The organism is Pseudomonas marincola (assembly GCF_900116605.1).
GTDB classification, from domain to species: domain Bacteria; phylum Pseudomonadota; class Gammaproteobacteria; order Pseudomonadales; family Pseudomonadaceae; genus Aquipseudomonas; species Aquipseudomonas marincola.
On the sequence record NZ_FPBC01000002.1, the window covers coordinates 115,344 to 230,686 of the forward strand.

The 115,343-nt window shown below is 57.1% G+C and carries 92 protein-coding genes and 3 tRNA genes (2 of these 95 cut by a window edge); 57 read left to right on the plus strand and 38 right to left on the minus strand.

The genetic code is table 11. The features are described 5' to 3' along the window. From BM395_RS05055 to fdhA, 6 genes are all read left to right on the plus strand, one after another. Window positions 1–704: the 3' portion of a sarcosine oxidase subunit beta gene (locus tag BM395_RS05055; RefSeq protein ID WP_069898183.1), read on the plus strand. 547 nt of this gene lie to the left of the window's left edge; only the last 704 of its 1,251 coding nucleotides appear in the window; its start codon lies beyond the left edge, outside the window; it ends in the stop codon at window positions 702–704. 13 nt (window positions 705–717) lie between these two features. Beyond that, window positions 718–1,044, plus strand: a complete 327-nt coding sequence (locus tag BM395_RS05060; RefSeq protein WP_069898182.1) for a sarcosine oxidase subunit delta — start codon at window positions 718–720, stop codon at window positions 1,042–1,044. Continuing rightward, a complete protein-coding gene (locus BM395_RS05065) occupies window positions 1,041–4,058 on the plus strand; it encodes a sarcosine oxidase subunit alpha (RefSeq protein WP_090509379.1) in 3,018 nt (1,005 codons plus the stop codon). The genes BM395_RS05060 and BM395_RS05065 overlap by 4 nt, the downstream gene beginning before the upstream one ends. Further along, complete coding sequence (locus BM395_RS05070) at window positions 4,051–4,680, plus strand: sarcosine oxidase subunit gamma (RefSeq protein WP_090509383.1); 630 nt, start codon at window positions 4,051–4,053, stop codon at window positions 4,678–4,680. The genes BM395_RS05065 and BM395_RS05070 overlap by 8 nt, the downstream gene beginning before the upstream one ends. Before the next feature lie 96 nt (window positions 4,681–4,776). Next, window positions 4,777–5,634, plus strand: a complete 858-nt coding sequence (gene purU, locus BM395_RS05075) for a formyltetrahydrofolate deformylase (RefSeq protein ID WP_090509385.1) — start codon at window positions 4,777–4,779, stop codon at window positions 5,632–5,634. A 263-nt stretch (window positions 5,635–5,897) separates the two neighbouring features. Beyond that, the gene (gene fdhA, locus BM395_RS05080; protein WP_090509388.1) at window positions 5,898–7,097 is read left to right on the plus strand and encodes a formaldehyde dehydrogenase, glutathione-independent; all 1,200 of its coding nucleotides are present in this window, start codon (window positions 5,898–5,900) and stop codon (window positions 7,095–7,097) included. Between the two features lie 68 nt (window positions 7,098–7,165). Here fdhA and BM395_RS05085 read toward each other — a convergent pair whose 3' ends face one another. Beyond that, on the minus strand, window positions 7,166–8,062 hold the full coding sequence (locus BM395_RS05085) for an acyltransferase (RefSeq protein WP_090509391.1): 897 nt from the start codon (window positions 8,060–8,062) through the stop codon (window positions 7,166–7,168). Between the two features lie 163 nt (window positions 8,063–8,225). Between BM395_RS05085 and BM395_RS05090 the strand changes: the two genes are divergently transcribed. The 4 genes from BM395_RS05090 (at window position 8,226) to BM395_RS23925 (ending at window position 13,140) form a co-directional block, all read left to right on the plus strand. Next, entirely contained in the window at window positions 8,226–9,482 is a 1,257-nt protein-coding gene (locus BM395_RS05090) for a cyclic di-GMP phosphodiesterase (RefSeq protein ID WP_090509393.1), read from the plus strand. Between the two features lie 68 nt (window positions 9,483–9,550). Further along, window positions 9,551–10,066 carry a retropepsin-like aspartic peptidase RloA2 gene (gene rloA2, locus BM395_RS05095; protein WP_069898175.1) on the plus strand — a complete coding sequence of 172 codons (516 nt, stop codon included), beginning with the start codon at window positions 9,551–9,553 and terminating at the stop codon, window positions 10,064–10,066. 202 nt (window positions 10,067–10,268) lie between these two features. After that, window positions 10,269–10,985, plus strand: coding sequence for a hypothetical protein (locus BM395_RS05100; protein ID WP_090509396.1), 717 nt, complete (start codon window positions 10,269–10,271; stop codon window positions 10,983–10,985). Window positions 10,986–11,109: 124 nt separating this feature from the next. Beyond that, window positions 11,110–13,140 carry a methyl-accepting chemotaxis protein gene (locus BM395_RS23925; protein ID WP_090509397.1) on the plus strand — a complete coding sequence of 677 codons (2,031 nt, stop codon included), beginning with the start codon at window positions 11,110–11,112 and terminating at the stop codon, window positions 13,138–13,140. A 155-nt stretch (window positions 13,141–13,295) separates the two neighbouring features. Here the strand turns inward: BM395_RS23925 and BM395_RS05110 are convergent, their stop codons facing one another. After that, window positions 13,296–13,925 (minus strand): glutathione S-transferase, encoded by a 630-nt coding sequence (locus BM395_RS05110; protein ID WP_090509400.1) that lies wholly within the window; start codon window positions 13,923–13,925, stop codon window positions 13,296–13,298. A 244-nt stretch (window positions 13,926–14,169) separates the two neighbouring features. Here BM395_RS05110 and BM395_RS05115 point away from each other — a divergent pair, with 244 nt between their 5' ends. Continuing rightward, on the plus strand, window positions 14,170–14,436 hold the full coding sequence (locus BM395_RS05115) for a DUF4212 domain-containing protein (protein WP_069898171.1): 267 nt from the start codon (window positions 14,170–14,172) through the stop codon (window positions 14,434–14,436). 10 nt (window positions 14,437–14,446) lie between these two features. Beyond that, window positions 14,447–16,213 (plus strand): sodium:solute symporter family protein, encoded by a 1,767-nt coding sequence (locus tag BM395_RS05120; RefSeq protein WP_069898170.1) that lies wholly within the window; start codon window positions 14,447–14,449, stop codon window positions 16,211–16,213. A 76-nt stretch (window positions 16,214–16,289) separates the two neighbouring features. Here BM395_RS05120 and BM395_RS23310 read toward each other — a convergent pair whose 3' ends face one another. The 5 genes from BM395_RS23310 to BM395_RS05140 all read right to left on the minus strand — a co-directional run bounded on the left by BM395_RS23310 (window position 16,290) and on the right by BM395_RS05140 (window position 21,625). Next, entirely contained in the window at window positions 16,290–16,454 is a 165-nt protein-coding gene (locus BM395_RS23310; protein WP_170827712.1) for a hypothetical protein, read from the minus strand. Beyond that, window positions 16,451–17,581 carry a PepSY-associated TM helix domain-containing protein gene (locus BM395_RS05125; RefSeq protein ID WP_090509402.1) on the minus strand — a complete coding sequence of 377 codons (1,131 nt, stop codon included), beginning with the start codon at window positions 17,579–17,581 and terminating at the stop codon, window positions 16,451–16,453. The genes BM395_RS23310 and BM395_RS05125 overlap by 4 nt, the downstream gene beginning before the upstream one ends. A 53-nt stretch (window positions 17,582–17,634) precedes the next feature. Next, window positions 17,635–20,028 carry a TonB-dependent receptor gene (locus BM395_RS05130; protein ID WP_090509405.1) on the minus strand — a complete coding sequence of 798 codons (2,394 nt, stop codon included), beginning with the start codon at window positions 20,026–20,028 and terminating at the stop codon, window positions 17,635–17,637. A 98-nt stretch (window positions 20,029–20,126) separates the two neighbouring features. Further along, window positions 20,127–21,110: a FecR domain-containing protein gene (locus BM395_RS05135; protein WP_090509407.1), complete on the minus strand. Its 984-nt coding sequence runs from the start codon at window positions 21,108–21,110 to the stop codon at window positions 20,127–20,129. Continuing rightward, entirely contained in the window at window positions 21,107–21,625 is a 519-nt protein-coding gene (locus tag BM395_RS05140) for a sigma-70 family RNA polymerase sigma factor (RefSeq protein WP_069898166.1), read from the minus strand. Before BM395_RS05140 ends, BM395_RS05135 begins: the two co-directional genes overlap by 4 nt. A 264-nt stretch (window positions 21,626–21,889) precedes the next feature. On the opposite strand from BM395_RS05140, the gene trhP reads away from it, so the two are divergent. The 4 genes from trhP to BM395_RS05160 all read left to right on the plus strand — a co-directional run bounded on the left by trhP (window position 21,890) and on the right by BM395_RS05160 (window position 26,841). Further along, entirely contained in the window at window positions 21,890–23,203 is a 1,314-nt protein-coding gene (gene trhP / locus BM395_RS05145; RefSeq protein WP_069898165.1) for a prephenate-dependent tRNA uridine(34) hydroxylase TrhP, read from the plus strand. A gap of 518 nt (window positions 23,204–23,721) precedes the next feature. Continuing rightward, window positions 23,722–24,717 (plus strand): ABC transporter substrate-binding protein, encoded by a 996-nt coding sequence (locus BM395_RS05150; protein ID WP_090509412.1) that lies wholly within the window; start codon window positions 23,722–23,724, stop codon window positions 24,715–24,717. Between the two features lie 73 nt (window positions 24,718–24,790). Beyond that, entirely contained in the window at window positions 24,791–25,657 is an 867-nt protein-coding gene (locus BM395_RS05155; protein WP_069898163.1) for an ABC transporter permease, read from the plus strand. Beyond that, the gene (locus BM395_RS05160) at window positions 25,654–26,841 is read left to right on the plus strand and encodes a quaternary amine ABC transporter ATP-binding protein (RefSeq protein WP_090509415.1); all 1,188 of its coding nucleotides are present in this window, start codon (window positions 25,654–25,656) and stop codon (window positions 26,839–26,841) included. The genes BM395_RS05155 and BM395_RS05160 overlap by 4 nt, the downstream gene beginning before the upstream one ends. A gap of 219 nt (window positions 26,842–27,060) precedes the next feature. Here the strand turns inward: BM395_RS05160 and BM395_RS05165 are convergent, their stop codons facing one another. From BM395_RS05165 to BM395_RS05175, 3 genes are all read right to left on the minus strand, one after another. Next, window positions 27,061–27,765, minus strand: coding sequence for a 3'-5' exonuclease (locus BM395_RS05165; protein ID WP_090509418.1), 705 nt, complete (start codon window positions 27,763–27,765; stop codon window positions 27,061–27,063). Further along, a complete protein-coding gene (locus BM395_RS05170; protein WP_090509420.1) occupies window positions 27,762–29,690 on the minus strand; it encodes a putative nucleotidyltransferase substrate binding domain-containing protein in 1,929 nt (642 codons plus the stop codon). Before BM395_RS05170 ends, BM395_RS05165 begins: the two co-directional genes overlap by 4 nt. Before the next feature lie 161 nt (window positions 29,691–29,851). Next, complete coding sequence (locus BM395_RS05175; RefSeq protein WP_090509423.1) at window positions 29,852–32,029, minus strand: malate synthase G; 2,178 nt, start codon at window positions 32,027–32,029, stop codon at window positions 29,852–29,854. 298 nt (window positions 32,030–32,327) lie between these two features. On the opposite strand from BM395_RS05175, the gene BM395_RS05180 reads away from it, so the two are divergent. Together BM395_RS05180 and BM395_RS05185 are read left to right on the plus strand one after the other, a co-directional pair. After that, window positions 32,328–32,789 (plus strand): GNAT family N-acetyltransferase, encoded by a 462-nt coding sequence (locus tag BM395_RS05180; RefSeq protein WP_090509426.1) that lies wholly within the window; start codon window positions 32,328–32,330, stop codon window positions 32,787–32,789. A gap of 59 nt (window positions 32,790–32,848) precedes the next feature. Continuing rightward, on the plus strand, window positions 32,849–33,367 hold the full coding sequence (locus tag BM395_RS05185; RefSeq protein ID WP_090509429.1) for a glycine cleavage system transcriptional repressor: 519 nt from the start codon (window positions 32,849–32,851) through the stop codon (window positions 33,365–33,367). 296 nt (window positions 33,368–33,663) lie between these two features. On the opposite strand, the gene rarD is transcribed toward BM395_RS05185, so the two are convergent. Continuing rightward, a complete protein-coding gene (gene rarD, locus BM395_RS05190; protein WP_090509431.1) occupies window positions 33,664–34,569 on the minus strand; it encodes an EamA family transporter RarD in 906 nt (301 codons plus the stop codon). Between the two features lie 261 nt (window positions 34,570–34,830). Between rarD and BM395_RS05195 the strand changes: the two genes are divergently transcribed. Continuing rightward, window positions 34,831–35,808, plus strand: coding sequence for an SdiA-regulated domain-containing protein (locus BM395_RS05195; protein ID WP_141124076.1), 978 nt, complete (start codon window positions 34,831–34,833; stop codon window positions 35,806–35,808). Between the two features lie 40 nt (window positions 35,809–35,848). Here BM395_RS05195 and BM395_RS05200 read toward each other — a convergent pair whose 3' ends face one another. From BM395_RS05200 to BM395_RS05215, 4 genes are all read right to left on the minus strand, one after another. Beyond that, complete coding sequence (locus BM395_RS05200; protein WP_090509437.1) at window positions 35,849–36,823, minus strand: serine/threonine protein kinase; 975 nt, start codon at window positions 36,821–36,823, stop codon at window positions 35,849–35,851. 207 nt (window positions 36,824–37,030) lie between these two features. Continuing rightward, the gene (locus BM395_RS05205; protein WP_090509439.1) at window positions 37,031–38,932 is read right to left on the minus strand and encodes a PhoX family protein; all 1,902 of its coding nucleotides are present in this window, start codon (window positions 38,930–38,932) and stop codon (window positions 37,031–37,033) included. A gap of 81 nt (window positions 38,933–39,013) precedes the next feature. After that, window positions 39,014–39,778, minus strand: a complete 765-nt coding sequence (locus tag BM395_RS05210; RefSeq protein ID WP_090509443.1) for a TOBE domain-containing protein — start codon at window positions 39,776–39,778, stop codon at window positions 39,014–39,016. An 82-nt stretch (window positions 39,779–39,860) separates the two neighbouring features. Then, window positions 39,861–40,601 carry a ComFC family protein gene (locus BM395_RS05215; RefSeq protein ID WP_244528937.1) on the minus strand — a complete coding sequence of 247 codons (741 nt, stop codon included), beginning with the start codon at window positions 40,599–40,601 and terminating at the stop codon, window positions 39,861–39,863. Between the two features lie 215 nt (window positions 40,602–40,816). On the opposite strand from BM395_RS05215, the gene bioB reads away from it, so the two are divergent. From bioB to BM395_RS05290, 14 genes are all read left to right on the plus strand, one after another. Continuing rightward, window positions 40,817–41,872, plus strand: coding sequence for a biotin synthase BioB (gene bioB, locus BM395_RS05220; RefSeq protein ID WP_090509445.1), 1,056 nt, complete (start codon window positions 40,817–40,819; stop codon window positions 41,870–41,872). Window positions 41,873–42,004: 132 nt separating this feature from the next. After that, window positions 42,005–43,177: an 8-amino-7-oxononanoate synthase gene (gene bioF / locus BM395_RS05225; protein ID WP_090509447.1), complete on the plus strand. Its 1,173-nt coding sequence runs from the start codon at window positions 42,005–42,007 to the stop codon at window positions 43,175–43,177. Further along, window positions 43,170–43,901: an alpha/beta fold hydrolase gene (locus BM395_RS05230; protein WP_090509451.1), complete on the plus strand. Its 732-nt coding sequence runs from the start codon at window positions 43,170–43,172 to the stop codon at window positions 43,899–43,901. Before bioF ends, BM395_RS05230 begins: the two co-directional genes overlap by 8 nt. Continuing rightward, entirely contained in the window at window positions 43,894–44,712 is an 819-nt protein-coding gene (gene bioC, locus BM395_RS05235) for a malonyl-ACP O-methyltransferase BioC (RefSeq protein ID WP_090509453.1), read from the plus strand. The genes BM395_RS05230 and bioC overlap by 8 nt, the downstream gene beginning before the upstream one ends. Further along, window positions 44,709–45,398: a dethiobiotin synthase gene (bioD, locus tag BM395_RS05240; RefSeq protein WP_069898147.1), complete on the plus strand. Its 690-nt coding sequence runs from the start codon at window positions 44,709–44,711 to the stop codon at window positions 45,396–45,398. Before bioC ends, bioD begins: the two co-directional genes overlap by 4 nt. A gap of 546 nt (window positions 45,399–45,944) precedes the next feature. Beyond that, window positions 45,945–47,750, plus strand: coding sequence for a phenylacyl-CoA dehydrogenase (locus BM395_RS05245; RefSeq protein ID WP_069898145.1), 1,806 nt, complete (start codon window positions 45,945–45,947; stop codon window positions 47,748–47,750). Window positions 47,751–47,987: 237 nt separating this feature from the next. Continuing rightward, window positions 47,988–49,784 carry an acyl-CoA dehydrogenase C-terminal domain-containing protein gene (locus BM395_RS05250; RefSeq protein ID WP_090509456.1) on the plus strand — a complete coding sequence of 599 codons (1,797 nt, stop codon included), beginning with the start codon at window positions 47,988–47,990 and terminating at the stop codon, window positions 49,782–49,784. A gap of 170 nt (window positions 49,785–49,954) precedes the next feature. Further along, window positions 49,955–51,733 carry an acyl-CoA dehydrogenase C-terminal domain-containing protein gene (locus BM395_RS05255; protein WP_090509460.1) on the plus strand — a complete coding sequence of 593 codons (1,779 nt, stop codon included), beginning with the start codon at window positions 49,955–49,957 and terminating at the stop codon, window positions 51,731–51,733. 449 nt (window positions 51,734–52,182) lie between these two features. After that, window positions 52,183–52,701 carry an Hcp family type VI secretion system effector gene (locus BM395_RS05260; RefSeq protein WP_069898142.1) on the plus strand — a complete coding sequence of 173 codons (519 nt, stop codon included), beginning with the start codon at window positions 52,183–52,185 and terminating at the stop codon, window positions 52,699–52,701. A gap of 136 nt (window positions 52,702–52,837) precedes the next feature. After that, the gene (locus tag BM395_RS05265) at window positions 52,838–54,886 is read left to right on the plus strand and encodes a type VI secretion system Vgr family protein (protein WP_090509463.1); all 2,049 of its coding nucleotides are present in this window, start codon (window positions 52,838–52,840) and stop codon (window positions 54,884–54,886) included. A 102-nt stretch (window positions 54,887–54,988) separates the two neighbouring features. Continuing rightward, window positions 54,989–56,497 carry a toxin VasX gene (locus tag BM395_RS05270; RefSeq protein WP_090509465.1) on the plus strand — a complete coding sequence of 503 codons (1,509 nt, stop codon included), beginning with the start codon at window positions 54,989–54,991 and terminating at the stop codon, window positions 56,495–56,497. A gap of 75 nt (window positions 56,498–56,572) precedes the next feature. Beyond that, window positions 56,573–58,201, plus strand: a complete 1,629-nt coding sequence (locus tag BM395_RS05275) for a hypothetical protein (protein ID WP_090509468.1) — start codon at window positions 56,573–56,575, stop codon at window positions 58,199–58,201. After that, window positions 58,198–59,208, plus strand: a complete 1,011-nt coding sequence (locus BM395_RS05280; protein WP_244528931.1) for a hypothetical protein — start codon at window positions 58,198–58,200, stop codon at window positions 59,206–59,208. Before BM395_RS05275 ends, BM395_RS05280 begins: the two co-directional genes overlap by 4 nt. Window positions 59,209–59,626: 418 nt before the next feature. Continuing rightward, window positions 59,627–61,087 (plus strand): anion permease, encoded by a 1,461-nt coding sequence (locus BM395_RS05290; RefSeq protein WP_069898139.1) that lies wholly within the window; start codon window positions 59,627–59,629, stop codon window positions 61,085–61,087. A 158-nt stretch (window positions 61,088–61,245) separates the two neighbouring features. Here the strand turns inward: BM395_RS05290 and BM395_RS05295 are convergent, their stop codons facing one another. Then, a complete protein-coding gene (locus BM395_RS05295) occupies window positions 61,246–63,039 on the minus strand; it encodes an Lnb N-terminal periplasmic domain-containing protein (RefSeq protein WP_090509789.1) in 1,794 nt (597 codons plus the stop codon). 191 nt (window positions 63,040–63,230) lie between these two features. Further along, complete coding sequence (locus tag BM395_RS05300; protein WP_090509473.1) at window positions 63,231–64,916, minus strand: cation:proton antiporter; 1,686 nt, start codon at window positions 64,914–64,916, stop codon at window positions 63,231–63,233. A 268-nt stretch (window positions 64,917–65,184) separates the two neighbouring features. On the opposite strand from BM395_RS05300, the gene BM395_RS05305 reads away from it, so the two are divergent. From BM395_RS05305 to bamJ, 5 genes are all read left to right on the plus strand, one after another. Further along, on the plus strand, window positions 65,185–67,680 hold the full coding sequence (locus BM395_RS05305) for a Lon protease family protein (protein ID WP_069898137.1): 2,496 nt from the start codon (window positions 65,185–65,187) through the stop codon (window positions 67,678–67,680). 193 nt (window positions 67,681–67,873) lie between these two features. Beyond that, window positions 67,874–68,215 carry a PA4575 family protein gene (locus tag BM395_RS05310; RefSeq protein ID WP_069898136.1) on the plus strand — a complete coding sequence of 114 codons (342 nt, stop codon included), beginning with the start codon at window positions 67,874–67,876 and terminating at the stop codon, window positions 68,213–68,215. Between the two features lie 190 nt (window positions 68,216–68,405). Beyond that, the gene (locus BM395_RS05315) at window positions 68,406–68,900 is read left to right on the plus strand and encodes a TIGR00645 family protein (protein WP_069898135.1); all 495 of its coding nucleotides are present in this window, start codon (window positions 68,406–68,408) and stop codon (window positions 68,898–68,900) included. Window positions 68,901–69,039: 139 nt separating this feature from the next. Continuing rightward, a complete protein-coding gene (locus BM395_RS05320; RefSeq protein ID WP_090509477.1) occupies window positions 69,040–69,345 on the plus strand; it encodes a DUF6482 family protein in 306 nt (101 codons plus the stop codon). Window positions 69,346–69,580: 235 nt separating this feature from the next. Continuing rightward, a complete protein-coding gene (bamJ, locus tag BM395_RS05325) occupies window positions 69,581–70,198 on the plus strand; it encodes a BamJ family beta-barrel-assembly machinery protein (RefSeq protein WP_090509481.1) in 618 nt (205 codons plus the stop codon). Window positions 70,199–70,281: 83 nt separating this feature from the next. On the opposite strand, the gene BM395_RS05330 is transcribed toward bamJ, so the two are convergent. Together BM395_RS05330 and BM395_RS05335 are read right to left on the minus strand one after the other, a co-directional pair. Next, entirely contained in the window at window positions 70,282–70,509 is a 228-nt protein-coding gene (locus tag BM395_RS05330; RefSeq protein WP_069898132.1) for a PA4570 family protein, read from the minus strand. A 222-nt stretch (window positions 70,510–70,731) separates the two neighbouring features. After that, the gene (locus BM395_RS05335) at window positions 70,732–71,700 is read right to left on the minus strand and encodes a polyprenyl synthetase family protein (protein WP_069898131.1); all 969 of its coding nucleotides are present in this window, start codon (window positions 71,698–71,700) and stop codon (window positions 70,732–70,734) included. A 245-nt stretch (window positions 71,701–71,945) separates the two neighbouring features. Between BM395_RS05335 and rplU the strand changes: the two genes are divergently transcribed. The 5 genes from rplU (at window position 71,946) to BM395_RS05360 (ending at window position 75,773) form a co-directional block, all read left to right on the plus strand. Continuing rightward, window positions 71,946–72,257, plus strand: a complete 312-nt coding sequence (gene rplU, locus BM395_RS05340) for a 50S ribosomal protein L21 (protein ID WP_090509483.1) — start codon at window positions 71,946–71,948, stop codon at window positions 72,255–72,257. 87 nt (window positions 72,258–72,344) lie between these two features. Continuing rightward, window positions 72,345–72,602 carry a 50S ribosomal protein L27 gene (gene rpmA, locus BM395_RS05345; RefSeq protein ID WP_003281574.1) on the plus strand — a complete coding sequence of 86 codons (258 nt, stop codon included), beginning with the start codon at window positions 72,345–72,347 and terminating at the stop codon, window positions 72,600–72,602. A 240-nt stretch (window positions 72,603–72,842) separates the two neighbouring features. Continuing rightward, entirely contained in the window at window positions 72,843–74,060 is a 1,218-nt protein-coding gene (gene cgtA, locus BM395_RS05350) for an Obg family GTPase CgtA (RefSeq protein WP_069898129.1), read from the plus strand. Window positions 74,061–74,168: 108 nt separating this feature from the next. Then, on the plus strand, window positions 74,169–75,287 hold the full coding sequence (gene proB / locus BM395_RS05355) for a glutamate 5-kinase (RefSeq protein WP_090509485.1): 1,119 nt from the start codon (window positions 74,169–74,171) through the stop codon (window positions 75,285–75,287). A gap of 42 nt (window positions 75,288–75,329) precedes the next feature. After that, window positions 75,330–75,773: a CreA family protein gene (locus BM395_RS05360; RefSeq protein ID WP_090509794.1), complete on the plus strand. Its 444-nt coding sequence runs from the start codon at window positions 75,330–75,332 to the stop codon at window positions 75,771–75,773. A gap of 112 nt (window positions 75,774–75,885) precedes the next feature. Here the strand turns inward: BM395_RS05360 and rpsT are convergent, their stop codons facing one another. Then, entirely contained in the window at window positions 75,886–76,161 is a 276-nt protein-coding gene (gene rpsT / locus BM395_RS05365; RefSeq protein WP_069898126.1) for a 30S ribosomal protein S20, read from the minus strand. Window positions 76,162–76,355: 194 nt separating this feature from the next. Between rpsT and murJ the strand changes: the two genes are divergently transcribed. From murJ to ispH, 6 genes are all read left to right on the plus strand, one after another. After that, complete coding sequence (gene murJ / locus BM395_RS05370) at window positions 76,356–77,894, plus strand: murein biosynthesis integral membrane protein MurJ (protein ID WP_090509489.1); 1,539 nt, start codon at window positions 76,356–76,358, stop codon at window positions 77,892–77,894. Between the two features lie 82 nt (window positions 77,895–77,976). Continuing rightward, the gene (ribF, locus tag BM395_RS05375; RefSeq protein ID WP_069898124.1) at window positions 77,977–78,903 is read left to right on the plus strand and encodes a bifunctional riboflavin kinase/FAD synthetase; all 927 of its coding nucleotides are present in this window, start codon (window positions 77,977–77,979) and stop codon (window positions 78,901–78,903) included. Between the two features lie 22 nt (window positions 78,904–78,925). Next, window positions 78,926–81,757, plus strand: a complete 2,832-nt coding sequence (gene ileS / locus BM395_RS05380) for an isoleucine--tRNA ligase (protein WP_090509495.1) — start codon at window positions 78,926–78,928, stop codon at window positions 81,755–81,757. Then, on the plus strand, window positions 81,750–82,259 hold the full coding sequence (gene lspA, locus BM395_RS05385) for a signal peptidase II (protein ID WP_090509497.1): 510 nt from the start codon (window positions 81,750–81,752) through the stop codon (window positions 82,257–82,259). Before ileS ends, lspA begins: the two co-directional genes overlap by 8 nt. Next, window positions 82,252–82,689, plus strand: coding sequence for an FKBP-type peptidyl-prolyl cis-trans isomerase (locus BM395_RS05390; RefSeq protein WP_090509500.1), 438 nt, complete (start codon window positions 82,252–82,254; stop codon window positions 82,687–82,689). The genes lspA and BM395_RS05390 overlap by 8 nt, the downstream gene beginning before the upstream one ends. A gap of 103 nt (window positions 82,690–82,792) precedes the next feature. Next, the gene (gene ispH, locus BM395_RS05395) at window positions 82,793–83,737 is read left to right on the plus strand and encodes a 4-hydroxy-3-methylbut-2-enyl diphosphate reductase (protein WP_090509796.1); all 945 of its coding nucleotides are present in this window, start codon (window positions 82,793–82,795) and stop codon (window positions 83,735–83,737) included. An 82-nt stretch (window positions 83,738–83,819) separates the two neighbouring features. On the opposite strand, the gene BM395_RS05400 is transcribed toward ispH, so the two are convergent. The 12 genes from BM395_RS05400 to BM395_RS23700 all read right to left on the minus strand — a co-directional run bounded on the left by BM395_RS05400 (window position 83,820) and on the right by BM395_RS23700 (window position 99,083). After that, window positions 83,820–84,230 carry a type IV pilin protein gene (locus BM395_RS05400; protein ID WP_090509504.1) on the minus strand — a complete coding sequence of 137 codons (411 nt, stop codon included), beginning with the start codon at window positions 84,228–84,230 and terminating at the stop codon, window positions 83,820–83,822. Window positions 84,231–84,239: 9 nt separating this feature from the next. Continuing rightward, the gene (locus BM395_RS05405) at window positions 84,240–89,228 is read right to left on the minus strand and encodes a PilC/PilY family type IV pilus protein (protein WP_090509506.1); all 4,989 of its coding nucleotides are present in this window, start codon (window positions 89,226–89,228) and stop codon (window positions 84,240–84,242) included. A gap of 20 nt (window positions 89,229–89,248) precedes the next feature. Next, window positions 89,249–89,809: a pilus assembly PilX family protein gene (locus tag BM395_RS05410; protein ID WP_244528932.1), complete on the minus strand. Its 561-nt coding sequence runs from the start codon at window positions 89,807–89,809 to the stop codon at window positions 89,249–89,251. Beyond that, a complete protein-coding gene (locus BM395_RS05415) occupies window positions 89,806–90,585 on the minus strand; it encodes a PilW family protein (RefSeq protein WP_090509509.1) in 780 nt (259 codons plus the stop codon). The genes BM395_RS05410 and BM395_RS05415 overlap by 4 nt, the downstream gene beginning before the upstream one ends. 8 nt (window positions 90,586–90,593) lie before the next feature. After that, window positions 90,594–91,139, minus strand: coding sequence for a type IV pilus modification protein PilV (pilV, locus tag BM395_RS05420; RefSeq protein WP_090509512.1), 546 nt, complete (start codon window positions 91,137–91,139; stop codon window positions 90,594–90,596). A gap of 1 nt (window position 91,140) precedes the next feature. Continuing rightward, window positions 91,141–91,593 carry a GspH/FimT family pseudopilin gene (locus tag BM395_RS23695; protein WP_090509514.1) on the minus strand — a complete coding sequence of 151 codons (453 nt, stop codon included), beginning with the start codon at window positions 91,591–91,593 and terminating at the stop codon, window positions 91,141–91,143. A gap of 262 nt (window positions 91,594–91,855) precedes the next feature. Continuing rightward, window positions 91,856–92,266 (minus strand): type IV pilin protein, encoded by a 411-nt coding sequence (locus tag BM395_RS05430; RefSeq protein WP_069898545.1) that lies wholly within the window; start codon window positions 92,264–92,266, stop codon window positions 91,856–91,858. A 62-nt stretch (window positions 92,267–92,328) separates the two neighbouring features. Beyond that, complete coding sequence (locus BM395_RS05435) at window positions 92,329–97,002, minus strand: hypothetical protein (RefSeq protein WP_090509519.1); 4,674 nt, start codon at window positions 97,000–97,002, stop codon at window positions 92,329–92,331. A 14-nt stretch (window positions 97,003–97,016) separates the two neighbouring features. After that, on the minus strand, window positions 97,017–97,514 hold the full coding sequence (locus BM395_RS05440; protein ID WP_069898113.1) for a PilX N-terminal domain-containing pilus assembly protein: 498 nt from the start codon (window positions 97,512–97,514) through the stop codon (window positions 97,017–97,019). After that, complete coding sequence (locus BM395_RS05445) at window positions 97,514–98,137, minus strand: PilW family protein (RefSeq protein WP_090509522.1); 624 nt, start codon at window positions 98,135–98,137, stop codon at window positions 97,514–97,516. The genes BM395_RS05440 and BM395_RS05445 overlap by 1 nt, the downstream gene beginning before the upstream one ends. Continuing rightward, on the minus strand, window positions 98,134–98,616 hold the full coding sequence (pilV, locus tag BM395_RS05450; protein ID WP_090509525.1) for a type IV pilus modification protein PilV: 483 nt from the start codon (window positions 98,614–98,616) through the stop codon (window positions 98,134–98,136). The genes BM395_RS05445 and pilV (BM395_RS05450) overlap by 4 nt, the downstream gene beginning before the upstream one ends. Next, window positions 98,613–99,083, minus strand: a complete 471-nt coding sequence (locus tag BM395_RS23700; RefSeq protein ID WP_170860553.1) for a GspH/FimT family pseudopilin — start codon at window positions 99,081–99,083, stop codon at window positions 98,613–98,615. The genes pilV (BM395_RS05450) and BM395_RS23700 overlap by 4 nt, the downstream gene beginning before the upstream one ends. A gap of 332 nt (window positions 99,084–99,415) precedes the next feature. Between BM395_RS23700 and thiO the strand changes: the two genes are divergently transcribed. Beyond that, complete coding sequence (gene thiO / locus BM395_RS05460; protein WP_090509532.1) at window positions 99,416–100,516, plus strand: glycine oxidase ThiO; 1,101 nt, start codon at window positions 99,416–99,418, stop codon at window positions 100,514–100,516. A 74-nt stretch (window positions 100,517–100,590) separates the two neighbouring features. Here thiO and BM395_RS05465 read toward each other — a convergent pair whose 3' ends face one another. Genes BM395_RS05465 through BM395_RS05475 form a run of 3 tightly spaced genes read right to left on the minus strand, consistent with a single transcriptional unit; the run spans window position 100,591 to window position 103,746 of the window. Continuing rightward, window positions 100,591–101,928, minus strand: coding sequence for a sigma-54-dependent transcriptional regulator (locus BM395_RS05465; RefSeq protein ID WP_069898108.1), 1,338 nt, complete (start codon window positions 101,926–101,928; stop codon window positions 100,591–100,593). A 2-nt stretch (window positions 101,929–101,930) separates the two neighbouring features. Beyond that, window positions 101,931–103,523 carry a sensor histidine kinase gene (locus BM395_RS05470; RefSeq protein ID WP_090509535.1) on the minus strand — a complete coding sequence of 531 codons (1,593 nt, stop codon included), beginning with the start codon at window positions 103,521–103,523 and terminating at the stop codon, window positions 101,931–101,933. Then, a complete protein-coding gene (locus BM395_RS05475; RefSeq protein ID WP_090509538.1) occupies window positions 103,513–103,746 on the minus strand; it encodes a PP0621 family protein in 234 nt (77 codons plus the stop codon). The genes BM395_RS05470 and BM395_RS05475 overlap by 11 nt, the downstream gene beginning before the upstream one ends. Window positions 103,747–104,048: 302 nt before the next feature. On the opposite strand from BM395_RS05475, the gene BM395_RS05480 reads away from it, so the two are divergent. After that, on the plus strand, window positions 104,049–105,683 hold the full coding sequence (locus tag BM395_RS05480) for an NAD+ synthase (RefSeq protein ID WP_090509541.1): 1,635 nt from the start codon (window positions 104,049–104,051) through the stop codon (window positions 105,681–105,683). A gap of 697 nt (window positions 105,684–106,380) precedes the next feature. On the opposite strand, the gene BM395_RS05485 is transcribed toward BM395_RS05480, so the two are convergent. Continuing rightward, a complete protein-coding gene (locus BM395_RS05485) occupies window positions 106,381–107,376 on the minus strand; it encodes an outer membrane protein assembly factor BamD (RefSeq protein WP_069898104.1) in 996 nt (331 codons plus the stop codon). Window positions 107,377–107,524: 148 nt separating this feature from the next. Here BM395_RS05485 and rluD point away from each other — a divergent pair, with 148 nt between their 5' ends. The 3 genes from rluD to clpB all read left to right on the plus strand — a co-directional run bounded on the left by rluD (window position 107,525) and on the right by clpB (window position 112,077). Then, window positions 107,525–108,499, plus strand: coding sequence for a 23S rRNA pseudouridine(1911/1915/1917) synthase RluD (gene rluD, locus BM395_RS05490; RefSeq protein WP_090509544.1), 975 nt, complete (start codon window positions 107,525–107,527; stop codon window positions 108,497–108,499). Then, window positions 108,496–109,233 carry a peptidoglycan editing factor PgeF gene (gene pgeF / locus BM395_RS05495; RefSeq protein WP_069898102.1) on the plus strand — a complete coding sequence of 246 codons (738 nt, stop codon included), beginning with the start codon at window positions 108,496–108,498 and terminating at the stop codon, window positions 109,231–109,233. Before rluD ends, pgeF begins: the two co-directional genes overlap by 4 nt. 276 nt (window positions 109,234–109,509) lie before the next feature. Beyond that, window positions 109,510–112,077 carry an ATP-dependent chaperone ClpB gene (gene clpB, locus BM395_RS05500; protein ID WP_090509550.1) on the plus strand — a complete coding sequence of 856 codons (2,568 nt, stop codon included), beginning with the start codon at window positions 109,510–109,512 and terminating at the stop codon, window positions 112,075–112,077. Window positions 112,078–112,191: 114 nt separating this feature from the next. Here clpB and BM395_RS05505 read toward each other — a convergent pair whose 3' ends face one another. Both BM395_RS05505 and BM395_RS05510 read right to left on the minus strand, forming a co-directional pair. After that, window positions 112,192–112,524, minus strand: a complete 333-nt coding sequence (locus BM395_RS05505) for a PilZ domain-containing protein (protein ID WP_090509554.1) — start codon at window positions 112,522–112,524, stop codon at window positions 112,192–112,194. A 9-nt stretch (window positions 112,525–112,533) separates the two neighbouring features. After that, window positions 112,534–114,906: a DUF1631 domain-containing protein gene (locus tag BM395_RS05510; RefSeq protein WP_090509557.1), complete on the minus strand. Its 2,373-nt coding sequence runs from the start codon at window positions 114,904–114,906 to the stop codon at window positions 112,534–112,536. A 211-nt stretch (window positions 114,907–115,117) separates the two neighbouring features. Between BM395_RS05510 and BM395_RS05515 the strand changes: the two genes are divergently transcribed. The 3 genes from BM395_RS05515 to BM395_RS05525 form a co-directional block, all read left to right on the plus strand. Further along, window positions 115,118–115,193, plus strand: a tRNA-Asn gene (locus BM395_RS05515). 12 nt (window positions 115,194–115,205) lie between these two features. After that, window positions 115,206–115,282, plus strand: a tRNA-Pro gene (locus BM395_RS05520). 4 nt (window positions 115,283–115,286) lie between these two features. Then, window positions 115,287–115,343 (plus strand) — tRNA-Lys (locus BM395_RS05525); it runs 19 nt beyond the window's last position.

The following is a 115,343-nucleotide window of genomic DNA, read 5'->3' on the forward strand; positions in this document are numbered from 1 at the left end:
GTCACGACGCCGTGGCCTGGGGCTATGCGCGCGCGGCGGATGCCTTGGGCGTGGACTTGTTGCAGCAGACCGAAGTGACTGGTTTCCGTAAGGAAAACGGCGTGGTGATTGGCGTTGAAACCAATCGCGGCTTTATCGGTGGCAAGCGTGTCGGCGTGGTTACTGCGGGTAACTCCGGGCACATGGCCAAGCTGGCGGGCTTCCGTTTGCCGCTGGAATCACACCCTCTGCAAGCATTGGTGTCTGAGCCGATTAAACCGGTGATCGACAGCGTAATCATGTCCAACGCCGTGCACGGTTACATCAGCCAGTCGGACAAAGGAGATTTGGTAATTGGCGCCGGTATCGACGGCTGGAACGGCTACGGTCAACGTGGCTCGTATCCGACGATCGAGCACACGCTGCAAGCCATCGTCGAGATGTTCCCGGTGCTGTCACGCGTGCGCATGAACCGTCAGTGGGGCGGCATTGTGGATACCAGCCCGGACGCCTGCCCGATTATCTCGAAAACCCCAGTCCCTAATCTGTTCTTCAACTGTGGTTGGGGCACGGGTGGTTTCAAGGCCACGCCGGGCTCGGGCCACGTGTTTGCCGCCAGTTTGGCCAAAGGTGAAATGCACCCGCTGGCAAAACCGTTTGCGATGGATCGTTTCCATACCGGCGCACTGATCGACGAGCACGGCGCTGCTGCCGTGGCTCACTAAGAGGGCTCAGACCATGCTTAATATTTTTTGCCCTCACTGCGGTGAAACGCGCTCTGAAGAAGAGTTTCACGCACACGGCCAGGCGCACATTGTGCGGCCGGAAAATCCAGCCGAGTGCAGCGATGAAGAGTGGGGCGACTACATCTTCTTCCGCGATAACCCACGCGGCATTCACCACGAATTGTGGGTGCACTCAGGCGGTTGTCGTAAGTTTTTCAACGCCACGCGACACACCGTGACGTACGAGATTTATGAAACTTACAAGATCGGTGAGAAGCCCAGCGTTACCGAGGCCAGCGTTGCTGCCGCTAAAGCGAGCGCTCAAGGAGTCACGGCATGAGCCAAGTTAATCGTCTAACCAATGGCGGCCGGATTGACCGCAGCCAGCCCTTGAATTTCAGCTTCAATGGCCAGTCGTATCAAGGCTTCGCCGGTGACTCACTGGCCGCTGCGTTACTGGCCAATGGCGTGGATATTGTCGGGCGTAGTTTCAAGTACTCCCGTCCGCGCGGGATTGTCGCGGCGGGGAGCGAAGAGCCAAACGCCATCCTGCAAATCGGTTCGACCGAAGAAGCGCAAATCCCTAACGTGCGGGCGACTCAGCAAGCGCTTTACTCCGGTTTGGTGGCGACCAGCACCAACGGCTGGCCGAGTGTTAATACCGACATGATGGGGATTCTCGGTAAGGTCGGCGGCAAGATGATGCCCCCCGGTTTTTACTACAAAACCTTCATGTATCCGCAGAACCTGTGGCTGACGTACGAAAAGTACATCCGTAAAGCCGCAGGGCTGGGCCGTGCGCCGACAGAAGTTGACCCCGACAGTTACGACTACCTCAATCAGCATTGTGATGTGTTGGTGGTAGGCGCGGGGCCTGCGGGTTTGGCCGCTGCACTGGCGGCAGGTCGCAGTGGCGCGCGGGTGATTCTGGCGGACGAGCAGGAAGAGTTTGGCGGCAGCTTGCTCGACACGCGTGAACTGCTGGACGGCAAGCCTGCAGCCGAGTGGGCAGCCGAGGCGCTGGCTGAGCTGCAAGGCATGCCAGAAGTCACCTTGTTGCTGCGCGCGACAGTGAATGGCTATCACGACCATAACTTCTTGACGATTCATCAGCGCATGACCGATCACATCGGTGAAGTCGCGCCGATGGGCATGGTGCGTCAGCGCATGCACCGGGTACGTGCCAAGCGTGTGGTGCTGGCGACCGGTGCGCATGAGCGCCCGCTGGTTTACGCCAACAACGATGTGCCTGGCAATATGCTCGCGGGCGCTGTGTCGACCTATGTGCGCCGTTACGCGGTGCTGCCCGGTCGCAAGCTGGTGCTTTCAACCAACAACGATTACGCCTACCGCGTGGTGCTGGACTGGCTCGACGCTGGCCAGCAAGTGGTTGCCGTGGCAGATGCGCGGACTAACCCGCGTGGCACCTGGGTTGAGCAGGCGCGCGCACGCGGTGTGCGGATTTTAACTGGCAGCGCCGTGGTTGAAGCGCGCGGCAGCAAGCGTGTTGATGCGGCGCGGATCTGTGCGATCGATGTGGCCAAGCATAAAGTCACCAGCTCGGGTGAAGTTCTTGATTGCGATTTGATCGTTAGCTCCGGGGGCTACAGCCCAGTGGTTCATCTGGCATCGCATCTGGGTGGGCGACCAACATGGCAGGCCGACTTGCTGGCATTTGTGCCGGGCGAAGGCTTGCAAAAGCGTGTGTGCGCCGGGGCGGTGAAAGGCGTTTTTGCATTGGGCGACACGCTGGCAGATGGTTTTGAAGCGGGTGTGATGGCCGCTGCCGAAGTCGGCTTTGACGCCGCTGTTGGCACGCTGCCAAGCGTTGAGCAACTCAACGAGGAAGCGACGGTTGCGCTGTTCCAAGTACCGCACGATAAATCGACCGCGCGCGCCCCTAAGCAGTTTGTCGACTTCCAGAATGACGTCACTGCAGCCGGTATCGAGCTGGCAACCCGTGAAGGCTTTGAGTCGGTTGAGCACGTTAAGCGCTACACCGCGCTCGGCTTTGGAACCGATCAGGGCAAGCTCGGCAATATCAATGGCCTGGCGATTGCTGCACGCTCACTGGGCATCAGCATCGAGCAAATGGGCACCACCATGTTCCGGCCTAACTACACGCCGGTGACATTCGGCGCGGTTGCTGGCCGCCATTGCGGTGCGTTGTTTGAGCCAAAGCGTTACACCGCGATGCATGCGTGGCACGTTGCCAACGGCGCTGAGTTTGAAGATGTCGGCCAGTGGAAGCGGCCGTGGTACTTCCCGAAAAATGGTGAAGACCTGCACGCGGCTGTCGCACGTGAGTGCCTGGCTGTGCGCAATGCTGTGGGCATTCTTGACGCCTCGACGCTGGGCAAGATTGATATTCAGGGCCCTGATGCCCGTGAGTTTCTCAATCGTGTGTACACCAACGCGTGGACCAAACTGGATGTCGGCAAAGCCCGTTACGGTTTGATGTGCAAAGAAGACGGCATGGTCTTCGACGACGGTGTAACGGCGTGTCTGGCGGACAACCACTTTCTGATGACCACCACCACCGGTGGCGCGGCGCGGGTTCTCGACTGGCTGGAGCTTTATCACCAGACCGAATGGCCGGATCTGAAAGTGTATTTCACCTCGGTGACCGATCACTGGGCGACGATGACGCTGTCCGGCCCGAACAGCCGCAAGCTGCTGGCGGAAGTCACGGATATCGACCTCGATAAAGACGCGTTCCCGTTTATGGCGTGGAAAGAAGGCGAAGTCGGCGGTGTACCGGCGCGGGTCTTCCGGATCTCCTTCACTGGTGAGTTGAGCTACGAGGTCAACGTGCAGGCGGATTACGCCATGGGCGTTTGGCAGAAGATTATCGAAGCAGGCAAAAAGCACGGTCTTACGCCTTATGGCACTGAAACCATGCACGTTTTGCGGGCCGAGAAAGGCTTCATCATTGTCGGCCAGGATACCGATGGTTCGGTCACGCCGGACGACCTCAACATGAGCTGGTGTGTGGGCCGCAACAAGCCGTTTTCATGGATCGGTTTGCGCGGTATGAATCGTCAGGATTGCGTGCGCGAGCAGCGTAAACAACTGGTGGGGCTAAAACCGGTTAATCCTCAGCAGATATTGCCTGAAGGTGCGCAGCTGGTCTTTGACCCGAAGCAGGCGATACCGATGACCATGGTCGGCCACGTCACCTCCAGCTACATGAGTGCTGCGTTGGGCTACTCGTTTGCAATGGCGATGGTTAAAGGCGGTTTGCAACGCATTGGCGAGCGGGTGTTTGCGCCCCTGGTCGATGGCAGCGTGATTGAAGCCGAAATTGTCAGCTCCGTATTTTATGACCCGAAAGGGGAACGCCAGAATGTCTAACGTCAATGTCTACCAACAGCGCCCGGCAGATGCCAAGGCCGAGTCGCCGCTGTTTCACGCCAGCCTGCATGAGTTGGTCGGCAAAGGGCCGACCGATGCCGGTGTAACGCTGACTGAGAAAAAACTGCTGGGCCACCTCACCTTGCGTGGCGATGGCAAAGATCCGGCTTTTGCCGAGGCCGTGCACAGTGCTCTGGGTATGGAGTTGCCGGGTGCGCTGAGCGTGGTCAGCCACGGCGGGGCGTCCTTGCAATGGCTGTCTCCGGATGAGTGGCTGCTGATTGTGCCGAGCGGTGAAGAACTCGCCGCCGAGCAGAAATTGCGTGAGGCGCTGGCGGGGCAACACATCTCGATCATCAATGTCAGCGGAGGCCAAACCTTGCTGGAGCTTCGCGGCAAGAACGTGCGCGAGGTGTTGATGAAGTCGACTTCGTACGACGTCCATCCGGGCAACTTCCCCGTGGGTAAAGCCGTGGCTACACACTTCGCCAAAGCGCAGTTGGTGATTCGTCACAGCGCTGAAGATACCTGGGAGTTGGTCATTCGCCGCAGCTTCTCTGACTACTTCTGGCTTTGGCTGCAAGATGCCAGCGCTGAGTACGGCCTGAGTATCGTCGAATAATCAGTTGTATTGATGCTGTGATTAATACGCCTTGCAGGGCCGCCCGAATCGGGTGTGTGCCTTGCAGGGAGTGCTGTTGAGCGCAGGGAGAGTGTAATGAGCCGAACCCCGGATACATGGATTTTGACAGCGCAATGCCCAAGCGTGCTCGGCACGGTGGACGCGCTGACACGGTTCTTGTTTGAGCAAGGTTGTTATGTCACCGAACACCATTCGTTCGATGACCGGTTGTCGTCGCGGTTTTTTATTCGCATTGAGTTTCGCCAGCCCGATGGTTTTGACGAGCAGGCGTTTCGTGCTGATTTGGCGCAACGCAGTGCCGCCTTCGAGATGCAAACCGAGCTGACTCCGCCCGCGTATCGGGCCAAGGTTGTGCTGATGGTGTCCAAATCGGATCACTGCCTGAATGACTTGCTCTATCGTCAGCGCATTGGCCATTTGTCGATGGAGGTGGTGGCGGTGATTTCCAATCACCCTGATTTGGAACCGCTGGCACGCTGGCATGAGATTCCGTATTACCACTTCCCGCTGGACCCCAACGATAAACCTGCGCAAGAGCGCAAAGTGCTGGAGGTTATCGAGCAAACCGGTGCTGAGTTGGTGGTGCTTGCGCGCTATATGCAGGTGCTGTCGCCGGAGTTATGCCGCAAGCTCGATGGCTGGGCGATCAATATTCATCACTCGCTGCTGCCCGGCTTCAAGGGCGCCAAGCCTTATCATCAGGCGTATCAGAAGGGGGTGAAGTTGGTCGGTGCGACCGCGCATTACATCAACAACGACCTCGACGAAGGCCCGATCATTGCGCAAGGCGTTGAGACCGTTGATCACGCGCATTATCCCGAAGACCTGGTTGCCAAAGGCCGTGATATTGAATGCCTGACGTTGGCCAAGGCGATTGGTTATCACCTTGAGCGGCGCGTCTTTCTTAATCAAAACCGCACAGTCGTGCTTTAACGCGGCTGGCACTGTATGGCCCTGCATAAGCAGGTTTCACACTGCCCAGAGGTTCATGTGATGGCACGCTGCGTCGTTACCTGACCTCTTTGTGAATGCTTCATCACCTTAAAGGAGCCTCTGAAAAGCCAGCGACAGGCGCCAAGCCCTTAGATGCGCAATCTCTGGCTCAGTAGTTTTTGGACGTTCCGTAAATGCTCCAGTGCAAGGCTGCGTGGCCGCCGGCTGCGCCTTTGTTCCGACAACAACAAGGAGAGCAAGCGATGTCTGATAATCGTGGTGTGGTGTATCTCGGTGCTGGCAAGGTCGAGGTGCAGAATATCGATTACCCGAAAATGCAGGACCCGCGCGGCAAGAAGATCGAGCACGGGGTCATCCTCAAAGTGGTATCCACCAACATTTGCGGCTCCGACCAGCACATGGTGCGCGGCCGTACCACGGCGCAGGTCGGCCTGGTGTTGGGCCACGAGATTACCGGTGAGGTGATCGAGAAAGGGCGCGATGTTGAGCATCTGAATATTGGCGATCTGGTGTCTGTGCCGTTCAACGTCGCGTGTGGCCGTTGCCGCAGCTGTAAAGAGCAGCACACCGGTGTTTGCTTAACCGTGAATCCGGCGCGTGCGGGTGGCGCATACGGCTATGTCGACATGGGCGACTGGACCGGTGGTCAGGCGAATTACGTGTTGGTGCCTTACGCCGACTTCAACCTGCTGAAACTTCCGGATCGCGACAAGGCGATGGAGAAAATCCGCGATCTGACCTGTCTTTCAGACATTCTGCCGACGGGCTATCACGGTGCTGTTACCGCAGGCGTTGGCCCCGGCAGTACGGTCTATGTTGCCGGTGCGGGGCCTGTGGGCCTGGCGGCTGCGGCGTCTGCGCGCTTGCTGGGTGCGGCGGTGGTGATTGTCGGTGATGTGAATCCGGTGCGGTTGGCCCACGCCAAGGCGCAGGGTTTCGAGATTGCCGACTTGTCCAAAGACACCCCGTTGCACGAGCAAATTGCCGACCTGCTCGGTGAGCCGGAAGTAGATTGCGCCGTCGATGCGGTTGGCTTCGAGGCGCGTGGTCACGGCCATGCCGGCGCGCAGCAGGAGGCACCGGCAACGGTACTCAACTCGCTGATGGGCGTTGTTCGGGTTGCCGGTAAAATTGGTATTCCCGGCCTGTATGTCACCGAAGATCCGGGCGCGGTGGACGCAGCGGCCAAAATTGGCAGCCTGAGCATTCGTTTCGGTCTGGGCTGGGCCAAGTCGCACAGCTTCCACACCGGGCAAACGCCGGTGATGAAGTACAACCGCCAACTGATGCAGGCGATTATGTGGGACCGCATCAACATCGCCGAAGTGGTGGGCGTGCAAGTAATCAGCCTCGATCAGGCGCCACAGGGTTATGGCGAATTCGATGCCGGTGTGCCGAAGAAATTCGTTATTGATCCGCATCGCATGTTCAGCGCTGGCTGATTCAACCCGTAAGCGAACGTAGCTTTTGCAAAGCTCACCCGTGCACACTGCGTGTGAGCTTTGCTTTTTTAGCGCGGTTGCAGCTCCTCTCGAATCGCGTGAATGCGCGCATCCTTATCGCGCCACAGCTGTGACACCCACTCCTGCATCCATTGGCGAAATTGCTCGTCGTTCTGGTAGTCGCCCTGCCACAGGGCCGGATCCAGTGGATAAGTCTGAATATCGACAATCACCCGTGGCACCTGGCCGCTGATCAACGCCCAGAAGCCCGGCACTTTATCGCCCGGATAAACCACGGTCACATCCAGCACCGCATCCAGTTGCTCACCCAATGCGGCGAGCACAAAGGCCATGCCTCCGGCTTTGGGCTTGAGCAGGTATTTGTAGGGCGATTGCTGCTGAATCTGTTTGGCGCGGGTGCAGCGCGTGCCTTCCAGATAATTGACGATGGTCACCGGCAGGTCTTTGAACTTCTCGCAGGCACGGCGGGTAATCGCCAGGTCTTCGCCTTTGCGCTCCGGGTGTTTCTCCAGATAGGCCTTGGAGTAACGCCGCATGAACGGATAGTCGAGCGCCCAGAAGGCCAGCCCGAGAAAGGGGATCCAGATGAGTTGCTGCTTGAGAAAGAACTTGAAGTAGGGCGTCTTGCGGTTGAATGCCTGAATCAACGCCGGAATATCAACCCACGACTGATGGTTGCTGATGACCAGATACGAGGTGGTTTTGCGCAGCTCAACCGGGCAACGGATATCCCATTGGGTCGGCAGAATGCAGGCGAATATGATTTTGTTGATCTCCGCCCATGTTTCTGCAACCCACATCACACCGCGCGAGCATGCAGCTTTCAGCGCTATGCCGGGCAGGAGAAACTTGCCCATGGCGATCAACAGCAACGGGCCAATCAGAATCAAGGTGTTCAGCAGTAACAGCAGGGTGACGGTCAGGCCGGTCAGTAGTCGGCGCATGATGGCTCCTCAAGTGCGGGACCTGTGCATATTAAGCAGACGATTGGCTTCGTCCAAGTTATGCTGAACTATCGGTTAATTGTCGGACGAGCCGTTGGGCATTGCTCCGCTTCAGTCTGTATAAAGTGGTCTACAAAAAACGCTGTTTCGAGAACAGGCAATTATGTTGAAGCGCATATCGGTAGCGGACGTGCGTGTCGGTATGTACATCCAGGCCTTCTGTGGCAGTTGGGTTGACCATCCGTTCTGGAAGAAAAGTTTCTTACTGGAATCCGACAAGGATCTGCAACGTATCTACGCCAGTAAAGTTGAGGAATTGCTGATTGATATCAGCAAGGGGCTCGACTGTGCCGCTGCACCTGTCGAAACGCCGCAGCTGGAACCTGAACCAGTTACGCCGGCACCTGTAGCCAAGGCCGAGGAAGAAGCAGCACCGGCTACGCAAGACAACGAAGACTACAGCCCGGCGCCGTTCTCCGACGAGATCAGGCGTGCCGCCCTGATCTGTGAGCGTTCCAAGCAGGCGGTTATCGACATGTTCGCCGATGTGCGGATGGGCCGCGCACTGCAAGCGGAGCAGGCCGATAACCTGGTCAAGGAAATTACCGCCTCGGTTATTCGCCACCCCGGCGCCATTATCAGTTTGGCGCGGCTGAAAAATGCTGACGAATACACCTACATGCACTCCGTTGCCGTGTGTGCGCTGATGGTCGCGTTGGCGCGTCAGCTGAATTTTGAGCTGGATCAGATTCGCGAAGCCGGGCTTGCCGGATTGCTTCACGACATCGGCAAAATGGCGGTCGCGCAAAACGTCCTCAACAAACCGGGGAAACTCTCCGAAGAAGAGTTTGAGGCCGTTAAAGCGCACCCGATTCTGGGCGGCCAGATATTGCTGGAAAACAAGCAGATCAGTGCGCTGGCGCTGGATGTTTGCATGCATCACCACGAGAAATACGACGGCACGGGTTATCCACACGGCCTGCAAGGTGAGCAGATCAGCGTCATGGCGCGAATGGGCGCCATCTGCGATGTGTATGACGCCGTCACCTCTAATCGTGCCTACAAAAAGGCATGGGACCCGGCCACCTCAATCAGCCGCATGGCCAGCTGGAAAGGCCACTTCGACGAGATGATGTTCCACGCCTTCGTCAAGGCGGTGGGGATTTATCCGATTGGCTCGCTGGTGCGCTTGCAGAGTGGTCGTCTTGGCGTGGTGCTGGAGCAGGGCGAGGGTTCGCTGCTGGCGCCCAAGGTCAAGGTTTTCTACTCAGCGGAAACCCGGATGCCGATTATCCAGCAAACCATTGATCTGGCTGAGACCCCGGCGCGCGATAAAATTATTAGCCGTGAAGCCCCCGAAAAATGGGGCTTTCGCAACCTTGAAGCACTCTGGTTGGATCTTCCCGCCACTCCTGTCTGAGGCAAAAAAGCTGAACCAATCGAATCGAGACGAGTCCGAAACCGTGAATTTAAGGAGGAGTACTTGGTTTGAGAAGTTTAATTGCATTGATCGCGTTAGTTGCACTGCCAGTGATGGCGAACGAACCAGCCAGTGACCCAACTTTGTACGGCCGTTACGAGTATGTTGCTGTGCCTCAGGTTGGCCAGACCTTTAAAGCCAAAATGGATACCGGCGCGATGACCTCATCGCTCTCGGCCAAGGACATCGAGCGCTTCAAGCGCGATGGCGATGACTGGGTGCGTTTTCGTCTGGCAACAAAAGATGCTGATCCAACCCTTTTCGAGCAACCGCTGACGCGCGTCGCGCTGATCAAGAACCGTGCAGAAGAGGGTGATGAACCCAACAGCAGCCCGACTATGGCTGAGCGGCCGGTGATTGATATGGAAATTTGCGTGGGCAACGAGTCACGCACCATTGAGGTCAATCTGGCGGATCGCAGTCACTTCGATTATCCGCTGCTGATTGGTGCGGCCGCCATGCGCAAGCTCGGTGCCGCGGTGAATCCTGCGCAGCGCTATACCGCCGAGCGTCCAGAGTGCTGAGTTGAGCGGAGCATTCGATTGGCTTGATCTATTCGGGGCGCTGTCTGATGACCGCGCCCCGATTGTATCCACGGTATTTATGCACGCCGTGATTGAACGGCTCGCCTGCACGGGTGCCGGATTATTGCTAGGCTCAGATTGATGTTTTGGCATACAAGGATGCTGTGCATGCAATTGGGGTGGCTTATTCACGGCTGGACTAATGGGGGTTGAGTCCGGGCAGGCAGATCGCCTGCGAATCATCTGCTGGCTCCGACTGGCCATTTTGAGTGCTGTGGCAGGTGGCTTGCTCGCATGCACCAATCAGGAAGTTTCACTGCATAAAGTCGCCAAGACCGACATCGACATGGTGCACGATCTGCACTGGAAGACTGTCGACCAGCGGCTCACGGTATTAATGGGTAAGCTCTATGAGCGTAATCCGGATGAGCTGCATAAAACCCCGAACGCGACGATTCTTTCACGGCAAAAACTGCTCTGGAGCACGCCGCTAAATCGTCAGACCTCCTACCTCGGTGTCGATGAACTCAGGGCGATGGATCTGGCGCTTGATCCCAATTTCCCGGGCGACCGCGTGTATGCAGTGATGGCCGGGCTGCGCGGCATGCTCAGCCGTTCCTACGACTATAAAGACGACTTCTACCTGTTCGACACGCTCGACCAGCAGGCGCTGTACAACAGCGCGCGTAATGTCGAAATTCTGGTGTGGCGGCTCAAGCACCGGCTGGATGCCAAGGGCGCTCGCCTTCTGTTCACTAACGGTTTTGACAAACCGCCTTATAACCTCAGTTATGAGCGTCTTTTCGGCAAGATCATCGCTTATCAGGACATGATGGCAATCATCACCTCCGAGCGTACCCAGCGCGGAATAAATTATGCGACGCACAGCATATTGCGCATGGCTTTCCTGCCGATATAAATCCTAGCGGGCTTTATCCGCGCTGATCAGTGCGGGTCAGCAGGTGGCCGCGTAGCTTTTGTTAGAACCTAACCTATGCCGCGCATGCGTTAAAACATGCATTAAAGTGTTTTGAGGTATCCCCATGACCGCAGTACTCAAGCCGGGTGTGAACCTGCTCGAACGATTTAGCTTTGCCCGCAAGTTTCAATTATTAGCCGTGCTGTTCATTCTGCCGCTGGCCTACGCCTCATGGACGCTCTGGGACGAGTACCGGGCAGGGCAGCAGTTGATGGACCGGCAGATCAATGGCCTGCATGACATCAATGCGCTGGCCAAGGTGCAGCGTGAAGTGTTGGCTCAGCGTACGCTTTTAGCACGCTGGAAAGGCACAGACACGCCGGCGCAGGCCTTGTTGAGCAGCCGCGAGGCTCAGCTCGATGAAAGCCTCAAAAATGCCAGTGAGCAACTGAACAGTGCTGCGCTGTCGAAGCAGGCGCGCGAGTTGCTGAGCAGTTTGCAGGCGGACCGAAAGGGGATTTCTGTGGCTGCGTTGTCAGGCATTTCGTTGCCCGATGCGTTGGTGCAATATCAGAAAACCTTGCAGCAATTAACCGCTTTGCGTGAGCAGATTGCCACCGACAGCGGGCTGATTCTCGACCCGCATCTGGACACCTATCTGATGATGGAACAGCTGACGTTTACCCTGCCGCGGCTGTTGGAAAATCTCTCCAGTTTTGCCAGCCGTGGTTATGGCGCCGTGGTGTCCGAGCACTTCACGTTGCAAAGTCGGGTGGGCATTCGCGATTTGCGCAGCAGCCTCGATGAGTCGAATGCGCAACTGCTCAAGGCGCGAAATTCGCTCGCGCAAATTGCCCCGGAGTCGATGAATACATTGCAAGCGCCGTTCAATAATGTCGAGCAGGGTTTGCAGGTGTTCCTCAAGGAAATTGACCGCGACATGTTCGATGCCAATCCGATGACATTGACGCCTGCGCAATTCATTCAGCGTATCGACGTGCTGGAGCAACTTCTGCAAGGCCTGCAGCAGGCGCAGTTTGAGCAGTCCGAACAGAGTCAGGGAGCCTATCGCAGCGCCGCGCAAATCAGGATGCTCAACGTGGCGCTGATTTTTGCCCTGCTCACACTGGCCGCGCTTTATGTGCTGGCGTGCCTGAATTGGTCGATCCGTCGTGGTGCGCGCGAGATTATTGAGGCGGCGCAAGGCCTGCGTGACGGCGATATGCGCGTGCACATGCAAACTTATGGTGAGGACGAGCTGGCGCAAATTTCATCTGCGCTGAACACCGCAATCGTGCAACTGCGCGGCTCGCTGCAAGGGGTTAATGATGAAACCCAGGGCATTGGCGGCACCGTAAAACTGCTTAATCAGGAGTCTCAAACGGCCTTGCAGGCGGTTGAGCAACAGCAAGGTCAAATGAGCCAGATTGCTGCTGCGGCAACCCAGATGGCGGCTACCGCGCAGAGTGTTGCGCAAAGCTGTGAGGAGGCCGCAGTCGAAGCAGAGCAAACGCGCGAAGTGGCCAACCAGAGTAATCAGCGCAGCGAGCGAACCAGTGCCAGCATGCGCCAACTCAGCTCGCGCCTGGGTGAAAGCTCGGCGACCCTGAAGCAATTGCAGCAGCAGACCGAGCAGATCACCCGCGTGGTGGATGTGATTCGCGGCATTGCCGAGCAAACCAATCTGCTCGCCCTCAACGCTGCAATTGAAGCGGCGCGGGCTGGCGATCAGGGCCGCGGCTTTGCGGTGGTCGCTGATGAGGTGCGCAACCTGTCGCAGCGTACTCAGAACTCCACGCAAGAGATCGCTCAGACGGTTGCGGATTTACACAAAGTGGTTGGCGAGTCGGTGGATATGATGGATCAGGCCGTGGCTCAGGCTGAGGGCGATGTCAGCAGCGTTCTGGCCATGAGTGATGACCTCAATGGGATCGTCGAGTCGGTCCAGCGGGTCAGCGATCGGCTGGCGCAAATTGCCACGGCAGCTGAGGAGCAGGCCGCAACCGCCGATGAAGTCAGCGGCAACATCCAGCAGGTCGATCAGGCGGCCAGTGCCTTGCTCGACGGCGCGCAGGCGGTCAATCAGGCCTCGGAGCAATTGCGCTTGGGCAGTCAGGGCTTGTCGCAAAATACCGGCCGCTTCCGCCTCGGCTAACCCGCCAGCGAACTTGCCAACCTTGGTTTGAGCAGATTGTTTGAGCAAGCTTTAAGCCGGCACGGCGTTGGTTACCGTGCCGGCTCATTTGCTGACTACTGGCCGGCGCCTCCAATCCGCGCGAGGCGCTCCGTATTCGATAGCCTGGCCTCTACTTATGCCGGCGGCTGGGACTTGCTTAGGGAGTCACGCTGGCTGACTTCGCTGTACCAGCTTGCGAGGTTGGGGAAACGCTCACGCCATGCCAGTTGCGGTTGGCGGAAATCCAAATAGCCGAGCGCGCAGGCAAGGCTGATCGTGGCGATATCAAATGTGTTCAGTACGCCCGTATCGGCTTGTGCTTCGAACTCGCCCAGCGCGCGTTCAATTTTGGCTTGCTGGCCTTCGAGCCACTGCGGCCAGTGCAGTTCTTCCGGGCGCAGGGCCGTCTCGTAACGGATCAAAACCGCCGCATCAAGTATGGCGTCTGCCAGCGATGCCAGCGTCAGTCGTTGCCAGCGCTGCGGGCCGCTGCGTGGAATAACCGGCTCGCCGCTGTGCTGGTGATCGAGGTAGTCGAGAATCACCCGGCTGTCATGCAGGGTGTCGCCGCTAGTGAGTTGCAGCGCCGGAATTTTGCCTGAGGGATTGCGCGCGACAACGTCGCTGTTCGGAGCAACCGGGCTCAGTTGCACGTTGTGTAAATCAACTTTCTGCAGCTGCCCTGTTTCGTGCAACAGCACCATGATCTTGCGCACGAAGGGCGATGCGGGCGAGTAAAACAGAGTCATGTTGTTGCTGGGCATTTGTTCAACTCCATATTTTTTGAGCGTTGCATCACGTTTCGTGAAGATAAATCGAGCGGCGCCGTATACGACCTTGGTCGAGAGTCTACGCCTACCTTGGCTGCTTGTGCCTCTGCATGCCCCATAAACCGTGAGGCCTGCGCTGCGCCGGGGCGGCACTCGACCAAAGTCTCACTAGCGCTCGCTGTGGGTACTGCTAAGTTTTGACTGTCAAAACAACAAAAACAATTGAGGAGAACCTCACATGTCTGGGTCTAAGGAAGAGGCTGCCAAAGCCTATTGGAAAGATAACCTGCGGCTGATGTTGTGGCTGCTGGTGGTCTGGTTCGTGGTGTCATTCGGCTGTGGTGTTCTGTTCGTGCATGAACTCAACGCCATCCAGTTCTTCGGCTTCCCTCTGGGATTCTGGTTTGCCCAGCAAGGGTCTATCTACGTATTTGTGGCGATGATTTTCTTCTATGTCTGGAAGATGAATCAGTACGACCGCAAGCACGACGTCCACGAAGAATAAGGCGCCGAGAATGGATACCCAAACTCTGATCTACCTGTTTGTCGGCGCAACCTTTGCGCTGTACATCGGTATCGCGATCTGGACCCGTGCCGGGTCTACCAGCGAATACTACGTTGCCAGCAAAGGCGTTCACCCAGTCCTCAATGGTATGGCCACCGGTGCAGACTGGATGTCGGCTGCCTCGTTCATCTCGATGGCGGGGATTATCTCGTTCACCGGTTTCGACGGTAGCGTGTACCTGATGGGCTGGACCGGCGGCTATGTGCTGTTGGCCATGTGCCTGGCCCCGTACCTGCGCAAGTTCGGCAAATTCACCGTACCGGAGTTCATCGGCGAGCGTTACTACTCGCAGACAGCTCGCGTGGTGGCGGTAATCTGCGTGATCTTTATCTCGTTCACCTACGTTGCTGGCCAGATGCGCGGCGTTGGCATCGTCTTCTCGCGTTACCTTGAAGTCGACATCAACACCGGTGTAATCATCGGCATGTGCATCGTGTTCTTCTACTCCGTACTCGGCGGTATGAAGGGCATTACCTACACTCAGGTTGCGCAGTATTGCGTGATGATCTTCGCCTACATGGTGCCTGCGATCTACATCTCGATGCTGATCACCGGTAACCCGATCCCGCAGCTGGGCTTTGGTAGCGAAGTTATCGGCACTGGCCAATCGGTGCTTGAGCGCCTGAATGGTCTGGGCACTGAGCTGGGCTTTGGCGTTTACACCGATGGCAGCAAGTCGACTATCGACGTGTTCTTCATCACCATGGCGCTGATGGTTGGTACTGCCGGTCTGCCACACGTAATTGTGCGCTTCTTCACCACCCCAACCGTGCGTGCAGCGCGTCTGTCTGCCGGTTATGCACTGCTGTTCATCGCGATTCTGTACACCACCGCTCCGGCTGTTGCTGCGTTTGCGCGCACCAACCTGCTGACCAGCATTCCAGGTGTTGAATATGTTAATGCACCGCAGTGGGTGAAAAACTGGGAGAAATCCGGTCTGATCGCCTGGCTCGACAAGAACGGCGACGGCAAGATCCAGTACGGCCCAGGCGCTCCATTCGCAGGTGCTCCAACCTTCTCGGCTGAAGCCGGTGCTCACGGTGAGCGTCAAGTCACCAACGCGCCGACCGATGCTGCAACCGAGCTCTACGTAGACCGCGACATCATGGTATTGGCCAACCCGGAAATTGCTGATCTGCCGGGCTGGGTAATTGCACTGATTGCGGCGGGTGGTCTGGCGGCTGCGCTGTCTACCGCTGCAGGTTTGCTGCTGGTTATCTCGACCTCTATCTCGCACGACTTGCTGAAGAGCAACATGATGCCAAACATCAGCGAGAAGCAAGAGCTGCTGGCCGCGCGTGTCGCTGCAGGTGTGGCGGTTGTGGTTGCTGGTCTGTTCGGGATTTATCCGCCAGCGTTCGTGGCGCAAGTGGTGGCATTCGCCTTCGGCCTTGCCGCGGCATCGTTCTTCCCGGCCATCGTCATGGGGATTTTCTCCAAGAAGATGAACAAGGAAGGCGCTATCGCCGGTATGGTTGTCGGCCTCACGTTCACCTTCAGCTACATCGTTTACTACAAGTTCATCAACCCAACTGCCGGTGCTGCTGACTGGTGGTTCGGTATCTCGCCAGAAGGCATTGGTACCCTGGGCATGATCTTCAACTTCGTTGTAGCGGTTGCGGTGGCCTCCGTCACCAGCGCTCCACCAGAGCGTATCCAGCACCTGATCGAAGACATCCGTGTTCCTCGTGGTGCCGGTGCTGCAATCGATCACTAAGTTGTAATGCACTAAGCACAACGCCCCGATTATCGGGGCGTTGTCGTTTCTGGCGGTTAGTAGTGGGCGCTGTGCTTCAACGTTTCAACAGTGGCCAGCAGCCCAGTAACGCCGGGATTCCCAGACCGACCCAGGCGACGGTATCCCACAGGCCGTCACCCAGTAATGCGCTGATCAAACCTACCGCACTGAGCAGGCCGATAATAAGTGGCAAGGCAAATGTAGATTGACGCCAGTTCATGCGCGCACCTCGACGGCGTTGGCTCGCGCTGCTGAGCCATAGCGTTTTACCCACCACAGATACAGCCCGCTGAGCAGGACAATAATGGTCAGCACGTCGAGCACAGCCCAGAGGATTTGCATGGGGCGGCCGCCGTAGTCGCCGAAATGCAACGGTGACGACAAGGACAGCGCATCCATGTACCAGGGACGCTGGGCGACAGCCGTAACTTCGAGCGTGCGGGCGTCGATCAGAATCGTGGTCAACAGGTGCGACGTGAGGTGCGTGGAGCCTTTCATAAACACGCCGTAATGGTGCTCGCTGGAAAAGCGCGTGCCGGGAAATGCAATGAAGTCGGGCTGCATGCCAGGCGTGGCTTGTTTGGCGATGGCCAGCAAGTTATTGGCGGAGGCGCGTTCGGTCAGCGGCGGCGCATTGCGATAGGGTTCTACCAGCGCGCTCAGGGCATCATTGCGCCATGCGCTGATCAGAATATCGGCGCAGGCACTGATGACCCCCGTGGTTCCGACCACAATTGCCCAGGTTAGCGTGACGATGCCGATCAGGTTGTGCAGGTCGAGCCAGCGCGTGCGCGAGGATTTATCGCGGCGTACGGTGGCAAAATCGAGCCGGCGCATAAAGGGTGAGTAGAGCACCGCACCGGATACGCAGGCGATCACAAACAGCAGGCCCATAAAGGCCAGCAGCAATTTACCCGGCAAGCCGGCAAACATATCCACATGCAAACGCAGAATAAACATCAGCACACCACCGTTGGCGGCCGGCATGTCTATGGCTTCGCCTGTGCGTGCGTCGAGCATGAAGGTGTGTGAAGAGTTGGGTTCGGTGCCCGCCGTGGCGGCCATGATGAACACCACGCCATTGCTGTCTTCGTCGTCGTAACCGATGTATTGCACGACTTCGTGAGGGCGTTCGCGTTCGGATGCTTCCACCAGCTGTTGCAGGCTCAGATGCGGCGTATCCGCCGGCATTTCGCGCAACTCGGGCGCTTCGCCGAGCACGTGTTCAAGTTCGTGATGGAAGATCAGCGGCAAGCCGGTCAGGGCCAGCAGCAGTAAAAATACGGTGCAGATCAGGCTGGTCCAGGTGTGAACCTGTGACCAGCGTTTAATAGTGCGACTGCGCATAACAGGGAGTCCATTGGAGGAGGCGACCCGCTGGCAGCAGGTCGCCACTCAACTCAGAATTCGAGTTGAGCCGAGAAGGTCACGGTGCGAGGGGCGCCCAGGTACGAGCTGTTGAGCCAGTATTCCTTGTTGGCCAGGTTGCTGACATTGGCGCGCAGGGTCAGGTCGTTGTCGCTTGAGAAGGCAGTGCGGTAGCGCATGCCGGCATCAAATGTAGTGACCGATGGCAGGCTGTGGTTGTTGGCCTCGTCGGTGTACATTTTGCCGGTGTAGTAAATCCCACCAGTGAGTGCGACGCCTGGCAATGCACTCAACTCATATTCGTTGTACATCTTGGCGAATTGGCTGGCGACGTTGACCGGAGTCTGGCCTTCGTTGACGGCATTGTTCGACTCTTTAACTTCGGCATCGAGCACGGTAAGACCACCGACAACTGTCCACTGCGGCAGTGGTTTGCCGGTAACGCTCAGCTCCAGACCGGTGTTCTCCTGACGGCCGTCCTGGCTGAAGATGCGCGCCGAGTTGGTGTAGCTGTTGGGCTTCTCGATATTGAACAGCGCAGCGGTGAGCAAGACTTCACCAACGGTTGCTTTAACCCCCAGCTCATACTGCTCGCTGACTTCAGGGCCGAGTGCCTGGCCGGCATTGAGCGCAGTGCTTGGGGCAATGCCGCCTTCCTGAAGGCCTTCGATGTAGCTGGCGTAGGTGGTCAGCCAAGGGAGCGGCTTGTAGACCAGCGAGAAGTTCGGCGAGGTTTCGCTTTCTTTATAAGTGGTCGCGGTTTCGCCGTAACCAAATGCGTTGGCCCAGACGAAGTCGTTGCTGTAAGTCTCGATGGTGGTGCGGGTCAGGCCGACAATGGTCGACCACTGATCGTTGAAGGTGATGATGTCGCCGATCAGGAAGTTATCGCTTTTGCTACGGCTGGCGAGGCGCTGATCGCCGTTGCCAATGTTGTAGTTGGGCTTGTCTACCTGCGGGTGTTCAGTCAACGGCAGCTCAGGCGTGACTGAATTGTATTGCGGGCCAGGGTACGGAATGTGATCTTCGTAGTTGCGCACGCGCGCAACGTTGCCCTGATAACCGACGGTCAGCTTGTGGCCGGTAGTGGCGGTGTTGAACACCGAGTCGAGGAACAGGAAGCCCGAGGTTTCCTCGGTTTCGACCGGGGCGAATGCATACAGCGGCTGCGTGTACACACCGGCACTGTTAATTTCCGGTCCGGTGTAGGTGTATTCGTTTTCGTACTGGCTGTAACCCAATGCACCGCGCAGGGTGAAGGTGTCATCCAGACGCCAGTTGAAACGGCTGCCTACGCGGTCGTGCTCGCTGTCGGAGAACGCCCAGCGCTGGCTGTACAACTCGTCGTTATCCAGTTTGTCGGCATCCGGACGCAGGCCCTGATCGGCAAAATACCAGTAGCTGGTCAGGCCGCGCGTTTCACTTTTCTTGTGCGACGCATCGAACTGGACTAGCAGGTCGTCACTGACATTCCAGTCCAGCGCGAGGGAAATCATCTCGCGACGGTCTTTCTGCATCTCGATGGCGGTTTCACCGTCCTGTCCAAGCACGTTCAGGCGGTAGGCGAACACACCGGCTTCATCGATCGTGCCGCCGAAGTCGCCGTGCACGTAGTAGTTTTCGCCGCCAGCGTTGCCCAGCGTCACGCTGTTGTAGCGCTGATATGTCGGGCGCTTCAGCACATAGTTGACCAGGCCGCCGGGGTTGGCAGGGCCATAAAGAAAGCCGCTGAGACCGCTGAGAATCTCTACCTGCTGCATTTCTTCGATGTAGTTGCCGCCGTCGTAGCCAGTGCTGAAACGCAGGCCGTCGTTAGCGATGCTCAGGTTACCGGCGTCGCTGAAGCCGCGCATGCTCACCGAGCTGGCATAGCCTGCCGTGGTTGGCGAGCGCAACTGGGTTGATGGGTTGATCTTGAACACATCATCAATCGAGGTGGCCTGGATATTTTCCAGCAGATCATTGCTGATCACATTGACCGAGTATGGCGTGTCTTTGAGTGGCAGGCCGCCCAGCGCGCCGACGTTCTGCACGGCGTCATTGCGATAACCATCGGCTTCGCTGCCGGCGGTGAGTTGGCTGCCAGTCACGGTGACATCAGGCAGTGCAGCGGCATCGGTTGCTGCCGGGATTACGCTGTAGCTGCCCGCACTGCTGCGCTGCAATTGCAGGCCGCTGCCTTGCAGAGCGGCGTCCAACGCGCCGGTAGCGCTGAACTCGCCCTGTACAGGGCGCGACATCTTGTTGGCGGTGAGCGCCGGATCAACACTCAAGGCAATGCCCGCTTGTGCAGCAATGCTGTTCAGCGTGCTGCTCAGAGGCGCGGCAGGCAATTGATAGTTTTCGGCCATGGCCAGAGAACTGAAACCATTGAGGGCGAAAGCAGCCGCCAACAGGTGACGCTTTTGCAAAGGAGGGCGCAGCATTGTCAATTACTCCCAAAGGATAATCATAATCATTACCCTTGTTACCGAAGCAAAATTAAAAAGTGACAGGGCTGCTGCGCATTTTTTTCAAATTTTTTTTAGGGGCGGGTTTGCGTGGCCGGCAACGGGGCTGCAGGAACAACTTTTACCCACCATTTGCTGTGCTGTTCAATCTGCACCGGCAGGCTTGGCGGCAAGGCGGCCAGTGCCAGATCGGTATTGAACAGCGGAAAACTGCCGCTAATACGCAAGTTGGCAATGCTCGGGTCGACGCTGAGAAAGCCCGAACGGTATTCGCCAAGCGTGTCGAGCAAATCGCTCAGACGCAGGTTGTCTGCCAGCAGCATGCCGTGACTCCAGGCGTCCGCAGCCAAGGGGGCTGTTGTAGGCGAACTGATGCCCTTGGCGTTAATGACGACTTGTTGGCCTTCTTCAATGATGGTGTTGTCGGGCACTGCGGTCGGCGTAACTTCGACGGCGGACTTGAGTACCGTCAGGCGGGTGGTATTGGCGTGCTCGCTGACCAAAAACCGGGTGCCCAGCGCATGCAGGCGACCTTGCGCTGTTTCGACAATGAACGGTCGCTGATCGCCGTGAGCCGTTTCGATCAGAATTTCACCGTTCAGTAACACCAGGCGGCGTTCCTTTGCCGTGAACTTGATGTCGACTGCGGTGCGGCTGTTGAGAGTCAGGGTCGACTGATCAGCCAATTGCAGCTGGCGATGCTCACCGCTTTGGGTGATTTCGTCTGCCATATAGTCGGTTAGCGGGCGCTGCTGGTTGAGCACGCTCAGGCCTAGCGTCACGGCAAGGGTTAAACCAAGCGCTGAAACGGTGATCGTTTTGGACTTTTTCTGGGCCTTCACATGCCCTTCAATCAGGGTTGCGCGTACCAGTGGCGTGCTGTCGCGGTTGATGTCTTGCTCGATCTGATGCAAGCGCACCCATGCTTCTTCGTGCTCGGGATCGGCCTGGCGCCAGACTTCGAAGGCGCTGCGCTGGGCAATATCCAGCTCGCCAGAAGAGAACTCAAGATGCCAGTCAATGGCCTGCTCAAGTGCAGTGCGGCTAACCCTCGTCATTCAGGCATTCCATAGCGGGCGACATAACATTGGCGTAATCCCTGCGCCAGGTATTGGCGAACACGTGATACCGACACGCCGAGCAGATCGGCAATTTGCTGATGCTTGAGGCCGTCTACCTGGCTGTAGAGGAAGGCGGCACGCGCTTTGGCGGAGAGTTTGCCGAGTAGCTGGTCGATTCGCAAGAGCGCTTCCAGCGCCATTTGCTGCTCTTCCGGGCTGGGTTGCAGCGGCAATGGCAGCTGCGCCAGCTCACAAAGATAGGCTTGCTCAAGGCGCTTGCGCCGATGCTGATCGATCACCAGGCCTTTGGCGATGGTGGTGAGCAGGGCGCGGGGCTCCTTGGGCAGCTCAAGGTCGGGCTTGGCCAAGAGTCGGACGAAGGTGTCCTGACTGATGTCTTCGGCAAACTGCGGGCATTTCAGGCTCTTGCGCAGCCAGCCGAACAACCAATCTCGGTGGTCAAGGTAGAGCGTGCCTACCAAATGATGATGGGGTGGTCGGGGTGTTGTCACGCAAGAGGCTCTGGTGGGTGTATCGAGAATTATTCGCATATGATCGCAGAGCGGTGCTCGTCTGTGCAATCGCTGGCACGCTGCGCTGTGATGAGCGGTAACTTTCGCGTGTGTTGCCGACATATTGGCGTCATTTGTGCCCGGTTATGCGCCGCAGACAGTGCTTCAGGCTTATTTCGCGCATGCATTCATAGATGCAGATCAATACGCCTGAGTTGTTTAGTATCTAAGCTTTGCGGCTGATTTTTTTATGTGTGCCTTGCCATGACTGTTGCTCAAATCACCGAATTGCTGGCGCCCGCCGGCAGCCTGAAAAACATGCGCTACGCCTTTGCCTATGGCGCCGATGCTGTGTATGCAGGGCAGCCGCGCTATAGCTTGCGGGTGCGTAATAACGAGTTTGATCACGCCAATCTGGCCCTTGGCATCAATGAGGCACACGCCCAAGGCAAGCAGTTCTATGTAGTGGTCAATATCGCCCCGCATAACGCCAAGCTGAAAACCTTTCTCAAGGATCTGCAGCCGGTGATCGAAATGGGGCCGGATGCACTGATCATGTCTGATCCGGGTTTGATCATGCTGGTGCGTGAGCATTTTCCTCAAATGCCGATTCATTTGTCGGTGCAGGCCAATGCCGTGAACTGGGCGAGTGTGAAGTTTTGGCAGCAGATGGGCTTGGCGCGGGTGATTCTTTCGCGAGAACTGTCGCTGGAAGAAATCCGAGAAATTCGCCAGCAAGTACCCGACATGGAGCTTGAGGTGTTTGTCCACGGGGCCTTGTGCATGGCCTACTCCGGACGCTGCCTGCTCTCTGGTTACATGAACAAGCGCGACCCCAATCAGGGCGCCTGCACCAATGCCTGCCGCTGGAAGTATCAGGCTGAGCCGGGCAAGGAAGATGAGCTGGGCAATATAGTCAAAGTGGTTGAGCCAACGCTTGGTGACGGCGCGCCTACTGATCAGGTATTTGTGCTTAACGAGAGCAGCCGACCGCAAGAGCAAATGACCGCGTTCGAGGATGAGCACGGCACTTACATCATGAACTCGCGTGATTTGCGCGCCGTGCAGCATGTCGAGCAACTGGTGCAGATGGGCGTGCATTCGCTGAAAATCGAGGGTCGCACCAAGTCGCATTACTATTGCGCCCGTACCGCGCAGGTTTACCGCAAGGCGATAGACGATGCTCAAGCGGGCCGGCCATTCGACAAGTCGTTGATGGACACCCTGGAATCACTCGCGCACCGCGGCTATACCGAGGGCTTCCTGCGCCGCCATGTGCATGACGAATACCAGAACTATGAACGCGGCTCCTCGGTGTCTGAGCGCCAGCAGTTTGTCGGTGAGCTCACCGGCAAGCGGGTTAACGGTTTGGCTGAGGTGTTGGTCAAGAACCGTTTTGCCGTGGGCGACTCGCTGGAGCTGATGACGCCTAGGGGCAACATGCATTTTATTCTGGAGTTGCTGCACAACAAGCGCGGCGAACCCGTTGAGGTTGCGCCGGGTGATGGCCACGTCATGTATCTGCCGGTACCCGAAGCAATTGAGCTGGAATACGCGCTGCTGATGCGCGATCTCTGATCAACGCTATACGCGTTATCGCAGCCGCCCAATGAGTCGCTCGCGCTTGTGGCTATAAAGCCTGGCGCGATACCGACGCATGCTCTGCTGCTCTGCTATTTCCCTTCTGCTGCAAACCCACACCCATCGATCAATCATCGCCCGCCCGCTCAAGCGCGGCGGTATCCGCTTGTCAGTGTCTCAGGGCTTTGCAGGCAGGCGTGTGAGGAGCTTGTGCGATGCTGGGTTTATGCTATCAGTTGAAACCATATTTTTTAAATGCTGCTTGCTAAATTGCAGATTTATGCTTATTTCAATGTGAAAGATTGATTTACTGATTTTTGATTAGTTTGAGCTGAAAGTATATTTGCGTTAGGATGCGCTGATGCTTTTCAATGGATTTACGCTTTTTCCTTCCTTTTTGGGTGTCCACCTCTTGGTCACCTGCTTTTGCGTTGTGGCCTACGCCGCAACCTTCGTTCCGCCTCGGCGGCTCTCTTGCTTAGTTTTTAGCAAGCAAAAAATGACTGGAGATAACAATGAAACTGTCAACTAAGTTGGCCGGCTGTCTGGCCCTGGGCGTATCTGCTGCTTCGATGCAAAGCTTTGCTGCCCCACAATGTGAAATCGACCGTCCTGTTAATTTTGGTGGCATGGCCTGGGAATCCAACATGCTCATGGTCGAGGTAGAACGCTTCATCCTCAAGCACGGCTATGGCTGCAAAAGCCAAGTCCAACCGGGTGGTACATTGTCGATCCTTGCAGGTCTTCAACGCGGTGACGTAGACGTGATCGCCGAGACTTGGAAAAACAGCGTTGCTGATGCTTGGGCCAAGGCCGAGAAGAGCGGCAAGGTTTCCTCGATTGGTACGGCATTTGTCGGTCAGGAGTCCTGGTATATCCCGGCCTACACCGCCGCCAAATATCCGGAGCTGAAGTCGGTAACCGACCTGCCGAAGTACAGCGACAAGTTTGCTGATCCGGAAGAGCCGGGCAAAGGCCGCTTCTATGGTTGCCCAGCAGGCTGGGGCTGTGATGTCAGCTCGCACAACATTTTCAAAGCATTGAACATGGGTGAAACCTACAGCTACTACTCGCCAGGCACCGCGGCTGCACAGCGCGCTGCAATTACTTCGGCAGTAAAGCGTAAGCGTGACATCGTGTTCTATTACTGGGTGCCAACGCCAATGGTCGGCGAGATGGATCTGGTGCGTCTGGAAATGCCTGAGTTCAACGAAGCCAACTACCTGTGCATCACCGATCCTGACTGCGTGAAGCCTGTCGCCAGCGACTACCCGCAGACCGAAGTGCTGACCGCCGTGAACAACGAGTTCAAGGCCAAGGCGCCGAAGCTGGTCGAGTTTCTGTCCAAGGTTTCGGTCAAGCCGGATGACCTCAACGCCGTTATGGCCTGGGCGAATGAGAACGGCGCCGAAAGCGATGAAGCCGCACTGCATTACATGAAACAGCACCCGGATGCCTGGAGCAAGTGGCTGCCGGAAGACGTAGCTGCCAGTGTCAAAGCAGCGCTCTGAGCGCTGGTGCAAGTAGGTTGAGCACTGCTGCGGCTTAGGCCGCAGCAGTTGGATTGAACTAGAGAACGTGCTTATGTCTGATAATTTTCCTCAAGTATTTGATGCTCGCGGCATGCGTCACTCCATCGACCAGTTTGTCGAAGGTCTGGTGACTAACTATGCCGATGTGCTGGAAACCATCTCGGCGCCGTTCCTGCACATGCTGGTATGGATTGAACAACTGCTGCGTACCGCTCCCTGGTGGAGTGTGGTTATCGCAGTTGGAGTGATTGCCTGGCTCGCAAGCCGGCGGATTTTGATGGCGCTGGGTATGGCGCTGATGTTGTGTGTGGTGGGCCTGCTCGGTCTGTGGGATCAGGGCATGCAAACCCTGGCGTTGATGATCATGTCGACGGCCATTTCTGTAATTATTGGTATTCCTGTGGGCATCATGATGTCGCGCTTCAGCTGGTTACGGCGGATTATGCTGCCGGTACTGGATGTGATGCAGACCATGCCCGGCTTTGTTTATTTGATTCCAGTGGTCATGCTCTTTGGTCTGGGCAAGATCCCGGCGATTATCGCCACGGTTATTTATGCCGTACCGCCACTGATCCGCCTCACGGATCTGGGCATTCGACTGGTTGATCAGGACGTACTTGAGGCATCGCGTGCCTTTGGTGCCAATCCTCGCCAGCAACTATTTGGTGTGCAGCTGCCGCTGGCGCTGCCCAACATCATGGCTGGCATCAACCAGACAACCATGATGGCGCTGTCGATGGTGGTGATTGCCTCGATGATTGGTGCGCGTGGTCTGGGTCAGGAAGTACTGCTCGGGATTAACCGGCTTGAAGTCGGACGCGGCCTGCTGGCGGGTACTGCGATTGTGGTGTTGGCAATTATTTTTGACCGCATCACCCAGGCCTATGGCAAGCGCCAGACGGCGGGGGGCAACTCATGAGCAAAATTGAAATTCGTGGCATCTACAAATTGTTTGGTGATGACCCCGAGAAGCACCTTGAACAAGCCAAGGCTGGCATGAGCAAAGAGCAGATGCTCGCCGATAACGGCCATACCATTGGCTTGCGCGACATCAGCCTGAGCATTGAAGCGGGCAGTATCTTCGTGATCATGGGCTTGTCCGGCTCGGGCAAGTCAACGCTGATTCGCCACTTCAATCGGCTGATCGAACCGACTGCCGGCGAGATTCTGGTCGATGGCCAGAATGTCATGGAGCTGGGTACGCGTGACCTGGAGACGTTCCGCCAGCAAACCATGAGCATGGTGTTCCAGCGCTTCGGATTGTTGCCGCACCACAGCGTGCTCGACAACGCCGCTTATGGCCTGAAGATTCAGGGCAAGGGCCGCAAAGAACGCGAAGAGAAAGCCACGCACTGGCTTGAACAAGTCGGCCTCGCAGGTTTTGAACAGCAGTTCCCGCATCAGTTGTCGGGCGGCATGCAGCAGCGTGTCGGCTTGGCGCGTGCGTTGGCTACAGATGCTGAAATTCTGCTGATGGACGAGGCCTTCTCGGCGCTTGATCCGCTGATCCGCCGCGAAATGCAGGATCAGTTGCTGGCGCTGCAAGCCAAGCTCAACAAGACCATCGTGTTTATTACCCACGATCTGGATGAGGCGTTGCGTCTGGGCAACCGGATCGCGATTCTCAAGGATGGCGAACTGGTTCAGGAAGGCACGCCGGAAGACATTCTGCTGCACCCGGCCAACGATTACGTGCAGTCATTCCTGCAGGACGTTAATCGCGGCAAGGTACTGACAGCATCGCACGCGCTCAGCCGGGGTTCACTGACTCTGACCACGCGCACTCAGCCGGCCAAGGCGCTGCAACTGCTCCAAGACAAGGCGCGTGATTATGCGCCGGTGCTGGATGGCAAGGCGCTGCGCGGAGTGATCACTGTCGCCTCGGTGCAGAAGGCTCAGGCGGATGGCGCGCGAGACATTGCCAACTACCTTGATGACGTTACCTCAGTTCCCGCCGATACCGGGCTGGATGAGGTGCTTGGGCATATGCTCCGCGAACAGCAGCCGTTAGCCGTAACCGGTGAAAACGGTGAGTTTGTTGGCTGGCTGTCGCGCAGCAAAGTCAGCGAACTGGTCAGCCCGACGCCAGAAGAGTCGCAATGACCCGCTGACCTGCAATGAATAAAAAACGCCTGATGCTTAACCGCTCAGGCGTTTTTTTGTGGGCGAAGGCCGTGAATAAATCGTCCGTCACCTTCACTCATTCACCCCATTTAACCCGGAGGATGGATAGCCCCTGCGGGGCAATCCATCAAAGCGATCTACACCTCACCCCTGTAACTAAGCCTGTGCCTCCACCTTACGCCGAATTGTGTGACGGCTTCACGGATGAAACTGCTTACGTCGACGATAACCCTCAAGCGCCTCAGCAAGCTGTTGCAGGCTGTCCAGCCCGTTCTGGCGCGCCTTGCTGAACATGATCAGCGCCAGCTCGGCCGTCACCATTGCGTCGGCGCTGGCGTGATGACGTTGATGCACCTGCAAACCGAATTGCTCGGCCCACGCCTCAAGGCTGCCACGGCGGGGCGCATTGTCTGGACACAGCAGCGGGGCCATTTCGGCGACATCGAGAAATGGGTGGCGTAATTTGAGCCCCAGCGTTTGCTTGAGCGCACGGCCGAGCATGCGTTTATCGAAGTTTGCATGAAAGGCCAGCAGCGGGCTGTCACCAAGGAACTCCATAAAACTCAACAGCGCTTCACTCGGATCAATTCCGGCGGCGATATCGAATGGTCGCAGGCCGTGGATGAGAATGCTTGCGTTGATCTTCAGGTCATGGCGCTGGACCACGCATTCGAATTGCTCGCCGAGCACAATTGCGCCCTGATTGATTACTACCGCTCCGATCGACAAGACCTGATCGCGGCGGGTATCAAGCCCCGAGGTTTCCAGATCGAGTACCACAATGCGTTGCTCGGCCAGTGGTGTTTTATCGAGCGCGGCGGGTTTGCCAAGCGCGTCCACGCGCGCCTGCTGCTCAGCGTCGAGTGAAGGTTTTGCGCCAGTAAGCCAGGTTAAAGCATTCATAGTTGGTAGCGTTGTGCGAGGCTGCTTTGCAGGCGCTGAGCCTGGCGGAATGATTCACGCAGGATGCGCCGATCCAGATGGTTGAGGGTGTCTGGGTCGAGGCGGTTGGAGTAGGGCAGGTTTTGTTTGGCTTGCAGCTGGTGTTGCTGCATGCGGGTTTGCTGAATGAAGTGGTAGGCCTCTTCATACGCCGCGCCGTCTAGCTCATCGATCACGCCTTTGCGAATCAGCGCGCGCAGACGCTCAAGGGTGTTGCAGGCACCAACACCATTGGCCAGCGCCAGTAGCCGGGCGCCATCGACAAACGGCGTCAGGCCTTGGATCTTGAGGTCTAGGGTGTCTTTTTCGACGCCCTTGCGCGCCACGACAAAATCACGGATCAGTCCCAGCGGCGGTCGGTGACGCAAAGCGTTTTCGGCCATCATGCGTTGAAACAGCGTGTTCTGGGCAATTTTGGCGAGTAACGCTTCGCGCAGTTGCTTGACGCCTTTTGCAGGGCCCCAGACCGCGCGCAAATCAAAATAGATGCTTGAGCGCAGCAAGTGCTCGGGCGTGGTGGTGGCGATGAAACTATCAAAGCGCTGACTCCACTGCTGTTGCGACAGGCACAGCTCAGGGTTGCCGGCCATGATGTTGCCGGTACACAGGGTGAAGCCACAGCGGGCCAGGCGTTGATTGATTTCCTGTGCCAGCGGCAGGAGCTTCTGGCGGATGCTTTCGGCGGCGGCATCAGAGTCGGCGGTGAATACGATGCCGTTGTCCTGATCGGTGAGCAGGGTTTGTTCGCGGCGGCCCTCACTGCCAAAGCACAGCCATGTGAATTGCACGCCCGGATCGCCGAGATCTGCAATGGTCAGTTCAATCACCCGGCATACGGTCTGGTCGTTGAGCAGGGTGATGATGTGGGTAATCTGCGTCGAACTGGCGCCATGCGCCAACATGCGGTCGACCAGCAGATTGATGTCGCTGCGCAGGGCAATCAGGGTTTCAAGCTTGCTGGCCGTGCGCAGTGTGCGCGCCAGATGCACCAGATCGACGCGCTGCAATGAAAACAGATCGCGCTCCGAAACCACGCCACAGAGCTGCTGGTCCGTGATCAGGCAAATGTGGGCGATATGCCGTTCGGCCATGGCGATGGCGGCGTCAAACGCGCTGGCTGAGGGCGGCAGTGCAAAGGGATTGGGCGTCATCAGCAGTTCGATCGACTGATCGAGGGATTCGTTGTCGGCGATTACCCGGCGCAGATCGCGCAGGGTAAAAATCCCCAGTGGATGTTGCGCGCTGTCGACTACCACAATGCTGCCGACGTGCTGCTCATGCATCTGCCGAACCGCATCGCGCAGGCTGCACTCCGCTGTGCAGGTCACGGCTGTGCGCATGGCCAGTTCGCTGAGCGGAGTGTTCAGCGAGTACTGCTCGCCAAGGCTTTCTGCCGCGCGTAACTGCACCTGTTGATTAACCTGATCGAGCAGGCTGCTGACCCCGCGCAGGGCAAAATTGCGCAACTGCTCAGAAACGCTGAACAACTTGCGGAATGCCGGTTTATCCAACAACAGGCAGAAGCTGTCTTCGCCCGCCAAGTGCCGCGTGCGCGTGGCGCGTTCACCGATCAATGCGGCCAGCGGGAAGCATTCGCCTGTGGATATCTCGAAGGTACTTTGTTCAGGTTGCTTGCCTGCGTGCGGGCGTTCGCCCACTACACGACCCTGTTTGACGATATAGAAGAACTCGACCGGGCCATCTTCCGGGTTGAGGATGGTTTCGCCCTGTGCATAAAAGCGCAGCTGACAGTGCTCAACCAGATAGGCCAGATGCGCCATGTCCATCTGAGTGAATGGCGGGAACTGTTGCAGGAAGGCCATAGTGCCTTGAATGTTTTGCAGCACCGCGCTCTTGCCGGTTTCAGCGAAGGTGTTGTCAGCCATAGCCGGGCCCTGGTTATTAACCTGTATTTTTTTAGCCAGTGTGCGTTGGCAGGCGACTAGCGCCCATTGGACGTAAGTCTAGGCGGCCGGGCTGAATCGCAGGCAAAAAAAGACCGCCCGGAGGGCGGCCGTTTTCTTCAGCGGTTCACGTCAAAGGTGAGTTACAGGCCGTTGGCAGCCTTGAACTCACGACGACGACGGTGCAGAACCGGCTCGGTGTAGCCGTTTGGTTGCTTGGCACCTTCGACGACCAATTCCAGCGCAGCCTGGAAGGCGATGTTGCTGTCGAAGTCCGGTGCCAGTGGGCGGTAGGTCGGATCGTTAGCGTTCTGACGGTCAACCACCGGCGCCATGCGCTTGAGGCTGGCGACAATCTGCTCTTCGGTGGCAATGCCGTGGCGCAGCCAGTTAGCCAGCAACTGGCTGGAAATACGCAGTGTGGCGCGGTCTTCCATCAGGCCGACATCGCTGATGTCCGGCACTTTCGAGCAACCGACGCCCGCGTCGATCCAGCGCACTACATAACCCAGAATGCCCTGCGAGTTGTTGTCCAGTTCGTTCTGGATTTCCTCGGCAGACCAGTTGGTATCAGCGGCCAGTGGGATGGTCAGAATGTCATCAACCGAAGCCGGTGTGCGGCTCTTGAGCTCTTCCTGACGGGCGAATACGTCAACCTTGTGGTAGTGCAGCGCGTGCAAGGTGGCAGCAGTCGGCGATGGAACCCAGGCGGTGTTGGCGCCGGACATCGGGTGGCCGATTTTCTGCTCAAGCATCGCGGCCATCAGGTCAGGCATGGCCCACATGCCTTTACCGATTTGCGCACGGCCTTGCAGGCCCGTTGCCAAACCAGCGTCGACGTTGTTGTTTTCGTAAGCGCCAATCCACTTCTCGGCTTTCATGGCTGCTTTACGCACAACGGCGCCAGCTTCCATCGAAGTGTGGATTTCATCACCGGTACGGTCGAGGAAGCCGGTGTTGATGAACACCACGCGCTCGCTGGCCGCTTTGATGCACGCCTTGAGGTTGACGGTGGTGCGACGCTCTTCGTCCATGATGCCGACTTTCAACGTGTTAACCGGCAGGCTCAGCACCTGCTCTACACGGCCGAACAGTTCGGTGGTGAAGGCGACTTCTTCCGGGCCGTGCATTTTCGGCTTAACGATGTAGATCGAACCGGTGCGGGTGTTACGGCGGCTGGTGTTGCCGTTGAGGTTGTGGATGGCGATCAGGCTGGTCAGCAGACCGTCCATGATGCCTTCCGGCACTTCAAAGCCGTCTTTGTCGATGATCGCGTCGATGGTCATCAAGTGGCCAACGTTACGCACGAACAGCAGTGAGCGGCCGTGCAGGCTCAGTTCGCCGCCATCAACCTGGGTGTAAACGCGATCCGGGTTCATGGTGCGGGTGAAGGTGGTGCCACCTTTGGAGACTTCTTCAGCCAGGTCGCCCTTCATCAGGCCGAGCCAGTTGCGATAGATCACGACTTTGTCGTCGGCATCTACGGCGGCTACCGAATCTTCGCAGTCCATGATGGTGGTCAACGCCGATTCCATCAGCACGTCTTTAACGCCAGCGGCGTCAGTGCTGCCAACCGGAGTGTTGGCGTCGATCTGAATTTCGAAGTGCAGGCCGTTGTGCTTGAGCAGCACGGCTACCGGAGCGTTTGCTTCGCCCTGGAAACCAATCAGCTGTGCGTCGTCTTGCAGGCCGGTGTTGCTGCCGCCTTTGAGGCTGACAATCAACTTGCCGCCTTCAATGCGGTAGCCGGTTGAGTCAACGTGCGAGCCTGCAGCCAAAGGCGCTGCCTGATCAAGAAACGCGCGAGCGAAAGCAATAACCTTGTCGCCACGAACCTTGTTGTAGCCCTTGCCCTTTTCGGCGCCATTCTCTTCGCTGATCGCGTCGGTGCCGTACAGCGCATCGTAAAGCGAACCCCAGCGCGCGTTCGAGGCGTTCAGGGCGAAGCGTGCGTTCATGACCGGCACTACAAGTTGCGGACCCGCCAGACGCGCGACTTCTTCGTCGACGTTCTGGGTGGTCGCGGCGAACTCAGCCGGTTCAGGCAGCAAGTAACCGATTTCCTGCAGGAAAGCCTTGTAGGCCACTGCATCGTGAGCCTGGCCGGCGCGAGCCTGATGCCAGCCGTCGATTTGCGCTTGAATAGCGTCGCGCTTGGCGAGCAGAGCGCGGTTTTTTGGGGCCAGATCGTTGATCACAGCCTCAGCGCCTGCCCAGAACTTGTCGGCAGCAATGCCGGTACCGGGGATGGCTTCGTTGTTTACGAAGTCGAACAGCACTTTGGCAACCTTCAGGCCACCTACTTGAACGTGTTCAGTCATCACTTGCCTCACTCTGTTCAGCTTTACTCAATAGCCACGACGGACTGCCGGAAACAGTCTTGTAGTCCACGGCGCGGCATACTACATCAAGATCTTGGGAAAATCAGTCGCAAGCGCGTCGTACTCCGACCGAAAGTCGATTTCTAGTCACGCAAGGAATGTTGTGTGTGCAAAGAAGGTCAATATTGTTTCATAAAAGTGCGGAAACGGTACACGATTAATTGCTTCTAGATTCTATACGTTCGTCGATCTTGCTTTGCCCACCTATACTGATGTGGAACTGAACAGGAGCTCCTCGATGCATATAGAGCAGGCGACGCTTAGCGATCTGGATGATTTAAGCCCACTTTTTTCAGCCTATCTGCACTTCTATGGGGTCGAGAAAAGCACGCAGCAGGTCAGCGATTTTTTGCATGACAGATTGCTACAAGGTCAGTCGATCATCTTTATCGCCCGCGACGTAAGCACTAAAGCCCTCGGTTTCGTCCAGCTCTATAAGTTCTTCGCATCCCTGCATCTGGCGCCTGCGTTGTTGCTCAGCGACTTATATGTCGCGCCTCATGCGCGCCGTCAGGGAGTTGGGGAGGGGTTGATGAATGCTGCCCGCAACTACGGCGAAAGCACGGGTGTCTGCGGTTTGCAGCTTGAAACCGCCAAGGACAACACGGCGGGCCAAGCACTTTATGAGCGCCTGGGTTATTGCCGCGACAATGCGTTCTACACCTATTGGCTAGGCTTGCCTGCGCGAGCAAACAGTTAGTTTGAATGGGCGCAGACACTTGCGGTCCCATGTCTATCTCCACAAACGCGAGGCTCACAATGGAACATTTAGTCGTCACGGTAATTGCTCAGGATCAGCCCGGGTTGGTCGAGCGTGTTGCGCAGTGCATCGCTGATCACGGCGGTAACTGGCTTGAGAGCCGGATGTCACGCATGGCCGGCCAGTTTGCCGGGATTCTGCGCGTGGCTGTGCCTGCCGAGTCGCATGCCGAGTTGGTCGAGGCGCTGCAGGGGCTGAGCATTCACGGCATTCGTATTCTGCTGGCGCCGAGCGGTGATGAGCCTTCGTGTGTGGCCAAGCCGGTGCTGCTGGATCTGGTCGGCAATGACCGGCCAGGCATTGTGCGCGACATCACCCGCCTGTTGACCGAGCTTGGGGTCAACGTCGAAAGCCTGATCACCGATGTTATGCCGGCGCCGATGAGCAGTGAGCCGCTGTTCCACGCCGAAGCCATGTTGGCAGTGCCTGTGTCGCTGACCCTAGATGCGCTGAAACTCCAGCTGGAGACCCTGGCGGATGATCTGATGGTGGAGCTGAATATCCGCGCCGAAAGCTAGTGCTTGGGGTTTTGTAGCGGCGTATTCGGCGCTACACACAACTATCCAAGTTCTGCGTGCGTAGGCCTGTGGATAAACTGGGGAGACCCGCTTGCGCTCTTAGTGCTGCAAGGTTTTGTCAGGATTGATCAAAAAACACTCAGGCCTTTTCAGCTTGTGCACAACGGCTGGGGATGCCTCTGTGGATAAGTTTGGGATGAGTCGATGCAGCCCATAAGCGCTATGGGTTGCATCGAATTGAGTGTTTTTTGATCAGAATTTAGGCCGTCGCCACAGCATTGCGGCGACGGTCTTGATCAGGCTTGCGGTTCGATGGGCGGCTGGCGACGCAGTGTGAGCCACGCATCGACGCTGTAAATCACCAACCCGGCCCAGATACAAATGAAGGCCAGCAGTTTGCTCGAATCGAATGTCTCGCCGAACAGGAATACGGCCTGCAGCAATACCAGCGTCGGTGCCAGATACTGCAGGAAACCCAGTGTGGTGTAAGGCAGATGCCGCGCCGCTGCGTTGAAGCACACCAGCGGCACCAAGGTAATTGGCCCGGCGGCGATCAGCCAGAACGCCTCGGATGTTGTCCAGAATTCAGGGTTGCTGCTCATCGCGCTGGGGTTGAGTACGATCCAGCCAATCGCCAGCGGCAACAGCATCCAGGTTTCAACAACCAGACCAGGCAGCGCTTTAACCGGCGCCTGCTTGCGGATGAGGCCGTAGAAACCGAATGTCAGGGCCAGTACCAGCGATACCCACGGAATACTGCCGACCTGCCACAACTGCTGCAGTACCCCGAGCGCGGCAAGGCCAACTGCAATCCACTGCAAGCGACGCAGGCGCTCACCGAGAATCAGCATGCCCAGCAGAACGTTGATCAATGGGTTGATGTAGTAGCCAAGGCTGGCCTCAAGCATGCGCCCATGATTGACCGCCCACACGTACACCAGCCAGTTACTGGCAATGAGTACGCCGCTCAGCGCTAAAACCGCAAACTGCTTGGGATTGGCGCGCAGCTCGCGCAGCCAGCCTGGGTGTTTCCACACCAGCAAGAGCAGGGCACCGAAAATTGCCGACCACACAGCGCGGTGGACAATGATTTCGAGTGCAGGCACTTCGGCGATGGCCTTGAAGTACAGCGGGAATAAACCCCAGATCGTGTATGCCGTGAGGCCGAGAATATATCCGCGCTGCGGATTGGCGGTGGCCATGAGAGTCCTTGCTTAGGGTGCTAACGAAAGTGCCAATTCTAGTCTGCGCTGCACTTTTTGTCTGGTTGTTCAGCTTTATTGTCGGCCCGTGGCCACACAAAAACGTAAGCCTTTTTTTACATCGGGGAACGCCTATTCGCATTGTTGTCATATGTGTGCATGCAAAATGCACCGGCACTCGCGATTCCTATCTTTTTTGCGGGTGACATTCAGATTTTTAACCGAGTGCTTCGGTGCTTTAGATGAGTTGGGACGGGTCTTTTGAAAAGCAGTACTTCTATTTTTAGTCAGCTCAAATCCTGGTGCGTACTGCACCCACGTAAAGCCGCTCTGGCTGGTGTATGCGCAGCGGCGCTGGTGCTCACGGCTGCTTCAGTATTACGGGTGAAGGAGCGTATCTACTTCAACTGGGTCGACATGGCGCAAGCCAGCACACGCATAGATAACGCAATCTGGCTGCCGGATTACCGCGTTGATCTGCAGGCGTTGCCGGTGGCGGGCGTTCCGGATGACTTGTCGGGCATTACCTATGACTACGATCAGAACCGTTTGCTGGCCATTACCAACTCCGGGCCGATGCAGATCGTCGCGATGGATAAGTCCTCCAACGTGCTGGCGAGTTATCCACTGATTGGTTTCAAAGACACCGAAGACATTACCTATATGGGCGATGGCTTGGTGGCCGTTGTCGAGGAGCGCAGCCACAGCATCAGCTTTTTGACGATGCCCGCGACGCCTGGACCGATTAACCGCAACAATGCGCGCAACGTGACCTTGGGCCTTAATCAGTCCGACACCGAAAACAAAGGCCTGGAAGGCATTGCCTACGACGCGGTTGAGGATCGCTTGTATGCGGTTAAGGAGCGTGATCCGCGCCAGCTGTTTGCAATCACCGGCGTGCGTGAGTCCCTTGCTGGCAACTTGCAACTGGAGGTTCGCGATTTGAGCGAGTGGCTCGACCGCAGCGTTTATTCGACCGACCTGTCGGCGGTGCATGTTGATCCCGTGACCGGGCATTTGCTGCTACTCAGCGATGAGAGCAAGGCGCTGTTCGAATTGAATAGCGACGGGGACCTGGTCAGCAGCCGCACATTCTTGAGCGGCCTCAGCGATGTCAAAGAAAGCGTGCCGCAGGCCGAAGGTGTGACGATGGACACCTTGGGCAATCTTTACGTGATCAGCGAACCGAACCTGTTCTATTCGTTCAGCAAAAAGCCCGTCACAGTCGCTCAGCATTAATGGCTGGGGCTGTGTACGGGCTTGCAAGCGCGGCCTGTACTCAGAATAGTTTCAGCGGTTCTTCATCGAGTGCGGCCATCTGCTCACGCAGCATCAGGATTTGTTCGCCCCAATAGCGCTCGCTGCCAAACCAGGGAAAGCTGTGCGGGAACGCTGGATCATCCCAACGCCGCGCCAGCCAAGCGCTGTAATGCATCAGGCGGAGTGCGCGCAGGCCTTCAATCAGCGGTAATTCGCGCGGATTGAAATCGTGGAATTCCTGATAGCCGTCCATGAGTTCCGAGAGTTGCCCGAGGCGTTCATGGCGCTCACCGGCCAGCATCATCCACAGGTCTTGCACGGCGGGTGCGGTGCGGCAGTCGTCGAGGTCGACCATATGGAAGGTGTCGTCACGGCACAGCAGGTTACCCGGGTGACAGTCGCCGTGTACCCGAATGGCGTTTACTGGATTGTTGGCGAACAGTTCATCCAGACGTTTGAGCAAATCGCGCGCGACCGATTCATAGGCCGGCAGCAGGCTTTTGGGTATGAAGTTGCCTTCCAGCAAGGTGGCCAGTGAGGCGTGACCGTAGTTGCTGACCGTTAAGGTGTCGCGGTGCTCAAACGGCTTGGTCGAACCCACGGCGTGCATGCGCCCAAGCAATTGCCCTAGCCGGTAAAGCTGATCGAGGTTGCCCGGCTCTGGCGCGCGGCCACCCCGACGCGGGAACAGGGTGAAGCGATAACCGGCATGCTCGAACAGGGTTTCACCGTTTATCGCCTGCGGCGCAACCACCGGCACATCGCATTCCGCCAACTCAAACGTGAAGCTGTGCTCTTCGCGAATGGCGGCGTCGGTCCAGCGATCTGGCCGGTAGAACTTGGCGATCAGCGGCGTCTCATCCTCAATGCCCACCTGATAAACCCGGTTCTCATAACTATTGAGCGCAAGGATGCGCGCATCGCTCAGAAAGCCGATGCTTTCAACTGCATCCAGTACCAGATCGGGTGTAAGTGCAGCAAATGGGTGAGACATGACCGCTCCTTCGCGCAGCTGGCTGCTGCGATTAGGCGGCCATGGTAACGCAGGCGCGGGTGACGCGTATTACGCAAGCGCTGAAGAAGTATTGCGGCACATATTAGCGCTCTGCAAACGGGCTCTGGACGCTCGTTTGCAGAGACTGGTCCTAGCCTTCTCCGTCGGTCGCGCGCGACCGTTTCAGTGGTGCGGGATGCTGTTTTTTCAGCTGCCGATGATCCCGCCATCTTCGCGGCGTATGGCGATCACCGAGGAGCGCGGTGTGCCATTGGGTTGGTAGTCGGGAAAGGTCGAGGTGCCTTTTTCGCCTGGATGCTGGATACCGACAAACAGCGTGCGTTGGTCTGGGGTGAAGCTGATACCGGTGACCTCGCAGCCGACCGGACCGACCAAAAACCGGCGGATTTCACCGCTGGCCGGATCGGCGCAGAGCATCTGGTTATTGCCCATGCCGGCAAAGTCGCCGCTGTTGCTGCTGTCGCCATCGGTGAGAATCCACAAACGTCCCGCCGCATCGAAACTCATGCCGTCCGGGCTGTTGAACATGTTCTGCGCCGTGATATTGCCGGAGCCCGCCTGCGGCGAACCTGCATGCTGTTGCGGGTTGCCGGCAATCAGGAACAAATCCCAGACCAGTGCGGTGGATGCGTGGTCGTCGTTGGCTTCGCGCCAGCGCAGGATTTGGCCGTAGATATTATTGGCCCGCGGATTCGGGCCGCCCACTGGCTGGCCTTCATTGCCGCGCTTGGCGTTGTTGGTCAGCGTGCAGTAAACCTTGCCATCAATCGGGCTGACCACGATCCACTCCGGGCGATCCATGCGTGTAGCGTTGACGATGCTGGCAGCGAGGCGGGCATTGATCAGCACCTCGGCCTGGCTGTTAAAACCGTTGGCGGCGGTGAGGCCGTTCTTGCCGTGGCGCAGCTCGACCCAGCTACCATGACCTTTCGGGTGATTCCTGTCGTTGTCACCGGCATCAAATTGCGCGACATAAAGGCTGCCGTTATCGAGCAGATCTTTGTTGGCTTTGGGGTTCTTGCGGTTGATCTTGTCCCGGCTGATGAACTTGTAAATAAACTCGCCACGTTCATCGTCGCCCATGTAAATCACAGCACGCCCGTCCTTGGTTTCGGCAAAGGCTGCGTTCTCGTGTTTGAAGCGTCCGAGTGCTGTGCGCTTGACCGGAACAGACTGCGGGTCGAATGGATCGATCTCGACAATCCAGCCGTGACGATTCAGCTCATTGGGATTCTTCGCCAGATCGAAGCGCTCATTGTGCTGATGCCAGTTGATGTCTTCGCTCTCAACACTTACGCCATAGCGCTGCTGGGCCGGGGTGAACGCCTGCCGGGCATCGCTGCTGCCAAAACTATCGGTGAAGTTCTCTTCGCACGTCAGGTAGGTGCCCCACGGCGTTTGACCGTTGGCGCAGTTCTGGAATGTGCCGAGCACCTCGATACCGCTGCTGTCGGCTGCGGTTTTCAACCAGTCGTGACCCGCCGCCGGGCCGCTTACGCGGATCGGGGTATTACCGTGGATGCGACGATTAAAAGGCGAGCCCTGCACGAACTGCCAGGATTGGCCGCGGCGCTCGACCTCAATGATCGAAACACCTTCACTGGCCAGCGCCTTGCGCACATCTTCCGCAGACTGCGGCGCTTTGCCATGGGCGAACAGGAAGCGGTAGTCCGTGGCCTCGTTATTGATCGCCAGCAGTGCCCGATTCTCGTCGTCGGGCATGGCAAACAGGCTCATGCCATCGTTGCTGTCACCGAACTGTACTTCCTGATCGCTCGCCGTGTTTTTGCCGTGCGGGTCAAAGGCCGGGCCACCCGTGTGCAGCGGCTGGCCCCAACTGATCAATACCGACGAGGTATAGCCAGCGGGCAGGCTGATGGTGTCGGCGGTGCTCGCGGCAATATTGGCAAAACCGAGCAAGGCACTGGAGCCGGCATTTGCGGTTGCTGCCATCACGCTGCGGCTGAGCAGATTGCCACTGAGGAACAGCGCGGCGCCGCAGGCTGCACCGGCCCCGATAAAGCGGCGGCGGCTGAGTTGGGTCAGGTTTTCAAAGTCGCTGGATTGCAGGTCGTCTAACAGCTTCATGGCAGGCTCCTTGCCGGTGGTGCAGCCACCATAGAGACCCTGTGTGAAGTTATTGTTGCAGCTGTGTTACGCAATTGCCGCTTAAATCGGGGTGCCCAACAAAACGTTGCTCGGCGCGCACTGCACCTGCACAGCGCTTCCTGTTTTGAGTGCCAGCGCGTGCAAGTGTTCGGGCTGGGCCAGCGCGCAGAGGGTCTGCTGATTACTCAGGCGGATGCGTACTTCGGTGGGGCCATCTTCGGCATCAAGGATCTCGCTGATCTCCCCGGTCAGGCTGTTGTTGCCCGGAATTGCCGGTGCATCGACGGGGTGCAGCTCAAGCCAGCCAGCCTTGATCAGCGCCAATACCGGCGCGCCCAGTTGCAGTTCAAGGGTGTGCGTGCTGTCGCGGGTTATTTGCGCGGTTAATGTCAGCCCGCCCGCGAGTTCCAGAGTAATCAGGTCATTGTGGCCAAGGCTGTCGATTTGCCGGATTCGCCCATGCAACTGGTTGCGAGCGCTGGTGCGCAGCATCAGGCGACTGAGCAGATCGAGGTCGTCTGCATCTTCTGCCGCTTCGAGTATCTGGCTTTGCAGCAATTGCAGGCGCTGATACAAACGCAGCACGCGTTCGCCTTCGGCAGACAATCTGGCGCCGCCGCCACCTTTGCCACCCACGCTGCGCACGACCAGCGGTTGGTTGGCCAGGTTGTTCAACTCGTCAATCGCATCCCACGCGGCCTTGTAACTCAGGCCGGCGCTTTTTGCTGCCCGCGTAATCGAGCCTTGCTCGGCAATGTGCTGGAGCAGGGCGATGCGCTGTGGGCGGCGCACGATGTACTGGGCGAGCAGGCTGGGTAAAGACATGGGCATTCTGTTGAGTGAGGCGGTTGTCGGGCAAAGTGGCGTTTAGGCTGGCGTAAGTCAAGCCGCGCTTAGCGGGGCACGCTCAAGTGCTATCACCCGGCTTCGGCGTGCGTGCCAAACAGTAAACATCGACCCGCGTAGCGCCTGCACGCAACAGCAGGCGAGCAAGGGTGTCGGCTGTGGCGCCGGTGGTGAGCACATCATCAACCAGGGCCAGATGCAAACCGTTGACCGAGGCATCTGGGTGCAGGTTAAAGGCGTGGCGCAGGTTGCGTTTACGCGCCTTGGCATCAAGTTGCTGCTGCGCGGGGGCGTCGGCGGTGCGGATCAGTACGTCTTTTAATGTGTCGATATGCAGCTGTCGGCTCAACCACTGGCTAAGCATCTGCGCCTGATTGAAGCCGCGCTGGCGTTGCCTTGTCCGCGATAAAGGTACCGCAATCAGGCCATCCGGCCTCGGCAGGCCCTGATCCAGTGCGTGCTGCACATGCTGGGTGAGCAAATCCGCCAACAGTCGCCCAAACGGCATATCGCCCCGGTGCTTGAAGCGATTTATCAGGCTCGCCACCGGAAATTCATAGCGCCAGGGCGCTTCTACCCGTGCAAAAGACGGCCGGCGTTTCAGGCATTCACCGCATGTCAGGCCGTGATGGGTGAGCGGCAACGCGCATACCAAGCAATGTGCGCCGAGCCACGGCAGATCAGCTTCGCAACCGCTGCAAATAGCCAGCGGCGGATTGTCTGCGTTGGCATCGCAAAGCAGGCACCTGCCTGACGCCCGCCAGTTCAAGGCGCGCAATATCCGCTCGGATAGCGTTTTCAGCGGGCTCACGGCGACTCCTTGTTGGGTGTATGTGCTGTGGCGGGGTTAGGGTGATGGTTGCTTGCTATAGATCAATAATTGAGCAGATGTAAACCTGTGTCTTGTTCTGGGTTGACAGCGTCAATACACAACTTATGATGCCTTAAGCCTGAATTGCGGCGCTTTGGCCGTTATCCCTGACAACAGACGCCGCCAAGCGTCGAAGGAACTCTTTCATGAATGCAACCGCATCTATCGCAACGCGTCACGACTGGTCGCTAGCTGAAGTCAAAGCACTGTTCGAGCAGCCTTTCAACGACCTGTTGTTTCAGGCGCAGACCGTGCACCGCGAGCATTTCGATGCCAACCGCGTGCAGGTCTCAACCTTGCTTTCGATTAAAACCGGCGCCTGCCCGGAAGACTGCAAGTACTGCCCGCAGTCTGGCCACTACAACACCGGTCTGGAAAAACAAAAACTGCTGGAAGTACAGAAAGTCCTGCAAGCTGCAGCCGACGCCAAAGCCATTGGCTCGACTCGTTTCTGCATGGGCGCGGCCTGGAAGCATCCTTCGGCTAAAGACATGCCCTACGTGCTGGAGATGGTCAAAGGCGTCAAGGCGCTGGGTCTGGAAACCTGCATGACACTGGGCAAGCTGGACAAAGAACAAACCGCTGCGCTGGCTGATGCCGGGTTGGATTATTACAACCACAACCTCGATACCTCGCCAGAGTTCTACGGCAACATCATCACCACGCGTACCTACGCGGATCGCCTGGAAACACTGGCCTATGTGCGTGATTCCGGCATGAAAATCTGCTCCGGCGGGATTCTCGGCCTGGGCGAGTCGCTGGATGACCGGGCGAACCTGCTCATCCAACTGGCCAACTTGCCTGAGCATCCGGAGTCGGTGCCGATCAACATGTTGGTCAAGGTCAAAGGCACGCCGTTGGCTGAAGAGAAGGACGTTGATCCATTCGACTTCATCCGCACGCTGGCGGTTGCGCGGATCATGATGCCGAAATCGCATGTGCGCCTTTCTGCCGGCCGTGAGGCGATGAATGACCAGATGCAGGCATTGGCGTTCTTCGCCGGTGCCAACTCGATTTTCTATGGGGAGAAGCTGCTGACCACGGTCAACCCGCAAGCCAACAAGGACATGGAGCTGTTCGCGCGTTTGGGCATCAAGCCGGAAGAGCGCGAGGAACACGCCGATGAAGTGCATCAGGCCGCTATCGAGCAAGCCCTGATTGAGCAAAAAAGCAGCGAGCAGTTCTACAACGCCGCGGTTTGAGCCGTTGCTGTGAACGGTGCCAGCAGGCTCATGTTCTTGAGTCTGCTGGCGTCCGTAATCGTTTGCCTGCCTTGTTACTGCAATCACTTTAGCCGTTACAGGTTTCAGTGATTGCGCACCTTCGGGACTGCCATGCCATTTGATCTCGCCACACGCCTAACCGAGCGCCGCGCCGCGCATCTGTACCGTCAGCGTCCCTTGCTGGAGTCGCCGCAAGGTCCTGTGGTGCAGGTTGATGGCCGCGAGTTGCTGGCGTTTTGTTCCAACGACTATCTGGGCCTTGCCAATCATCCTCAGGTGATCGAAGCCTGGCGCGCGGGTGCTGCGCGCTGGGGAGTTGGCGGCGGCGCCTCGCACTTGGTAATTGGCCACAGCACGCCGCATCACGAGTTGGAGGAAGCACTTGCCGACTTTACCGGGCGTCCGCGCGCGCTGCTGTTCTCCACGGGCTACATGGCCAATCTGGGCGCGGTTACCGCGTTGATTGGTCAGGGCGACACAGTTCTGGAAGACCGCCTCAATCATGCCTCCCTGCTTGATGCCGGCTTGCTCAGCAATGCCCGTTTTTCGCGCTATTTGCACAACGATGCGGCCAGCCTTGCCAGTCGCCTGGAGAAGGCCACGGGCAACACGCTGGTCGTCACCGACGGTGTGTTCAGTATGGACGGCGATACGGCTGACCTGCCAGCGCTGTGCGCCGAGGCCAAAAAACGTGATGCCTGGGTGATGGTTGATGATGCCCACGGGTTTGGGCCTGTGGGCGCAACCGGCGGCGGCATTGCCGAGCACTTCGGGTTAGGCGTGGACGCTGTGCAGGTTTTGGTCGGTACGCTGGGCAAGGCTTTCGGCACTGCTGGTGCATTTGTTGCCGGCAGCGAGGAATTGATCGAAACCCTGGTGCAATTTGCCCGACCCTACATATATACAACCAGTCAGCCTCCCGCGCTGGCCTGCGCCACGCTGAAAAGCCTTGAGTTGCTGCGCAGCGAACATTGGCGACGCGAGCATCTGGATGCGCTGATTCAGCGTTTTCGTGCAGGGGTCGGCAATATCGGCCTAGAGTTAATGGAGAGCACCACGCCGATTCAGCCAATTGTGATCGGTGATAGTGACCGCGCCATGCGCTTTTCGCAGCTACTGCGCGATCGCGGCATTCTGGTCACGGCCATTCGCCCGCCCACGGTGCCGGCTGGCAGTGCGCGGCTGCGGGTAACCTTGTCGGCGGCGCACAGTGTCGAGCAGCTCGATGTGTTGCTTGAGGCGTTGGCGGACTGCAACGCAATAATGGAGGCCGAGCATGCGTAATCGCCTGGTTCTATTGGCCGGTTGGGGCTTGGGCACGGCGCCATTGCAGCCGTTGGCAGATGCTTTGCGCGGACTCGATGAGCGCTTGCACGTCGAGATTGAACCGTTGCCAGAATTGCCAGGCAGCGACCCGCAAGCCTGGCTCGAAGAACTGGATGACCGACTGGCCGACAATGCCTGGTTGGGTGGCTGGTCGCTTGGCGGCATGCTTGCGGCCGAGCTGGCGGCCTATCGCGGTGAACGTTGTCCTGGCTTGGTGACATTGGCCAGTAACAGCAGCTTCATTGCGCTGGACGACTGGCCGTGTGCGATGGCGGGTGAAACCTTCGATGCCTTCCGTCAGGCCTGCGCGACCGAGCCTGCAACTATTCTCAAGCGTTTTGCGCTGCTCTGTAGTCAGGGCGCGGCAGATGCTCGCGGGCTTTCGCGGTTGCTGGTCGGCGGCGCGCCACATTGTCCGCCAGCGGCCTTGTTAGCCAGTCTGGATTTACTCGCTTCATTGGATACACGTGAGGCACTGCAGGGTTATGCCGGCCCGCAACTGCATCTGTTCGCAGGCAGCGATGCGTTGGTGCCTGCGACGGCTGCCGGGCAATTGCTCGAGCTGTTGGCGGATGTCGAAATCGGACTGATAGACAACGCCAGTCACGCCTTTGTGCTGGAGCGCCCGCACGAAGTGGCGGCAGCGATTGATGCATTTTTGACCGAGGTGAGCGATGTCTGAATATATCCAGGCGTCGTTGCCCGACAAACGCCAGGTTGCTGCCTCGTTTTCGCGTGCTGCACGCAGTTACGACAGCGTCGCTGAATTGCAGCGCACCGTGGGGCATCAGTTGTTGCAGCAAGTGCCTGATGACTTGCAACCACAGCACTGGCTCGATCTGGGTTGCGGCACCGGTTATTTCAGTCGCGTGCTGGCGCCACAATTTGCCGGGGCGAGCGGCCTGGCGTTGGATATTGCCGAGGGCATGTTGGCACACGCTCAACCTCAGGGCGGAGCAGAGCATTTCATCGCCGGTGACGCCGAAAAGCTGCCGTTGCGCAGTGGCTCGGTCGATCTGATTTTTTCCAGCCTGGCGTTGCAATGGTGCGCGGATTTCTCCAGCGTGCTCAGTGAGGCCGCTCGCGTGTTGCGGCCCAACGGTGTGCTGGCATTCAGCAGCTTGTGCGTGGGCACGCTGTGTGAGCTGCGGGACAGCTGGCAAGCGGTAGACGGTTTTGTGCATGTCAATCGCTTCCGTCAGTTCGACGATTATCAACGGTATGCGGCAAGCAGCGGCTTGCAGCTTTTGAGCCTGCAAACCCGCCCTGAAACCTTGTATTTCCCGGATGTGCGCAGCCTTACCCATGAGCTCAAAGCGCTCGGGGCGCATAACCTCAATCCGGGGCGTCCCGGTGGCCTGACTGGCCGCGCGCGCGTGCAGGCCTTGCTCAAGGCTTATGAGCAGTTCCGCCAGCCGCAAGGTTTGCCAGCGACCTATCAAGTTGTTTACGGCGTTTTGCGCAAAGCAAGCGCCAGCGAGGTACCTGTATGAGCGCAGTATTTTTTGTCACCGGCACCGATACCGAAATCGGTAAAACCACCATTGCCGCCGGCTTGCTGCATGCCGCACGCCTGGCCGGTTACTCAACCGCCGCGGCCAAACCGGTTGCATCCGGCTGCCATAAAACCCGTGAAGGCCTGCGCAATGAAGATGCGCTGGCGCTGCTGGGCGAATGCACCTTGGCCCTGACATACGATGAAGTTAATCCACTGGCTTTCGAGCCGGCGATTGCCCCGCATCTGGCAGCCCGTGAAGCTGGAGTCGAATTGAGTGTTGCCAGCCTGCGCGGGCCGGTGCAGGCGGTGATAGATAAAGGGGCTGACTTCACGCTGGTCGAAGGCGCGGGCGGTTGGCGCGTGCCCCTGGCGGGACAGGCTTCGATTTCCGATTTGGTGATCAGCCTCAAGTTGCCGGTGGTTTTAGTGGTCGGCGTGCGCCTGGGCTGCATCAATCACGCGGTGCTGACCGCCGAAGCCATCGCCCGTGACGGTCTGGAGCTGGCAGGCTGGGTCGCCAATATCGTCGATCCAGACACTTCGCGCCTTGAAGAAAATCTCGCCACGCTGGCCGAGCGCTTGCCTGCGCCTTGTTTGGGTCGTGTGCCGCGTCTGGCACAGCCGACTCCAGCGGCCGTTGCCCAGCATCTCGAGTTCAGCCTGATCGAAGAGACGCTCTAGGCGCTGGTCTTTCACGGGTGAGTTTATGGGCGTTTCAGCGTGTTGAACCGTGCTGGGCGTCTGATCCTGCGACTGCGCACCTCGCAATCACCAGGCGTATACCATTGGCGTATGTGATTTCAGCTTTAGCCCCAAAGCTGAAACCACTGGGTTCACTCATCTGAATCCGATAGACGGCTGCGCCACTCATCCAGCCCATCGCGCCATTTCTGATAAGCCCGTAAACCTTCAAAGCGCAATTCCTGCTTTATGCCGCGCAGCGTCTGCCCTGGTTTATGGGCCACACATACGTTAACCACCGCTGTTGCAGTACTGCATCCCGCGAACCCGCGTGCGCCATTTTTGAGCATCGCGCTGCCGATAATGCGCGGGTGAGGGATATTTGCATCTGGCTGATTGAGGTGCTTGACAAGGCGGGGGCGTAAACGTATGTTTCAAACACCTGTTTGATTGTGGCGTTTCGTCGCGGTCAGACATGCGGGATTCACCCGTAATCGAACCCTTTTATTCGGTCATCCATACCGACCACCGCAGAGGTTATTCGCTATGCCTGATTACAAGGCCCCCTTGCGTGATATTCGCTTCGTACGTGACGAGCTGCTCGGCTATGAAGCGCATTACCAGAGCCTCCCCGGCTGCCAGGACGCCACGCCAGATATGGTTAGCGCCATTCTTGAAGAAGGCGCCAAGTTCTGTGAGCAGGTGCTGTCTCCGCTGAACCGTGTGGGTGACATCGAAGGCTGTACCTGGAGCGAAGAGGGCGTTAAAACCCCGACTGGCTTCAAAGAAGCTTACAAGCAGTATGTTGAAGGCGGCTGGCCGAGCCTGGCCCATGACGTCGATCACGGCGGCCAGGGCCTGCCTGAGTCGCTCGGTCTGGTTATCAGCGAAATGGTCGGCACTTCCAACTGGTCGTGGGGCATGTACCCGGGCCTGTCGCACGGTGCAATGAACACCATCGCTGCTCACGGTACCGACGAGCAGAAGCACGCCTACCTGGACAAGCTGGTAAGCGGCGAGTGGACCGGCACCATGTGCCTGACCGAGCCTCATTGCGGTACTGACCTGGGCATGCTGCGCACTAAAGCAGAGCCACAGGCTGACGGTTCCTACAAAGTTTCCGGCACCAAGATCTTCATCTCGGCCGGTGAACACGACATGGCCGACAACATCGTCCACATCGTGCTCGCACGTCTGCCAGATGCACCAGCGGGTACCAAAGGTATCTCGCTGTTCATCGTGCCTAAGTTCCTGCCGAACGCTGAAGGCGGCGCGGGTGAGCGCAACGCGGTTACCTGTGGCTCGCTTGAGCACAAGATGGGTATCCACGGTAACGCGACCTGCGTGATGAACTTCGACGGCGCTACTGGCTTCCTGATTGGCCCGGCCAACAAAGGCCTGAACTGCATGTTCACCTTCATGAACACTGCGCGTCTGGGTACTGCTCTGCAGGGCCTGGCCCACGCCGAAGCCGGTTTCCAAGGTGGCTTGAAGTATGCGCGTGAACGTTTGCAGATGCGCGCTCTGACTGGCCCGAAAGCGCCGGAAAAAGCCGCTGACCCGATCATCGTTCACCCAGACGTGCGCCGCATGTTGCTGACCATGAAAGCGTTCGCCGAAGGCAATCGCGCAATGGTTTACTTCACTGCCAAGCAGGTCGACATCGTCAAGTACAGCCAGAACGAAGAAGAGAAGAAGCAGGCAGACGCACTGCTGGCTTTCCTGACTCCAATCGCGAAAGCATTCATGACCGAAGTTGGTTTTGAAGCGGCGAACCACGGCGTGCAGATTTATGGCGGCCACGGTTTCATCGCCGAGTGGGGCATGGAGCAGAACGTTCGCGACAGCCGTATCTCGATGCTGTACGAAGGCACTACCGGTATTCAGGCACTCGACCTGCTGGGTCGTAAAGTTCTGATGACTCAGGGCGAAGCACTCAAAGGCTTCACCAAGATCGTGCACAAGTTCTGCCAGGCTAACGAAGGCAACGAAGCGATCAGCGAGTTCGTTGCGCCGCTGGCCAAACTGAACAAAGAGTGGGCTGATGTGACCATGAAGGTCGGCATGGCTGCGATGAAAGATCGTGAAGAAGTGGGCGCTGCATCGGTTGATTACCTGATGTACAGCGGTTACGCCTGCCTCGCTTACTTCTGGGCTGACATCGCGCGTCTGGCTGCTGAGAAATTGGCTGCCGGTACCAGCGAAGAAGCGTTCTACAAGGCCAAGCTGCAGACTGCGCGCTTCTACTTCGCCCGCATCCTGCCGCGTACCCGCACTCATGTTGAAACCATGCTGTCGGGCGCCAACAACCTGATGGACATGAGCGAAGAGAACTTCGATCTGGGCTATTAATCAGCCCACCGGAAACTGCGCCGTGATGCGTTAGTTTCCGGGTTCATCGCAGGTACAAAAACCGCTGCCGTTAAACGCAGCGGTTTTTTTTCGCCTGCCGTTTGTCGCGCTCATTTATGCAGGTGCATTCAGCAAGGCGAGTTCTGTTGTTCCCGTCGCTCACACGCAGTAGCGTAGGGACATTATTGCGCGCCCCCTAAATTAGGTGCCATACGCGCCTGCTAACGGAGAATGAATATGCCTGACTACAAAGCACCGATGCGCGACATGCGCTTTCTGGTCGATGAAGTTTTTGATTTTCACTCAAGCTATGCCGCGCAGGGCGCAACCGATGCCACGCCAGACATGGTCAGCGCCATCCTTGAAGAAGGCGCCAAGTTTTGCGAACAAGTGCTGGCCCCGATCAACCGCACCGGTGACGAGCAGGAGTGCCAGTTCAATAGTGGCGTCGTCACCACGCCAGAAGGGTTCAAGGAAGCCTTCGCGCTGTATGTCGAAGGTGGCTGGAACGGCTTGGCGGCGGACCCAGCCTATGGCGGCCAGGGCCTGCCAAGTTCGCTGGGTTTGATGGTCAGCGAAATGGTCGGCGCCAGTAACACCTCATGGGGCATGTATCCAGGCCTTACGCATGGCGCCATGTCGGCGATTCATGCACACGGCAGCGAGGAGCAGAAGCAGACCTACCTGACCAAGCTCACCGAGGGTACGTGGACCGGCACCATGTGCCTGACCGAAGCGCATTGCGGTACCGACCTGGGCATCATCAAGACCAAGGCCGTGCCGCAGGCTGACGGCAGCTACGCGGTGACGGGCAGCAAGATTTTCATCTCGGCTGGCGAACATGACATGAGCGAGAACATCGTTCATCTGGTCCTCGCCAAACTGCCGGATGCACCCGCTGGCACCAAAGGTATTTCGCTGTTTATCGTGCCCAAGTTCCTGCCGGATTCGGCGGGTAATGCCGGAGAGCGCAACGGCGTGTCGTGCGGCTCGATCGAGCACAAGATGGGCATCAAGGCGTCGGCTACCTGTGTGATCAACTTCGACAGTGCCCGCGGCTATCTGATTGGCGAACTCAACAAGGGCCTCAACTGCATGTTCACCATGATGAACCATGCGCGTTTGGGCACCGGCATGCAGGGCTTGTGTCTGGGCGAAGCCAGCTTTCAGGGCGCCATCAAATACGCCAACGACCGTCTGCAAATGCGTTCGCTGACCGGGCCAAAAGCGCCGGATAAAGCGGCTGATCCGATCATTGTGCACCCTGATGTGCGCCGGATGTTGCTGACCATGAAGGCCTTCAACCAGGGCAATCGTGCGCTGGCCTACTTCACGGCGCAGTTGCTTGACCAGGCTCACCACGGTGTCAGTGATGAGGCGCGTGAGGAGGCTGAAAACCTGCTGGCTCTGCTGACGCCAATCTGCAAAGCCTTCATGACCGAGACCGGCCTTGAAGTGACCAACACTGGCATGCAGGTTTTCGGCGGGCACGGCTACATTCGCGAGTGGGGCATGGAGCAGCTGGTGCGCGATTGCCGGATCTCGCTGATCTATGAAGGCACCAACGGCATTCAGGCACTCGACCTGCTGGGCCGTAAGGTGTTGGGCAGCCAGGGCAAATTGCTCCGTGGCTTCACCAAGATCGTGCACAAGTTCTGTGAGGCGCAGGCTGATAACGCCGAGTTCAAACCTTACGTTGCGCAGCTCGCCGGCTTGAACAAGCAGTGGGGCGAACTGACTCAGCAGATTGGTATGGCCGCCATGAAAAATCCGGACGAGGTCGGCGCGGCATCGGTCGATTATCTGATGTTCTCTGGCTACGTGATTCAGGCGTACCTGTGGCTGCGTATGGCACTGGTGGCGTCGGAAAAACTGGCTGCCGGCACCGATGACGCCGAGTTCTACAAAGCCAAGTTGGCGACCTGCGAGTTCTTCTTCAAGCGCCTGTTGCCACGTACCACTGCGCACCTGGCCGCCGCTCAGGCGGGCAGTGATTGCATGATGGCCATGAGCGCCGAAAGTCTCGCTCTCTGACGAACGGCTTAACGTTTACAGACCCGCCATTCGGCGGGTCTTTTTATTTCAATAATCTGCGAACATTTCGTGGATGTACAGTCACAACTCGACCCTATGTGTCGGTAATGTTGTTCGGGTACACTCGAAAGTCTGTTGCAAATCTGTTTTTCATGTTTGAGGAATGACCCATGGCGGATTACAAAGCTCCCCTGCGCGATATGCGCTTTGTGCTTAACGAAGTATTCGAAGTATCTAAGCTGTGGGCCGAATTACCGGCTCTGGCCGAAGTGGTGGATGAAGACACCGCCAATGCAATTCTTGAAGAAGCGGGCAAAGTTACTGCCGGCATCATCGCGCCACTTAATCGCAGCGGCGACGAAGAAGGCTGCACCTGGACCAACGGCGCGGTGAAAACCCCGGATGGTTTCCCAGCGGCTTACAAGACCTACGCTGAAGGCGGCTGGGTTGGTGTGGGTGGCGACCCTGTGTTCGGCGGCATGGGCATGCCGAAAGTAATCTCGGCGCAGGTCGAAGAAATGGTCAACTCGGCCAACCTGTCGTTCGGCCTGTACCCGATGCTGACTGCCGGTGCGTGCTTGTCGATCAACGCTCACGCCAGCGAAGAACTCAAAGAAAAGTACCTGCCTAACATGTACGCCGGTACGTGGGCGGGTTCCATGTGCCTGACCGAACCGCACGCAGGTACCGACCTTGGCATCATCCGCACCAAGGCCGAGCCACAGGCTGACGGCAGCTACAAGGTCAGCGGCACCAAGATCTTCATCACCGGCGGTGAGCACGATCTGACCGAGAACATCATTCATCTGGTTCTGGCCAAGCTGCCAGACGCGCCAGCAGGCCCTAAAGGTATCTCGCTGTTCCTGGTACCGAAGTTCATGGTCAACGCTGATGGCTCGCTGGGCGAGGCCAACAGCCTGTCGTGCGGCTCCATCGAACACAAAATGGGCATCAAGGGTTCTGCGACCTGCGTAATGAACTTCGACGGTGCTACCGGCTACATCATCGACGCGCCTAATCGCGGCCTTGCAGCCATGTTCACCATGATGAACTACGAGCGTCTGGGCGTAGGCATCCAAGGCCTGTCGACTGGCGAGCGTTCTTACCAGAGCGCGATTGAATACGCCCGTGAGCGTATTCAGAGCCGTGCGCCGACCGGCCCTGTGGCAACTGATAAAGCGGCCGACCCGATCATCGTGCATCCTGACGTACGTCGTATGCTGTTGACCATGAAGTCGCTGAACGAAGGCGGTCGCGCTTTCTCCAGCTACGTTGCCATGCAGCTCGACACCGCCAAGTTCAGCGAAGACCCAACGACCCGCAAGCGTGCTGAAGAGCTGGTTGCATTGCTCACGCCAGTAGCCAAGGCCTTCCTGACCGACGCAGGGCTGGAAACCACTATTCACGGCCAGCAGATCTTTGGCGGTCACGGTTTCATCCGTGAGTGGGGCCAGGAGCAGTTGGTTCGCGACTGCCGTATTACCCAGATCTACGAAGGCACCAACGGCATTCAGGCGCTCGATCTGGTTGGCCGTAAGGTCATCGGTAGCGGCGGCGCGTTCTACAAGCACTTCGCTGACGAGATCAAGGCATTCACTGATTCTGCCGACGCATCGCTGGCCGAATTCGTTGAGCCGCTGAAGGGCGCAATCAGCATCCTTGAGCAGATGACCGCAGACCTGCTGGAACGCGCCAAGAGCAACCCGAATGAAATCGGTGCGGCTTCTGTTGAATACCTGCATGCCTTCGGCTACACCGCTTACGCTTACATGTGGGCACTGATGGCGCGCACTGCGCTGAGCAAGCAAGGCGAAGATGATTTCTACGTCAGCAAGCTTGGCACTGCACGCTTCTACTTCGCCCGCGTGCTGCCGCGTATTCACTCGCTGAGCGCCTCGGTCAAAGCCGGTAGCGAAAGCTTGTACCTGCTCGATGCAGAGCAGTTCTGATAGCTGGGACGCGCGGCTGTTTAGCGCGGCTTAAGCTGTATCAAGGAAACGCCCCGACTGATTCAGTTCAGCTCGGGGCGTTTTCGTTATGGGCTTGAGTGGCTTATTCCATCCGCTTATTGTTCTGCTCAATTCGCTGTTTCTGAGCGAAACGATGATGCGCAGTTTGTTGCATCGTGTTGTCGCTCAAGCTGATCAATTGCCCACCAATCTCCAGCGGGGCCGAGGCGAATGCGTTATGGCAACTTCACGTAAGTGATCGAGCAAGTTTTTGCTCACTTTTGAGTGATTTCAACTGGAGCGCGTGGCCGCAAAAGCTCATGAAAAAGCTAAGCAGTTGATTGCTTGTGGTTTTTTAGTGCGTGGCATATTTCTTGTGTAGGTAAGGGGTGACGCTGGCCATTTAAATAGCCCGCGCACTCCCTTCAATTAGTTCAAGGAATGTACTAATGCCTACTCCCGCCTATCTCTCTATCGAAGGCACCAAACAAGGCCTGATCACCGCTGGCACCTTCACTCAGGACTCAGTCGGCAACATCTATCAGGAAGGTCATGAAGATCAGGTTCTGGTCGAAGCGTTCGAGCATCAGGTGATCATCCCGCGTGACCCGCAATCCGGTCAGCCGACTGGCCAGCGGGTGCACAAGCCGCTGATGATTACCAAGGTGTTTGATAAGTCTTCACCGTTGCTGTTCAGCGCCCTTACCTCTGGCGAGAAACTCAGCAAGTGCCGCCTTGAGTGGTTCCGTACCTCGGCAGCCGGAACTCAAGAGCATTACTTCACCATTGAGCTGGAAGACGCGATCTTGGTGGATATCCAGTCGCGTATGCCGAACTGCCAAGACCCGGGCCTTTCGCACTTCACCCACCTTGAAGACGTCTACTTCACCTACCGCAAAATTGTCTGGACTCACGAAGTGTCAGGCACCTCCGGCTCAGACGACTGGCGCACGCCGGTTGCCGGTTAAGTCCGGTTGGGCGCTGTGCTCTAAAACGATTTGAGAAAGCGCCTACACCTCATGCAGCCAATGCCTGGCGTTATTGGTATTAGGCTGCGTGAGGTTTTCAGCTGAGAGTTGCAGCTCATCACGTAAGGAACATGGAATGTTCGCGCCAGCCAACCAAGCCTCGTTCACCTTGGCGATCGAAGGGCTTGATCACGACTTTAAAGTGTTGGGATTTACCGGCCGAGAAGCATTGAATCAGCCGTATGCTTTCGATGTCGAGCTGGTCAGTGAACAGCCTGATCTTGCGCTTGAAAGCCTGATGCACAAACCGGTGTTTTTGCAGTTGTCGGCAACCGGTAGCGGTGTTCACGGCCTGATCTATCGAGCCGGGCAAGGTGATGCAGGTAAGCGTTTAAGCCGCTATGAAATCACCATTCGCCCGCAACTGGCGTACCTCGAACACAGTATCAATCAGCGCATTTTCCAGAACCAGACCGTCGAGCAAATCATCGAGCAAGTGCTTGAAGCCCACGGCATTCTCGGCACGGCTTATCAGTTTCACCTTGGCGCGGTTTATCCGGCCCGCAACTACTGCGTGCAGTACGATGAATCAGACCTGCATTTTATTCAGCGCCTGTGTGAAGAGGAGGGGATTCACTACCACTTTCAGCACAGTCGCGACGGCCATATTCTGGCCTTTGGAGATGACCAGACCGGTTTCCCAAAACTTGCTCCCACCGCCTATCAGCAAGACTCCGGCATGGTCGCCGATGAGCCGGTGATCAAACGCTTTAACCTGCGTACGCAAACCCGCACCACACGCGTAACCCGCCGTGACTATGACTTTGAAAAGCCCAGCACAAAGCTCGAAAGCGCTGCAGAAACCACCTTCTTGCCCGACCTTGAGGATTACGATTATCCGGGGCGCTTTACTCAGCAAGAGCACGGCAAACAACTCACCAACCGGGCTCTTGAACGTCAGCGCAGTGACTATGAATTGGTTGAGGGGCGCAGTGATCAGCCGAGTCTGGTAAGTGGCCATTTTCTTGCTCTGAGCAATCATCCAAAGTCTGAGTGGAACGACTTGTGGCTGATCAATGAAGTGCGTCATGAAGGCAAACAGCCGCAAGTTCTCGAAGAGTCAGTGAGCAGCGATACGACCCAGCTCAAGGATGACTTCGACCACGGCTATCGCAATGTCTTTATTGCTACGCCCTGGGCGGTGATTCATAGGCCCCCTTTACGCCACCCCCGACCGCGCATTCTCGGCAGCCAAAGCGCAGTGGTTACCGGCCCTCAAGGGCAAGAAATTCACTGCGATGAATATGGTCGGGTCAAGGTTGTGTTCCATTGGGACCGCGCCGGCATCGTTGATGATAAAAGCAGCTGTTGGTTGCGCGTAGCCTCAAGTTGGGCAGGCGCCAAATATGGCAGCGGCGTCACGCCGCGCGTCGGCATGGAAGTGCTGGTGAGTTTTTTGGAGGGCGATCCGGACCAGCCCTTGATCAGTGGCTGCCTGTATCACAAAGAAAACAGCGTGCCTTATCCGCTGCCCGCCAACAAAACCATCAGCACCTTCAAGTCCCTCAGTTCACCCGGCGGCGCGGGCTTCAACGAACTGCGAGTCGAAGACAAAAAAGCCCAGGAGCAGATTTTTATCCACGCTGAGCGCGATTGGGATCAAGAGATCGAGCACGACCAGAAAATCAGCGTGCTCAACGAGCGTCACGACACGGTTACCGCCAACAGCTACAGCGAGTTCAAAGCCGAAGAACATCGCACCACCCATGCGGATCGCAAGGTGGAGATAAAAACCGATGATCATTTAAGCGTTGGCCAGGATCAGCACATCAAACTCGGCGTCGCCCAACTGAGCCACGCAGGCAGTGAAATACACATACAAGCGGGACAAAAAATAGTCATCGAAGCCGGCGCTGAAATCACCCTCAAAGCCGGCCCCAGTTTTATCACTATCAGTGCGTCGAGCATCAACGCGGTGGGGCCAACCATCCGGCTCAATGCCGGTGGCAGCTCAGGCAGTGGGCGAGGGGCCGCACCGGTACTGCCGGGGCAGGTGGAGGCTGCGGATAGTGCTGAGGCGGGCAGCTTATTAACTATCGCACAAGGAAACGCGTTGTTGAGGGAGAAGCCGGTATGCCTCGTATGTGCAGCGGCAGAGCAGGAGGCTCGTAAAGATGCAGTTTGAATTACTTGAAATGCCAGCTGATCTGTCATGGCAATTACTGGCCTACCTGTGTACGCAACAGGAATTCCTTTCCTCAGGACAACTTGCACAAGGAGTTGGCCTGTGAGCAATCCTAATCTGCTCGACAAAAGCACGACTGATGTCCGAAGCCCAATCGGCGTATGCCCCGCCTGGCAAAATGAGGTGTTTATCGTTCCAGTGCGTTACGCCCTGTCTGAGCATCCAGCACAGCACAGCTGCTTCAGCTCGCCTGGCACAACCGAAAGTCACCCGATGGCACTGCGCCGACTGCGCGCGGGTTACTTATATCTTTGGCATGCACAAGGGCCGCTCAAGCGCTATGCGATTGCCGCCGATGGTTGCTTACAGCTACAGGGGCTTGATGATCCACACAGCGAACTAGCGAGCGCCAGTGATGCTGGGATTGCCCTGAAAAAGACTCATGACGCCTGGCTTCTCTACACCGAAAGACCCATTGGTTCTGAGCACTACAAACAGTTAGAGAATGCGCAGCAGCGCTCTGCACGGATGCGCAAAATAGCCTTGCCTCAGGTTGCAAGTGATCTGCACAGCACGCACTCTCCAAGGCTGGAAGATTCGTCGACATTGTTGGCAGAACTGATGCCTGAAGTGCGCGAGCAAGCACTGGCAGAAGGCCAACAAAAAAATGGGAAAGCGTACGCCGAAGGCATTGAGCAACTTAACAAGCACATGCTGGAAAATCCCTCATTCGACAACATCAAATCCTATACCGACGCCATGCTCTGGCAAGACCAGCGTGATAAAGCTGCCGCTAAATACCCCGACGCCAGCGAGCAGCCTATTGGACAGTGGAGTGCAGTGCCTTGGGATGTCAGCGGAACAGAGGTGTGGCTTCAGCTAGCCCAGAGCCAGGCGGCAGGTCTGTGGTCAGTATTCGCTGCAGTTGATGATGATCTGGGCGTACTTCGGGATATAAATCACGAGCAAGAGCAACTTGAAGCGGATCACAGCCAATGGGTTGCGGATAACAATATTCGCCTGACCGTTGGCGGGTTCGTTCGCAGCCTGATCCAAGAAGACGGTGGCGAAGTTGCCAGCATGCTCAATTACCGTTTTCAAGGCCACGACATTCGCATGACGTCGGAGCAAGGCGAGCTGATGCTCGAAAGCCAGCACCAGCTTGATCAACTGCTTGCAGAGGAAACGCGGATCAATCAGGGCCGTGGGCAGATCTATTCGCATGGGTCGGCTGACGCCTTGCTCGGAAAGATTCATCGCGATATCGAAGCAACTCTAGCGCCAGTAAAACAATTCTTACCTGCAGAGCTGAAAAGCCAGGCGCAAATAGCAATTAGTGAATATCGCAAGAGCAAAGTCAGCAACCTGGAAGGGGGGCAGGGCAGCGCCAAAGTAGCTGAGTACATCGACCTTGAGCGGATGAACACATGGTTGGAGGACACCGCTCCGGCGCATTTTCAGTACGTTGAAAAACGGCACGAAGCGCTCTATGCCGATCGCGGCCAGTATTTACGTCGCCACAGTAGCGGTACATGGTTTGTCGATTATGAAGCTTCAGAGCAGCTCGACTGGCTCGACCAGCTTGCTGTCGCCTGTCTCAGCGCTCAGTGAATTCGACAGCTGGGGGCTGAGCAGTTCAACACGTATATCCGCTCCCCCGATGAGGGCGCATTACATTTAGTTTTCATGGCGTGGAGTCCTTCATTAGAAGGTGTGATCAACAGCCAGACACGCATCAGCGAAATAGTCGAGGCACTGAGCAGCGATAACCTCGCCAACACTCGGGCACTGCTGGCGCAGACTCTCGATGAATCTGCCTTGCGTGCACTGGACCGCGTTGCTAACGACGTCGAAGGCGTATGGGCCGCAATAGTCAGCCGCTTAGGCGCATCGCTACTGGCCCTTAAAAGTCAGGGAAGTGTTTCTAAGCAGTGGCTGGCAACGCTAATCAGTGTGCGGCTGGGCAATGACGCGTGGCTGACATCGCGTGCAGTGAACGGTACCACGGTATGGCAACTACTGGGCAGCAAGGCCAAGGCGCTAAACGACTGGAGCAAACGCACAGCCGAGGCGATTGGCCTGGGTAGCGCAAAAGACATCCTTGATTCTCCCGCGATTAAGAACAGCGGTGGATTGTTGCCTTTGGCGGCTTTGTTGCTCAACGGACTCAATGCAGAGAATTACCTTAGCCAGGCCGCAAATCTTGATGTGATGGATCAACAGCGCATGGCAGAGACAGTCTCTGCGAGTCTTTATGCGGCTGCTGCATTGACGGCAGTGGTTGATAGTTGGATACGAGTTGGGAAGGGGGTTGAGGAGTTAAAGATGCGGACATTAATTGCACCTACTCTGACCCTGTTTGGCGGGGTGATAGGTGCTATTTCATTTGAAGCCGCAAGAGGGGAGTTAGTCTCATTACAAACCAAGTTAGACAGTGCACAAACTAAAATTGACCCTTGGCTAAATATCCGTGCGACGATAGTAACGGGACAGTTAGCAACATTTGGAGCACAGGCTTTACTAGGCTTGGGTTTAACAGGTATGCGCTTAGCGGGAATAATTGATACGGCGACTGCTCTCTCTCGTTATCGTTTAGGCATGAGTCCAATTAATTGGATGTTGTTAGGTCTTGGCGTCGCATATTTTTATGCTTGGTTGAAGCAAGCGACTCCATTGCAAAGTTTTTTAGCTGGCTGCTGTTGGTCGCATACGCGTGCTGTCAAATGTGGAAAAATTCTTCCAGATGAGCAAGTTAGTGAGCTTGAGCAGCTATTAAAGTTGCTTTATACCCCGCATGTCAGTGTTGAGACCAGCGGTAGCCTGCTGGCTTCATCCAGTTATATTAGCCAGTTGAGTATAGATCTACCCGGCGCGGTACCCACAACCGCACGTTTGGCTTTCGTTTTAGCGGGTAACCCAGTGTATATGCCCGCATCTCCTGGGCAATCATTGTTTGGCGGTGGCCGGATGATTGACATTGGTGCGCAGTGGCTAGGTACCAGTGAATGCACGTGGATCCCCGCAGATGAGGGTCAGGGGTTACGCTTAACTGGACCATTCCTGATTAATGATATGTTCGGTTCCCAGCCAAGCAAAGTCTCAATGCGTTTGGGTTTTCACAGCCCCATCGCCACCTTGTCAGGTGTTGAACCTATTGTTGGAGGGGTTAATGGCTTGGTGTTCACTGTAGATAGTCATGGTGAAATAATCGAATTGCGCTCAACGGAAATGCCAAGCGAATTAATCCAGGCAACCATTCACCCCCTTGGTAACGCTGAGTGCTCAATATACCTGCAACCTAAAGGTCATCCATGAGTACCCCTCAAGCGGGAACAAGTAAAAAGGGCTTCATGTCACGAGATGACTATCTAGCTCCACTGGCCATACCAACAGGACAGTCACCAAAGGATGTTTTGAATACGATTTGGCGCAAGAATGATGTTTTTATTGATATCGGTGATTACAGTGTTGGTTCGTTTGTAATGATGGCTTGGCCGCTTATGCTTTTGTTCGGTGTGTCAACAGTTTATGAAGACCTGGCGACGCTTGATGTTATGTACTGGTTTGGTTTTTTCTGTTTTATTGCTTTTCCTTTTATCATTTTAGTTATTTCTTTAATACGCCCCGTCCCTTTACCTGTCCGTTTCAATCGTCAGCGCCGCGAAGTATGCGTGCCACAAAAAGACGGTAGTTACTGGATCGTACCTTGGGAAACTGTCACCGCTGCCGCGACTCAAACCTCATCTGTAAGTCAGGCGGGAAAAACCACGCAAGGTTTGTTAGTCGTTGGCTTTAGAAACCCCGACCCTAATGCCAAGAAGGGCAAAACTGACTGGAGCATGGGCTTTAACTGTGGTGGTGGTAAAACGGCCATGTGCCTATGGGAGTGCATGCGCAGCTATATGGAAATTGGCCCTGAAGTTGTGTCCGATAACACTTATAGGTTTTCTCGGGAGAAAGGTATTTGGGCTTCATATGTCGATGATGTATTCGAAGCAGCAGAGCGGAAAGGCTGGTTTTTGGCGCTGTTATGGGAAGGCTTTTGCGGTCTGATAGTTTTCAATACTCTGCTTATTGACTTGATTGAGCGTAGAAAGTTAACGCCCCCTCCTGATTTAACCGATCCCACCATCATTGAATGGTCAAAACCATTGCCCCCAGAACAATGGGCCAAGCGTTCTCCAGAACTGGACTTGGCGATAAAACAGCGTGAAGCCGAGCTTGAAATTATTCACGCCGAAGAAGCTGCAAAAGAAGCGGCCTATCGTGACTCGTTGCCTAAAAGCACACGCCCTGAAAAGTCTAACTGGCCAACTGAATAGCTATGAGTACTCCTACTGCAGCATTGATTGAGCTGACTATGGAAGTATTTGTGTGATGAGCTACATGCGCTTCTATGCTGCCACAGCCTATAACCCAGCTAATATTCCTGGCTAACCCAGTCAGTAGAGCGCTGTGACACTGATTTAGAAACTGTTGTGTAGCCACTAACTAAGCCCGGCTATCGCAGCGGACGATGGCGCTGTTTCAGCGCAGTCAAATCTTAACCATGCGCACAACCGCCATGTCTCCCCCGCCAGAACATCCATCTCTATTGATGCAAGACACATCAGCCTCCGGCAACAACCAAGACAATAGCGCGCCGTGGCTGGCTCTGCGCCGCAATTTGCGGGCCGCCAGCTATAGTGAATCAGCAGCATTGGTGAATTAATTTTTCTGCGCTGGAGCAAGGAGCGCCGCATGTCCTACGCAAAGCCGATCCCCTCAATGGTCGCATTGGCTCTTGGGTTAATTATTTGGTTTGTGATTCCAGTGCCAGAAGGGGTGACCCCGCAGGCGTGGCATCTGTTGGCGATCTTCATCGGTACGATTGCGGGGATTATCGGCAAGGCCATGCCGATCGGTGCGCTGGCAATTATCGGCATCATGTTGGTTGCTATTACCGGGGTGACGAGTGACAAGCCGAGCCAGGCGATAGCCGATGCACTGAGTGGTTTTTCCAATTCGCTGATTTGGTTGATTGGTATCGCCATCATGATTTCGCGGGGCCTGATCAAAACCGGGTTGGGCAATCGGATCGCGTATTACTTCATCTCCATTTTTGGTAAGCGCACGCTCGGGATTGGTTACGCGTTGGCCATTTCCGAGTTGACGCTGGCGCCGATTACGCCGAGTAACACGGCGCGTGGCGGGGCGATCATGCATCCGATCATGCGCTCGATTGCAGATAGTTTTGGCTCAACAGCGGAGAAGGGCACTGAGCGCAAAGTGGGTGAATACCTGGCGTTGGTGAACTACAACGCCAACCCAATTACTTCGGCAATGTTTATTACCGCCACAGCGCCCAACCCACTGATTGTGAGTTTGATTGCCAAGGGCACCGAGGCGAATATCACGATCAGTTGGGGCATGTGGGCGCTGGCCGCTTTGGTGCCGGGCATCGTCTCGTTGCTGGTGATGCCGCTGGTTTTGTATTTCTGCTTCCCGCCTGAATTGAAGCAAACCCCGAATGCGACGGCATTTGCCAAGGAAAAACTCAGTGAGTTGGGCGCGTTCAAACTCAATGAGAAAATTCTGCTTGGGGTGTTCGCCCTCCTGCTCTTGTTGTGGGCGGGCGTACCGGCAGCGATTTTTGGGCCGGAGTTCAAATTCAATGCGACTACTGTGGCCTTTCTCGGGCTCTCAATTTTGCTGGTGACCGGCGTGCTGACCTGGGATGACATCCTCAAGGAAAAGACGGCCTGGGATACCATTACCTGGTTCGCGGCGCTGGTAATGATGGCCGGCTACTTGGGCAAGCTTGGCTTGATTGGCTGGTTCTCAGGCGTCATTCAACAAAACGTCGGTGCGCTGGGCTTCGGTTGGGCTGGGGTGATCGCGATGCTGGTGCTGGTGTATTTCTACGCCCACTACTTTTTCGCCAGCACCACCGCACACATCACCGCGATGTACGCTGCATTCCTCGCCGCCGGTATTGCGCTGGGCGCTCCGCCGTTGCTGCTGGCGCTGATTCTGGCGTTCTCTTCTTCACTGATGATGTCGCTCACTCACTACGCCACCGGCACCGCGCCAATCGTCTTTGGTTCCGGCTTTGTGTCGCTGGGTCGTTGGTGGATAGCGGGCTTCATCATGAGTGTTGTCAACTTGCTGATCTGGGCGGTCGTCGGCGGCGCGTGGTGGAAAGTGTTGGGTTACTGGTGAAACGACTCCAGTTCGGGCTTCCTTCGCTGGGGTCGTGCGCAGCGCGATGAGTCAGGATTTTGCTAGCTCAGCTTGAATGGCCCGCGTTCCCTTCAGGCTGAGCCGCGGGCCAAAGCGAGACTGCGCACGCAGCAGTTTTCAGCGGCTATTGTTCACTTTCAATAGTCGTACCACCTGAGTTCGAGCTTCAAGGTGTTTTCCGGTGTACTCAAGTGGCTGAACTCGCGTTCTGCCGCCAGGCGCAGGCCAAGGTTGGGTGAGATTTCCCACTGTTGGCTCAGCGCCATGCTGCGGCGAACTTCGCCGTTGATGAAGTAATCGTTGTTGACCTCGGCGAGCATGTTGCCCAGCGGGTTGCGCCACAGCAGACCTGTGTTGAAACCGGCGGCAGGTACCAGATAGGCGGCGAAGTCACTGTGGTGCTCGATACGCATGGTGGCGAGGGCAAAGGCTTGTACGTTGTCTGTCAGGTTCCAACTGCCACCCGCACCGCCGTTGATATGTGCGGCTAATACTTCATCGTCGTCTTTGCCGGGCACGCGTTCGAAGCCAGCGGCAACTTGCCATGACAAAGGTTTGAGCAGTTCGCTGCGCGGCGTCAGCGAGCGGATACTGACCAGATCGAGGTTCTGTAGCTGCCAGTGGTTGCCTTCGTACTGACGCAACTTCATCTGCATGATTTCAATCTGCGCGCCTGCCGGGAATCCATATTGGTTGTCGTTGAGGTCGTGATACGCCATGCGCAGGCCGTACTCGGCAAACGCTTTGTCGCCGCGGCTGCCTGCGCCCAGTTGCCAGGTGCGGGATTCATGGCCTTCTTCCGGTAACCCTGGTCGTTCTACTGCAAGCTCGGGCGGTGGATTGCTGTTGATTTCACGCAGCAGGTTGAAGCTGCGCTTCACCGTTTGCGGTTCACGACCTTCACCGCTGGCGCGATAACGCAGCAGGCGGAATGCGGCATCGGTAATCAGCGCGCGGCGTGCTTGTCCCAGCTTTTTGAAGTTTTCGTCTTCAAGGGCAATGTCTTCATCGGCCAGGCGTTCAACCCAGACAAGCTCGCTGGCATTAAGTGGTTCGGTGCGGGTGACCAGTTCACGCTCCCGTGAGGGGCGATAATCCGTGCGCTCGATCAGGCCTGCTTGTTTGATCGCCCGAACGGTGTCAGTCGGAATCGCGGTGATCGGGAACTGGTCTGTCAGCTCCAGGCCGGGACGCGCGATTTCAAGCAGTTCGAGCAGGCGGAATGAGCAGTTCTCATCGAAGAAGAAGTAATCAAAGCGGATGTCTTTGAGTTCCCACACATGCTGGATCATGCGACGGGTTTCAACCGGCGTCAGGTTCAGCCGGTATTCCCACAGGTCGCGGTTTTCCAGGCTGCGGTACTCGGCCAGTTTCTCGCGATAGGGCACCAGTGAGAACAGCCCCGGATAGCCTCCCATCAGGCCTTTCCACGCATACAGAATGCTGTTGTCCATGCCCTCGATGTACGCGCCAAAATTCAGTGCGTAGCTGAGCAGGGCGGTGTTGTTGCTGTCGATGTCGGCCTGATCAATGCGCAGCAAGGTGTGGCCAAACATGGACGACGGGCTGTTCAGGTAGGCGGCGGGAAACACCAGCACGGTGCTGTCAGGGGCGACATCGGTCATCCACTTGTCGTATTCGGCGCACGTTGGCTGTGGCAAGTCGCTGAGCTTGAGTTGCTCGCTCAGCCAGCGAGTACGGGCCGGATACCGACACTGTACATGTTCGTCGTTCAGCGGCGCAGGTTGGTATATCGCTTCAAGAGTGGCGCGCAGCTCTGCTTGCGGGTTGCTGGCGCCATCTTCGGCAAGGAAGAATTTCTGCTCATCGACGTAACTGCGCCAACCGCCGAGCTTGCCGGTTTCGTAATGGCCGAGCGCAATCCAGTACGGGTCGCTGGCCAGTTCGTTCAGGCGGGCTTCGCTCGGCATTGGGTTTGCCTGCGTCGCGCCGGCGATGCAGAGCAGCGCAAGGGGTAAAGTCCGTTTCAAGTAACACTCGTGGTTGTCCGCCGATGATGCCTGAGCTTTGGCGATGGAGCCGCAAAGTGTCAAGCGCAACGCACGCATACCGGCCCTTTCAAAGCCGGTTACGGTGTTCCGGATCATTGTCTGTGTGCGTGTTAGTCCTGTGCTGGCAGAGCATCAATGTGCGGCGGCGCGGCTGGCTTGGATACCGGCATGCACTCATCAAGCAGGCGGCGGGCAGCGCTTTCGGCGGCGTCTGCATAAGGGATAAGGACACTGCCAGCGCCCGCATGACGGAACGCCTCGGCGTCGCCCTCATGGAAAGCGCTCAAAGTGATTTGCCCCTTGAAACCGTTGCTGCGCAGGGCGCGAAACAGAATCGCGTTGACCTCGCGCTGGGGAATGGTGCTGACCATGAGCTTCGCGTCATGCAGCGGCAGATGAGCCAGAAAGTCAGCGTCTTCTGCATCACCGTAACAAACACTCAGGCCACGGGCTTTCGCCAGCTTCAACTCGTCTGGCGCAAAGTCCACGCCGAGCACGCGTTTGCCGGCTTGTTGAAACTGTTCGGCCAATAGCCGCCCGTAGCGGCCCATGCCATAGATAATAATCTCCGGATGCCGCACCCGATTCGGTGTGTCGGAGGCTGTCTCGCGGTAGGCAACTTTGCGTTCAAACAAACTCAGCATTGGCGCCAGGCGCGCAAACAGTGGCTGGGTATACATCGCCATGTAAGTCGACAGGGTAATTGTGATCAGCGCCACCAGAGTGATCAGGCCCAGCGCGGAAGGATCAATCACCCCGAGGCCGACACCGACGCCGACAAAAATAATCGAGAACTCACTGATCTGCGCCAGCGTCAGCCCCGCCACAAATCCGGTGCGCTTGCGATAACCCAGTGCGCCGACAATCGGCATGATGATCAGCGGTTTAGCGATCAGGACAAATGCCGAAAGTACCAGCGCTGGAAATATCTGACCGTTGATATGACTGAAGTCGAGCTGCATGCCCAGGTAGAGGAAGAAGAACAGCAGGAGAAAGTCGCGCAAGCTGGTCAGGCGGCTTGAGATGGCTTCGCGCAGCGGTGTCGAGGCCAGAGACACGCCCGCGACAAATGCCCCAAGCTCTTTGGACAAACCAAACGATTCGGCAATGCCAGCCAGCGCGGTGCCCCACGCCACTGCAAACAGCATCAACAGTTCGGGGGAGCGTGACATGGCCTTTAGAAGCCACGGCATGGCCTTGCGCGAGATGAGGTAAATCCCGGCCACGGTAATCAACGCCAGCACACCCAGCCAGAAAAGGCTCATGGGTTGTTCAGCCGTGGCTTGTTTGGGGCTGAGCAGGTTGAGAACCAACATCGACGCGACTACAGCAATGTCCTGAATAATCAGGATGCCCATGGCGATTCGACCATGCAGCGAGTCGATCTCTTTCTTATCCGAGAGCAGTTTGACCACGATAATAGTGCTGGAGAAGGCCAGCGCCATTGCCATGTACAGCGCCATGCTGCTGCTCATGCCAAGCAAGATACACAGCCCATAACCGAGCCCGAGGGTCAGCGCTATCTGGCAGGTGCCGGCGACCAGTGCAACGCGGCCCAGAGAGCTGATCAGTTGCGTGTCGAGTTTGAGTCCGACAACGAACAACAGCACGGTAATGCCTATCTCGGCGAGCAGCGCCAGTGGCTCCATTTCACTGCTCAAGCCGATGAAACTTGGGCCTGCAAGAATGCCGACAACGATGTAGGCGATGATCAAGGGCTGTCGCAACTTCAAGGCAATCGCGCCAAACAAGGCCGATAACACCAGTAATGCTGCGACTTCCTGAAATAAGCTCATGCGTCTGAATCCCTGATAGATGTATTGAGCATAACGCTTGGGCATCGGGCGAAAGCTGCGTTGTATCAGTATGGTGGCAGTTAGCCGTTGTGAAAGCCGAACATGACGCGGCGAATCAGCGTCGTATAACTGCGTGGTGTGTTGCCATGTCCCATGAGTTTTGCCAGTGCGCTACACAACCTTGCACAGATATGCGGTTATCGCTTGTCGAGGCGGCTCGATACAGCCATGATTTCTCATGCGTGTGCCCCTCGTACAAGGATTTCCAATGCCAGACTCTGTTGCTACCCATCTGCGGTTAGCGCCTGAAGCTCTAACCCGCCCGTTTTCTCCTGAGCAATTCAACTTTAGCAACACAGATGATCTTGAACCTTTTCGTGGTGTTCTCGGCCAGGAGCGTGCCGTTGAAGCGTTGCAATTTGGCGTGGCGATGCCGCGTCCCGGCTATAACGTATTTGTGATGGGCGAGCCCGGCACCGGGCGTTTTTCATTTGTTAATCGCTATCTCAAAGCTGAAGGCAAGCGCATGGCGACACCGGCTGACCGGGTGTACGTCAATAATTTTGATGAGCCGCGCGAGCCGCGTGCGTTAGAGCTTGAAGCTGGGACTGCCGGTGAGTTCATTACCGATATCGGGCTGCTGATCGACAACCTGCTGGCGACATTCCCGGCGGTGTTCGAGCATCCGTCGTACCAGCAGAAGAAGAACGCGGTCGACCGGGCGTTCAATAAACGCTACGACCAAGCGTTGGATATTATCGAGCGCATGTCGCTTGAAAAGAGCATTGCCCTGTACCGCGACAGCAGCAACATCGCGTTTACCCCGATGCTCGAAGGCAAGGCGCTGGATGAAGCCGAGTTTGCGCAACTGCCCGAGGCTGATCGGGAGCGTTTTCACGCCGACATCGCCGCGCTTGAAGAATGCCTCAATGAAGAGCTGGCGAGCTTGCCGCAGTGGAAGCGAGAAACCAGTAATCAACTGCGTCAGCTCAACGAGGAAACCATCACCGTTGCATTGCAGCCGCTGCTGGCGCCGCTTTCGGAGAAGTATGCCGAGAACGCCGGCGTGTGTGCCTACCTGCAGGCGGTGCAGGTCAATTTGCTGAAAACCGTGGTTGAGCAACTGGTTGATATCGAAAAGACCGATATCCCGCAGCGCAAGTTACTCGAGGAGCAATACTGCCCGAGCCTGGTGGTTGGTCATCATGCGCACGGCGGCGCGCCCGTGGTGTTCGAGTCGCATCCAACCTACGACAATCTGTTTGGCCGCATCGAGTACAGCACCGATTCCGGGGCGATCTACACCAGCTTCCGGCAATTGCGCCCTGGCGCATTGCATCGTGCCAATGGCGGGTTCCTGATTCTCGAAGCCGAGAAAATGCTCAGCGAGCCGTTTGTCTGGGATGCGCTTAAACGCGCCCTGCATTCCCGTCAGCTGAAAATGGAATCGCCGCTGGGCGAGTTGGGGCGGATTGCTACGATCACGCTGAGCCCGCAGGTGATTCCTTTGCAGGTCAAGGTGATCATCATTGGCGCGCGCCAACTGTATTACGCGCTGCAGGACCATGATCCGGACTTCCAGGAAATGTTCCGCGTTCTTGTCGACTTCGACGAGGACATTCCGCTGGGCGACGAAAGCCTTGAGCAATTTGCCCAGCTGATGAAAACCCGCACCACCGAGGAGGGCATGGCGCCGCTCACGGCGGCTGCGGTAGCGCGTCTGGCGACATACAGTGCCCGGCTGGCTGAGCATCAGGGGCGGCTGTCGGCACGCATCGGTGATTTGTTCCAACTGGTCAGCGAGGCTGACTTTATTCGCCAGTTGGCCAATGAGACCGTGACTGATGTCGGCCATATCGAGCGGGCGCTCAAAGCCAAAGCCACGCGCACCGGGCGTGTTTCGGCGCGGATTATCGACGACATGCTGGCCGGGATCATTCTGATCGACACGGCCGGTGCGGCGGTCGGCAAGTGCAACGGGCTGACGGTGCTGGAAGTCGGTGATTCCGCGTTCGGCGTTCCTGCGCGAATTTCGGCCACGGTGTATCCGGGCGGCTCGGGGATTGTCGATATCGAGCGTGAGGTTAATCTCGGCCAGCCGATTCACTCCAAGGGCGTGATGATCCTGACCGGGTTCCTTGGCAGCCGTTACGCGCAGGAATTCCCGCTGGAGATTTCCGCCAGCATTGCGCTTGAGCAGTCGTACGGATATGTGGATGGCGACAGTGCCTCGCTGGGTGAGGTGTGCACTCTGATCTCGGCGCTGTCGCGCACGCCGCTCAAGCAGTGCTTTGCGATCACCGGCTCGATCAACCAGTTCGGTGAAGTTCAGGCTGTGGGTGGCGTCAACGAGAAGATCGAAGGTTTCTTCCGCCTTTGTGAGGCGCGTGGGCTGACGGGCGAGCAGGGCGCAATCATCCCGAGTTCCAATGTCTCGACGCTGATGCTCGACGAGAAAGTGCTGAACGCGGTGCGCGCTGGCCAGTTCCATATCTACGCGGTGCGTCAGGTGGACGAGGCGCTGAGCCTGCTGGCCGGTGAGCCTGTGGGAGAAGCGGATGAGCGCGGTCAATTCCCGGCGGGCAGCGTCAATGCGCGGGTTGTTGAGCGTTTGCGCGCGATTGCCGAAATGGGCATGGGCGAGGAGGAAAAAGACGAAAAACAGGACAAGGACGAAAAAGTGGTCAAAGCTGTAGAGGAGAAACCTCAAAAGCCTGTACCCGCCAAGGAGAAAAAGCCCCGGGCGCCAAAGTCCGAAGGTTGATTGAACAGGGGCGTCGGAGCCGCATCACATGCGGCGCAGTCGATGCTGGGGAAGCCCGCTGATTTGGACGTTTTGCGCGGCTTTCCCACGGTTCATCCACACAGTTATCCACAGGTTGAGTGAATAACTGTGTGACCCTCCTGCAAGTCTTGGCGGTGACTGGCAAGTGACCAATCTTGCGAGGGTTGCCGTCATGTCACGAAGCCTATGTCTCACCCGTCAATGCCTGGGCATGGTCACACGCATCGAGTGCGTGGTGCTGCCATTGGCTGGCGGTAATGGGCTCTGGACCCTGATTTGCGCGGCGGGTCTGTCCGGTGAGCAACCGACGGCCATAAAGGCGCAAGGCCCATTCTGCGGGCCTTTGGTGGCCGAAGGGGTCTTGGCTGGGATTGCCGATAACCTGATTGTGCAGGGCTATTGTGAATGTTGTGACCTGCCTATCTGGCGTCTGCACATTCAAGCGCAGTTACGGCAATTGAACGGAGAGCGTAGACGTAATTTCGGCGATTACCAGTTTCATCCAGAAACTTAATTCGCCGTTGTACAGGGATGGCGCTACCCTTCGCAGGGCTTTAAATCAAGGCTTTTTACCGATAAAAGCGCTGCACTTGAAAAATGTTATCCACATTTGCCCAAGATAATTTTTTAAAGGTGTTTCAGCGCCTTTTTTGGCGGGACATGGCTGGGTATACTCCGCTCCGGTTCAACCTTTGTGAGACACCATGGAACGCTTTATTGAAAACGCGATGTACGCATCGCGCTGGTTGTTGGCGCCGATCTATTTTGGCCTGTCGTTAGGGTTATTTGCCCTGGCGCTCAAGTTCTTCCAAGAAATTTTCCACATTCTGCCCAGCATCTTTTCGATGGCTGAGGCGGATTTGGTGCTGGTTATTCTGTCGCTGATCGACATGGCGCTGGTCGGCGGGCTCATCGTGATGGTGATGCTGTCGGGCTACGAGAACTTTGTCTCGCAACTCGACATCGAAGAGGGCCGCGAAAAGCTCAGTTGGTTGGGCAAGATGGACTCCGGTTCATTGAAGATGAAAGTGGCCGCGTCGATCGTGGCGATTTCATCGATCCATCTGCTCAAGGTGTTCATGGATGCCAAGAACATCCCGGACAACAAGTTGATGTGGTACGTGATCATCCACATGACCTTTGTACTGTCGGCCTTCGCCATGGGTTATCTGGATAAGCTGACCAAGCACGACCACTGATCCGGCAGCAGTAAAACGCCCATCAAACCGCCCGGCCGTTGCAAAACGGACGGGCGGTTTGCATTTAGCCTTGAGCTTTTGTTTGTTTATACAAGAATTAATTTTGTATAAGTTATGTATAGTTATGGAGGCGGCGATCATGAATCTTCAAGAGTTGCGTGGGCATGCGCTGGCGGGTGAGGTTGATGAGCTCAACCTGATCTCCATCGAAGGTGGTATCTATGTGCTGGAGGTGCAGATGGATGGCATCGCCTATGGCTTTACCGATGCGTCCCGGAAATCGCAGCATATGCGCTCCATCGAGCATGCCCGTGATGTGCTCCACGAATTGCCCAGGCTGCCGTTCAATCTGGTCCACGCGGTGGTGCATGATGAGATGTGCGGCATGCCGGACGGCCCTCAGGACACCTTGCGCGTGCCCATCTCGATGAACTCGCAGTGGTAGCCTTGCCAAAACGCGTTGCTGTGTTCCTGTGAACATTTGAACGGCGAGTGATCAGCGCCGTTCCGCAGATGGCTTTTGGCCCTCGGTAGCGCCCTTGGTTGTGATTCGGCCTGATCGCCAACTCATTGATCTGGCTCAAATAGATTTACCTTCGCGGTGTCGGGTGTTCGGCTGGGGCGGCCTTTGCTTCTGTGCTAGGCTGGCCGACCTTTTCAACCCCCCTGCGGAGCGTTACATGTCCGAACTTAATCTTGCTACTGATGAAACCCGCGTCAGCTACGGCATTGGCCGTCAGTTGGGTGGCCAACTGCGTGACAATCCGCCACCGGGTGTTAGCCTCGACGCTATTCTGGCGGGCCTGACCGACGCTTTCGCTGGTAAAGAAAGCCGCGTCAGCGAAGCTGAGCTGAATGCCAGCTTCAAGGTTATCCGTGAAGTTATGCAAGCTGAAGCTCAAGCCAAGGCTGAAGCAGCTGCTGGTGCAGGCAGAGAGTTCCTGGCCACAAACGCTGGCCGTGATGGCATCACCGTTCTGGCTTCGGGCCTGCAGTACGAAGTACTGACCACCGGCGAAGGCGCTACGCCGACCCGCGAAGACACTATCCGTGCGCATTACCACGGCACCCTGATCGACGGCACTGTGTTCGACAGCTCCTACGATCGCGGTCAGCCAGCAGAGTTTCCGGTTGGCGGCGTGATCGCCGGCTGGACCGAAGCCCTGCAATTGATGAAGGCTGGTAGCAAGTGGCGCCTGTACGTGCCGAGCGAGTTGGCTTACGGCGCGCAAGGCGTTGGCAGCATCCCGCCGCACAGCGTGCTGGTATTCGACGTAGAGCTGCTCGAAGTTCTGTAAGTCGAAGCGGCAGACGCTGTACAGGTCTGCCCGGAGATTCCCTGTCGACAGCGTTGCTGGCGGCAGGGCTCTCGTCTGTCAGCTCAAGGGTGCAATGCCTGCGAGTAGCAAAACAGAAACAGATTGCGCACCAATTCCTTGATCACCACTGGCTCGTTTGAACTGAGTTCATGCAGGTCCAGGCCGCCTTGTTCGCGGAAGGCTTCAAGTGCTTCATCTTCCAGACTCGCACATACTTTGCCGGTGTCGCGTTCGAGAATACGCACATAAGGTTGTGGCCGGTCGAGCCATGCATCAATCAAATAGGTCATGAGTGTTCTCCTTGGGTACGCCAATGAGAATAATTCTTATTCAATAAATAGCAAGGGTCAATTGGACATCTATTGATTTGCGTCAGGCGCAGGCCGACGACTGGCAGTTCAGTTTAAGTTGGAGGCAGAGAGCGGCGCCTCGGTTAAGAGGTCGAGCGTGTGTGCAGGGAGAGAAGAGGGCGCCTGACGAGGCCGCAGATGCGACCTCGTCAGTCTATGTGCTTAGTGGGTGCGGGCTACAGCGAAATGGCTCAGCTCAATCAGCGCCTGGCGGTATTCGTTGTCTGGCAGTGCATCGAGGCAAGCGATGGCGCGTTCGGCGAAATCACGAGCTTTCTGGGCGGTGTAATCCAGTGCGCCAGCGGCTTCGACAGCATTGCGAATGCTTTCGAGGTCTTCGATGCCGCCTTTTTGAATCGCCTGGCGAACCAGGGTGGCTTGCTCGGCGGTGCCTTCGCGCATGGTGTAGATCAGCGGCAGGGTTGGCTTGCCTTCTGCAAGGTCATCACCGACATTTTTACCCAGTGCTGCCGCATCGCCACGGTAGTCGAGCAGGTCGTCAACCAGTTGGAAGGCTACGCCAAGGTGGTCACCAAAGGTGCGCAACGCTTCAGTTTGCTCTGGAGTTGCCTGGGCAAATGCCGCTGCGCTGTGGGTCGAGGCCTCGAACAGCATGGCAGTTTTGCCGCGGATGACTTCCATGTAAATCGCTTCGGTGGTGCTGGCGTCGCGAACTTTCGACAGTTGTAGCACTTCACCTTCGGCAATCACGCGAGTGGCCTTGGAGAGAATCTTCATGACCGGCATCGAGCCCAGTTCGACCATCATCTCGAACGAGCGCGAATAGAGGAAGTCGCCTACCAGAACGCTGGGCGCATTGCCCCATTGTGCGTTGGCGGTTGAGCGGCCACGGCGCATGTCGGACATATCGACGACGTCGTCATGCAGCAGGGTCGCGGTGTGCAGGAACTCGATAGTGGCGGCCAGCAGGCGCAGGTTTTCATCCTGTACGCCAAGGGCTTTGCCGCTGAGGAGTACCAGCAGTGGGCGCAAGCGCTTACCGCCGGCCGAAATAATGTAATCGCCGATTTTCTCTACCAGCGGTACACGCGATACTAGTTGTTGGCGAATGATGCCATCAACAGCGGTAAAATCGTCCGCCACCACGCGGTAGAAAGCTTGGGGTTGCATTAGTTGCGCAGGCTCCTCGTATGTAGCGCGGCATGCTATGGGGCAGGCTAAGGCCTGTCAAGGCAAGAGCTTGGGGGACTTGCGCTGGTTAAGAAGCTTGCGTACAATCGCGCACCCTGAACTTCCCCCTGGGCATTTCCCTGCCTTACGCAATTGCAAGGGCGTCCTTCCGGCCCCAAGCAGCCATGCCAGTCAATAGCTATTCCTATAAAGCACTGGGTGAGCAGGATTAACGGAGATATACCATGTACGCTGTAATTGTTACTGGTGGCAAGCAATACAAAGTCACCGAAGGCGAATTCCTGAAGATCGAGAAACTCGAAATCGGCACTGGCGAATCCGTCACTTTCGATCGCGTTTTGTTGATCGGCAACGGTGACGACGTTCAAATCGGCGCACCAGTTGTAGATGGCGCTAAAGTTGTTGCAGAAGTTGTGTCGCAAGGTCGTCACGATAAAGTCCGCATCATCAAGTTCCGTCGTCGTAAGCACCACATGAAGCGTCAGGGCCACCGTCAGTGGTTCACTGAGATCAAAATCACCGGTATTTCGGCCTGATATTAATCAAGCCAAGACGCCGCTGAAAATGCAGTGCTTTTAGTACGGTTTTCAGGGGTTTCTGACCCTTTATAGGAGTATTGACTCATGGCACACAAAAAAGCTGGCGGTTCCACCCGCAACGGTCGCGACTCAGAAGCCAAACGCTTAGGCGTTAAGATGTATGGCGGCCAGGCTATCAAAGCAGGCAACATCATCGTGCGTCAGCGCGGCACCCAATTCCACGCTGGTTACGGCGTTGGCATGGGTAAAGATCACACTCTCTTCGCTAAAGTCGAAGGCGTGATCAAGTTTGAAGTAAAAGGCGCCTTCGGTCGTCGTTACGTGAGCGTTGTCGCGGCCTAATCGCGAGAATGTGAAAAGCCCCGTCCATGCGACGGGGCTTTTTTGTTTCTGTATTCTAGGGGTTCTTGCCAAACTGTCCTGGCAGTGCGCTTATTATTAAGTGCTGAGCTTAATTGAGCTTTTGGTGCAGGCGACGTGCTGATTTCGGCGCGCGATGCTTTCATTAGGGTTTAAGGGCAATTTTGCAAGCACCCAGTGTTCCTTGTTTGTTAACCCGCTTTTTTTGCGGGAGGCGTACCCATGAAATTCGTCGATGAAGTATCGATATTTGTAAAGGCTGGCGATGGCGGCAATGGCTGCATGAGCTTTCGCCGTGAAAAATTCATTGAGAACGGTGGCCCTAACGGTGGCGACGGCGGTGATGGTGGTTCGGTGTATATGGTTGCCGACGAAAACCTCAACACCCTGATCGACTATCGTTACACCCGTCGTTTTGATGCCCAGCGTGGCGCTAACGGCGGCAGTACCGATTGCACCGGGCGCAAGGGTGAAGACCTGTTCCTGCGCGTGCCGGTTGGCACCACCGTGATTGACTCCGGCACTCAGGAAGTCATTGGCGACCTGACCAAAGCCGGGCAAAAGCTGCTGGTGGCTCAGGGTGGCTGGCACGGTCTGGGTAATACCCGATTCAAGTCCAGTACCAACCGTGCCCCGCGCCAGACTACGCCGGGCAAGCCGGGTGACTCGCGTGACCTGAAGATGGAGCTCAAAGTATTGGCCGATGTGGGGCTGCTCGGGCTGCCAAACGCAGGTAAGAGCACGCTGATTCGCGCTATCTCTGCGGCCAAGCCGAAAGTGGCAGATTATCCGTTCACCACCTTGATCCCGAACTTGGGCGTGGTCAGCGTCGATCGCTACAAGAGCTTTGTGGTGGCTGATATTCCGGGGCTGATCGAAGGCGCTTCCGAAGGGGCGGGTCTGGGTATTCGCTTCCTCAAGCACTTGTCGCGTACGCGCTTGCTGCTGCACCTCGTTGATATGGAGCCGCTGGATCTGACTGATCCGGTGGAGGCCGCGCAGGTTATTGTCGACGAGCTGACCAAGTTCAGCCCGGCATTGGCCGAGCGTGATCGTTGGCTGGTGCTGAACAAAGCCGACCAGATGCTCGAAGAAGAGCGCGCCGAACGCGTGGCTGACATCGTTGCGCAGTTGGACTGGAAAGGCCCTGTGTACGTGATCTCGGCTATTTCCGGCGACGGTACTCAGCGGTTGTGTCAGGACATCATGACTTACCTTGAGGCGCGTGCCGAGAAGATTGCCGAGAATCCGCAGTTCGCGTCCGAGCTGGCTCAGCTCGATCAGCGCATCGAAGATGAGGCGCGTGCCCGCTTGCAGGAGCTGGATGATCAGCGTGCCCTGCGTCGTGCTGGCGTCAAGAGTGTCGATGATGTCGACGAAGACGACTTCGATGATGAAGATGACGACGACGGCCCGGAAATCATATACGTCCGGGATTAAGCAATTATTCAACGCCGCTTAACAGCGGCGTTTTTGTGTAGAGTTGATCCGTTGCAGGGCATGGGCTCTGCAAATCTGTAGTGCGCTTTTTGGTTGGGGTTGGAGCAAATGCGTGACAAGGTGACGAGTGCGCGGCGCTGGGTCGTCAAGATCGGCAGTGCGCTGCTGACGGCGGATGGCAAGGGCCTGGATCGCGACGCGATGAGGGTCTGGGTGCGGCAGATGGATGCACTGCGTGCGTCTGGTGTTGAATTGGTGTTGGTCTCATCGGGTGCGGTGGCTGCGGGCATGAGCCGCCTTGGCTGGAAAACCCGACCGAGCGCCATGCATGAGCTGCAGGCTGCCGCAGCCATTGGCCAGATGGGTCTGGTGCAGGCGTGGGAGTCGAGCTTTGCCGAGTTTGATCGTCGCACTGCGCAGGTTCTGCTGACTCACGATGACTTGTCTGATCGCAAGCGTTACCTCAATGCCCGCAGCACGTTGCGTACGCTGGTCGAGCTCGATGTGATTCCGGTCATCAACGAGAACGACACGGTGGTGACCGACGAAATCCGTTTTGGCGATAACGACACTCTGGCGGCGCTGGTGGCCAATCTGGTCGAGGCCGACTTGCTGGTGATCCTGACTGACCGCGACGGTATGTTCGATGCCGATCCGCGGCACAATCCTGATGCCAAGCTGATTTATGAGGCGCGTGCCGATGATCCGGCGCTTGATGCAGTTGCCGGCGGCGTTGGCGGTGCGTTGGGGCGTGGCGGGATGCAGACCAAGTTGCGTGCGGCGCGACTGGCAGCGCGTTCCGGTGCACATACGGTCATTGTGGGTGGTGCGATTGATCAGGTGCTGGCGCGCTTGGGTGCGGGTGAACGTCTTGGGACCTTGCTTGAGCCGGAGCGCGGCATGTTGGCAGCGCGTAAGCAGTGGCTTGCCGGGCACTTGCAGACCCGTGGAACTCTGGTGCTCGATGAAGGCGCAGTGAAGGCCGTGGCCAAAAATCGCAAAAGCTTGCTGCCAATCGGCGTGAAGGCTGTCAAAGGCAGTTTCCGGCGCGGCGAGATGGTGGTGTGCGTGGCAGCGGATGGTCGGGAGATTGCGCGCGGCCTGGCGAACTACAGCGCCTTGGAGGCGCAAAAAATTATCGGTCAGCCGTCGGATGCCATTGAGCGGTTACTGGGCTATGTTGATGAGTCCGAGTTGGTTCATCGCGATAATCTGATTCTGGTTTAAAGGGAGTGCGTGCGGATGCTGGGATTTAGCAAGAAACTGGGCATGTTCAGCGTTTTGCTGGCAGCGCCGCTGCTGGCATCCGCCGAGGAAATCGGTGAGGTCTCGACGGTTTTCAAATGGATGGGGCCGAACGACAAGATCGTCCTCGAGGCATTTGATGATCCCAAGGTTGAAGGCATTACCTGCTACCTGTCGCGCGCCAAGACTGGCGGCATAAAGGGTGGTCTGGGTTTGGCTGAGGATCGCTCCGAGGCCTCCCTTGCGTGCCGTCAGGTTGGACCGATCAGTTTCAAGGGTGAGTTCAAGGATGGCGAAGAGGTGTTCAAAGAGCGCACTTCGCTGGTGTTCAAGAGCATGCAGGTGGTGCGTTTCTTTGATCGCAATCGCAATGTGCTGATTTATCTGGTGTACAGCGACCGGGTCATTGAAGGCAGCCCGCACAACGGCATCACGGCTATTCCGATCATGCCCTGGCCAACTAAATAGCGGCAGGCTGTTGTGCGCGCAGGCTGAGGTTTGCGCGCTAATAGTGGATTTGACTTTATTGCAGGCAACAAAAAACCGGCCGAAGCCGGTTTTTGCAAGAACTTACAGCTTATTAAGCTGCAGCTTGGCTGAGTGCCTTGATGTGGGCATTCAGACGGCTCTTATGACGAGCAGCTTTGTTCTTGGCAATGATGCCTTTGTCAGCCATGCGGTCGATGACCGGTACAGCTGCGGTGTAGCTAGTTTTAGCCAGCTCGAGATCTTTGGCGTCGATAGCCTTGACCACGTTCTTGATGTAGGTACGTACCATGGAGCGCAGGCTGGCGTTATGGCTACGACGCTTCTCAGCCTGTTTTGCGCGTTTTTTGGCAGAAGGTGTATTGGCCACCGTCAAGCTCCTCGAAAATGGGGGGGTTACAAACAAATAAGGCCGCGAATCATGCCGAGATGAATCGCTGCTGTCAAGTCCAAAGACATTTCCTGGCGCTAGCCTGACAAGTGGCAGGCCGCTACACTCGATGCCTTCGTGAGCTTATGGATCGTCCACAGGCTCACTTGCTCTAGCGGAAAAATCATTATCTCATGAATTTGCTTAAGTCGCTGGCCGCTGTCAGCTCATTGACCATGCTTTCGCGTGTTCTAGGTTTCGTGCGCGACACCATCATCGCCCGTACATTCGGCGCGGGCGTGGCTTCTGACGCATTTGTGGTGGCTTTTAAGCTGCCAAATTTATTGCGAAGAATTTTTGCGGAAGGCGCCTTTTCGCAGGCATTTGTGCCTATTTTGGCTGAATACAAGACCCAGCAAGGCGAGGAGGCGACCCGAACCTTCATCGCGTATGTCTCCGGTTTGCTGACATTAGTGCTGGCGCTGGTCACGCTAATCGGAATATTGGCCGCGCCCTGGATCGTGTGGATTTCGGCGCCGGGTTTTGCCGATGAGCCGGATCGGTTCAATCTGACCACCGATCTGTTGCGGGTTACCTTCCCTTATATATTGCTTATATCGCTGTCGTCGCTGGCCGGTGCGGTGCTCAATACCTGGAACCGCTTCTCGGTGCCTGCGTTTGTGCCGACGCTGCTGAATGTCAGCATGATCGTGTTTGCGCTGTTTCTGACGCCGTACTTCGATCCGCCGATCATGGCGCTCGGCTGGGCGGTGCTGGTCGGCGGCCTGTTGCAGTTGTGCTACCAGTTGCCGCACCTGAAACGCATTGGCATGTTGGTATTGCCGCGCCTCAATCTTAAAGACATGGGCGTGTGGCGGGTGCTCAAGCAAATGGGGCCGGCAATCTTCGGGGTGTCTGTCAGCCAGATATCCCTGATCATCAACACCATCTTTGCCTCGTTTCTGGTCGCCGGTTCTGTTTCCTGGATGTACTACGCCGACCGTTTAATGGAGCTGCCTTCCGGTGTGCTAGGCGTGGCGCTGGGGACGATCTTGCTGCCGGCGCTGTCGAAAACTTACGCCAGTGCCGATCACGGCGAGTATTCACGGCTGCTCGACTGGGGGCTGCGTCTGTGTTTTGTGCTGGTGTTGCCGAGTGCGGTGGCGTTGGCGCTGCTTGCCGAGCCGCTGACGGTTTCGCTGTTTCAGTACGGTAAGTTCAGCGCGACGGATGCGCTGATGACTCAGCAAGCGCTGATCGCCTATTCGGTCGGTTTGCTCGGGATTATTCTGGTGAAGATTCTGGCGCCCGGCTTTTATGCACAGCAGAACATCAAGACGCCGGTGAAAATTGCGCTGGTAACATTGGTGTTCACGCAACTGATGAACCTGCTGTTGATCGGCCCGTTGGCGCACGCCGGCTTGGCGCTGTCGATTGGGCTGGCCGCTTGCCTGAACGCGGGGCTGCTGTTCTGGCAGTTGCGCAAACGCAATATTTTTCAGCCGCAGGCGGGCTGGCTGGTGTTTTTGCTCAAACTGGTGGTCGCTGTGCTGGTAATGGCGGCGGCGTTACTGGGCGTAATGCATTACATGCCGGTCTGGTCGGAGGGTACGATGCTCTGGCGGCTGCTGCGTTTGGGCGTGTTGGTGGCGGCTGGTTTAGCCAGTTATTTCGCGACCTTGCTGCTCTTGGGCTTCCGTCTGCGCGACTTCTCCCGCCGAGCGGTCAGTTGAATGGCAACAGGGTTTATTTGGTGCCTGTTGTCTGCGGGCGCGTGAAGGTATAATCGACCACTTTATGAGCAAGAAGCGCGTTATGCAGCTGGTTCGAGGCCTCCACAATTTACGGCCCCAGCATCGGGACTGTGTCGCCACTATCGGCAACTTCGACGGCGTCCATCGTGGCCATCAGGCTATCTTGGCGCGCCTTCGCGAGCGTGCGTCCGAATTGGGCGTGCCCAGCTGCGTGGTGATTTTCGAGCCGCAGCCGCGTGAATTCTTCGCCCCAGACACAGCGCCAGCCCGCCTCACGCGGCTGCGCGACAAGCTTGCCTTGTTGGCGGCTGAAGGCGTCGACCGCGTGCTGTGTTTGGCTTTCAACCCGCGCTTGCGTGAGTTGAGTGCCGCTGAGTTCGTGCAAAAAGTGCTGATCGACGGTTTGGGCGTGCGTCATCTCGAAGTGGGTGACGACTTCCGGTTTGGCTGTGATCGTGCCGGCGACTTCGCATTTCTTGCCGATGCGGCCGCGCGTGAAGGTTTTACCGTCGAGGCGGCAACTACCGTCGAGCTTGACGGTATTCGCGTGAGTAGCACCCGCGTGCGCGAAGCGCTGAGCGTGGGTGATTTTGAGTTGGCTGAACACCTGCTCGGGCGTCCGTTTCAAATTGCCGGGCGCGTGCTGCATGGGCAAAAGCTGGGGCGCCAACTGAACGCGCCTACAGCCAATATTCAGCTCAAGCGCCGTCGTGTGCCGCTGACCGGTGTGTATATGGTCAGCATCGACATTGACGGCCAGACGGTTGCTGGCGTCGCCAATATCGGCGTACGCCCAAGCGTCAAAAGTGACGGCTGTGCCCACTTAGAGGTGCACCTTCTGGATTTTGCCGGCGATTTGTATGGCCGGCGTTTAACGGTGGCGTTCCACCGCAAGCTGCGTGATGAGCAGCGTTTTGCCTCGCTCGAGGCGCTGAAGACGGCAATTGCTGCCGATATTGCCGCCGCCCGTGCCTATTGGCAGGGCTAACCGCTAAAGTGAAGAGCCTCTGATGACCGACTATAAAGCCACGCTAAACCTGCCTGATACCCAGTTTCCGATGAAGGCTGGCCTGCCGACGCGCGAGCCGCAAACCCTGCAGCGCTGGAACGATATTGGTCTGTATCAGAAGCTGCGTGAAATGGGCGAAGGCCGTCCAAAATTCCTCCTGCACGATGGCCCTCCCTACGCCAACGGCAGCATTCACATCGGTCACGCGGTTAACAAGATTCTCAAAGACATTATCACCCGCTCGAAAACGCTGGCCGGCTATGACGCGCCTTACGTTCCGGGCTGGGATTGCCACGGCCTGCCGATTGAGCACAAGGTCGAAACCACCTTCGGCAAAAACCAGCCTGCGGACCTGACCCGCGAGCGCTGCCGTACGTATGCCGGCGAGCAGATCGAAGGTCAGAAGGCCGACTTCATTCGTCTTGGCGTTCTTGGCGACTGGGAAAAGCCCTACCGCACCATGGACTTCGCCAACGAGGCGGGCGAAATTCGTGCGCTGGCAGAAATGGTCAAGCAAGGCTTTGTATTCAAGGGCCTGAAGCCGGTTAACTGGTGTTTCGATTGCGGTTCGGCGCTGGCTGAGGCCGAAGTTGAATATCAGGACAAAAAATCCGACGCCATCGACGTTGCATTCGTCTGCGAAGACGCCGACAAGCTAGCCGCCGCCTTCGGTCTGGCCAGCTTGCCGAAGGCTGCAAGCATCGTTATCTGGACCACCACGCCGTGGACCATTCCCGCCAACCAGGCACTCAATGTGCACCCCGAGTTCAACTACGCGCTGGTTGATGTCGGCGACAAGTTGCTGCTGCTCGGCGAAGAACTGGTTGAAAGCAGCCTTGAGCGTTACGGCCTGCAAGGCAGCGTTATCGCCACGACCACCGGTGAAAAACTCGAACTGATCCGTTTCCGTCACCCGTTCTATGAGCGTCTGTCGCCGGTGTATCTGGCTGACTACGTCGAAATGGGCTCCGGTACTGGCATCGTCCACTCGGCTCCGGCTTACGGTGAAGACGACTTCCGTTCGTGCAAAGGCTACGGCATGAGCAACGACGACATTCTCAGCCCGGTGCAGAGCAATGGCGTTTACGTTGAGTCGCTGCCGTTCTTCGGCGGCCAGTTCATCTGGAAGGCCAACCCGAACATCGTCGCCAAGCTTGATGAAGTCGGCGCGCTGCTCAAGCATCAGCCGATCCAGCACAGCTACATGCACTGCTGGCGTCACAAAACTCCGCTGATCTATCGCGCGACGGCGCAGTGGTTCGTCGGCATGGACAAGCAGCCCAACGAAGGCGGCACATTGCGTGAACGCGCACTGGGCGCCATCGAGAAGACCGAATTCGTTCCGGCCTGGGGTCAGGCGCGTCTGCACAGCATGATCGCTGGCCGTCCGGACTGGTGCATCTCGCGTCAGCGCAACTGGGGCGTGCCGATCCCGTTCTTCCTGCACAAGGAAAGCGGTGAGCTGCACCCGCGCACCACCGAGCTGATGGAAGAAGTTGCCAAGCGTGTTGAAGGCGAGGGCATCGAGGCCTGGTTCAAACTGGACGCCACCGAACTGCTCGGTGACGAGGCCAACCAGTACGACAAGATCAGTGACACGCTGGACGTCTGGTTCGACTCGGGCACCACTCACTGGCACGTGCTGCGCGGCTCGCACAACATGGGTCACGAAACAGGCCCACGCGCTGATCTGTATCTTGAAGGCTCGGACCAACACCGTGGCTGGTTCCACTCATCCTTGCTCACCGGTTGCGCGATTGACGGCAATGCGCCGTACAAAGAACTGCTGACCCACGGCTTTGTGGTGGACGAGAACGGCCGCAAAATGTCCAAGTCGCTGGGCAACGTGGTCGCGCCGCAGCAAGTCAACGACAGCCTGGGCGCGGACATCATGCGCCTTTGGGTATCGTCGACCGACTACTCCGGCGAGATGGCTGTGTCTAACGTCATCCTCCAGCGCAGCGCCGATTCGTATCGCCGTATCCGTAACACCGCGCGCTTCCTGCTCTCGAACCTGAGCGGCTTCGACCCCGTGCAACACGCGCTGCCGGTAGACGAAATGCTCGCGCTGGATCGCTGGGCGCTGGATCGTGCATTGCTGCTGCAGCGCGAAATCGAAGAAGCCTACGAAAACTATCGTTTCTGGAACGTGTACCAGAAAGTTCACAACTTCTGCGTGCAGGAACTGGGCGGCTTCTACCTCGATATCATCAAGGACCGTCAGTACACCACTGCGGCAGACAGCGTGGCGCGTCGCTCGTGCCAGACTGCACTGTTCCATATCGCTGAAGCGCTGGTACGCTGGATCGCGCCGATCCTGGCCTTCACTGCCGACGAAATCTGGCAGTACCTGCCGGGCGAGCGCAATGAGTCGGTCATGCTCAATGGCTGGTATCAGGGCCTGACCGAGCAATCGCAGGACGTCGAGTTGAATCGCGAGTTCTGGGAGCGGGTCATGGCGGTCAAGGTCGCGGTGAATAAAGAGCTGGAAAATCAGCGCAAGGAAAAAGCCATCGGCGGCAACCTGCAGGCTGAAGTGACCGTTTACGGTGAAGACAGCCTGATCGAAGCACTGGGCAAGCTGGGTAATGAGCTGCGCTTCGTACTCATCACCTCCACCGCAAGCCTTGCGCCGCTGAGCGCAGCTCCGGCAGATGCGGTTGAAACTGAAGTGGCTGGCCTCAAGCTTAAAGTGGTGAAGTCGGCTCACGCCAAGTGCGCCCGTTGCTGGCACCACCGTGAAGATGTCGGCGTGAACCCGGCGCATCCGGAAATCTGTGAGCGCTGTGTCGATAACATCGAAGGCGCTGGCGAGGTTCGTCACTATGCCTGATGCCAGCCGTTTCGGCAGATTGGCTTGGTTGTGGTTGAGCTTGCTGGTGTTCGTTATCGATCAGGCCAGCAAGTTCTACTTCGATGGCACGCTCGAGATGTACGAGCAGATTGTGGTGATCCCGCAATATTTCAGCTGGACGCTGGCCTACAACACCGGCGCTGCTTTTAGCTTTCTGGCCGGTGAATCCGGCTGGCAGCGCTGGCTGTTCGCCTTGATCGCGTTAAGCGTCAGCGCTGTGTTGGTGGTCTGGATGAAGCGCCTGAAAAGCGATGAGACCTGGCTGGCAATCGCTCTGGCACTGGTGCTGGGCGGGGCTATCGGTAATCTGTTCGACCGCATCGTGCTTGGCCACGTTGTCGATTTCATTCTGGTGCATTGGCAAAACCGCTGGTATTTCCCCGCGTTCAATATTGCCGATAGTGCCATTAGCGTAGGCGCAGTCATGCTTGCGCTGGATATGTTTAAAAGTAAAAAGTCCGGAGAAGTAGCCCATGACTGATGTACGTATTGGCCCGGACAAGGAAGTTACCCTGCACTTCGCCATCAAGCTGGAAAATGGCGATGTGGTGGACAGCACGTTCGACAAAAAGCCTGCGACCTTCCGCGTTGGCGATGGCAACCTGCTGCCCGGTTTTGAAACCTCGCTGTACGGTTTCAAGGCGGGTGACAAGCGCGTGGTCGAGATCCTGCCGGAGCAGGGCTTTGGTCAGCCTAATCCGCAGAACCTGCAAGTGATGCCACTGAGCAATTTTGCCGATATGGAGCTTTCGCCCGGTTTGCTGGTGATCTTCAACGACGCCGCCAATGCCGAATTGCCTGGCGTGGTCAAAAGCGTTGAAGGCGAGCAGGTGACCATTGATTTCAACCACCCGCTGGCCGGCAAGACGCTGAGCTTTGAAGTCGAAATCATCGACGTCAAAGCGGTTTAATTAGCCTGCCTGCAACCGCAGGTGCGCTCCCGTTTGCAAGGCTGCCGATAACAGCGCAGCCCTTGCAAAGGGCCAACTGATGCACCGCGTGCCGAGAATTATTATGCATATCAAACTCGCTAATCCTCGTGGCTTCTGTGCTGGCGTAGACCGCGCCATCGAGATTGTTAATCGCGCGCTCGAAGTGTTCGGGCCGCCGATTTATGTGCGCCACGAAGTCGTCCACAACAAGTTTGTGGTCGAGGATTTGCGCGCACGCGGCGCGGTGTTTGTCGAAGAGCTGGATCAGGTGCCAGACGATGTTATCGTCATCTTCAGCGCCCACGGCGTCTCTCAGGCGGTGCGCAACGAAGCCGAGCGCCGCGGTCTGAAAGTGTTCGATGCAACCTGCCCGCTGGTCACCAAGGTTCACATGGAAGTCGTGCGCTACAGCCGCGAAGGCCATGAATGCATCCTCATCGGCCATGCCGGCCACCCGGAAGTCGAAGGCACGATGGGCCAGTACGACGCCAGTAACGGCGGCGCTATTTATCTGGTTGAAGACGAAGACGACGTAGCCAGGCTTGAGGTGCGCAATCCCGAGTCCTTGGCGTTCGTCACCCAGACGACGCTGTCGATGGATGACACCAGCAAAGTGATCGACGCGCTGCGCCGCAAGTTCCCGAGCATCGGCGGCCCGCGTAAAGACGACATCTGCTACGCCACCCAGAACCGTCAGGACGCCGTTAAGCAACTGGCTGATGAGTCGGACGTTCTGTTGGTGGTCGGCAGCCCCAACAGCTCCAACTCCAATCGCCTGCGCGAGTTGGCCGAACGCATGGGCACGCCAGCCTACCTGATTGACGGCGCCGAAGACCTCAAGCAGGAGTGGTTTGCGGGTGCAGGGAACGTGGGCATAACCGCAGGTGCCTCGGCCCCGGAAGTACTGGTGCGCGGCGTGGTTGATCAGATGAAGGCCTGGGGCGCCAGCGCTGAAAGCGAGCTGGACGGGCGGCCGGAGAACGTGACGTTCTCGATGCCTAAAGAGTTGCGGGTCAAACAGCTTTAAACAATCAAGCGTTGACTCGGGATTAACCCGAAAAGCAAAAGGCCAAGCGAAAGCTTGGCCTTTTTGTTTGCGTGCGAAGTGCTTATTTCCAGCAGTCGTTAATCGAACTGGCGCTGCCGGTTTTACTTCTTTCAGCCTTCTGGTTCAAACCCAGCGTGCCGCATTTGGTGTCTTTGGTTTGCTGGTTCTGTGGCACCACAGTCAGCGTGTAGGTATTGCTGGTCACATCAGCAATGTTCAGCTGATAAAGATTATTGGTCGAGTTCACCGGCACGTTGAGCTTTGCAGCGGTATCGGCATAGGTGTTGTTCTGCGCAAAGTAACGCTCTTGGCGTGCAGCCGCCTCGCTCAGAAGCGCTAAGCCTTCTGAGCGATTACCGCGCAACACATACTCGGTGTAGCTGGGGTAGGCAATCGCGGCAAGGATGCCAATGATTGCCACCGTTATCATCACTTCAATCAGCGTAAAGCCAGACTGCTTTGCTTGTTTCATTTCTTGGCCTCAGGGCTGGTTTTCAGGTTGTACACGCCACAGTTGGCGGCCGCTCGAGTTGCTGCCCGCAGCGATTGCGGTAGAGCTGCCGTCGGTGTGGTACTGCAAGCCATCGTTGATGCTGGTGCCGCCTGCTGGTGTTTCGTGGCCAGAGACAACGTCACCGTTCAAGCTGTCGTTGGCGTTCACCTTGCCATCGCCGTTCATGTCGAACACGTTATACAGCGTGCGTTGGCCGGTGGTTGGGTTAATACCATACGTGAAGCCGTCAAGGCCCGCTGCACAGGTATCCGGGTTCGGCGTGATGGTCGAGAAGATCAGGCCGTCGCCGTAAATCGTCATGTTGGCAACCACACGCTCACCTTTGGCTACGCCGGAGGCTTTAAGGTCGAGGTACCAGCCCCAGGTTTTAACGTCTGAGTCCGATGTACCCGTGGCGCCATCGTTGTACCAGGAGATGCTGTTATCGCTGAGCACGCGCACAGCTGTCGGTGTGCCATCCACCGACATGCTTTTCTCGGTCATTGTCTGTTGCTGCAGGTTCGAACGGTCGAGCGATGGCATGCTGCTGACGTTTTGACCCACAGTGTTGCGATCCCAGATGCCATACACCGTTTGGGTGTCATCGGAGATCTTGTCGTTACTGTTGAGGTAGCTACCGGTGCCGAACGTCACCAGGTAACCGACAGACGTCGGATGCCTGGCCAGTGTCGGGGCACTGGTGATCGGCTGGCGCTTAGCCGAGCTTGTGGAACCGTCTTTGGCAACGTAAAGCGGCGCACCGCCAAATGAGACACGGAAGCGATTGCTGATGCCGCTACAGCTGCTGGTGCACTTGTCGAACGGCGCACTGGCGCTGGTGTCATACAGGTCGAAGCGCCACATGTTGCCTTGCAAGTCACCGGCGTAAACGTAGTCGGTGATTCCGTCAGCGTTGAAGTCCGCCGTGCGCACACTTGAAAGCCCGTTGGTGTACGCCTCGCCTTGAGCTGTGAGGTTCTTGATCACAGCGCCGGTTTCAATGTCCTTGAGGAACAGCACAGCGCGGCCATCGTTGTTGTTGGCGCTGTTGTAACCGTTGGCAAACACAGCTGCCCACTGGCCGCTGTTGAGGCGGGTGATGATCGGTTTAGGAATGCTGTAGCCCATGTTGTTATGGCCATCACTGGTGAACTCCCAAAGCAATTTAGGCGCGCTTGGGTCAGTGATATCCAGAGCGAACACCTCACGGCCACCCGCGCCCAGGCTGCCGACAAGCACCGTGTGCCAGGCATTGCCGTAATACACATCGGCAATCGTCGGCGTGCCGTCAACGAAGTACTGGTGCACGCCATCCGTGCCGCCGTACTCAGGCGAGGTCAGCTTGTTGAGGTTATTGATAACGGCCGTTGGAATGAAGGCGAAAACCTCTGCGCCGGTGTCTGCATTGAAAGCATGCAGCATGCCATCGTTGGCGCCGACATAGATCATCGGCGTGCGGTTTTTAACCGAGGCCTGGAAGGCAGCATAGGTAGATGCGTCACCGTCCAGTGCGCCGGCGCGGTAGGCCAGATATTGAGCGCCTTTCACCAGTACAGGGGATGAGTTGACGATGTCGCCCAGTTTTGTGCTGCGCACCCGGAAGGTGCTGCAACCCGTTTCTGTCGCGCAGCTTTCGCCTTTGATGTACTTCACCCGCGCCCGGCCGTAGTTATCGACTGTGCCGGTGATGCCGTCTTTGTTGAGTGCGGTCTGGAAGTCGATGGTTTCAAACGACTTGTTCGCCAGACGATCCCAAGTGAAGTCACCCAGTTTTGTGGTTTGGCTGCTGTCAGCCATGTAGATCTTGCGCGTGGACGGTATTTTGCTGGCCGCATTCCACACGGTTTCCTTGACCAGTTGGCCACTGACCTCGGTTTGCTTTTCCTTGATCAGATCGCCGGTCCAGCCGTCGATGTTGAAGTCCGTGCGATAAACAAATGCATCATCTGTTGTTGTGCTGTCACGCGGCACTTCTACTGTCGGGCTGCTCACCGAGCTGTTCTTTTGCGTGATGTCGTTGAATGCCTTGTCCAGCTGCGCTTTCAGAGTCAACGCGTTGGTTACCAGGAAATAGTTGTCCGGCACGCCGTCGTTGTCCACATCCGGGCTGCCATCGGTGCCGTATTTGGCGGCGTACCACAGCGGGCCTTCGAGGAAGTTCGCCGAAGCACCGGTTGGGGTGAATGTACGGCTGGAAGTCAGGTTGCTCAACGTTGGGCAGTTGGCTCCGGACTTGGCGCACACGCCAGCATCGTAGCCGGGCGGAGTGTCGAGCTTGTAAGCGACGTTTGCACCGCCCTGGTCTTTAACATCCAGGTAAATGCCGTCTTTGGTGGTGCCCGAGATTACATAACCCATGTGTTGGTCGATGCTGCCCGCAGCGTATTCAGACGTCAGGTTGATGACCAACTTGCCATTGGCGTCCAGCAGCAGTTCATAGAGCACGATGGCGTCCATGTCATGGTCTGCGCCTTGCTCGACGTCTTCATAGTTGATGCGGAACTTGGCGTAAGGGCGCCCGTTGTTAACCGAAGCATCGCAGTCTTTGCCAGCAGCAGGGCAGTTGGCGTCGGTGTTGACGATGGTTTCAACGTAGTAGTCGACGATCTGGTCAGTCGGCTGGAAGTTGCTGGTGGCGCTAATGCCATAAGCGCCGCCAACAGACTTGGCAAACGGCACGACTGTGACCGACTGTGTTGTGCCGTCGGCTGACTTGCCCACCGGGAATTTGATCGTCGGCAGAGGCGATGCCAGCGCCACGGCGTAGGTTTGCAGGTTCTTGTCGCCGCCGATTGGGTTGTTGGCACCGAAGTTAGCCAGTGCTGCCGAGTAATAAGTACCTTGTTTACTTGGCTCCTCAGGAGCAAGACCGCGCACCGTGGACAGATTAGTCACGGTCTTTTCAGTAGGCGCGCCATCTTCGTTGCTGACTGTTGAAGCGCCGATGAAGACTTTTCGGCTACCGCCGCCTTCTTTGGCCCAGACTTTGTCAGCCTCAGTCGAAACATTCAAACCGCTGAGTGATGCAGGATCGCCAGCGCCTGTCACCGCATTACTCCATGCACTGCCAGGCACATCGCCATCGTAAGACGGGTTGATGTCACTGATCACCGTCATTACAGGTACCGCACATTTTTCATAACCACCGTTAGTTGCTGTGGTGGTCTTGTAAGGTGGCAGCCAAGTGTCGACAACCGGCAGGTTGAGCGGAGATTTGGCATCCACTGCGCTCGAGCTGTACTTGTAAGAGCTGGTAGGTGCAGTGGCCCCGGAGAAATAACGCATGGTTTCATACATCATTTCGGCTACTGGGTTGCCCCACATGTAGCAGTTGTCACTTTGTTGCATGGCGCGACCGGCAATCCAGCCGCAACCATAACTCTGGTTGCTGTATTTGAAGTCGATGATGCGGAATTTGTTGATGGTATCGACAATGCCGTTGGCAATGCTGTCGCTCGCGCAGTTGCTGTTGCTGCTGGAGCAGAATTGGCCGGTAGAGGCGTTGAATTCTTTGGTAAAGCTGCCGAGTTGACGACGCAGCACGCCACCACTCATGTTGTTCTGGAACGAGCCTGATGTGAGGCCGAAGAACATTTTATCGGCACTGCCGTAGTCATGCAGAATACCGGTTGGCTTGGCGCCATTGGCGTAGGCAACGCAGTTATCTTCACGCAGCGTTGCATCGGTTGGGCACACCTCAACCTTGATGTTGGCGTTAGTCAGCGTGCTCACGCCGGTGTCCGGGGTTTTCCAGTAGAGGAAAAAGCTGGAGCCGCCGGAGACTTCTTTATGGCGGAACTCAATGTCGTAGGTGACGCCTGCAGTCAAAGCCCGGTCGTTGCTTGGGGAGCCAGCGCCGCCTGAGCCTTGCTTGGCATGGGCGCCGTAGTAAGACGCGATCACGGTGCCGTTGAGCTTGACGTCAACTGCGTCGTCGCCGTCCACCGAAAACTGGTACATGCCCGTTTCGGTTGGCGTCAGCTTGCCGGTGATCTGGGTGATGTAGTTGTCTTGGTTTTGGTTCGATTTACATTTGTTGGAGGAGTACGGGTTAACAAAGTCGGTAACTGTGTTGATGTTGGTGAAGCCCGGGGTACCGTTGCCACACTCGTTTTTCGGATTGTTGAAACGGCTGTTCATTTCCGATTCGTTATTTGGTGCACTGTCGGTGTCGCGCCACGTGGTCAGGTAAAGGTTGGACAGTACAGTAGCTGGCACAATCGACCAGCCGCCGCTCGGGCCACGCGAGGTACAGGCGCCGCCGTCACACGCATCGCCAGCCACAGGACGTTCTTTCGAGACCCAGTTCCAAATACGGAAGGTGGTGTTAGTGAGTGTGCGCAACTGCGGTACGCCACCGTCGGTGAGAGAGACCACGGCAAACAAGTGGCGATAGCCATTGGTAGGCTGGTTCAGCGGGGTGTAGTCGGTAATGCGATAACCGTCTTTGCTCAGGCTCTGGTATTCCTTACCCCAGGTGTGTGCATCCTGAGGTACAAATGCCGCTTCCAAAACTGTTTTCGCCGGCGTGTTGGTGCTGCCTGCAGTGTCTTCTACGCGGTAGCCGCCGTAGAGAACTTTTCGCAGTGCGTCCATCCGTGACGTGGCCAGGTAGTTGAGAAAGTCACCGCTCCATTTACCCGAGCACATTTTATTGTTGGCTACGCTGGACGGTACGAATATGCCACCTGTGTAGGTGTAGCAGACGTTGGAATTGAAGTAGCCGTAGTAATCGATACCGCCGTTGTCGGCGCTCAAATACCCCTTGTAACCCACATCAAGAACACCGTCGCCGTTGAGGTCAGAGGCATCGTTGTAGGCTTCGTAAAAAAGTTTGTGGTCGCGGCCCATTACCAGCATGTTCAGTGGCGGTACAGACTCACTGACGAACAATGGAACCTGATCAATATTGGTGTCGGCCTGTACGGCTTGGCTGGCAGCAAGCAGCCCGAAAATCAGAGCGGTGGTGTGTTTCATGTGAATCTCCAATTCGGGCTTCAGTTGAAAATGGCGGCAATAACGGAGCGGATACACAAGGCATCCGGGCCGCAACCTTTACCGGCGGTGTTGTTGTCGTTAAACGCCTGGCCATTCACTTCGTAATAGTTGGTGCAATTCTTACCGCTGAGAATGTCTTCAGTCTGGGTGCAGTTAGCCTGCACGCTGCCAACGTTGGTGGCATCACGTACATACCAGCGCGCGCTGCGTTCAAGTGTGGTGGCGCCATCGGCACCTTTATATGCAGTGGAAACAGAGAAGTCGGTGTCGTAGGTGTTGGCAATTTCAGTGATGCACAGCGTTGTTGGGTTGCTGCCTGTGCAAACATCCGGTGGCACGCCATTGTTTTCGAGCCGCCACTCCGCTTCACGCAGGGCCGACTCGGCGGTGCTGCTCAGGCGCTTTTGCTCCATGAGATTGCCGGTAATCTGCGACTCGAGCGCCACTTCGCGCATGCTGCTGACGGCCAGCAAGGTGATAACCAGCAGCATAATCAGGGCGACGAAAAGCACCGCGCCGTTCTGTTTCTTGGGTAGGTCGTATGTGCGATGACTTCTCACGGCATTAGATTCCTGAGCATGATGCCGCTACTGGCAATCTGGTAAAGGTTGTTGTCCGGCGGTGTGCAAGGGTCGGTGTTGCCCATCAGGGTTTGCCAGTCGCAATACGCTTTACTGGTCATGCCTTGCGACAGGTTGTTTTGATCGGTAGTCAGCAACAGTGAATAGCGCACGCTGCGAATTGTGCTGGTGCCAGGGGTCTTGGTGTACGACGAGACCTCACGTTCGCTGGCCGGGCCAATGCCAAAGGTGAACAGCACCTGGCTGACACCGTCTGCCAGGACCGCGTCATTGCAGACCAACTCGGCGTTGTTGTTTACGCTGAATTTTTCGACGAATTCCTGGCTTGATGTTGTGTAAGGCGTGGCGAAGTCGGCAGGCGTGGTAACCCCGGTGCCAGCGCAATCTACTTCGGTCGCATCGCGCGGCTCGAAGCGCAGGCAAATGGTCGAGTCATCCACTTTCGTGACCGCTTGCCCGGCTCTGAAGGTGCACGTGCCAGCGCCGGTAGTGGTATTGAAAGTGCCGGCAGCAAAGGCTTGCTCCAGTGAGTCGTCCGGGCGTCTGCGAAAGCCTGCTTTGGCCAGATGCTGTTCAAGCACCATCAGGGAGAAGCGACCGTTCTCCTGGTTTTGTGCTTGTCCTTGCTGGAACAGGTAGCTGGTTTTGTTATCAATGTAAATTTGGGTCACGCCCAGAATCAGGAAGCTGCTGATCGCCAGTGCGATGAGCAGTTCCACCATCGACAGACCTGCCTGCTTATTAACGGTGTTCATACAGGCTCCTAAAGCTCGGCGCGCAGGTGATAGTGGCAAATAGTCAGGTCGTCGCCCGCTTTAGCGTTGGCGTCCATGCATTCGTTTTCCTTGACTCGCCAGGCGAGCTGAATCTCGATGGCGGCGCCTTTATCAGGGCAAACTGCCGAACCATCGGTGCGGCAAACATAGAAGTCACTGGTGAGCAGGGCGCTGGCGTCCGGCAGGGTCTGCGCTGCTTTTGCTGCCCAGCAGCCGAGGCGATCTTCAGCCGACGCTGGCAGCGGGTTGCAGCTTGCCGGTGCATCCGGGAACGCCGTACCTTTTTTCTTGTAATAGTCTGAAGTGCTGGTGGGAACACCCTTTACATCGAGGATGGTCTGCCGGTCGCTGCGCAGGATTTCCATCAACTCATCGGCGAGCAGCGCCGCCTGATTACGGACTACGGAGTCCTGCGTGTAGGTGATCCCCTTGGCCTGCATGGCGACCATGCCAAGCACACCAATGCTGATAAGCACCAGGGTGACTAATACCTCGATCATGCTGAAACCGCGATTGCGCACGCGTGAAATCATCTCAGTTGCTTCCTGTAGTCGCCGCAGAGTGGGAGATACGCAGGCTGCCGGCATTCTTCACGGCAATCGAGTAGGTGTTGCTGGCATCCGCACCGCTGATGCTGATGTCGGAATTTGCGGCCGTTCCATCAGGCTTGAAGCTGATGGTGTCGAGGCTTGAGGTCACGGTGATATTGCTCGAAAAGGTCACGGTGCGGACAGTTTCGTTACCGTGTTTGGCGCTCCAGTTACTGGCGTCGACCTTGCTCACCGACACGGTCATGCGCTTATTAACGGCATCGCTGCGAGCGCTTTGCAGCAAGCTGAATAATTCTTCAGCCGAGCTCTTTACGCGGTTCGATTGCATCAGGTTGTTGAAGCCGGGTAGGGCCACTGTGGCGAATATCCCCAATATCACCACCACAATCATCAGCTCGATGAGGGTGAAACCTGAGGCGTGTCGTCTTGCGTGCATAAAAACCTGCTCCTTTGCCGAGCTTTAAGGTTTGCATAGCACACAGACAACTGTCCTATATAACGGGATGAAAGGAGGTGGAACGCCGATGATCGGTTTCGGGCTGTTTTATGGGGGGACTTTACGCGGACGCCGCAGGGATTTTTGGCAGCGATTCAGGCCCGGATTGCAGGCGTTGAGTCATCATTGAGGGGGCGTTTCACAGGGTGACTATTAGCGTTTCGACTGATAAGGCTGAGCACAGCTGCGCCCCCATTTAGGCTTAAATTCCGTTGCAGCTACTCCACGCGTCAATTTCCTCAAAGCGGCCCGTAGCGCTGCGCTCACCGGTCGACTCCAGCTTCAAGAGGCCTTTGCCGTTGAGCATTGCTGTGGGGATGGCGATTATTCTGTAGCGGGTAGGCGATGAAGTGGTCAGCGCAAGGGTGAATTGCTTGCTGCCATCGGTCGGGCTTTGGGCGTAGCGGCCGAGGCTGGCATTTATATACGTGTTGTTTTGTGCCCGGTAGCGTTCCATCAGATTGGCGGCGCCGAGCATGGTTGCCTTGGCATTTTCGCAATGGCTGCGGCGGATGTAGCTGTTGTAACTGGGCAGGGCGATGGCTGCCAGAATGCCGATCACCACGACGGTGATCATCAACTCAATCAGGGTAAAGCCGGCTTGCTTGCGCATGAGATCCTTCTCTTGGCAGTTGCGCTTTCTGGCGACGCGCTGCGCGTCGCCAGAAAGCGTCATTACAGTTGGGTGTTGTCCATCCAGTAGGTTTTGCCCAGCGGGATCATGTTGGCCTCAGTGGGCTCGACTGATGGATCGGGCAGCACCCAGCAGTTATCGCCGCTGCAAAACAGTTGCGGGTCGCCAGCAATGCCACTGCTGTTACTTTCGGTTGAGCGGTCAGCATGGCTGCCGGTTTCGCCTACACCGACCAGTGTCGGTGTGGCGTCGCGTAACCGCACCGAGTAAGCGCGATTCCTGCCGCTCGAAGGGCGGCAGCCATTCGGTGGCGTGGGCTCGTAGGTGTTGAAATTGACCGTACCACCCGCCGTCAGCGCTCTGGAAAGGATCTTTTCGCCGGTGTTGCCCATGGCGATGAACCAGCCTCGATCCGGATCGCTAAATGCATCCAGCGCCGTGGCCTGCTCCTGAGCGCTGCCCTGCTGCACCAGGTTTTGAGTCGCGTTATACAGTTTGCTTTCAGTCAGCACGCTTTGCGAGTCATCTGCAAAGACTGCGGAGGTTCGCAGTGAATAGAAACGGTCGCGAATGGTTTTGTTCAACGGATGGCTGCGATAGCCGCTGCCAATGTTGATGCTGAGTGAACGCTGACCGTCCACATCCAGCACCGCAACATCTGGCGCGCTGAAGAACTTGCGTGCATGTTCGGCGGTGCTGGCATTGCCCAAGCTGGCGAGTACACCGCCATTGCTGCCAGCGGTCACAAGGTTGGCGGCGCTGTTGCCATTATTGATGAAGAAACGCCAGACCTGGCCACCCGTATCGCCGACAAAGAACTGGTCGGCGAGTTTCTCGTCGTCACTGACCAATTCGCCGTTGGCCTCCTGAATATCGATGACGCGGATGTTTGAAGGGATGCTGTACTGCATTTTGTCGAGTTTCAGGGTATGCCCTGAGCGGTTGCTGGCGGACCAAATCAGGCTGCCCGTTTTAGCATCGACGATGTAAATCGAGTTGCCCACGGTATCGGCGGTATAAACGCTGGTTGTGTAGTTGAGTTCATCCTGATTCTGGTCATAGCCCCCCGCAAAAATCAGCACATCACGAATCTCATCACCGACTTTGATCTTGGTTTTCTGGGGCACCGACCAGGTTTGTCCAAGTTGGCTGAAGCCGGGATACGAGTCGTTGATTTGCCAGAGAAGTTTAGGGCTGTTACGCCGGGTGATATCCAGTGCGTAGAGGTTGTTGCCGCCACGACGCTGGCTGGCGTAAGCGTATACAAACTCGCCTTTATTGAGCCCAGCGGAGCTGCCTGATGCAGGGTCGCCAAAAATCACCCCGTTATTGTTGAGGTCGTTGAACCAGATGGTTGCTGTGTTATCCATTCCATAGAGGTGGGGCGTGTCATTGGTGGATTGCTGGTCGGCGCGCAGAAAGCGGATATTGGGCAGCAACTCTTTAGGCATAAAGCCAAATTGCTCGATGCCGGTGGCCGTATCAAAACCATGGATGAACCCTTCATTGGTGCCCAATATCGCAGTGATGTCAGGATCGCTGCAGCGGCCGTTGCTGTAGTTGCCTTTACAGCCATAAGTGACCTGGCGAGGTGATGAGTGCAGGGAGTCACCGAGTGCAAAACGGATCGTGCGGTTGTCACGCTCATACCCGTTGATATATTTCACCAGGTTGTCACGTGCGCCCGCTTGAGTGGATTGAAGCCCGAACAGGGTAGGCGATATGTTGCCTGCATGTGCCGTTCGTAATGAGTGCAGTGTGTTGGCCTGGCCGTTAACCGGAGTGTTTTTGAAGGTGAAAATATTGCGATCGCCGGGTCTGGGCAGTTTGGCCGCCGCGCCGCCGAGTGTGACGTCTGAGCCATCCTGAATGCTATTCCAGAAGCTACGTGCGCTGTCATAGAAAAAACCGGTGTTCAAGTCGACTGCCGGTGCATCATCCGCATCGACGATAATCGCTTCAGTGCCCTCGGTCTTGAGGCGATAGCGCTTGAGATTGCCGGCCCATCGATTGGTGTTGCCGGGGCGGAACATCGAGAAGTACAGCTGATCGAGATTATCTGAGCGGTTAAGGCTATTGATCGGCGCACTGGCATTTACAAAAGTGGTATCAGCCGACATTGCGGTGCTCAAAATGTTATTGAATACATCCGACAAACTGCTCGCGTTATTCGCGCTATAAGCGGTGCCGCCGCCCAAGCTCGCCAGCTGGCTGAGAAACCGGGTGGGGCCGGTATTGACCCCAGTGGAAAAGCCGATGGTGTGAGTGATTATGTTGTTAAGACCTTCGAGCGGTGATTGGTCCTGCTCATGCATCCAGCGGGCGAGGGTACGTCCGCACTTTTCAGATATTTTATTGCTGTCGCCCCGACACGCTCCCGCAAGCCTTTGGATGCTGGCGCGTGCAGCTTCACCAATGGTGTTCTCGGCAGGGCCGTTGAAGGCCGCACCGTCAGTGAGCAGGACCACATAATTGGGCTGACACGAGCTTTCAATCGGGCTTGGATTCTTGCCAAGGTGCTTACCCGGTATCTGTGTGTAATACCGCGCGGCTTCGTTAAGCGCGGGCACAATTTGAGTGCCCAGGTGCAAAGTCAGGGCATTCACATGACCACGCATGAAGTCACGCGAGGTGTATTTGTTTTCCCCCAGCCCGCCGTGACGCAACTTGATGCGTAATTGCACGGCAGACTCGGCGCCATGTTCGCGGCTCTTCAGTTGCGCTGAGCCGCTCACCGGTCTGAGCAGAAGAGCAAGGGCGTTATCGTCGCTCCACCTCGAATGATTGAAAACTGCCTGTAGCCGGTCTTTAAGCTCTGTAGTCGTGCAACGCTGTTGCACGCCGCTCGTGCCCACACCGCCAAACTCACAAGCGCCTGCTAGCTGGCCATACGTGCGTCTGCTTAAATTATTGGTGTTCAGAGCAAGGGCCGCAGAGTTGCCAGTGTTCTCGAAGAAGACTTGAGTCCTGCCCGGAGCGTCAGTATTGGGCGTCGCCAGAATTTCGGCACTCATCACCTGGGCGTTTTTCTTCACCGGGACATGTTGAAAGCGGCTGAGGAGAAACCTATGCGCAAACGGCAAGTGATTGCTGGTGATGCTGACCTGCCCACCGCTGCAGTTATTTGCATTGACGCAGGAACGCGGTCTGTTCTGCGAGCCGTCGTCTTTCTTGTTGAGCACCGAGATATTGATGATCGGGTTCAAACAACCCTCATCGCCGTCGGAGAACGCCAGTCTCAGCACGGGCTTGAGGTCTTCACCGTGATCAAAACTGTAAGCCGTGCGGCTGCCTTCCCCGGCAGTTGGAGACAGGAAGAATGCCAGTGAGTTGTTGCCACACCAACCAGGCCTGTCGACGATGCCTTGAACCAGTTCGGTGACATCGGGGCCTTCAATGTAATTGTTTTCTGCGCTTGTTCGCCACGCATCGGGCGTCCAGTTGATCGACTTGGTTTTACTCCTGTTCATGAAGTTCTCCGTGCTGCCAAACACCTCAGTATCAGTGCCGTTCTGCGCAGCGATGGCGAAGGTAACCGGACGATCATCTGAGCTTGCGGGCACAAAGTCGATTCGTGCCGAGGTGAGGCGGGCGCCTTGTGGGATCGCCACATCCTCGAACCGCAGCCCTGTCGCTCGGTTGCTGTCTTCATTGCCTGACCAGCTGATTTCCAGGCGAGGGGAGTCGGCTGCACCGTCACCAATGTGCCAGGGATAACTTGCAGGCGTAGCCCCCCGCACACGCAAAGCGACATCGCCAATAGGATTGAGTGCAGGCGCTAGTTGCTGAAGCTTTTGTAATTGGCGGGTGAGGTCGAATGTAATCGTGTCGTGGTTGCGAGACGGGATTTGGCTGAGATGCAGATCGGTGTTGCTAAAGTTGCGGCGACTTAGAGGGTTGCCCGCATTAATGGCGCTGGCCGTCTTGCTGTTTTCAAGCTTGATATTGAACCGGCTGGGGGATTGGGTTGAGGTGCCTTTGAGGATCAACTTGGCTGACTTGATCGTCACACCTTGTGGAATGTTGAGGTTGCGAAACAATAGCAAGCCATCGTTGCCGGACGCACCGTTGCTACTTTCAAGCTGGGTTTTAACGCCGCCCGGACACTCAGTGCTGGTGGCGTCCAGTTTGGCTGAGCAAGCAACTGAGTCGCCATTCTGATTGAGCACAAAGTACGACGAGAAATCGCTGTTGTAACCTGCGGATGCACCCAATGAGCGGCTGATACTGGATGGATTCAACTGTTGGCCAGTGGGCGCTTTAATGAAGCCCATAACCAATGTTTTATCACTGGCGCGGGTGGTTCCGTTGCTCAAGTAGCTTGAGTCGTCTCCACTTTGGCGCAAAGCCGGCGTGGCCAGTTTGTTGTTCATGGGTTGGTCGATATGCTGGACTTTCATCAGCATGCGCGACTTGGTTTTCGGGTTCGGCTGAATGGTCATCAGACCGATATTGATGTCTTCAGCCGTATTGAGAAGGCCGCGGAACGCTTGCTTCATCTGCACCAGTCGCGAGCTGTTTTGGCCTCTGTCAACTGCGCTCATAGAGTCTGAGTTATCCAGAATAAACATCACGTTTGGGCGCGCTGTTGATTCAGGTGGCGGCTCGCCAAAGAAAATTTCAGTATCGTCGCCAGCGCTCAGTGGAATTTGCAGCGCCAATAAAAATGCAGCGGTGGTAGTGAGTGCGCGCGGGCGATTATTCGAGCAATTCATGCTGCTCTCCTTGATTAGTAGCGGACCAGATGACCTTGACGGTGCTCGGCTCGTGCGGGGTGCTCAGCGGGTGAGCAGCTGATATCCGTATCAACGCAGGTATTGCTGCGACTGACGATGTTGAAACAGGCGAATTGAAAGGTGCTCGAATCTTCGGCTGCGTCCAGCGAATAGGCGGGCACTACTTTTTCGCAGGTTCCGGGGCTGGCGGCCTTGGCAATGAATTGCGCCACCTGGGTTTCATTGCTGCCATCGCTGCTGCGTATAAAGCTGACGGTGCCCAGAACATCGGGCGAGGCGGCTATCGTCAGGGATTTCTTGAAGTTTTCGATCCACGCCTGAATGCCATTTTCTGCAGCTTGAAAGGCAGTGTTTTGTTCCTGGCTGTTGGTGGCCATGCGTACCTGTAGCGACGACTGGTACGCGGCTGCAATGGCGATAATGGTGAGCAGCAGCAACAGCGACAGGCTGATCAGCAAGGCCGCTCCGGTTTGTTCATGGCGAGCATTCATCAGAGTCGATTCCTCAACTGATAGGTGTTGCTGTAGGTGCGGACGACCTCGTCACGTGCATCGTTAATTTCCAGGCTCACGCGTATGGCGCGAGTGTCGGCAAGCTGTTCGGGCGTCACTTCGCTGCTTTCAACCCACAAGGTTTGGCTGTCTGCCACAACTGCGAACTCAATGGCGTTGATGTGTGCGTGATCGAGCACGGGTTCGTCGTCCATGCACAGGCGGTTGGTTTCGCATTGGCTGTAGGTCACGCGCTTGAGAAACAGCGCTTCGCCTTGGCAGGTTTTGTAGTACGAGAACGGCACACCGGTGTCTTGCGTGGTGGCGTAGTTGAACGTAATGCTGCGTTCGCCCGCTTCAATGGCATCGTTGGGCAGGGTCAGGCCCTTGATTTTCAGTGTGCTTCTAGCCGAGCGGCACCCTTGATACCCGGCTCTGCGGGCATCGCTGCCGATAATCTCCAACGCGATCCGACCGCTTTCCTGTACGCGTGCCACCGCAACATTTGTGCGGTTGGAGGCCGATGTGCTGGCGAATAATTCGATTGCCCCGAGAATCAGCAATGAGCTGATCAAAATGGACACCATCAGCTCTATCAGGGACATGCCCGTTTGCTTGCTCATAAGTCAAAACTCACGGCAAAGCTGGAGTCACCTGTTACGCCCTCAAGCGCGGAGGATTCCACCCAGATAATTTCGATGCTGTACTGGTTGTCGGTGCGGGTAATGTTGGCCCGAGCCCCGGGAATACTTGAGGCCAGCATGGTTTGCCATTGGTGCAGATCAAGCTGCGCCTGCTCAGTGTCCGTACAACCGTCGTCGCCACACTCGGGGCGCTCGCCCAGGCTGTAGTCGACCTCGAGTTGAGCGTCAGCGTCGAGCAGGTAGTCATCGGCGCTGCTGGCTAACGCATGATTGAGGCGGGTGCGTTCCGAGAAGTCATACGCCAGCAAGCTGGCCTGGCCGCGTAAGTAAGCGCCTTGGCTGGCCTGAACGCTAGTCATCATCAGCGTTGCCATGCCCAGTAAACCGATGGATAAAATCACCACGGCGATCAGCACTTCAAGCAGGGTGAAACCGCGTTGCCCAGTGAGTGTTTTCATGAGCAAGACGCACCGCTGCAGGCCTGGCCGATGGCATTAACCTGGATCTTTCGCGCGAAGGCATCGCCGCGTGAGTCGTTGAGCGTGAAAGAGGCCGCAGTGGTTTTACCGTCACCGCGATAGTCGATGCGCGGCCGTGTACTGGTGATGGTTACACCGGCGCTGCTCAACGGCACCACGCGCAGAATGTCGTTGCCCTGCGTGATTAGAATACCGGCGCTCCAGTTCGCATCATCTACGCAGGCGCTTTGATCACGGCTGGCAGCGCATACCGTAATGGTGCTGCGCAGCATGGCCGCTTCACTGCGGGCCATTTGCATCACACCGAGCAGGCTATTGGCGGTGCTGCTCAGGCGGTTATCGAGTATCAGCGAGCGAAAGCTGGGAACGCCGATAGTAGCCAGAATCCCTATGATGGCTACCACCATCAGTAACTCGGCCAGGGTGAAGCCTTTTTGAGTGCGCATTGGGTCTCCTCGGTTCCATCCGATAGCGCTAACCATGTCCATTAATTGCGCCACCCAATTCAACAGGTACGAGCGCAACGGTTAGCCAACGACGCCATTCAGCCGGATTTGGCCTGCGTGAGTGCGGTGAGGGTTCTCAATCCGGGGCGGCGAAAGGTCGGGAATTACTACAGGAAATTGCGTCAGGAGGATTTGCGCGACGCAGGTCGCAAATCTGCTTTGCGGCACCACCGTGATGATTGCGGTTTTGTTGCTGCCCCTCGCGGCGCTGACGGGCATAATTGGCCAATGTCGCAGCACATTTGTTCATACACAGCAACAAGAGAGGGTGCATGTCAGGGGTTGATGCAGTCGTAATTGGTGGTGGTGTAATCGGTTTGCTGACCACCCTCGGGTTGGCGCAGGCTGGCCAGAAGGTGTTGTTGCTGGAGCGCCAGCAACAGGTGGGAAGTGAGGCGTCGTGGGCCGGTGGCGGTATTGTCTCGCCGTTGTATCCGTGGCGTTATGCACCGGCTGTGTCGGCATTGGCGCACTGGTCACAAGATTTCTATCCCAAGCTTGCCGAGCAATTACTGGCGGCTACCGGAATCGACCCTGAAGTTCATGTGACCGGGCTGCACTGGCTGGATCTCGACGACGAGGCAGACGCGCTGAGTTGGGCGCAGCGCAATCAGCGGCCCTTGTCTGCAGAAGATATCGACTCGGTGTATCGCGCTGTCCCGCCGCTTGGGCCTGGCTATCAACGCTCTCTGCACATGCCCGGAGTGGCCAATGTGCGTAACCCACGGCTGATTAAATCGTTGCGCGCCGCCTTGCAGGGATTGGGCAATGTACAGCTGCGCGAAGCCGCTGAAGTGACCGGCTTTGTCCGTGATGGCGAGCGGGTGGTTGGCGTTAAAACCGCCGCAGGCGAGTGGCTGGCAGAGCGGGTGATTGTGGCGGCAGGTGCCTGGAGCGGCGATTTATTACGCAGCCTGAACATCGAGTTGCCGGTAGTGCCGGTCAAAGGCCAGATGATTTTGTTCAAGTGCGCCGATGACTTTCTGCCGAGCATGATATTGGCCAAAGGCCGTTATGCCATTCCGCGCCGCGACGGGCACATTCTGGTCGGCAGCACCCTTGAGCACGAAGGTTATGACAAGACGCCAACCGAGACTGCGCTCGCGAGCCTGCATGCCTCGGCGATAGAGTTGCTGCCCGCATTGGCGGATGCCGAAGTGGTCGGGCATTGGGCCGGTTTACGTCCAGGCTCGCCGGACGGTGTGCCGTTTATCGGGCCTGTTTCCGCGCATCCGGGCTTGTGGCTGAACTGCGGCCATTACCGCAACGGGCTGGTGCTGGCGCCAGCGTCATGCCAGTTGCTGGCCGATTTGCTGCTGGGACGCGCGCCGATCATCGCCCCCGATCCTTACGCCCCGGACAACCGTCTGTAAACGTGGCGAGGCGACAGTCAACCTATGCAGTTGCTGTCGCCGTGATTATCGCTTTCGGGCTTTGGCGTTTGGGTTTAATCGATGCCCAGTTTCTTCAGGCGGTAGCGCATGGACCTAAATGTCAGGCCGAGGCGTTGGGCCGCGGCGGTGCGATTCCAGCGGGTCTCTTCCAGCGCCTGCATGATCAATTTGCGCTCGATTTCTTCGAGGTGATCTTCAAGGTTGTCGATCTCGGCCAGGCTCGCCTCGCTGGCATCGCCGCCCGGTGAGGCGTCGGCAAGGCGCAAATCGCCGGCGCTGATCTCGTCGCCTTCGCACAGGGTGTAGGCGCGCTCAAGCATGTTCTCCAGTTCGCGCACGTTGCCGGGAAAACGGTAGCACTTGAGCTTGTCCAGTGCCTCGCTGGTAAGCGTCGCGGGGCTTGCGCCGGAGCCTGTGGCAAGTCTTGCAAGCATGGCATTTGCCAATTGGCTGATGTCTTCGCGGCGTTCACGCAAGGCCGGTACGCGCAGTTCGATCACGTTGAGGCGATAGAACAAATCCTGACGGAAACGCTCGGCAGCTACTTCGGCGCCGAGGTCTTTATGGGTGGCAGAGAGGATGCGCACATCGACCACCACTTCCTGCTGACCGCCCACCGGGCGCACGGCTTTTTCCTGAATCGCGCGCAGCAGTTTCACCTGCATCGCCAGCGGCAGATCGGCGACTTCATCAAGAAACAGGGTGCCGCCGTTGGCCGCTTGAAACAGCCCTTGCTTGTCTTCTATGGCGCCGGTGAAGCTGCCTTTCTTGTGGCCGAAGAACTCGCTTTCCATCAGCTCGGAAGGGATGGCGCCACAGTTGACCGGCACGAACGGCTGTTCGGTGCGTGGGCCGGATTCGTGAATCAACCGCGCCACCAACTCCTTGCCGCTGCCTGACTCGCCACTGATGTAAACCGGCGCCTGACTGCGGGCCAGTTTGTGGATTTGCTTGCGCAGGCTGTTCATCGGCGGTGAGTCGCCGAGCAGGCGGCTATCAACCGGCAACTTCTGATTATCGACTGAACCCAGACGTAATGCGCTGTTCACCAACTCGCGCAGGCGGTTGAGATCCACCGGCTTGGTCAGGAAGTCAAACGCCCCGGCCTTTAGCGCGTTTACCGCTGTGTCGAGGCTGCCGTAAGCGGTAATCATCGCGACGGGCATCTGCGGGTGGCGCTGGCTGATGTATTGCACTAACTCAATGCCGGTGCCGTCGGGCATGCGCATGTCGGTCAGGCACAGGTCAAATGGCTCTTTGCTCAGCCATTCACGCGCCTCCTTAACATTGCGCGCGCAACGGGTGTCGAGCTTCATGCGGCCAAGGGTTATCTCAAGTAGCTCGCGGATATCGGGCTCGTCGTCAACGATCAATGCTCTTTGGCGGGTCATGTTCAGCTCAATTTACGCGGGTGGGCAAAGGTGATGCGAAAACAGCTACCACCTTCATCACGAGGTTTGTAATCCAGCCTGGCCTGATTGCTCTCGCACAGTTCGCGCGAAATATACAGGCCAAGGCCGGTGCCTTTATTTTCGGTAGTAAAGAAGGGTTCGAAGATGTGCGAGACCTGATCGCTTGGAACGCCACGCCCATCATCGAGAACCTCAAGTACCGGCAATTCGGTTTCATCGGCGCAGAACAAACGTAACCAGACCTGCGCCTGACTGTTGTTCTGAGCACTATAGCGCAAGCCGTTTTGCACCAGATTGGTGACCACTTGGGTCAGCTGGTTGGGGTCCATGCGGGTTTTGGTGTTGCCCTTGAGCGTTTCTACGTGCAGCGTCTGCGAGCTTTTCAGGGTGCCGCGAAACTCGCTGGCGAAACGGTGAACCCAGTATTTAAGGTCGAGCAGTTGCGGCTCCGGCTGGCGACGGCGGGATAGCTGCAGCACGTTCTCGATAATCAGGTTCATCCGCCGAGACTGATCCTGAATAATCTGGATCAGGCGTTTATCGGGGGCCTGCAAATCTTCCGACTCATTGAGCAATTGCGAGGCGTGACTGATGGCGCCCAACGGGTTGCGTATCTCGTGGGCGATGCCAGCGGTCAGGCGGCCAAGGGCAACCAGCTTGAGTTGCTGCGCTTGCTGGGCAAGCTCGGTGGTGTCATCCAGAAACACCAGCACGTTCTGCTGCGCACCGTGTTGCACCTTAACAAAGCTTGGTTGCAGCATCGGGCCATCCGGCTGAGCCCTGAACTCGGCCGAGCGCAGGGTCGGGTTGTAATGCCATTGATGCAGGCAGTTGATTAACTCCGGGCAGTGCGGATCAACAATCAGCCCGGTAATGTCCGTGTGTCCCAGCAGGCGTTTGGCGCCATCGTTGGCCAACAGCACGCGGTTATGCGTATCCAGCACCAGAATGCCGGTGCGCATGCGCTGCAAAATCAGCGAGTTGAGGGCTTCCAGATTGGCAACTTCTTCAGCACGTTGCTCCGCCAGGGTCTCGCTCAAATACAGACGTTTGCTGATGCCCTGAACGAATAGCGCAGCGGCGAAACACAGGGTCCCGAGTGCCCCGGCCTGCACATATTGGCTCGACGCCGATGGGTGAATGATGCTCAGGTAGAACGTCAGGTAAATCATGCCGATAGTGGCAATGGCCGCGATCAGCAGGCCGATTCTGCCGCGCAGCAGAATATTGGATATGGCCACCGCCACAATCAGCAGGTTGCCGATACCGCTCGGCGTGCCGCCTGCGGCAAAGAACAGCGCGCAGAGCAGAATGACATCGACCAATGCCAGGCTGAATATCTGCACCGTGCTGCGCGGACGTTGCACGCTGACCGCAATGGTGATGTTGAGAATCAGGTAGAACCAACTGCCGGCACGAAATAGCGCCGGATGCACCATGTCGAGTAACTGGCTGTCGAGGTCGCTGGAAATAAGGAAGGCCAGCGCCAGGCCGATGATTACGCGGTAAAGGTTGTAGAGCTTGAGTATCCGTCGGCCTTGAGCGCCGCGCAGGGTGAACTTATCAGTGATCACCGGATTTCGGGCCTTGCTCTAAGTGCTTCTTGCTGCAGTACCAACGGCTGTTTTGCTCAAGCGCCTGCTCTTGCGGCAAGTACAGATTGCAATGCGCGCAACGCACCATGGGCTTGGCCGTGTTGGCTTTGGTCTTGGGCCGGGCAGGGCGGGTGATTCGGCGGAACAGCCAGTAGCCGGCAGCTGCAATTGCAATAATCAGTATCAGGCGAAAAAGGCCCATAAAATGCTCTTCCAAAAGGGGTGCAGGCAGTTTAGCGAAGCTTGTCCGGTGCGCACAGCCGCTAATTTCGACTTAATTCGGCGGGCGAATCAGCGAATGCCTATGATCGGCGATTTTTAATCGTCTTACTGTCTATTGCTCGGCAGTGTTGCGCCTAAGATTACCCGCAATAGGTGACATTGCTCGCGCTAAATAGTGGGCTTGACGTTGTTCTCGGACGCGCCGATGCGGGACAATGCGCGCCATACGGCGATGAGCATCAGAATGCCATTGCACATGCTTTTTATTTGGTGGAGGCGGCCATGAGCCAAACCCTGCGGGTCGTGATGGCCCAATTGAATATGCGAGTCGGCGACGTTCACGGCAACGCCGAGCAAGTGATCGAGGCTGCGTGCAGCGCCCGCGACCAGTGGAATGCTGACGTAATTGTGTTCCCCGAGCTGGCGCTGAGCGGCTATCCGCCAGAAGACTTGCTGCTGCGTTCGAGCATGCAGCTGCGTATCGAGCAGGCACTCAAGCGTGTGCAGGACGAAGTACGCGGCATATATGTGGTGGTTGGCTTCCCGTGGCTGGAAGACGAGGTGCGTTACAACGCCTGCGCAGTCATCGCCGATGGCCAGTTGCTGGCCCGCTATTACAAGCAGAAGCTGCCCAACTATCAGGTTTTCGACGAAAAACGCTACTTCATTCCGGGCGATCAGCCGTGCGTTGTCGATATAAAGGGTATTGCTGTAAGCCTGACCATTTGTGAAGACATCTGGTTCGCCGAGCCCATGCAGCAGGCGCGTGACGCCGGTGCGCAGTTGATGCTCAGCCTCAACGCCTCACCGTTCCATCTGGATAAACAGCGTGAGCGCGAAGAAGTGCTGAGTGAGCGCGCGCGTGCCGGGCAGATGCCGATCGTCTACGTCAATCAGGTGGGCGGTCAGGATGAGCTGGTGTTCGATGGCGGAAGCTGTGTGGTTGCAGCCGATGGTACGGTGCATTCGCGAATTGCCGCGTTCCGCGAGGGGCTGTATCCGGTCGATTTGCAGATTCTCGACGATCAACAAATTGTCCCGCGTGAAGCGGCCAGTGCAGCGCTGCCAGAGCTGGAAGCCAGCGTATACGATGCGTTGGTTGTGGGCGTGCGCGACTATGTGCGCAAAAATGGCTTCAAGGGCGTGCTGCTCGGGTTGTCGGGCGGTATCGACTCGGCACTGACGTTGGCGGTGGCGGTTGATGCGCTGGGCGCTGAGCATGTCGAAGCGATCATGATGCCTTATCACTACACCGCGCAAATCAGCCTGGAAGATGCCGAGGCCGAAGCGCGTGCGCTGGGCGTCACCTATCGGGTGTTACCGATTGCGCCGATGGTCGAGTCGTTCATGACGACCCTGGCACCGGTATTCGAGGGCATGGGCCGCGATACCACCGAAGAGAACCTGCAAGCGCGCTGCCGTGGCACGCTGTTGATGGCCATTTCGAACAAGAAGGGCTATCTGGTGCTGACCACCGGCAACAAGAGTGAAATGGCAGTGGGTTATGCCACGCTTTACGGCGACATGGCCGGTGGCTTTGATGTGCTCAAAGACGTGCCCAAAACCCTGGTATTCCGTCTTTGCGAGTACCGCAACACGCTGAGCCCGGTGATTCCGCAGCGGGTTATTGACCGTCCGCCATCAGCCGAGCTGGCGCCGGATCAAAAAGACGAAGACTCGCTGCCGCCGTATCCGGTGCTCGATGAAATCCTCAAGCTTTACATCGAATACGACCTGTCGGCCAATGCCATCATCGCCGAAGGGTTTGATGCCGACACAGTAAACCGCGTGCTGCGCCTGGTTGATCTGAACGAGTACAAGCGCCGTCAAGCCGCCGTTGGCGTGCGCGTAACCCAGCGCGGCTTCGGCCGTGACCGCCGTTACCCAATCACCTCAGGCTGGCGTCGCGGGGATTAAGATCGACCGCTTTGCGTGAAGCGTAAGCAGGGCGGGCCAATTCCTGCGGAGGATGGATAAACCGCAGGTTAATCCGTCATGGCGATTTCGCGGTGGTACGCGGTTTGGCTTTTGATTTGCGGGCGAATTGGCGAATTTTGGCGACGGTGTCGCGTGATGGATTGCCCCGGGGCGGGGCTATCCATCCTCCGGTCGCCGTGTGGCGTGGTTTGGTGTGATGTGTAATGACGTGACGTGGCGCAATGCTGCGTGCCGTCACCCATGGAGGATGGAAAAACCGCAGGTTAATCCGTCATGGCGATTTTGCGGTCGTACGCGGTTTGGCTTTTGATTTGTGGGTGGATTGGCGAATTTCGGCGACGTTGTCGCGTGACGGATTGCCTCGGTGCGGGGCTATCCATCCTCCGGTCGCCGTGTGGCGTGGTTTGGTGTGATGTGTAATGGCGTGACGTGGCGCAATGCTGCGTGTCGCCACCTGCGGAGGATGGATAAACCGCAGGTTAATCCGTCATGGCGGTTTCGCGGTCGTGCGCGGTTCGGCTTTTGATTTGTGCGCGAACTGGCGAATTTTGGCGACGTTGTCGCGCGACGGATTGCCCCGGTGCGGGGCTATCCATCCTCCGATGGTGTTGATTGAACAAATCGCAGGTACAAAAAAGGAGGCCTGAGCCTCCTTTTTTGTGTGACGCGTTGGCGCTTAGTCAAACACGCCAAAGGTCATGTAGCTGAACCATGAGCGATCATCGCTCTCGACTTCAGGCTCTTCGACCGCGCCTTCACGGATCTCTTTCGGGATCTGGTCCTGGGCGTCTTGGTACTGGCGCTCAACATCCTGGCTGGCGCGGGTTTCACCTGGCGGCAGCGGAGCGTCGGTTTCAATCAGGCCCAGAGTCATCTTGGCCAGCCAGGAACGGTTGTCTTCCTCTTCTTCGAGAGGCACGAACTGGCCGTCTTCAAGGCTTGGGTGATCCGGGTAGTTGAGCTTCAGCGTTTCCAGGCTGGTGTTGGCCAGCTCGGTCAGGGTCAGGTGCTGATACGCCTCGGTCATTACCGCCAGGCCGTCACCCACTGCCGGGGTCTCCTGGAAGTTCTCAACCACGTAGCGGCCACGGTTGGCAGCCGCAACATAGGCGTGGCGAGTCATGTAGTAGTGCGCCACGTGAATTTCGTAGGCGGCCAGCAGGTTGCGCAGGTAAATCATCCGCTGCTTGGCGTCCGGCGCGTAACGGCTGGTCGGGTAGCGGCTGGTGAGCTGGGCGAACTCGTTATACGAGTCACGGGCAGCGCCTGGGTCACGCTTGGTCATGTCCAGCGGCAGAAAGCGCGAGAGCAGGCCGACATCCTGGTCGAACGACGCCAGACCCTTGAGGTAATAGGCGTAATCGACGTTGGCGTGCTGCGGGTGCAGACGAATAAAGCGCTCGGCCGCCGCGCGTGCAGCTTCCGGCTCCGAATTCTTGTAGTGCGCGTAGATCAGCTCCAACTGAGCCTGCTCAGCGTAACGGCCGAACGGGTAACGCGACTCCAGCGCTTTCAGCTTGGTAACGGCGCTGGAGTAGCTATTATTGTCCAGGTCAAGCTGGGCCTGCTGGTACAGCTCGGTTTCACTGAGGTTCTCGTCCAGCGGTTCTTTAGACGAACAGGCGGCTGTTAGAGCGAGGATGGCGATCAGCAGCAGGTGTTTCACTTGCATGGCGGCTTGCGTCCCTGTGACGGCGGCTGTCTTGAGCTCAGCCGTCCTGTTATGATGAACGCCCCCGGTAGCCCTGGGGCAAAGTCGCCGTATTTAACCACAAGCGCGTAGCTGAAACCAAAGGCTATGCCCCCCGCTGTTGCAGAGTATGTCATCAATAATTAAGCAGGCCATTCATTTAAGCGCCGAGGTTCCATCCGAAATGGGTGGTCAACGCCTCGATCAAGTCGCCGCCCAACTCTTCGCGGAGCACTCCCGTTCGCGCCTTTCCGCCTGGATAAAAGAAGGCCTGCTGACCGTTGATGATCAGGTGGTGCGCCCGCGTGACATCGTTCACGGCGGCTCAGTGCTGGTTCTCAATGCCGAGCAAGAAGCGCAGGGTGAGTGGGTTGCGGAAGATATCCCGCTGGATATCGTCTACGAAGACGAACATATCCTGGTGATCAACAAACCGGCCGGATTGGTTGTGCATCCGGCTGCCGGGCATGCCAGCGGCACATTGCTGAATGCGTTGTTGCACCATGTTCCGGATATCGTCAACGTGCCACGCGCCGGCATTGTCCATCGTCTGGATAAAGACACCACGGGCCTCATGGTCGTGGCAAAAAACATTCAGGCGCAGACGCAACTGGTGGATCAGTTACAAAAACGTACCGTTAGTCGTATTTATGAGTGCATCGTTATTGGCGTAATTACCGCCGGCGGCACCATCAATGCACCTATCGGGCGTAGCTCGGCGCAACGCCAGCGCATGGCAGTGACGGATGGCGGCAAGCCGGCCACCAGTCATTACCGCGTACTGGAACGTTTCCGCTCGCACACGCACACCCGGGTCAAGCTCGAAACCGGGCGCACCCACCAGATTCGTGTGCACATGAGCCACGTTGGTTATCCGTTGGTTGGCGATCCGGTTTATGCCGGGCGTTTCCGGATTCCGCCGGCTGCCAGCCCGACGCTGGTGCAAAGCCTTAAAGAGTTTCCACGTCAGGCCCTGCACGCGCGCTTTCTGGAGCTGGATCACCCAGAGACCGGCAAGCGCATGAAGTGGGAGTCGCCATTACCGGATGATCTGGTATGGCTGCTGACATTGTTGCGCCAAGACCGCGAGGCATTTATCGGGTGAGCAGTTTTGCGCACGACTGGCTAACCCCGGATTGGCCCGCGCCAGCCTGGGTTCGAGCTTGCATTACCACACGCTCGGGCGGTGTCAGCTTGGCGCCGTTCGATACGCTGAATCTGGGCGAGCACGTTGATGATGATCCGGTTGCGGTGGCCAAAAACCGCCAGCGTCTGATCAGTCTGATTGGTTGCAAGCCTGCCTGGCTGAGCCAGGTTCATGGCGTTGCCGTGGTCGAGGCAGACCCGACGCAAGTGCTCAGCGCCGACGGCAGCTGGACTGCAACACCGGGCGTCGCCTGCACGGTAATGACTGCGGACTGTTTACCTGTGTTGTTCTGTGATCGCGCCGGCAAGCGCGTCGCCGCTGCGCATGCAGGGTGGCGTGGGCTGGCGGCTGGCGTGCTTGAAGCGACGCTGGATGAAATGGCCGTCGAGCCTGAAGAAACCTTGGTCTGGCTGGGGCCTGCGATTGGCCCGCAAGCATTTGAAGTGGGGGCAGAGGTGCGCGAAGCCTTCGTCGCTCAGCACGCCAATGCCGTGGAGGCATTCAAACCCAGCGAGAATAGTGGCCGTTTCATGGCGGACATCTATCAGCTCGCGCGCATTCGCCTGGCTGCTCGCGGAATTACCGCTGTTTACGGCGGCGATTTTTGTACCGTGACAGATCCACGGTTCTATTCCTATCGTCTGGCCAATCGCACCGGACGCTTTGCATCACTGATCTGGCTGGCAAATTAACCGGCTGGATTGTCATGATCGTGCGCGGTCTGGCTTTGATTTGCGTGTGATTCGCGGATTTGGGCGATGGGGTCGCCATGACGGATTGCCTCCTTGCGGGGCATCCATCCTCCGTCTTATGGTTTGGTGTGGGGCGCGCGGCGTGGCTTGAATATCAAATCCTTCCTTCGTTGCTTGAATTTTGCGCAATCGCCCCGATCTATTGTTCATCTCGGCAGGTTTTGTTTTTAGGTGCGGTTGTGTGCGCCGGCCTGCTTTTAAAGGAAGGGTGACGTTATGCGAATAGACCGTTTAACCAGTAAATTGCAGCTTGCCTTGTCCGACGCCCAATCGATGGCTGTCGGCCTCGACCACGCTGCTATCGAACCGTTGCACCTGATGCAGGCTTTGCTGGATCAGCAAGGCGGTAGCATCAAACCGCTGCTGATGCAGGTCGGTTTTGATGTGAACAGCCTGCGCAACGCATTGACCAAAGAACTTGATCAGCTCGGCAAGATTCAGAGCCCGACGGGCGATGTGAACTTGTCGCAGGATCTCGCGCGCCTGCTTAATCAGGCTGATCGCCTGTCGCAGCAGAAAGGTGATCAGTTCATCTCCAGCGAGCTGGTGCTGCTGGCCGCGCTGGATGATAAAACTCGACTCGGCAAATTGTTGCTCGGTCAGGGCGTTAGTAAGAAAGCCCTGGAAAACGCCGTGAACAACTTGCGTGGCGGCGATGCGGTGAATGATCCCAACGTCGAAGAGTCGCGTCAGGCGTTGGACAAATACACCATCGACATGACCAAGCTCGCCGAAGAGGGCAAGCTTGATCCGGTGATTGGTCGCGACGATGAAATTCGTCGCACCATTCAGGTGTTGCAGCGCCGCACCAAGAACAACCCCGTGCTTATTGGTGAGCCCGGTGTCGGTAAAACCGCCATCGTTGAAGGCCTCGCCCAGCGCATTATCAATGGCGAAGTGCCGGATGGCCTTAAAGGCAAGCGTCTGCTCTCGCTGGATATGGGGGCGCTGATTGCGGGTGCCAAGTTCCGCGGTGAGTTCGAGGAGCGCCTCAAGGCGGTACTCAACGAACTGTCGAAGCAGGAAGGCCAGATCATCCTGTTTATCGACGAGTTGCACACCATGGTCGGCGCCGGTAAAGGCGAGGGCGCGATGGACGCGGGCAACATGCTCAAGCCTTCATTGGCGCGGGGTGAGTTGCATTGCGTAGGCGCGACCACGCTTGACGAATATCGCCAATACATCGAGAAGGACGCCGCACTGGAGCGGCGTTTCCAAAAGGTGTTGGTCGATGAGCCAAGCGAGGAAGACACCATCGCGATTCTGCGTGGCCTTAAAGAGCGCTATGAAGTGCACCACCGGGTTGCGATCAGCGACAGCGCGATTATTGCGGCGGCCAAACTCAGCCATCGCTACATCACCGATCGGCAACTGCCGGACAAGGCAATCGACCTGATCGACGAGGCTGCGAGCCGTATCCGCATGGAAATCGACTCCAAGCCTGAAGTGCTTGATCGCATGGAGCGCCGCTTGATTCAACTCAAGGTTGAGCGTGAGGCGCTCAAGCGCGAGGAAGATGATGCAGCCGTGAAGCGTCTGGAAAAGCTCAAGGATGAAATCGGTCGTCTGGAGCGCGAATACGCCGATCTGGAAGATATCTGGAAGTCGGAGAAGGCCGAGGTCCATGGCTCCGCGCAGATTCAGCAGAAGATCGAGCAAGCCCGTCAGGAGCTTGAAGTTGCCCGCCGCAAGGGCGAGCTTGAGCAGATGGCGCGCCTGCAGTACAGCATTATCCCGGATCTTGAGCGCAGCCTTGAGATGGTCGATCAGCACGGCAAGACCGAGAATCAACTGCTGCGCAGCAAGGTGACCGAGGAAGAAATCGCCGAAGTGGTTTCCAAGTGGACCGGCATTCCCGTGTCGAAAATGCTCGAAGGCGAGCGCGACAAGCTGCTGAAAATGGAGACACTGCTGCACGAGCGGGTAATTGGTCAGGATGAGGCTGTGGTGGCCGTATCCAATGCCGTGCGTCGCTCGCGTGCGGGTCTGTCAGATCCGGATCGGCCAAGCGGCTCGTTCCTGTTCCTCGGGCCTACCGGTGTGGGTAAAACCGAGCTGTGCAAGGCGCTGGCGGAGTTCCTCTTTGATACCGAAGAGGCTTTGGTGCGTATCGACATGTCCGAGTTCATGGAGAAACACTCCGTGGCCCGTTTGATTGGTGCTCCACCTGGCTATGTGGGCTACGAGGAAGGCGGTTATCTGACCGAAGCAGTGCGGCGTAAGCCTTACTCGGTGGTGCTGCTGGATGAGGTTGAAAAAGCCCATCCGGACGTCTTCAACATCTTGCTGCAAGTGCTGGAAGATGGCCGGCTAACCGACAGCCACGGGCGCACAGTGGATTTCCGCAATGTGGTGGTGGTGATGACCTCCAACCTGGGCTCGGCGCAGATTCAGGAGTTGGTGGGTGATCGCGAAGCGCAGCGTGCGGCCGTGATGGACGCCGTGAGCACACACTTCCGGCCGGAGTTCATTAACCGGATCGACGAGGTTGTGATATTCGAGCCGCTGGCCCATGAGCAGATCGCTGGTATTGCGCAGATTCAGTTGGAGCGCCTGCGCGGTCGTCTGGCGGAGCGTGAGCTGACGCTTGAGCTGAGTGATGAGGCACTGGAGAAGTTGATCGCCATCGGTTACGACCCGGTATACGGGGCGCGGCCACTAAAACGTGCGATTCAACGCTGGATCGAGAACCCGCTGGCGCAGTTGATTCTGGCCGGCAAGTACCAGCCCGGCAGCCCGTTGATAGGCCGTGTCGAAGACGATGAAATCGTTTTTGCGCAGTAACAGGCTAACGTGACATGAGCCCCGCCCAGTGCGGGGCTTTTTTTGCCTGCTTTTCGGCTTGCGCCTGGCGTCAAAGGTGCAAGCCAAGCGCCTGGTCAAGCATGCTCGGGCGTTTCAATGCAGCTTGAGCAGGGCTTGTAGGGTGGCCTCGTGCTCCTCGGCCAGGTCGATGATGTGAAATCCAGCCCAGCCATGCTGGCCATCCGCACCAGGGCGGCTCCAGAGGCATTCTGCACCAAAGGTGATATCACTCAGGCCTTCGATGGTTTGCGCGCATTTAAGGCGCCCTGCGATGATGCTGTCCACGGCTATTTCAGTGTTGCAGAACAGCATGAAACCCTCGTTTGAAAGGTCGACAACCCGGCCGAGGTATTCCTCGGTGTGCAGGTCGTAAACTTCCAGTTGCAGCTCGGTGTTGTAGCGGTTCTGCTGGCGACGCTCGTCCATGAAAACTCCTCAGGATGTCTCGGTGGTGCGGCCGCTAAAGCGCTGCATAATGCGGTAAATCGCGTTCAGGGCGCGATCCATGATCGGGTTGGCAGAGTCTGCCGGGATTATCCGCATCACGCCTTTTTCGACCTCTTCGGCCAGTTCGCGCAGGGTTTTGATACTCACGCGCTGCCCGCTGTTATCCACAAACATGTAATTGCGCGTGGTGGGGCTGAACCATGAAAGTTTGAGACGGCGCGACGGGGTATTGGTCGTGCACTCGAACCATGTGCCGAACTCGATCAGTTCAAGTTCTTTGATCAGCGCCTTGATGCGTGGAGGGATTTCGCTGTCCTCCGGTTTGGCGACGGGTTGATCCTCGATCATTTTGCCCAGTTGGCTTTCGAGTAAGCTCGGGTTGAGCTTCTCGGCCAGCTCCGGCTGGCGTGCCTGAACGGCATGCTGGCAGGTGACGATGTCCTGCAGCAGCCGGCGAATACCTTCTTCGTTGTATCCGCCCAGCAGGTTAAGGCCGTCGTGCAGTGATTCGAGTAAATGCACGCGCACTTCATGCAAGCGCTTGAGGCCCTGTGCGTCGAGTACGGTGCCGCTCCATGCCAGTTGCTCGGCGGCATTGCAGGCGCTTTGCCAGTCTTCGCTGTCCCGGCCGTGACGCAGGTAGATAAACACCAGAACATCGGTCCAGGTCAGCTTCAGGAAGTTACGGATAATCGTTGGAGGTTCCCGGTCCGCAAGGCTGGCCGCTATCACCTCATTGGCAAACTCGCGGGCTTCGAGCAGCTTGTCGCGCCCCTTGATTGTCTCTACCGCGCGGCGCTCGCGCAGTTCAACCTTGCGCTTGAGCGTGTCGACGTAGGCGCTGAACTCTTCGGTCAATTCCCCAAATAGCGCCAGATCGCCGGTAAAGCCGTTGATTACCTGTTCGACAACCTGCTGCATTTTACCCAGCAAATCAGAGTCTTCGCCTTCACAGCCATAAATAACCCCAGCCTGGGCCATGGTGTTGAGCAATTGGCGGGCCGGGTGGCTGTGCTGGCTGAACAGCGCGCTGTCGAGCAGGGCGACCTTAAGGTACGGCGTATGCAAGTGCGAGAGCACGGTTTTGCAGGCGTTTGGCAGGTTTTCGTCATCAAGGATGAAATCGAACAGCATACCGACCAGGTCAATGACGTTGGCTTGTTGCTCTGTCAGCTTGTGCTGCTCGGGCTCATCGCTATAGGAAGAGAGCTGCTGGTGCAGGTCTGCCTTCAGCGCCTCTACAGGTTGCGGCGCCATCAGCCGCTTGGCAATGTCCTGTGCGGTGAGTTGCTGCATGCGGTTGAGGGCATCCAGTAACTCGCCTGCACTGTAACTGCGTGTGGCGCCAGTCGGGGCAAAGTGGGCAATGCTGTGCGTGCCGCCGAGCAATGGATCATCGCGGTGTGAGCGGCGGTGCTCGGTCATCAAGCCGGCCAGACTGCTCAGCAGCACGTTGGGATCTGTCGGCGGAGTTGCGCTGAATGTGCCCGGAGTTTCAGGTACAGAGAAGCTTGATGCGGTGCCGGGGTGCCCTGAACTGGGCGCGCCTTGCATGCCAGCAGGTGCGCCGGGCTGTGTTCCTTCGCCCGTATGCGCGGCTGGCGCGTGGCTGCCGCCAGTGGGCCCGGTTGTGCCGGAACTTTTCGGTTTGCGGATGCTGTATTTAAGGTTCGGCAGAATCCCTCCGTCTATAAGGAGCTGATTGACTGCCTGATAAGTGAGGTCGAGGCCGCTCATGACATGGCGATCGAACTGCTTATAAAGCACCACCTTTATCTGGATTTGCAGATCGTGGGGTTTCAGGGCCAGTTGAAAAGCCTCCGCGATCAAGCGCGGGCCGAGCGGATTGAGTTCTGTATCCGGCCTGACGCCACGGTTAAGCAACGCCAGGCGCTGCTCGAGTGCATATAGATGAGGGGCGCTTGCTGTGCTGACCCGGTTGACCATGTTGGTGATGTGCATGTTCTCTTCATACACATCCGGTTCAATCAGTGTAAGCGGTTGCTCTTCACTCGGGGCTTGCGCGCCGGGTGCTTTGATCCTTGCTTTGGCTTCAAAGAATTCGGTGAAGTTGTGTGAGATTTTTTGGTGGTAGTCATGCTCGATCTTTTTGCGCAGATCACGGATTCGCGATCTGGCGTCATAAAACAGGGCTTGAGCATTGGGGGTGTGCTGAGCAGATGAAGCTTCGAGCAATGCGCTATCGGCCCAGTTGAATACCTCGGTAAGGTTTTCAGCCAGGTTGTTCATTAATAGCTTGCGGCAGCTGAGGGCCAATTCGCCTAGGCGTGGCTGTATTCCCCGGCGAGCAAGCGTCGGCTCATTTGCTTTTGGGCCCTTGGGGATTTCCTTGTCTGTCATTGTTGTCCTGGCCTGCAGCGATGAGTTCCTGCGGTGTCCGCGGGTGTTGTTTTCAGTGAAGATATAGCAGTGAAGCACTTATCTGCAAAGTATTGTCATAAAAGCAAAATAGGGTGTTGACAGGTAGTAAATAATCCGTAAAATGGCGCGCCTCAGATGAGGGAAAGCGCGAAAGCAAAAGCCCAAAACTGAGAACTTTGAAGGTGATAGTTCCGCGATAGCTCAGTTGGTAGAGCAAGTGACTGTTAATCACTGGGTCCCTGGTTCGAGTCCAGGTCGTGGAGCCAAATCTTCAATATCGGGGTATAGCGCAGTCCGGTAGCGCGCCTGCTTTGGGAGCAGGATGTCGGGAGTTCGAATCCCCCTACCCCGACCAATTTGGGTCGTTAGCTCAGTTGGTAGAGCAGTTGGCTTTTAACCAATTGGTCGTAGGTTCG

Coding starts and splice junctions, on each gene's coding strand:
- BM395_RS05060 (WP_069898182.1), top strand. CDS start 718: ATGCTTAATATTTTTTGCCCTCACTGCGGTGAAACGCGCTCTGAAGAA.
- BM395_RS05065 (WP_090509379.1), top strand. CDS start 1,041: ATGAGCCAAGTTAATCGTCTAACCAATGGCGGCCGGATTGACCGCAGC.
- BM395_RS05070 (WP_090509383.1), top strand. CDS start 4,051: ATGTCTAACGTCAATGTCTACCAACAGCGCCCGGCAGATGCCAAGGCC.
- purU (WP_090509385.1), top strand. CDS start 4,777: ATGAGCCGAACCCCGGATACATGGATTTTGACAGCGCAATGCCCAAGC.
- fdhA (WP_090509388.1), top strand. CDS start 5,898: ATGTCTGATAATCGTGGTGTGGTGTATCTCGGTGCTGGCAAGGTCGAG.
- BM395_RS05085 (WP_090509391.1), bottom strand. CDS start 8,062: ATGCGCCGACTACTGACCGGCCTGACCGTCACCCTGCTGTTACTGCTG.
- BM395_RS05090 (WP_090509393.1), top strand. CDS start 8,226: ATGTTGAAGCGCATATCGGTAGCGGACGTGCGTGTCGGTATGTACATC.
- BM395_RS05100 (WP_090509396.1), top strand. CDS start 10,269: ATGGGGGTTGAGTCCGGGCAGGCAGATCGCCTGCGAATCATCTGCTGG.
- BM395_RS23925 (WP_090509397.1), top strand. CDS start 11,110: ATGACCGCAGTACTCAAGCCGGGTGTGAACCTGCTCGAACGATTTAGC.
- BM395_RS05110 (WP_090509400.1), bottom strand. CDS start 13,925: ATGCCCAGCAACAACATGACTCTGTTTTACTCGCCCGCATCGCCCTTC.
- BM395_RS05115 (WP_069898171.1), top strand. CDS start 14,170: ATGTCTGGGTCTAAGGAAGAGGCTGCCAAAGCCTATTGGAAAGATAAC.
- BM395_RS05120 (WP_069898170.1), top strand. CDS start 14,447: ATGGATACCCAAACTCTGATCTACCTGTTTGTCGGCGCAACCTTTGCG.
- BM395_RS23310 (WP_170827712.1), bottom strand. CDS start 16,454: ATGAACTGGCGTCAATCTACATTTGCCTTGCCACTTATTATCGGCCTG.
- BM395_RS05125 (WP_090509402.1), bottom strand. CDS start 17,581: ATGCGCAGTCGCACTATTAAACGCTGGTCACAGGTTCACACCTGGACC.
- BM395_RS05130 (WP_090509405.1), bottom strand. CDS start 20,028: ATGCTGCGCCCTCCTTTGCAAAAGCGTCACCTGTTGGCGGCTGCTTTC.
- BM395_RS05135 (WP_090509407.1), bottom strand. CDS start 21,110: ATGACGAGGGTTAGCCGCACTGCACTTGAGCAGGCCATTGACTGGCAT.
- trhP (WP_069898165.1), top strand. CDS start 21,890: ATGACTGTTGCTCAAATCACCGAATTGCTGGCGCCCGCCGGCAGCCTG.
- BM395_RS05150 (WP_090509412.1), top strand. CDS start 23,722: ATGAAACTGTCAACTAAGTTGGCCGGCTGTCTGGCCCTGGGCGTATCT.
- BM395_RS05155 (WP_069898163.1), top strand. CDS start 24,791: ATGTCTGATAATTTTCCTCAAGTATTTGATGCTCGCGGCATGCGTCAC.
- BM395_RS05160 (WP_090509415.1), top strand. CDS start 25,654: ATGAGCAAAATTGAAATTCGTGGCATCTACAAATTGTTTGGTGATGAC.
- BM395_RS05165 (WP_090509418.1), bottom strand. CDS start 27,765: ATGAATGCTTTAACCTGGCTTACTGGCGCAAAACCTTCACTCGACGCT.
- BM395_RS05170 (WP_090509420.1), bottom strand. CDS start 29,690: ATGGCTGACAACACCTTCGCTGAAACCGGCAAGAGCGCGGTGCTGCAA.
- BM395_RS05175 (WP_090509423.1), bottom strand. CDS start 32,029: ATGACTGAACACGTTCAAGTAGGTGGCCTGAAGGTTGCCAAAGTGCTG.
- BM395_RS05180 (WP_090509426.1), top strand. CDS start 32,328: ATGCATATAGAGCAGGCGACGCTTAGCGATCTGGATGATTTAAGCCCA.
- BM395_RS05185 (WP_090509429.1), top strand. CDS start 32,849: ATGGAACATTTAGTCGTCACGGTAATTGCTCAGGATCAGCCCGGGTTG.
- rarD (WP_090509431.1), bottom strand. CDS start 34,569: ATGGCCACCGCCAATCCGCAGCGCGGATATATTCTCGGCCTCACGGCA.
- BM395_RS05200 (WP_090509437.1), bottom strand. CDS start 36,823: ATGTCTCACCCATTTGCTGCACTTACACCCGATCTGGTACTGGATGCA.
- BM395_RS05205 (WP_090509439.1), bottom strand. CDS start 38,932: ATGAAGCTGTTAGACGACCTGCAATCCAGCGACTTTGAAAACCTGACC.
- BM395_RS05210 (WP_090509443.1), bottom strand. CDS start 39,778: ATGTCTTTACCCAGCCTGCTCGCCCAGTACATCGTGCGCCGCCCACAG.
- bioB (WP_090509445.1), top strand. CDS start 40,817: ATGAATGCAACCGCATCTATCGCAACGCGTCACGACTGGTCGCTAGCT.
- bioF (WP_090509447.1), top strand. CDS start 42,005: ATGCCATTTGATCTCGCCACACGCCTAACCGAGCGCCGCGCCGCGCAT.
- BM395_RS05230 (WP_090509451.1), top strand. CDS start 43,170: ATGCGTAATCGCCTGGTTCTATTGGCCGGTTGGGGCTTGGGCACGGCG.
- bioC (WP_090509453.1), top strand. CDS start 43,894: ATGTCTGAATATATCCAGGCGTCGTTGCCCGACAAACGCCAGGTTGCT.
- bioD (WP_069898147.1), top strand. CDS start 44,709: ATGAGCGCAGTATTTTTTGTCACCGGCACCGATACCGAAATCGGTAAA.
- BM395_RS05245 (WP_069898145.1), top strand. CDS start 45,945: ATGCCTGATTACAAGGCCCCCTTGCGTGATATTCGCTTCGTACGTGAC.
- BM395_RS05250 (WP_090509456.1), top strand. CDS start 47,988: ATGCCTGACTACAAAGCACCGATGCGCGACATGCGCTTTCTGGTCGAT.
- BM395_RS05255 (WP_090509460.1), top strand. CDS start 49,955: ATGGCGGATTACAAAGCTCCCCTGCGCGATATGCGCTTTGTGCTTAAC.
- BM395_RS05260 (WP_069898142.1), top strand. CDS start 52,183: ATGCCTACTCCCGCCTATCTCTCTATCGAAGGCACCAAACAAGGCCTG.
- BM395_RS05265 (WP_090509463.1), top strand. CDS start 52,838: ATGTTCGCGCCAGCCAACCAAGCCTCGTTCACCTTGGCGATCGAAGGG.
- BM395_RS05275 (WP_090509468.1), top strand. CDS start 56,573: ATGGCGTGGAGTCCTTCATTAGAAGGTGTGATCAACAGCCAGACACGC.
- BM395_RS05280 (WP_244528931.1), top strand. CDS start 58,198: ATGAGTACCCCTCAAGCGGGAACAAGTAAAAAGGGCTTCATGTCACGA.
- BM395_RS05290 (WP_069898139.1), top strand. CDS start 59,627: ATGTCCTACGCAAAGCCGATCCCCTCAATGGTCGCATTGGCTCTTGGG.
- BM395_RS05295 (WP_090509789.1), bottom strand. CDS start 63,039: ATGCCGAGCGAAGCCCGCCTGAACGAACTGGCCAGCGACCCGTACTGG.
- BM395_RS05300 (WP_090509473.1), bottom strand. CDS start 64,916: ATGAGCTTATTTCAGGAAGTCGCAGCATTACTGGTGTTATCGGCCTTG.
- BM395_RS05305 (WP_069898137.1), top strand. CDS start 65,185: ATGCCAGACTCTGTTGCTACCCATCTGCGGTTAGCGCCTGAAGCTCTA.
- BM395_RS05310 (WP_069898136.1), top strand. CDS start 67,874: ATGTCACGAAGCCTATGTCTCACCCGTCAATGCCTGGGCATGGTCACA.
- BM395_RS05315 (WP_069898135.1), top strand. CDS start 68,406: ATGGAACGCTTTATTGAAAACGCGATGTACGCATCGCGCTGGTTGTTG.
- BM395_RS05320 (WP_090509477.1), top strand. CDS start 69,040: ATGAATCTTCAAGAGTTGCGTGGGCATGCGCTGGCGGGTGAGGTTGAT.
- bamJ (WP_090509481.1), top strand. CDS start 69,581: ATGTCCGAACTTAATCTTGCTACTGATGAAACCCGCGTCAGCTACGGC.
- BM395_RS05330 (WP_069898132.1), bottom strand. CDS start 70,509: ATGACCTATTTGATTGATGCATGGCTCGACCGGCCACAACCTTATGTG.
- BM395_RS05335 (WP_069898131.1), bottom strand. CDS start 71,700: ATGCAACCCCAAGCTTTCTACCGCGTGGTGGCGGACGATTTTACCGCT.
- rplU (WP_090509483.1), top strand. CDS start 71,946: ATGTACGCTGTAATTGTTACTGGTGGCAAGCAATACAAAGTCACCGAA.
- rpmA (WP_003281574.1), top strand. CDS start 72,345: ATGGCACACAAAAAAGCTGGCGGTTCCACCCGCAACGGTCGCGACTCA.
- cgtA (WP_069898129.1), top strand. CDS start 72,843: ATGAAATTCGTCGATGAAGTATCGATATTTGTAAAGGCTGGCGATGGC.
- proB (WP_090509485.1), top strand. CDS start 74,169: ATGCGTGACAAGGTGACGAGTGCGCGGCGCTGGGTCGTCAAGATCGGC.
- BM395_RS05360 (WP_090509794.1), top strand. CDS start 75,330: ATGTTCAGCGTTTTGCTGGCAGCGCCGCTGCTGGCATCCGCCGAGGAA.
- murJ (WP_090509489.1), top strand. CDS start 76,356: ATGAATTTGCTTAAGTCGCTGGCCGCTGTCAGCTCATTGACCATGCTT.
- ribF (WP_069898124.1), top strand. CDS start 77,977: ATGCAGCTGGTTCGAGGCCTCCACAATTTACGGCCCCAGCATCGGGAC.
- ileS (WP_090509495.1), top strand. CDS start 78,926: ATGACCGACTATAAAGCCACGCTAAACCTGCCTGATACCCAGTTTCCG.
- lspA (WP_090509497.1), top strand. CDS start 81,750: ATGCCTGATGCCAGCCGTTTCGGCAGATTGGCTTGGTTGTGGTTGAGC.
- BM395_RS05390 (WP_090509500.1), top strand. CDS start 82,252: ATGACTGATGTACGTATTGGCCCGGACAAGGAAGTTACCCTGCACTTC.
- ispH (WP_090509796.1), top strand. CDS start 82,793: ATGCATATCAAACTCGCTAATCCTCGTGGCTTCTGTGCTGGCGTAGAC.
- BM395_RS05400 (WP_090509504.1), bottom strand. CDS start 84,230: ATGAAACAAGCAAAGCAGTCTGGCTTTACGCTGATTGAAGTGATGATA.
- BM395_RS05405 (WP_090509506.1), bottom strand. CDS start 89,228: ATGAAACACACCACCGCTCTGATTTTCGGGCTGCTTGCTGCCAGCCAA.
- BM395_RS05415 (WP_090509509.1), bottom strand. CDS start 90,585: ATGAACACCGTTAATAAGCAGGCAGGTCTGTCGATGGTGGAACTGCTC.
- pilV (WP_090509512.1), bottom strand. CDS start 91,139: ATGATTTCACGCGTGCGCAATCGCGGTTTCAGCATGATCGAGGTATTA.
- BM395_RS23695 (WP_090509514.1), bottom strand. CDS start 91,593: ATGCACGCAAGACGACACGCCTCAGGTTTCACCCTCATCGAGCTGATG.
- BM395_RS05430 (WP_069898545.1), bottom strand. CDS start 92,266: ATGCGCAAGCAAGCCGGCTTTACCCTGATTGAGTTGATGATCACCGTC.
- BM395_RS05435 (WP_090509519.1), bottom strand. CDS start 97,002: ATGAATTGCTCGAATAATCGCCCGCGCGCACTCACTACCACCGCTGCA.
- BM395_RS05440 (WP_069898113.1), bottom strand. CDS start 97,514: ATGAATGCTCGCCATGAACAAACCGGAGCGGCCTTGCTGATCAGCCTG.
- BM395_RS05445 (WP_090509522.1), bottom strand. CDS start 98,137: ATGAGCAAGCAAACGGGCATGTCCCTGATAGAGCTGATGGTGTCCATT.
- pilV (WP_090509525.1), bottom strand. CDS start 98,616: ATGAAAACACTCACTGGGCAACGCGGTTTCACCCTGCTTGAAGTGCTG.
- BM395_RS23700 (WP_170860553.1), bottom strand. CDS start 99,083: ATGCGCACTCAAAAAGGCTTCACCCTGGCCGAGTTACTGATGGTGGTA.
- thiO (WP_090509532.1), top strand. CDS start 99,416: ATGTCAGGGGTTGATGCAGTCGTAATTGGTGGTGGTGTAATCGGTTTG.
- BM395_RS05465 (WP_069898108.1), bottom strand. CDS start 101,928: ATGACCCGCCAAAGAGCATTGATCGTTGACGACGAGCCCGATATCCGC.
- BM395_RS05475 (WP_090509538.1), bottom strand. CDS start 103,746: ATGGGCCTTTTTCGCCTGATACTGATTATTGCAATTGCAGCTGCCGGC.
- BM395_RS05480 (WP_090509541.1), top strand. CDS start 104,049: ATGAGCCAAACCCTGCGGGTCGTGATGGCCCAATTGAATATGCGAGTC.
- BM395_RS05485 (WP_069898104.1), bottom strand. CDS start 107,376: ATGCAAGTGAAACACCTGCTGCTGATCGCCATCCTCGCTCTAACAGCC.
- rluD (WP_090509544.1), top strand. CDS start 107,525: ATGTCATCAATAATTAAGCAGGCCATTCATTTAAGCGCCGAGGTTCCA.
- clpB (WP_090509550.1), top strand. CDS start 109,510: ATGCGAATAGACCGTTTAACCAGTAAATTGCAGCTTGCCTTGTCCGAC.
- BM395_RS05505 (WP_090509554.1), bottom strand. CDS start 112,524: ATGGACGAGCGTCGCCAGCAGAACCGCTACAACACCGAGCTGCAACTG.
- BM395_RS05510 (WP_090509557.1), bottom strand. CDS start 114,906: ATGACAGACAAGGAAATCCCCAAGGGCCCAAAAGCAAATGAGCCGACG.